Genomic DNA, 115,343 nt, shown 5'->3' with positions numbered 1-115,343 from the left:
TAGACTCAGTGGAATGAATTTATTCCGCTGAGTCCGACTATGTCCGCATCAAAGCCATCCCTGTCCGCTTTATCCGAGCTGCCGCCGGCAATTCCACTGTTTGATGCCGTGCAGTATCTGGAGGAGGGAAACGCCTGCATTAACCAGTACATAGCGAATGTAACCCTGCACAAAGTAGCCGATGCGGCGCTGATCTATGAGCATGCGGTGGACTGGCTGCTGGAGCAGAAATTCAGCGAGAACAACTACAAAACCTATCGCAGCGAGCTCACCACTTTCCTGCACTGGTGCTTTGATGCCGAAGAGGTCTCGGTGGCAGATATCACCCGCCGGGTACTGATGCGCTATATCGATTACTGCACTCAGCCACCAAAAGACCTGGTGGCCTACCGCAATGTAGCGCAGTTTGTCATCGATAAAGAGTTGGATGAGCGGGTACCCAATCCCCAGTGGCGACCCTTCCTGGGCAAAAAGCAGGACGGGGTGGAGCAGCCTTACCGCATTACCGATAAAGCCCTGAAAACCAAGCTGGCGATTCTGTCGGCATTCTTTGCCTATCTGATCAACGAAGAGTACACCGAACGCAATCCGGCGATGATGCTGATGAAAAACGGCCGCTTTAAGTCCGGCAGCCAGAGCATGGTGATGCGTGAAGATGATGAGGAGATCCGCGCCTTCACCGAGCTGCAGTGGTCCTATGTCATCTCTACCGCCCGCTCACTGGCCAACAAAGATCCGGAGCAGCATGAACGCACTCTGTTTCTGATCACCCTGATGTACAGCTGTTACCTGCGTATATCCGAGGCAGCCGCCCGGCCGGGCTTTTCGCCGATGATGGGGCAGTTTCGCCGCGACAGCAAAACCGGTGTCTGGGGCTTTCATATACCGCGCAGTAAAGGCGGTAAGCGGCGTACCGTGGCGGTATCCAACCAGTTGCTGAAGGCGCTGAAGCGCTATCGCCGCCACCTGGGGCTGCCGCCGCTGCCGACGCCGAATGAGGAAGCCCCGCTGTTTATCCGTCACCGCGCGGCGGGCCGGGGACGTGACAGCGGCCTGATCAATGCCAACCTGGGAATTCGTCAGCTACGTGAAGAGTTGAATATGCTGTTCGCTCTGGCCGCTGAGGCGATCGAACGGGATGGTTTTGAGCAGGATGCCCAGGAGATGAGGCAGATGACGCCGCACAGCATCCGCCATACCGGCATCTCCCACGATATCAACCTTAACCAGCGGCCGCTGTCACATGTCCAGGCCGATGCCGGTCATGACAGCATCGATACCACCTCGCAGTACCTGCATACCAGTCGGGTAGAGCGCCATGAATCGGCTGCGGCTAAACCGCTGGATCATCTGGAAGGGGCAGCTCCATAAGCAACAGTAGGATACGGGGTGGTTTCTGCATTCCGTCCTTGTTTAAGCACGTTTTGCTTCAGATAGCTCTACATCTGAAAAAAGAGAACCATTTGTGGTAGCGAAGTAGGTAGTAGCTCCCTCCATGACGAGGCTTTTCCGCTCACCGAAACTGCGACAAAGCCCCTAAGCGTAAGGGGCTTTTGATCACTAACAGCCCCTTACGCTTACTTAGCTAGATCTGCCCATCACGACTGAATGAATCCCAATCAGGAATTATCGGCTACTACACATCTTGCAGTATCGATAACGATTCAATAGGGTACCCCTACTGATCTATCCTTTAATCAGGTAACTACAAGGTGTTTTCGTTATGTGCCATATTTTTGCAGGTCAAGATCCAGCGAACTATACGTTTGTGTCTCGATCTATACGGCTGGGCGGACACTCAACTAGCGTCAAGCTCGAAGAGAAGTTTTGGAAAATTCTTGATTATGTCGCACAAGAGCAATCGATGACGACACCAAAATTTCTGTCTCGCGTTTATGATGAAGCACTCGACATAAACGGCGATGTACCCAACTTTGCATCCCTGCTGCGCTGCGCCTGTGTGCTCTATCTGGAACAGCCTTCTGAAGTGATGGAAACTGTACGCATCCAATTGGCCGCTGATAACTGACATTTTTGATGTAGTACTCCAGTACCACCCCGCTTCGTGACGCTGTTGTAACCTGTATTGAGTCAATACAACGAGGTTACGTCTACAATGGCAAAGGCTATTCACTCAATGATCCGGGTGTTCAACTTGGATCGTTCTCTTCAGTTTTACAAAACCGCATTGGATCTGGATATTGCAGATCGCTTCGATTTTGACGGTTTTTCACTGGTTTACCTGCGCAACGAAGAAAACGACTTCGAGCTTGAACTGACCCACAACCATAGTCAGGAAGAACCTTACACCCACGGTACCGGTTACGGCCACCTGGCGGCATGTGTTGATAACGTAAAAGAAACCCGCGAAAAGCTGATCTCAGAAGGCATGGAGCCCGCTGAAATTAAAGAATTCTTCCGTGAGGGAAGCCTGTTGGCGCGCTTCTTCTTCATGACTGACCCCGACGGTTACAAAATCGAGTTTCTCGAAAAGCTAAACCGTTATCGATAAGCAACCTGCAAACACGTCCAAACAACATATTTGCAAGTTACAACAGTACGGCGTTTACACCCGACAAGAGCCAGTAAATGCCGTCTTTGTCTTAATCCGAATCCGTAAAACAATAAAATCTCGGAGAACGCAATGAACAAGACGAACATGAGTCGACGTGGTTTTTTGAAAGCCAGCGGCCTGACAGCGGCAGGAGCCGTCGCTCTCTCACTTACCGGCATGAGCATCGCACCCAATGCTTGGGCGATGACGCTAGCAAGCATCAGAAATTCAGAAGGACAAACACTGTCCCGTCTTTGTCGTGTGCTCTACCCACATGCGCACCTGGACGATATGTACTATGACGCCTGTGTTGAAGGGTTGGATACCAAGGCGGTGAAGGACAAAAACCTTTTGAATCTCTTGAAAAAAGGCGTGGCACAGCTCGATTCCACCTTTAACGTACCTTTTCTCAAGCTTTCAGCTGAACAGCAATTAGAAGCAGTTAAAAAGCTGGAAGGCAGTCCGTTCTTTAACTCGGTAAGGGGCCATGTGGTTGTCGCCCTTTATAACAACGAAAAAATCTGGATGTCGTTTGGCTATCAGGGCCCATCGTTCCCGCACGGTGGTTACCTGGAACGTGGTTTCAACGACATCAATTGGCTGCCGAAGAACTAAGAGCTGAGGATAATAATAATGAAAAAGTTCGACTTGAATGACAACAGCGTAGTAGTGGTAATCGGCTCTGGTGCTGGCGGGGGTACCCTGAGCAACGAATTGGCTCAGAAGGGCATCTACGTTGTTTGCCTTGAAGCAGGCAAACATCTGGATTATGGAAAAGACTTCGTAAACAAAGAGTGGGAAATGTTCTCCAAAGAAGCGTGGTTGGATACACGAACCACGTCCGGCAGCTGGCGTGTTGCCAAAGACTTCCCGAATCTCCCAGCCTGGATCTGCAAAACAGTGGGCGGATCAACTCTACACTGGGCAGGCGCAAGTTTGCGTTTTCAGGAGCACGAGCTGAAAGCACGCACAAACTACGGACATGTAAAAGGTGCTAACCTGCTCGACTGGCCAATCGATCTCAAAGAGCTTGAGCCTTACTACGCTAAGGCTGAAGACAAAATGGATGTGACCCGCACCAACGGTATTCCTGGGTTGCCAGGTAACAACAACTACCGTGTGATGGAAGCCGGTGCAAAAGAACTGGGCTACAAGGAAGTTCACACCGGCCGCATGGCGATAAACTCTCAGCCTCGTGACGGGCGAGCATCCTGCCGCCAGCTTGGATTCTGTTTCCAGGGCTGCCGTATGGGTGCGAAATGGTCCACGTTATACACCGAGATCCCTAAAGCACAGGGCACCGGTCACTTTGAACTGCGTGCAGAAGCCCACGTACTGAAGATCACCCACGACAAAACCGGCAAGGTTGACGGTGTTCTGTACGTCGATGCACAAGGTCAGCAGCAACATCAAAAAGCACGCATCGTCTGCGTGGCGGGCAACTCCATCGAGAGTCCTCGCATCTTGCTGAACTCCGAAAGCGCCATTTACAAAGAAGGCCTGGCAAACAGCTCAGGTCAGGTTGGTTGCAATTACATGCGCCACGTCACCGGGTCTGTTTACGGCATCTTCGAGAAACCGGTCAATATGCACCGTGGTACTACCATGGCAGGGATAATCCAGGATGAGGCGAAACACAAGCCTGAACGCGGGTTTGTGGGTAGCTACGAGATGGAAACTCTGTCATTGGGTCTGCCATTCCTGGCAGCATTCCTGAACCCAGGCGACTGGGGCAAAGAGTTCACCGGCGAGCTGGATGAATACCAGAACATGGCAGGTATGTGGATTGTGGGTGAAGACATGCCACAAGAAAGCAACAGCATCACCCTAAATAGCGATGTGAAAGACCAGTTTGGTTTGCCGGTTGCAAACGTACATTACGACGATCACCCCAATGATGTTGCGATGCGCGAACACGCGTTCAAGCAGGGTTCCGCGGTTTATGAATCGATTGGTGCGATCAAAACCATCAAGGTTCCACCTTACCCGAGCACCCACAACCTCGGGACCAATCGCATGAGTGCAAAGGCAAACGATGGCGTTGTGAACAAATGGGGACAAACCCACGACATCAATAACCTGTTTATCTCTGACGGTAGTCAGTTCACCACTGGCGCTGCAGAAAACCCAACGCTGACCATCGTCGCGCTGGCGATTCGTCAGGCTGACTACATCGCTCAAGAGATGAAAGCAAACAACATCTAAGGGTGGCGTGAGTACACCCTAAAGACTCACTGGCTTTCGGGAAGATTCACTCCTAAAACAGCGCTTTTGCACTCATACCCACCCCCTCAAAGGCGCTAATTGCGGGAGTATCTCATCCTGACTTTGTCTACTTCCAGAGCCGGGTTTTGCAAACTTTCCCGGCTCCATTGCCATCATGGCAATTTTCGCCCTCTTCACAGGGGGCATTTTTTCCTTTTCATCAAAACATCTCTGCTTTCACATCGCGTACAGACTCTCAACCCGCCACTACACAATAAATAGAGCCAAGAATAATGCTAAAAATCGTCCCCATAGCAGCATTTTCCGACAACTACATCTGGCTTATACACGACGACACGACGGCCGCAGCCGTTGATCCCGGCGATGGTTTAGCCACCCAAGCTTACTTAAACGAACACAACCTGCAGTTAACACATATTCTGGTTACACACGATCATGCCGACCACGTTGGCGGTATTGAATATCTAAAAGACCATTACAACCTCAGAGTGCTGGGTCCGATAGATTCTAAACTCACGCTCCTTGATGACCGGTTAAATGATGGCGATCAGTTCAATCTGTTCGAGACAGTCTTTGAGGTAATGTCAGCCAAAGGCCACACCCAAGAACACATCATGTTCTTCAATACCGACTCGAAAAACCCTGTTCTATTTTCTGGCGATGTTCTGTTTTCCGGCGGATGCGGCAGAATCTTTGAGGGCACATCTGCAGATATGTTCGCATCCCTGTCCAAGATAAAAGCACTCCCGCAGGATACAGCGATCTATCCTGCACACGAGTACTCTCTATCAAATCTAGAGTTTGCGGCTTTTGTGGAGCCCGACAACAAACGTATCGAAGAGACCAAAACGGCGTATCAACGAAAGCTGGCACAATCTACACCAACACTGCCCACAACCTTAGCCCTGGAACTCGATATCAACCCGTTTTTAAGAACCGATATTCCCTCCATCCAACAAATCATCCACATTACACAAGACAAAAACATACATGACGAACAGAACATTTTTGCCGCTCTCAGACGCATGAAAGATGAATTCTAAAACTCAGGAGGTACACATGCTTGCAGGTATCAGCATTTGGCAACTTTTGATTGTCGCAGTGATCATCGCATTGCTATTCGGCACGAAAAAGCTCAGATCACTTGGCTCTGACGTTGGACACTCCATCACCAACTTTAAAGCGGCTTTGCGAAATGAAAGTGGTTCATCAATAATTGATGAATCAGCTAAGGATCTAGAGCCCCCTTCATTGTCTAGCTCTGATAAAAACGCTATCAAAAGCCGTCTTAACGACGGCGTTTGATCTCTGATTAATGCCGATCTACGGTTAATTCAGCTCAGCCTACTCGCTTCATACAACTCCCAAACCTGCAGCTTTTCCAGCCAGAACATAGGGGTACTATTGGTAAGCGCCCGGCGATTACACCTTGCCTGCCGCCGGTTACCAGTTATGCAGCAACAGCTCATCGATGACGCTGGCCTTGTGCGTCGGCAGTCGGGCCAGTACATCTTTCCTAGGCATAAGGCTCATGCCCTCGATATGCAACTCGCTTATGAATAGGTGGACACTATCACCAGCGGGCAGCAGAGTGGTCAAGACGGGTTCGCCGGACAATTACGCTAGATCAGGTTCGATGAGTGATTAGTTGTGCTCCCAAGTTGGGATTTCAGCGTCTGCGTCAGCTTTTTCGTTCTGCAACGACACAGCTTGGTGCCACTCTCCACAATTTGGAGACCCGAGCCTACCGGAAGATAGGCACGGTAGTGGAGAGTGGCACCAGGTATGACTGCCATTCGATTCCCTTAGCCAAAGTCCTTCAGCTGCTGCAGATCCAGCACCTGCACTTCGGAACCTTTTACCGCCACGATCTCGCGGTCTTTCAGCTCGTGCATAATGCGGGAGAAGGTTTCCGGCTGCATCGCCAGGCGGGATGCGATCAGGCGCTTGGCCATCGGCAGGGTGATGGTGACCTGATCGACCGTCAGATCAGATACCAGCGACAGCAGAAAACGCACCAGCCGGTGGCGGGCGTTCTGCAGGGTCAGGGTTTCGATCTCATTGAGCCTGAAGTGCAGTTTCTCGGCCATCTTGCCCATCAGCCGCTTGCTGCAGGTCGGATTACCGGCGATGGAATCCAGATAGGCCTGGTTGCTGACTCCCAGCACCTGTGTAGCGCCGATGGCCTGGGCATTGACCGGATAGCTGCTGCCCTCCATAAACATCACCGCCTCGGCAAAGGTACCGTTGGGGTTCAGAACTTCGATGATCTTCTCATTGCCATCCACTGAAACGCGGTTGAGCTTAATGCGCCCCTCCAGCACCAGGAAAAAGTAGCGTGCATCGTCCCCCTGTAGAAACAGGGTCTCGCCATTGTCCAGCGCTACGACTTTAGACTCGGCCATCAGCTGTTCCCGGATACCCGGGTCCAGCGCTGAAAAGAGCACGTTTTGCTCTGCACGAAACCAGGCTTGCTGAAGTGTCTGCTTGTCGTTACTCACTTTTATCGAACCTCTGTGCTAGCTAAATCAGGTCCGATCACGCTGTGACCGGATAAAATTGTCAAATATCAAGGCAAGGCGGCGCTGTGGGGCCAATAATGCGCCAATCCTTTTCCCCTCAAAGGATAGACCCGCAAGGGTTTTGAAAGAGGAGTGCCCAACGGCTCTCTGGTCGCTCCCTCTTTCTCTTACTCTGCAGCATCTGCAGCCAGCCATCTTTTTCTGCACCTTTTCAGCATAGGGGGTATATCCTGAACAGCTCCAGTCAAGCCGTCCTTCCAACGGACGATCCGGCCATCGCTTCGGCAGCGCAGGGAGCAAAGCTACCCGGTGATCTGGCGATGTGGCTGTTTATCCTCGCCGAGCTTTCGGTGTTTGCGCTGTTTTTCCTGCTATTCAGTGCCCTGCGGCGCTACGATCCTGAGACTTTCAATGCCGGTCAGCAACTGCTTCACCCCGTTGCCGGACTGGTGAATACCCTAGTGTTACTGACCTCCAGCGGCTGTGTCGCCGAGGCGATCGTACGGCTGCGTCAACACCGTCCGGGGGCACTGGGCTGGTGGCTGCTCAGCATACCGGTCGGGGCGCTCTATATCCCTATAAAGTTGTGGGAATATAAGCAGTTAGTTGCTGCCGGTCATGATCTGGATAGCAACGCCTTCTTTACCGGCTATTTCCTGCTCACCGGATTCCATCTGCTGCATGTCGTGCTCGGACTGGTCATCCTGCTGTTTGTTGCGCTGCGGATTAAGCAGGGTGCTTATCGCCAGGGCCAGATCAGCGGTGCAGAAAGCAGTGCCTGTTACTGGCATATGGTCGATCTGGTCTGGGTCATCCTGTTTCCGCTGATCTATGTGATCCACTGATGAATAAACTCAATCGAATACTCAGCCCTGCACTGTGCTGGCTGCTGCTGATGTTGCTCAGCCTGTCGATGTTCCTGCTCGGCGAGCAGAATCCGTCACCTCAGATTATATCGCTGATACTGCTAATCAGCGTCGCCAAGGCCTGTCTGATTATTCTCGGCTATATGGAGCTCGCAGGCGTACGCCACCTGCTAAAGCGGGGCATGTTGCTCTACACGCCGCTGTTGTTATTGATAATCGGCGGGTTATTGATGCTGTGAGCGCATCATAACGTTATTTGAGGCTTAATAATGTATAAATTATATATTTTTAAAGCCGCTTGATAATTATCAAGTTTTTGCCCGCCTCCGATCCTCAGAATAGCTCCTGCATCCACTAAAACACGCCATCCGTGACCTCTGCCGGGTCTGAGGAGCTTCAAATGAATGAAACATTCACCAAGGCGATGGCGAGGAATATCTTCTATGGGGGAAGTCTGTTCTTCATCCTGGTATTCCTTGGCCTGACCTTTCATACCGAACGGACGCTGCCTGAAAGGGACCACCGCGAGAATATCAACGAGCAGGTGATTCTGGGCAAGAAGGTCTGGGAGGAGAATAACTGTGTCGGCTGTCACTCGCTACTGGGCGAGGGCGCATACTTCGCACCTGAGCTGGGTAATGTTTACACCCGTTACGGCAACAGCAAGGAAGCGATCATCGGCTTTATCAAGAGCCGGCCTGAAAATGGCATTCCGGGCCGTCGCAGTATGCCGCAGTTCAACCTGTCCGATCAGGAGCTGGAAGCGGTGGCTGAATTCCTGAAATGGACTTCAGAGATCAACACCAGCAACTGGCCACCGAATGATCAGGGTTAAGGCGGAGAGCTCACGATGAAATACCAATCTCAATCTGTCGCACGTCTGTACTTTATAGCGGCGCTGGGCCTGTTTGCAGGCCAGATACTGTTCGGCCTGATCATGGGACTGCAATATGTGATCGGCGACTTCCTGTTTCCTGCGATCCCGTTCAACGTGGCACGCATGGTACATACCAACCTGCTGATCGTCTGGCTGCTGTTTGGCTTTATGGGCGCAGCTTACTTTCTGGTACCGGAGGAGTGTGAAACAGAACTCTACAGCCCGAAACTGGCGGTCGTACTGTTCTGGGTCTTCCTGATTGCCGGTGCGCTGACCATTGTCGGTTACCTGATGGTGCCTTACGCCGCCCTGGCGAAGATGACCGGTAATGATCTGCTGCCCACTATGGGCAGGGAGTTCTTAGAGCAACCGTTGATTACCAAAATCGGTATCGTGCTGGTGGCACTGGGCTTCCTGTTTAACCTCGGCATGACTGTGCTGCGCGGCCGTAAAACCGTGATCACCAGCGTACTGATGATCGGCCTGATCGGTCTGGCGGTGATGTTCCTGTTCTCCTTCTACAACCCTGAGAACCTGGTACGTGACAAGTTCTACTGGTGGTGGGTGGTACATCTGTGGGTAGAGGGCGTGTGGGAGCTGATCCTCGGCGCTATCCTGGCTTTCGTGCTGATCAAGACTACCGGCGTAGACCGTGAAGTGATCGAGAAGTGGCTCTATATGATCATCGCCATGGCGTTGATCACTGGTATTCTCGGCACAGGTCACCACTACTTCTGGATCGGCGCGCCTGAATATTGGCAGTGGCTGGGTAGTATCTTCTCCGCGATGGAACCGATTCCGTTCTTTATGATGACAATGTTCGCCTTCACCATGGTGCGCAAGCGTCGTCGTGACCATCCGAACAAAGCAGCGGTTATGTGGGCGATGGGAACCGGTGTGATGGCCTTCCTGGGCGCAGGTGTCTGGGGCTTCCTGCATACCCTGGCTCCGGTTAACTACTACACCCACGGCACTCAGATCACCGCATCGCATGGCCATTTAGCCTTCTACGGTGCGTACGCAATGATCGTAATGTGCATCATCTCCTACGCTATGCCGCTGATTCGAGGTCGCGTTGCTAACAGTCAGAAATCACAGCGTACTGAGCTTTGGGGCTTCTGGCTAATGTCTATCTCTATGTTGCTAATCACGTTGTTCCTGACCGGTGCCGGCATCCTGCAGGTTTGGATGCAGCGTTATACCGATACACCACTGCCGTTTATGGTGGTGCAGGATAAGATCGAGATCTTCTACTGGTTACGCCTGATCTCAGGTGTCGGCTTCATGGCAGGCCTCGGTGTTTACTTCTGGAGCTTCTTTATCGGCACTGAAGAGGAAGCCGCCAAAGATAACGCCCAGATGATGGCAATGGCTAAATAAGTAAACCCGCCCTCAAGCGGCACCCTGAATCAGGGTGCCGCTTCCCCTTGATTCACACTGAAACTATCCCGCAGACAAGGAGCAGGTTATGCAGACTGCCAATGCGATTGAACTGAATGCCGCCCCGTTTTACCTGCCGCAGCAAAACGAGGTCGAACTGTTTCGCCACGCCTACGAAAACCAGCTGCCGGTACTGATCAAAGGACCGACCGGCTGCGGCAAGACCCGCTTCATCAGCCATATGGCCGAAACCCTGGGCCTGCCGCTACATACCGTATCCTGCCATGATGACCTGACTGCATCGGATCTGGTCGGCCGTTACCTGATCGGTGATAACAACACCCAGTGGCATGATGGCCCGCTGACCCGCGCCGTGCGTGAAGGCGGCATCTGTTATCTGGATGAGGTAGTGGAAGCGCGTAAGGATACGACTGTGGTCATCCACCCGCTGACTGATGACCGCCGCGTGTTACCGATTGACCGCACCAACGAGCTGCTACAGGCACCTAAAAATTTCATGCTGGTGGTGAGTTATAACCCCGGCTACCAGAACCTGATGAAGGGACTGAAACCCAGTACCCGACAGCGTTTTATCTCCATGACCTTCGACTACCTGAAACCGGCTGAAGAGCAGCGCGTGATTGAGGTGGAAACCGGCCTCGACAACGCCCGCGCCTCGCGCCTGGTGCAGCTGGCAATCGGACTGCGCAGCTTGAAGGATATGGACCTGGAAGAGGGCGCCAGCACCCGCTTGCTGGTGTACACCGCCAAACTGATACAGGCCGGGTTTGACCCGATCGAAGCCTGCCGTGCTGGCATGGTCGAATCCCTCACCGATGATGACGACACTATTCAGGCACTGATGGAAGTGGTTAAAGCCAATTTCTGAGCCGATCTCTAATCTGAATGATCCGCAGCGTAGTACAAGGGGCACCCGATGGAAGAACAGGTTGGTAAATACTGGGACAGCTGGATCAGCCGCATGGCCGATCCCCATAAGCACCACCAGGCGGTGACACTGGAAAGCCTGCGTAAGCCTCTGTCGGTTTTCTTTCGCACCCTGGGCGGTGATGGCGGTCTGAACCTGCGTGCTTCGACGATGAGCTCTGTCAATCTGCGCCGCTCCTGGGTACAGAAGCTGGCAGGCAGCGGTAGCCGGGTTGCGCTGGCCTGGCGTGACCCTGAAACCCTGCACCTGCCTGAGCGGATCAATCTCTTCGCCGATGCCGAGCTTAATCGCGAGCTTTACTACTGGCTGGCAGCCCTGGCGACTGCGCCGGAGTTTAGTCAGCATAACTGGATCAAACGCAGTCAGTTGCAGGTGCTCTATGTACTCGACCACTATCCGGGGCTGAACCGGCGTTACCAAACACTGAGCCGGGCACTGATCAGGCAACGTCCCGATCCGGAGCTGCTGCCGGTTGCAGAGGCGGTACAGGAGCAACGTATTCAGCAGGCCCTGATCGAGCCGGGCAGTATCGATACAATCGGCGAGTGCCGTTATGAACCTGCGCCGGTATTACTGTGGCTGCATCCCTCACCTCCGCAAAGCCTGCCGGGTAAACAGATCAAGGTCGATTCGGTTCAGCAACAGAATAGCGATGGTGAAAGCAAAGCCAGTGAGCAGCAGCGCAAACGCAAGGCGAAGCGCAAAAAGTCCGAAACCAACAAGGGCGGCCTGCTGGCGCTGCGCTATGAAACCAGCCTGTTCAGCATCGCCGAGATGGCAAACCTGGACCGCTCTGAAGATGAAGATGAGGATCTGCAGGACGCCGAAAAGAACGCTGACGAGCTGGAGGAGCTGACCGTCAGCCGCGACAGTAACGCGATTGCCAAGCGAATCCGGTTCGACCTCGACCTGCCATCCGAAGCCGAGGACGATCTGGTCATCGGCACCGATCACCCGCTGCCTGAGTGGGACTACCGCAAGCAGCAACTGATTAAGGATCACTGCAACCTGCTGACCGTGCGGGCCGCCAGCAGCGATTCCGGCGAGCTGCCACCACACCTGCAGGCCACGGCCCGCAGGCTGAAACGGCAGTTTCAGGCCCTGAGGCCGCAATCCCAGTGGGTTAAGCAGCAGGAGGAGGGTAGCGAACTGGATCTGGAAGCCTACCTTCATTTTCGCGGCCAGCGGGCTGCCGGCTATCAGGTCGCCGAGCCCAAGCTCTACAGCTCACTGGAAAAGCGCGAGCGTGATCTGGCCTGCCTGCTGCTGGCCGATCTGTCACTCTCGACCGATGCCTGGGTCGGCGATCATGGCCGGGTGATCGATATTATCCGTGACTCGCTTTACCTGTTTAGCGAATGTCTGCAACAAACCGGGGACCGCTTCTCAATCTGCGGATTCTCCAGCCGTTACCGCAATCATGTGCGCTATCACCTGCTGAAGGGGTTTGATCAGAGCTACAACCGCAAGGTCCGGCAACAGATTGAGGCGATCAAGCCGGGCTATTACACCCGCATGGGCGCAGCAATCCGCCGCTCGACCGAGCTGCTATCGGCACAGCCACAGAAGCAGAAACTGTTACTGATTCTGACAGACGGCAAGCCTAACGATCTCGATCACTACGAGGGGCGTTATGGCATCGAGGATACCCGCATGGCGATCATTGAAGCGCGTAAGGCAGGATTGGTGCCTTTCTGCATCACTATCGACCAGCAGGCGGAAGACTACCTGCCATATCTGTTCGGGCGCGGAAACTACACCCTGATTCGCCGTGCCGCAGAGCTGCCGGCTAAACTGCCGCAGCTATATGCGAAGCTGACCAGCTAGAGGGACGGGATGGATAGCCCCGGAGAGCGCTTCTGCCGCAGTAGTCTGCAGTTAGTAGCGGCTACAAGCGCCCTCTCTCCGGGGCAGATGGGGTAACGCCTATACTTCGTCTCTTTGCTTATTCTGCGCTTCAATTATCAGCTTTAACTCATTGATCTGATTGGAAAGATCTTCGATTGTAAGCTGCCCCTCTGCCAATGCTTTCTCTTTTTCCTCCTGCGCGTGCTCGTTCTCCATTACGTTTACCACAATACCGATCACCATATTGAGGAAGGCAAAAGTGGTGAGGAAGATAAAGGTCAGATAGAACAGCCAGCTGAACGGATAGACCGTCATGGTCTCGTACATCACATCGGTCCAGTCCTCAAACGTCATCACCCGGAACAGGGTCAGCATGGCAATGGAGATATCACCCCACAACTCCGGATTGATCTGCGCAAAGAAAGATGCGCCTACGGCGGCGTAGATATAGAAGATGATAAACATCAGCAGAATCACATAACCCAGCTGCGGCAATGCCTTGATCAGTGAATTCAGCAGCAGTCGCAGCTCCGGTACGATCGATACCATACGCAACACGCGGAAGATCCTGATCAGCCGGCCGACCAGGGCCATCTCACTGTCTTCGATTGGAATCAGGCTCACCACCACAATCAGGGTATCGAATAGGTTCCAGGCATTGCGAAAGAAGCTGCGTTTCTCGGGCTCGCCAACAAACCGGACCGTTAACTCAATCAGGAAGAACAGGGTGATTGCGACATCCAGCCAGCCGATCACGGTCAGGACGTTTGGCGGTATGTTGTAGGTCTTAGCCCCGATCACTAATGCGGAGAACAGGATCACCATCACAACAAACAGCTCAAACATCTTGTTAGAGCGCAGAGTATAGAAGCGGGATTGAAGGGTATTCAGGTCCATAGCGTTTAAAGAGTCTCAATTGGCTAACAGATTGAAAGCGTGCAACTTTACAACGCTTTGATTGTAAAATCTTTCGGATATCTGTTTTTCGAGCCTGTTCCGGCCTGAAAGTGACCTTGATAAACCGCCAGCCAGCACTAATCTGAATCGATCACCTGCCAAAATGAATAAAGGCAAGTCGCCTGAGCCGGCAGGTCAGCCATAAGGCCGCAATAACCAACACAAGGAACAGGGAGAGAAGGTGATGAAAACGTTCAGACCGAACATCTTGCGCTGGCATGAACTGGAAAACAGCGATCTGCCCATTTACGAAGACCCTTTGATTCACGATCAGCTGATTCTGGCTGAAGGGGATTCCTGGTTCACTCTGGGTGGAGCCCCGGTTTCAAACCTGCTGTTTCCGATGCGCTTTACCAGGTTGACGATGATTGTCGACTGCGCATCGCCCGGCGACACTATGCGCAATATGGCAGACATGACACACAATCAGTCATTAAAAAACGCGCTGGATTCGGAAGACTATCGCTGGGACCTTATTCTGCTGAGCGGTGGCGGCAATGATATGATTGATCACGCCCGTCAGCTGCTTCTGCCTGCAGCGCAACGCACGTCATCACCGTTGATACCTTCCGATTATTGCGACCTTGAGAAACTGGATGCCCTGATAGAGGAGATCCTTTCCGGCTACCGGACTATCGCCTCCCGGCGAGACAGCGGGCCGGCCACAGGAACGCCTATTCTTACTCACACCTATGACTATGCGACACCACGCAACTCGCCAGCACGTTTCTTCAATTTACCAATGCCGACACTGGGCCCCTGGCTCTATCCGGCGCTGATCGCTGCGGAAGTACCGCAAGACCAGTGGATCGCAGTGGTCGGATTTCTGTTTGATAATCTTGCGGACGGGATCTTATCGCTGGCGCTGGGACCTGATCCCATCAGCAACTTTCACGTGATCGATACCCGCGAGACTCTGACACCCGCAGAACTGGGCACGGCAGGCGAGAGCGGGGACTGGATGAACGAGATTCACCCCGATGCGGAGGGTTACCAGAAGCTGGCCGCACAGCTGGATGAGAAGGTTATTGATCTGCTGAGTTAGACCCGCGCTGGCAGAACTCCGGCCAACAGAAGGCGGGCGGCTCAGCCAATTAAAGCCGCCCGCCTTCAGCGCCAGCCGATTTACAGATAAAGCCGGTGGGACTGTGCTATTTCAGTCGAAAATGCCGGAAAGACACCCGCTTCGGCAGCATATTTCGGCCACTGAGATACCACCTCAATCACCTCATCGATAATCTGCTCCGCGTCTTTGCGGAACTTCTCCGCAGGCAGCAGCAGATCCTCTCGGGTGAAATCATCACGCTTGCCGTTCAACGATAGCTGGTGGGAGTTGACCCACTTCGACCCTGGCTTGTAGCTGTAGGCGATATCGAATGCCGGAGCCAGTTGCCACTGGCCGCTGCGGTCGAGGATAAAGCCGAAGTTCTTGGTGTGGTCATCATGGTTTCGCGCCACGATGTTAAACACCATGCGGCGGTACAGCTCCAGCGCTGCTGCTTTTTTAAAGCGCAGGGAACGCATCAGGGAAAACAGCTGCTCGTAACTGTAATGCCCCGGTTGCTTATAATCAGCATGATCCATCGCGCAGAGTGACTGGTAGTGCAGTTTCTTATTGCCAATGCGATCGAAGCGCCGGGTCATAAAGTGCGCCCGCTCACCGTCCTGCAATAGCTCGCACGGTGAAATATCGATCCCCGCATCCCGCGCCATCAGGTAATAGGCGTACTCCATCCGGCCAAATCCCTGCGGATCACCAAAGGTCTCTTTGGCAGCCGAGTGCTCGACCACGCCATCAAACTTCAGCAGATAGTGCTCAAATCCGTCCGGCAGATCCACCTGGCCACTGCGGATCTCGGTACGATCGGCATTAATACCGATCACAGCCTTCGGTCGGGCACCGCCGGCAGAGGTACCTACCTGCAGGATCGCAGATAAGGCTTCGCCATTTCCCTCAACCAGAGACTCCGCCAGGCCGGAACGCTGGTCCAGAACGGACTGGGCCATCGCCACCAGTCCATCCAGTTCCAGCGGCATTGCCGCACTAACAGGGCGCTCGATAGAGGGCAGATATTCCAGAGCCCCCATGCCGCGCGACCCGGTATACAGCAGTCGCTCCAGCGAGGAGAAAGTCTCGCGATCCCGCCCGCTTCGTGCCAGCCAGGCGTCAATCACCGCATTACCAAAATCATCCGGCAGGGTGTCTGCAAAGGCACCCGGCAGCCCGCGGTAAGTGTCACGCGGTAACGCAGGAAACTGGTAAACGCGATTAGACAGGGGCAGCTTCACCGGACTGATCTCAATGCCACCCTGAATCCATTCAGGCGCATACTGGAAAGCGCAGAGGCCGCTCCTATCATCATGGGACAGGGCGCCGACCAGCTGCCCCCACATCTCTACCCGGGCAACGTTATGTTGCGTCATATTCGCCATCGTGATTACCAGTCCTCGTCAGCGTCATTATCAGATGAAGTACTGTCACGTCTAGTGCCTGCGCGTCGGCGTTTCTTACCTTCGAGTTTCAGCAGCTCCAGTGGACTAAACGGCTCCGGCGGCAGAAAGCCATCCAGATTATCCAACCGACCCAAAATCCGCATAATACCAATCACCACTTCAAGCCGCGCTTTGCCCTTGATTGCACTGCGGTAGGTACCTTCTGAGATCCCCAGTTCGTCGGCGATCTGCTTCTGGGGGATATTGGCCTCAAGCCTGATCTGCTCAAGCCGTTGCCCCAACTCTCTGGCGATGGCCATATCCGTCATGGCATAGTAGTTTCTACTATTCATAGCCCACCTATCGAAATTCGGTTAATCATCAATTTTTTGATGCTAGAAATAACAAAATACGATTTAGCCTCAATTTATTGATGATAGCATAAGAGCTAATGCCGTCGGCTTTTTGCATCACATAATCATCAATTTATTAACGCTATAGGCCATATAGATAGACTTAACATCAATATTTAAAGGTTATTTCGAGAGGCATCGAACCTCAGACAGAGCGCAGGCTGGGCGGATAAGAACGACTGGTTTAGAATCGTGCTATCCATACGCCTGCACAGGCAGGTACCCCAGACAGGAAACGATCATGATCAAGATATACGGCAGCCCAAAATCCAGCGCCGGACGCTGCTTCTGGTGTCTCGAAGAAGCAGGCGTAGCCTACGAAACCCAGTCAATCGACTTCAGCGCCGGCGAACACAAATCAGAAGCCTTCCGGCAGGTCAACCCGAACGGCAAAGTTCCGGCACTTCAAGACGGTGATTTCGTTATCTGGGAATCTCTGGCAATCAGTAACTACATCGCCGACGCCTACAAGCCGGAACTGCTGGGCAATAGCCCTCAGGAACGGGGGCAGGTCAGCCAGTGGAGCATCTGGTCGGTCGCCGACCTGCAAGTGCCGATGATTCAGGCCTTCATCCAGCTGGTGTTCGTACCGGAACCCCGCCGCGATGCTGACATCATCGCCAAAGCCTTTGAGAAAATTCCGCCGATGCTGGCCACGCTGGAAAACAGCCTTAACGACAAAACATTCCTGGTTGCTGATCGCTTCACCCTGGCCGACCTCAACTGCGCCTTCGTCGTCGGCATCTGCGATGACATCAAGTTTGATCTGAGCGAATACAGCAACATCAACCAGTGGCGCGCGCGTATCGAAGCACGCCAGGGCACCCAGCGTTATCGGGCACTGTGCAAGTAAGACAAGCGAAGCAGGGGATTCAACACCCCTGCCTTATAAAAATACAATATTTCAATGCTTTATAAGCAATACCTAAAGCTTTTTGATGGAATAAACCAGTCCAGCCGGAGCCTCCAGTTGATGCCATCACAGCCACTTCGTATCCTCTACCTTCACGGTCTGGGCTCCAATGGCAGCGGCTCTACGGTGCAGGCATTACGCGCCCTTGGCGCCCAAGTCACTGCACCGGATTACCAGCCCGAGCACTATCTGCACTCGATTGAGCTGCTGGCAGCGCATCTCAATGATTGTTTCGACCCAGCCGCACCCGCTAACCCGGATATTGTTATCGGCACCTCTATGGGTGGCTTTTACGCCATCAAAGCGGCCGAGATCTACGGCATCAAAGCGCTGGCGGTTAACCCCTGTATCGAACCGGGCCGGATGCTGGCCAAATACCTGGACACACCCGCGACCAACTACATCACCGGCGAGCCGATAAATGTTAGCCCGGACATGTTGGAGCAGTTTGAAGCGATCAATATGCACCGTATCAAGGCGCAACAGGCACCGTTACAGATTGTGATCGGCTGCAATGACGACGTTATCGATCCGCAACAGATCCGCGACTATTGCCAGCAGCACCAGATCTCGAGCGAAGAAACCGACTGGGGCCACCGCGTCGGCGATGCCAAAAAACTACTGAGTATCAGCCATCCTGAAGCGTCTTAACGAGTTGTTTGAGACTGATAACCTGACCGATGACGATATGCTCAATTACGCTCAAACCGTGGCGGACAAAGTAGGGGAGAACGAAAGGGTGATGCACCAGATCAGGAATAATTCGTCGGAGCAGGCGTTTCTGGGTGACTTCCCACAAGCGGTAGATGATGCAAATCCTAAGCAACCCGCAAGTGGCACAGGGTTTTTCTAGGGCGGTATTTGATATGCTGACTGCCACAGAAAAGTCTTAATTATTAGCAATTTATGAAAATAATATAATAATTCACCTCACCAAAAAGCTTGCCGGCAAGTTAAAGAAAGCAGGCTTTCTGGTACCGGAAAAATCAGAAAGCCAGTCACCTGCATTAGGTGACTGGCATGCCAATATCACCACAATACAGCGACGCCAGTGCATTGTGTTTACCTATGATGAAACGCGGTTTTCTGTTGCCCTGACGGCGGTCACCCTGAAGGAGATAAAAGCGCTGCAGTGGTGGTTTAGCGATATGCTGGCTAACACTATGTTGAAGCTGGGCTATCCTGAGGGGCTGATTGAAAGGGCGCTTAAAACAGTGGACGAGCTGCACTTTGATACTGATTGCAGCCGCTCCGTATAAGGTACCTTGAGACTAGCGACCTCGGACCTGGAATCCCACACCTGGGATGGCACTGACATTATGGATTTAGGGGCATGCTCTCTATCCAGAAATTTGTGTGAGCGCCCCTGCCAAGTAAAGGGCCAAAAGGGCTACCTCTGGCCGGCAAAAGAGATGAAAGCGCTGCTGGAAAAGTTGCCAGACTAAAGCCAAAACCCGCATATTCTGCCGGGCCTCAGCGACAGAAATCATGCCCTCATCGTACTGATCGAAGTATCTGCTGATACTTTCACTCCCCAGACGCCGCCTCGTCTGTCACCAGCCAACGTCAAAGCAGAGGTGCGCCCTTTAGGCGCTATGCAGTCAAAAGCCTACGTAAGTCACAACGCAGAAGGGTGTTGGTAGTAGAGCTTAACTGTATATATATACAGCACTTCTTGATCAATCTTCGTTTCGATAGCTGCTATCTGTAAACAACCGGCTTAAAGGTCGACAGCTGAATCTTTACGAAACAAATGTAGCCATAAAATATCGCATTAAGCCTGCTTTATCCGGTGGTAGGGAAATCATGGCATTTTAATAATACTGTATATTTATACAGTTTTTTTGGTTCGTGTAAGGACTGTAGTCAGACGCCCCGGTATTAGAAAGCTGACTCGATGCCGATAATGCTATTTATCGGCATTAGCTATAAAGCCGGAATAGCTACCGGAAATCAGCTCCCTATGAATGCCTGTCGACAAGCACAAACTGCCTTCATATTGAGCTGCAGTTTTTTCGCTGTGGGCATGAACGATGCCTCTTACAATGGGATTCTATCTACTGCGATCCCTTCGCAGTCATCGACTTAGCAGCATCCAGCCAGGAGTGTTTAATGAATCAGGAAAGAAAAGATCAGGATCCGACGCTCGTTTGCACCTGCAACGACCTCTATATAGAAGATATCCAGGAGGCTTTAGAGTTCGGTGAAGATGAGTATCGTGAGATATTCGCAGTACACGGTTTACAGCCTCGTTGCGGCGAATGTCGCTGCCATGTTGAGCAACTCACCGCTGATCATCATCGGTAGATATATAAAGCCCGCAAATAACCTCAAACCAAGTGGATTTTCGGCAAGCCTGGCATCACCAAGCGCAAACCAGACAGATACTAAAGGGACTGACCCAACACCAAAATCCCCGGACAAAAACTGCGCCGAGCTTTCACGGAACGGCACTTTACCCACAAAATAAAAATCCTGGCGACTCTCCGTACGAAGTGATCGCGTTTCAACCAACGTAAAATCCACGCCTGATCTCGGCAATGAAACCGGCAGTAGATATCCCTATCTGAGAATCGGGCCGGCAACCTAGCACGATAAAAGCATAACCCAGTAAGAGGGGATAGTACTGAGTTCCCGCATCCCACCAAGCAGAGCCTGCAATATGATATGAAATGCAGCGACTCTGGCCACCGCGTCAAAGATACGTCACCTAAAAACACCTGAAACAGTCCATCGGGACTGCTGCAGCCTGAAACCTGTCCAGCAACGACCAAGAGGCCTTTGTGTCATTATCCTGACGTCAAAATAATTATCGTATTTAACATAATATACATTATATGCATATATATTCAGGCCAAAAAAAACCGCCAATTTAGGCGGCTTAAGCGCTAGTTTGAGCTTACTGACGACTACGAGTGCTGCACCGGCATTGTTGCTGACTCATAGCTACATAACAGCGCCGGATGTACGTCTATCAATGCGCCTGTTACGTCAGATTCGACTATCAACTTAGAGTTTCCAGGTGCTTCCTGCATTTTTGCCAGCACCTGGTACAAACGATCCTTCTTGAGCTGAAGACCTGTCGAGTCATAGATATCTGCTTCAACCATGACATGATCTCCAACTGCGATTTCCCTCCATATGAAATCTGACTCCATCATCAGTTCGGGCGTGCTGTATTCAGCCATTCGATGACCTCGCCACTTGTAGTTATTGTCGATGGACGTTGCTGCCCCTAATTAACTGTAGACAGCGTTCTCAGGCATTTTGTTCAGGCCTGTACTATCCCGTAACGGATAGCCAGATGAACCAGCTCAGAGTTGTTACTGAGCTCCAGTTTGCGCAAGATATTGGTTCGATGGGCGCGAACCGTCTTAGGGCTGAGGAACATCTCTTCGGCAACCTGAGAAACCGAGTAGCCTTCAGCCAACAGCGAAAAGATCTGAGTTTCCCGCTTTGTCAGCTTAGCCAGCGGCGAAGCATCTCCAAACGTGGGACCCAATTTGTCCCTGATCGACTCAGACAGGTACGATCGGCCCGCATACACCTCGTGAACAGCATGCAAAAGCTCCTCAGGCGCACAACGTTTAGTAAGATACCCCCTGGCACCCGCCTGAATCACATGAGCTGGAAAAGGCTCGCTTTCCATTACAGTCAAAACCAGTACCCGCGCATTTGAATCATAGGAAATAATGCGCCGTATTGCCTCAAGCCCGCCGTTGATGTTGGTGGTTGTCTCAGGTGATTCTGCATCTGTTGGCATTGAAAGATCCATCAGCACCAGATCGGGCTGCAGATCCTTGTAGTAAGAAAACGCCTCAAGTCCGTTATCGGCCTCAGCCACAATTTCGATCTCTTCATCAGCCTGCAGCAGTCGATGGAAACCAGCCCGCACCAGCGGATGATCATCGACAAGTAAAATTCTAACGGCTACCGACATCTACGTTCCGTCCTTTAGTATGCGTTAGCGCAAAGACTGAGTTCACTAACGTAAGCAAATGATATTATTGTCTTTTAAGTAAGCTAATTGTACAGATTCAGGGATCGGTGCCTACTTCAACTTCTTGTACCAGGGCATCCGCACCGACGTATGTGCCATAGGTTTCGACATCCCGAATTCCTGCTGTAGACAGGTCCTCGGCCGCAAGGCCTGCAGGCATGGCGACCAGTTCATCACTGTAACCAACCAGCTGAATTCCTTCTTTCTGGCAGTGATAAAGCACCTTTTCCAGCGTGCGAACCACAGCTATCTGGCGATCTGACAGCTGGTCTGAAGGGGGCTTATCCCCCCTTTTCTTGCTGGTTACCTGGCGTATTGCATAACCTTCAGAATCCAGTAGCTGGACGGTTATACCAGTGAGCTTCTCGTTAACCAGCGCCTTCTTGGCCAGTGCAAAAACAGCCTCGCTGCTACAGCACAGGGCATCCTTTGCGCCACAATTCCTCAGAGTGCCTACAATCTCGCCATAACTGGAATCGTTTGCGATAAATATATCCATTTCAATAACTTATCTCACAAACTTGTAGTTGTTCTTAATGATCATCCTGAGTAAAAGCGACTTCCTTTTCTGCTTGCCCAGTCGATGAGCTCTTGAGCTGATCAATCCATATCTCCTGGCGGGCTATGGTCTTTTCCAGCTCATGAATCTGAGCGGTTGACGCCCTCTCCTGCTCCAGCAAATCACGACGTAGCAGCGCATTCTCGCCAGTCAGTCGCTCTACCTGTTTCAGCTGCCTTTTACTTTCCTGTTCAGAAATTCCCAGCGACACTCGGAGATTCATAAATTCTTCATCCATAGCACCCGAATCATTACCGCGCCCTCCGCTCAGCAAGCTGTACTGCTTAAGATCCCTTTCCAGCGTATCTTTTTCAGCCTGCAGGCGAATAATCCTCTCTTCATGGCCAAGAACTTCCTTTTGCACGCTGATCTTTTCGCTACTCAGGCGTTCATTATCCTGCAGTAGGCGAGCATTCTGTTCACGCAACCGGGCCAGTTCCTGCGCCATCACATCAACCTTTGCTGCCGAATCCTTAAGAGACTGCTCTGTCAGTGCTTCCAGCCTCGCTGCTTTCTCGCTTAATGCCTGTTCTGCGTAAGCGAGTGACTGTTGCCACATTCTGCTGGCAGAATCGATAACCTGGTCAGGAAGGTCCGGCCGGCTGGCGTCCTTATTGAGGCGCTCACCGATGCTCTGCCACCACTCATTCAGCGCTTTATTGATAGTAGATATAGAGCCGGTGCCAATTCGGTCGCGGATACTTTGCTGCGTTGGGCGCACACCCTCTATCAGCAACTGATCAGCTGCATCGAAGACTTTTTCGCGGGTGTCAGTTTTTCTTGGCATAAGCTAACCAGATACGTATTTTTTGATACGTATTATGTATAAGTTTTAAGAAAGGTACAGCATTCTATACGAAGCAGATGAGTAGAATCCCTTTATTTTTCGATAGATAGCCCCCTCAAGCCATCCAGCTGCCTCAAATCTAAACTATTCTATTTGTAAACGCCACGACCAGGGAGGCACTTGATTATGACTGTTCGAGTAGCAATTAACGGATACGGGCGCATTGGACGCAATATACTGCGTGCGCTTTATGAAAGCGGCAAGAATCAACAAATTGAAATAGTCGCCATTAACGACCCTGGCGACTTTGCGATAAGCGCACACCTGACCAGGTATGACAGCATTCACGGCATGTTCGGATACGAGGTCAATCTTACAGAAAATCACCTCAGTGTAGCAGGAGACAAGATCCGCCTATTTCAGTACACCGACCCTTCCCAGGTTCCATGGCGCGACCTGGAGATTGACCTTGTACTTGAGTGCAGTGGCCGGTTTACCAGTCGTGAGGCCGTGGAAGCCCACCTGAAAGGCGGAGCAACGAAAGTCCTTGTATCGGCGCCCGCCAAGGGTTCAGAGGCAACCATCGTCTACGGTGTAAACCAGCACCTGTTATCCGCTGAAATGAGCGTTGTATCCAACGCTTCATGCACAACAAACTGCCTGGCCCCGCTAGCCAAGGTACTGAATGACCAAATAGGCATTAGCGAAGGCATAATGACCACCATTCACGCCTATACCAATGACCAGCACCTCAGTGATATTGCAGGCGGAGACCCCTATCGCTCGCGCGCGGCGGCTCTGTCGATGATTCCGACCCGCACAGGAGCGGCCGAAGCGGTCGGGCTCGTCCTTCCTGAACTGAATGGAAGGCTGACCGGATTGGCGGTACGCGTGCCCACTGCCAACGTTTCTCTGGTGGACCTGAGCTTTACACCCGTCAGAAGCACCACCAAAGAAGAGATCAACAATCTGATGAAAGAGGCTGCAGGCAGCTATTTCTCGGGCATTATAGAGTACAACGATCTACCGCTTGTTTCGGTAGACTTTAACCACCACACCGCCTCGTGCATCTTTGACAGCACTCAGACACATGTTGGCGAGCATATGGTTAAGGTGCTTGCGTGGTATGACAACGAATGGGGATTTTCAAACCGGATGCTGGATACCGCACTGGCCTGGCTTAGAAAGTGATTGATTCTGAATCAGAGGAGGGAATCAGAAATGGAGGCTGGAGTCGGAATCGAACCGGCGTACACGGAGTTGCAGTCCGCTGCATGACCACTCTGCCATCCAGCCCTTTCTGATGGCTTAAACCAATAATGATGCTTAGCTGCACCATATCAATATCTTAGGGGGAAGATATTGGAGCGGGAAACGAGACTCGAACTCGCGACCCCAACCTTGGCAAGGTTGTGCTCTACCAACTGAGCTATTCCCGCTGACTTGTGAATGGAGGCTGGAGTCGGAATCGAACCGGCGTACACGGAGTTGCAGTCCGCTGCATGACCACTCTGCCATCTTAGGAGTGCTCTTTCGCTTCTGGCTTACCGAAGTAAAAACCGTTTCGCGTCAAGAAGTTGGAGCGTATTATCCGAATATTTGAGAGTTTATCAAGCCCTAATTTAAAAAAGTTACAGAATTATTTTCAGCCCGGCCGTTTAGCGCCAAAATCGATCAATATACGTGCAAATCGGGCCAATATCTGACCAGTTAATAAGCGGGATTGCCATTACTGGACTTTATTAAAGCGAATGGTTTACCGCCCTTCCTGCTCCATTCCGAATATCCGTAAAGAATGAAACCGAAACCGAGGGGGCCCTTTAAGAGATGCCGGAGAATTTTACGCTGAGAGAATTAGGAAATGACAGAATCTGCAGACGAAAAAAAACAGGCCTTAGCCTGCTTCTTTATCACACCATCAAGGATGATGGTGCCCGGAACCGGACTCGAACCGGTACACTCTTTCGAGCGGGAGATTTTAAGTCTCCTGTGTCTACCAATTTCACCATCCGGGCAATGGAGGCTGGAGTCGGAATCGAACCGGCGTACACGGAGTTGCAGTCCGCTGCATAACCACTCTGCCATCCAGCCATTACACCTATAAACACGACCAATACGGATATTGGAGCGGGAAACGAGACTCGAACTCGCGACCCCAACCTTGGCAAGGTTGTGCTCTACCAACTGAGCTATTCCCGCGCTGCGCTATAAGTGGTGCGTATTATAGAGCGCCGTCATTTCATGTCAACAAGGATCTATGAAATTTTTCTTTTAGATTAGATACTTAGCGTACAAAAACCAACCAGCTACAGATCATCAGACAGATGAGGCCAGGCAGCCATCAGGTATTGCATCATAGACCACAGAGTCAACCCTGCCGCAAGATACAGAGCTACGATACCTGTCCAGGCGTAGTTACTCCCGGGATCTACAATAATCAGCGCAAAGATAGCGACCATCTGCAGTGTTGTTTTCAGCTTGCCAATATAGGAAACAGCAACACTGGCCCGCTCTCCGAGCTCGGCCATCCATTCACGCAGGGCCGAAATAACGATCTCCCGCCCAACAATTATCACTGCAGGAACAGTCAGTAACGGTGAGGCGTAAGTTTCGACCAGCATCACAAGTGCGACCGCAACCATCAGCTTGTCGGCAACCGGATCAAGAAATGCACCAAATGGCGACATCTGATTCATTTTGCGTGCCAGATAACCATCAAACCAATCAGTAACAGCGGCAACGGCAAATATAGCTCCAGCAGCCAGCGGAGCCCAGGACAAGGGAAGATAATAAACAGCGACCAGCACCGGAATTAACACGATGCGTAACAAGGTCAGCATATTTGGAACTTTCATCGACAACAGCAAAGCCACCCTCTTTTCTCAGGCTTCGGAATGTAGTGCTGAGTATATCTCCTCAGCAAGTGTTCGGCTTATGGTAGAGACTTTTGCAATTTCTTCAACACTGGCGCGCTGAACCTCCTGAATTCCACCAAAATGTTTTAATAATTCGCGCCGTCTTTTCGGTCCGACACCGGGAATGCCTTCAAGCGTGGAGGTCCGCCTGACTTTACCGCGCCGCGCCCGATGCCCGGTAATCGCAAAGCGATGGGCCTCATCCCGGATATGCTGCAGTAGATGTAGCGCTGACGAATCCCCGGCCAGCGTCATCTCTTCACCGCTGTCACCCATGATCAGCATCTCAAATCCGGCTTTTCGGGTTGGCCCTTTCGCTACCCCGACAACCATAACCTCGGTAATCTGCAGCTCCTCCAGCACGGACATCGCCTGGGATACCTGGCCCTTACCGCCATCAATTAACAGAATATCCGGCAGTTTACCCTCACCTTTTTTCAGGCGCATATAGCGACGGGTCAACGCCTGGTGCATGGCAGCGTAATCATCACCCTCCGTAATCCCGTCAATATTAAAGTGGCGATAATCGGATTTCAGCGGACCGTTGCGGTCAAAGACTACACAGGATGCAACAGTCGCCTCACCGGAACTATGGCTGATATCAAAACACTCCAAGCGTTGCGGGATACTATCCAGCCCCATAACATCCTGCAATGCCAGAAAGCGGTTGTAGACATTCTGCTTATTAGCGAGATAACTTCCCAACTGCTGTTCGGCATTGGTTTGCGCAAGACGCTGCCAGGCAGCGCGATCACCTCGCACATTATATAGAAGTGCAGTCTTTCGCTGACGCTTGTCCGTTAAAGCCGCTTCGATTGATTCGGCATCCTCCAGCTCTAATGCCGTGATGACTGCCGCCGGTATCTCACGGTCACTGCCCAGATACCACTGCGCGACAAATGCAGACAGCACTTCTGCAGGGCTGTCCTCAACTGAGACTTTCGGGTGAAATACCTTGCTACCGATAATCCTTCCGGCCCTGACAAACAACATATGGATAGAGACGGCACCGGAACCAACAGCACAACCAAAGACATCAGCATCGCCGCTTTGCCCGGAAACATATTGCTGCTCCTGGACTTTTTGCAAGCTGATCAGCTGATCCCTTAAAGCCGCTGCCTGTTCAAAATTAAGTGCCTGAGACGCTTGCTCCATCTGCTCGCCCAGTTCCTGGAGCAATTGCTGATTCTTTCCCTCGAGAAACATAGCGGTATGCCGCAGATCCTGCTCATACTCCTGTTCGCTGATCATTCCGACACAAGGCGCCGTGCAACGCTTGATCTGGTATTGCAGGCAAGGCCTGGAGCGGTTTTTGAAAAAGCTGTCTTCACACTGCCTGATCCGAAAAATCTTCTGCAGCAAGTTCAGGCTTTCCCTCACCGCACCGCTGCTGGGAAAGGGGCCAAAGTAGCGTCCCTGGCGGCGTTTCGAGCCGCGATGGAAGCGCACTGCTGGATAAGCGTCCTTGCTGGAAATGAAAATATAGGGGTACGACTTATCATCACGCAGCAGGATATTATAGGGCGGGCGCTGCTGCTTGATCAGGTTCTGCTCCAATAGCAGTGCTTCAGTCTCGCTGTTGGTGATAGTTACCTGAACATCGGCAATCTTACTCACCAGCGCCCGGGTTTTGGTGCTGAGGCCACTACTACGAAAGTAACTGCTGACGCGGTTTTTCAGGTTTTTTGCCTTACCCACATACAGGATCTCGCCCTCCGAGTTGTACATCTGGTAAACACCGGGGCGATGGGTAAGGCGCGAAAGGAAATCCTTCGCATCAAAGGTTTGGCACTGATTGCTCACAACTGACGGCTATTCCGTTTTCAATCTTCGTTAGGATTCAGGTTTTTAAGCTTGTTTGCTTCCATGTGCAGGTATGTGGCCTGTTTATGGACTTCCTGCAGGAGCTGACGCGTCTCGTCGGTGATACCTGCACCACTCGATAGCGATACTTCCAGATAAACCCCTATCTCAGCGTAGTAATACAGCCTTGCATTGAAAGAGCCGGCCCGGCTCAGCTTTCGCAACGAAATCTGAGCCCCGTTAACCAGTATGTAGTTGATATCGATATCAGATTTAGCTGTATAACGATTCTGCTCACTGAGAGGCTTTGCATCTGACCGGCGCGTGTTCATATTAATCCTTGCCTGTTATCAAAATTAATCTGCTACTGTAATCAAAAATCCAATATGGTGTTATGGGACTTGCGTTCAAGTAGCGGAGTCACCCGGGAGCCTGCGAATGAGTGCGAAACGCCCGCAGGACGATTCCCGGACTTGTTCGCAGATCTGCCAACTCCTCACAGCAAACATTGTGTCATGAACCAGTTCCAAAAAGATATGCAGTGGTGCCTTCAAGCGCCTTCGTTGATGAACCCGCCCGAGAGCCGGGATGGTGCTGACTGGATCAGGAAACTCTATCGCCCGGGAAGCCTGGCTGATACAGGCCAAACTCAGCCTGCCGGTCAATACAGGCTCGGCCTGTATTACGAAACGATCATCAGGTCGATTCTAAAAAATACGCCTCAACTATCTGATTTATATCATAATATACAAGTCATTGATGCTAAGCGTACAGTCGGCGAGTTTGATTTTATAGGCCGTCTCTCGGGCGGCCTTACTTTTCATCTGGAGTGCGCTATTAAGTTCTACCTGCGCGTAGGTGATGGCTCCTGTCTCGATCATTTTGTAGGCCCTGCCAGGCAGGACAGGCTCGGCCTCAAGTGGCAAAGGCTAATCGATAAACAGCTGAATCTGAGTCAGACAGATGCCGGCCAGACCCGGCTTAATGAGCTGGGCTTTGATGGCATAGACAGAACACTGGTTCTTATACAGGGTTACCTATTCCACCCATATGATGAATTCCCTGTAACCGCTGCGGCATCGCTACATCAGGCAATTAATAAGGACCATCTACAGGGATGGTGGTTACGACAGTACCTGGCCGTTGAATTAACCAGGAGTATTTCCAGCTTTCAGTTGCTGCTCAAACCACGTTGGTTAACGCCGGAAACTTGTGGTTCAGCACCGGCATTTCAATCGGAATTGCTGACAGCGGAGAGTTTTCTAGAGCGGATTGGATCTACGACACAGCCTGTGCTCGTGGCACGAATAGATAGCAGCGGCAAAGAGGTCGATCGTGGTTTTGTGGTACCAGACGACTGGTAAGACTTCGAGCCGTGGTTGAAGTATCGGGCCTGGGAGGGGCCGCGACAAAAGATGGCTGGTTCGGGTGGAAGTTGGGCAGCAGGTGCTGCCCGAATAGCCGGGCTCAGGTTTTACTCGAAGCCACGCATTTCAGCCTTAGCTGCATCTTCAGCAATGAACTTACGCAGCATTTTAACGCCGACAACGACGATCGCTACGCAGCCAACAACGATTGCAACAGAAGGGATCAAAGAAATCAGGCTGTATTTATCCATAGAACTGTCCTCTTTATATTCATAGTTATTGGCAGGCAATTATATAGATTCCAGCCCGGCTGTCTATCCGACGGTAGTCCCGGTCGGGATTACTCTTCCCGCTCGAGACGACTCACCAGGCTGGAGGTATCCCAACGACTACCACCCATCTTCTGGACTTCGGCATAAAACTGGTCAACCAGAGCGGTCACAGGAAGCTGCGCACCGTTGTTCCGCGCCTCTTCCAGCGCAATACGCAGATCCTTTCGCATCCAGTCTACGGCGAAGCCAAAATCAAATTCGTTGTCCAGCATAGTCTCATGGCGATTTACCATCTGCCAGGAACCGGCAGCACCATGCTGAATTACGTCGAACAATGCAGCCCCATCAAGCCCGGCCCGCTTGGCGAAATGCACGCCTTCAGCCAACCCCTGTACCAGACCGGCAATACAGATCTGATTAACCATCTTGGCCAGCTGCCCGCTACCAGCAGGCCCGAGCAACTTAACGGATTTTCCGTACGCCTGCAGCACAGGTTCAACCTCCGCAAATACCGACGGTTCACCACCCACCATAATGCTCAGCACGCCGTTCTCTGCACCCGCCTGACCACCGGATACCGGTGCATCCATAAAGCTCAGTTCGCCCTCCTGTGCTTTCAGCTGAAGCTCACGCGCAACGTCGGCAGAGGCGGTAGTATGATCAACCAGAGTGGAGCCGGGTTTCATGCCAGCGAAAGCGCCGTGCTCTCCCAGCACAACCGATCGAAGATCATCATCGTTACCCACACATACAAAGACTAACTCAGCGTCTTTTGCCGCCAGTGCCGGTGTGTCTGCCCAGCTGCCGGAGTACTGTTTGGCCCACTTCTGAGCCTTAGTCTGGGTGCGGTTGTACACCGTTACCTCATGACCGCTGCGTTGCAGATGCCACGCCATGGGGTAGCCCATTACACCCAGTCCGATAAATGCCAGTTTCATACTTTACTCCACCAAAATCCCTGAGGTTGAACGATGTGTTTGTTATTGCTGCAGGCAAAATACCCTATTAAGGCGGCGACATAAACCGCTTTGATCCCAATCCGGATTGTCAAAACAGGCTTATTTGCCTCCGCTAATGCAGTAGAATCCCTTGGTTTGTGGTCTATTCGTGGATGCTTGGAAATGACAACTCCGACAACAGTATTACAATAGCCCGACCTGACCATGCCGTATTAAAGGACCTATTTATGCGACACCTCGTGCGTATGCTTTCACAGTCACTCAAGACACTTTCGCTCGCCGCCGCTATCAGTTTCGCAGCCGCCCCGGTGACGCAGGCAAGCTCAGAGCAGCTCTACCAGCTGAGCTTTCCCGGCATCGATAATCAGCAGGTCTCCCTGGCACAGTACCGCGGCAAAGTGGTATTGCTGAATTTCTGGGCAACCTGGTGCCCGCCCTGCATCAAGGAGATGCCTTCTATGCAGCGTCTGAGGGACCATTTTGCAGCGGATGACTTTGAAATCGTGGCGATCAACGCCGGTGAGAGTGAGACGGCAGTGTCCGCATTTCTGATGGAGATGGAACCACCCCTGACCTTCCCTATCCTGCTTGATGAGAATGGTCATTCCTTCAAAGATCTTGGTATCAGAGGGCTGCCGATGAGCTTCCTGTTTGACCGTAGGGGTAATCTGGTAAAGACCATTATGGGTGGCCGCGAATGGGATGAAGGGCCATCCGTACAGCTGATTAAGGAAACCCTGCAGCAATAATACAACTCACGACCAGAAAAAAGCCGCTGCAAGAGAGTCTCTTCAGCGGCTTGATTATCGCGCCGGGGAAACCAACTCCCCGGGTTGTCAGACTACGGTGCTTTCAGGTAGACCTCGTTTGCAGCCTTCAGCGCAACCCCCTGATTGATCGCGCCCCCCTGTGCAACCAGAGTATTCTCCAGCGCTGTAAGACAAAGCATCACATTGCGGCGACAGGAAGCGGTACCCATCAGGCCAATGCGCCATACCTTACCGGCCAGAGCCCCCAGTCCCGCTCCGATCTCAAGGTCGTAATCTTCCAGCAGGCTGGCCCTTACGGCCGCTTCATCAACACCATCAGGGATTGTCACCGTATTCAGCTGAGGCAGACGATAGGCTTCATCGACGAGGAAGCTCATGCCCATCGCTTCCAGACCGGCACGCAGTGCCTGATGATTAAGCTGATGGCGATCCCAGGATGCTTCCAGTCCCTCTTCGAAGAGCATAACCAGCGACTCATGCAGGGCATACAGGGAGTTAACCGGCGCCGTATGATGATAGGCTCGCTTACCACTTCCGCCCCAATATCCCATCACCAGGTTCTTATCCAGAAACCAGCTGGGTACCGGTGTTTTACGCTGGCGAACAACTTCAAGGGCCTTTTCGCTGAATGACACCGGCGCAATACCCGGCGGGCAGGATAGACACTTCTGAGTACCGGAATAGATAGCATCGATACCCCAGCCATCCACGTCAACGTTAATACCGCCCAGTGAAGTCACTGCGTCGACGATTGCCAGCGCATCGAATTCGCGGGCCAGCGCGCACAACGCCGCCGCATCGGAGCGCACTCCGGTGGAGGTTTCAGCATGGACAAAAGCCAGGGCTTTGACGCCCGGGTTCTGTTCCAGCGCGCTACGAACCTTCGCCACATCAACCGGCTTACCCCAGTCGTCTGTCACCATGATCGCTTCGGCACCGAAGCGCTCGACGTTCTCCTTCATGCGACCGCCGAAGACGCCATTCTGACAGACAATCACTTTATCGCCTGGCTCTACCAGGTTGACAAAGCAGGCTTCCATTCCGGCAGAGCCCGGAGCAGACACCGGCATGGTCAGGGCATTCTCAGTCTTGAACAAGGCCTGCAGCATCTCCTTAATCTCATCCATCATACGGATGAATTCCGGATCAAGGTGGCCAATGGTGGGACGCGCCATCGCCGCAAGCACTCGGGGAGAAACATCTGACGGGCCCGGCCCCATCAAGGTGCGAACGGGAGGATTAAAGGAGCTTTTCATTATTCTTCACCTGAAACCTGTTGGATTAACCTGACCTCCGTGGCATTAACCGGCGAATCAGGTAGTGGCAGTCTCTTTTACCATCGCCATCACCATCTCCGCTGAGTGCTTGGCGGCTTTAATCAGAAACTGATCAAAGGAGATATTGGATTCTTTACCGGCAATATCGGACAACGCACGGATAATAATAAAAGGTGTTCCGAACTGATGGCAGGTCTGAGCGATCGCCGCGGCCTCCATCTCAACAGCCTTCATCGTCGGGAATGTCGCACGTGTTTTGGCAACGCGTTCCGGATCATTCATAAAAGAGTCGCCGGTGGCGATCAGGCCGCGGGTTGTTTTCATTCCGCTCATACCACCGATACAGCGTTCTGCTACATCGGCCAAATGCTGATCCGGAGTAAATGCAGCCGGCAGGCCCGGTACCTGACCCGGCTCATAGTTAAAGATTGTCACATCAACGTCATGATGACGGACTTCGGTGGAAATCACTACATCGCCGACTTCCAGCTCAGGATCAAAGCCACCGGCAGAGCCGGTGTTGATAACACAGTCGGGTTTGAATTCCTGCAGCATCAGCGTGGTGCCGATCGCCGCGTTAACCTTACCGATGCCAGACTTAAGTAAAACGACCTCATGGCCGTGCATAGTCCCTTCAAATAACTGATAACCGGCAATCTCATGATCGCGGCGGCCCTCAATACTATCCTTTAACAGCTCTACTTCTTCATCCATGGCACCGATAATGCCGATACGAACGGCGCCATTATTCTGTTTAATTTTCTCGGCCAGTGAGTGCTGCATTGTCATGTGATCCAAATACCGTGTAGATGTCGCAAATCAGCCGGAATTACAGCACAGGAACCTTTAAAAAAACAGCATATCCCGGCTTTATCTCGGTAAATTCTCCTAACGGATAATAGCCGGACGATAGCACAGCGATACATACACCAAAGATATAAGTGAATACCCCTATGCTTTCAATTAGACTGAGTGCTTTCAACCGCATCCGGACCAGAATGCAATGAGTGTCAGCCGCCATTACCAGCAGTCCCTCCAGTATGATTTGATTCTTCAGCGCGTCAGGGAGCTTTACCCGCAAGGCGCGTCAGCCTACCAATTGGCACCACTCGATCAACTTCACATTGGCGGTATTCTTGCCTCGGAACGACTACTGGAGAACCTGAGCGAGCTTGCTGATAACGCAGCGATACTGGAACTCGGCTCAGGGCTAGGCGGACTGGCCAGGCTGGCAACTTCAGTAGCCAATGCCCGGTTCACCTGCCTTGATATCTCCCATCAACTCAATCGCCTTCATAGCCAGATCTCCCGCCACCAAAACGGCGTTGAGGCAGATATTCTCACCGCTGATGCGACAGCAATTCCGCTAGCCGATCAAAGCTTCGATTGCGTCATACTGCAACACAGCCTGCTGAACATTCCTGATAGTGAAGCCGCCCTCGCTGAGTGCTGGCGAGTACTAAGGCCGGATGGCCAGTTGATTTTGCATGAAGTCCTGCAGGGCCCCGATCCAGAGCAAATGCGATATCCCGTTCCCTGGGCCAGCACTGCCGAGCTATCCCATTTAGTCAGCGTAGAGACACTGAGAGCGATGGTTGCAGGGCAGTTCAGTGCGATATCCATCGATGACTGGACCGCTGACGCCCTTAGCTGGCGCCAGAGACAACTGCAGAAGGAGCGAAAGGCACAAGCTTCATCAAACCCTCAGGCAGGACTTTCACCTGCACTGGTTTTAGGCGCTGAGTTTCCACGGATGGGTGCAAATGTGGCGCAAAACCTGGAATCCGGCGCGATCCGGGTGGTCGAACTGAAAGCGCAGAAAGCGCTGACCGCCTGAACGTCAGACCGCACGCCTTTGCTTTGCAGGCAGACAGCTTGGCAGCTCAGCGAATATCGATAACACGACTTGCTTTGCGATACTGAATCTTCCAGCCATTCCATGCCGGCAACTCCCATCGGGCAGGCGGCTGTTTGCGGGTGCCGGAAACCGCTTCAATGGTAATGCGCTTTTTCCGGGTATCATATTCCACACTGAGTTTCAGGTCACTCAGGGAGAGCTGTTGCGGATAGCGACTATCAAAGTCGTCGCGCTGCCATTGCGGTATGCCATCAAATACCAGATCACCGGCTTCAAACAACTGCAGTTCAGCGACTGTTTCCACCCCCAAAGCTGACAACTGTTGCTGCAGCCAGTCCAGCGCCTCCGGCACTTCAACGCTCTGGCCTTCGATTGCATTCCAAAGCCGCCAGGCAGCAAGGTCCTGGAGAAGCCGGTCTCCTGCACCTCTGAGTAAGCGCCCCCGAAGTATCAGTTCTGCCAGCGCCCGGTGCAGCATTTCACCTTCAGGCACGATTTGCTGCACGTCGATACATCGACCGGCATAGAGGCGCTGGCGGGTTACTTCGACCTCGCCCGCAGCCAGCTGCGGCGACGAATCAGCATCCTCACCGAGCCCTGCCGCAGCAATTTGAGCGAACGTGACCGGCATCAGGCAGTTTGCCTTGTTAATGGTCTGACGGGTACCTCTGCCCGGAAGGCTGTACTGGTCCAGCACTAAAGCTGCATCCGCATCGTCATCGAACCGGCTGTAATCAGCAATCTGAACCTCACTGTAGCCGTTACCCATCGCCTGCGGCCGCTTCTCCCTGCGAACATAGGCCAACGCCGGCTGCGCCTGAATAATCGCATCTGCCAGCGCTCGCTGTCGGAAATCGAGCGTTGCGCTGCAGGCCGGTAGCTGCATCACCTGACGCATCTGTCGTGACAGCTGCCGGGCCTCTGCCAGCAGATCCGCAGGGGGTTCGATATCATCGGGTCCACCCATCCTGATCAGTTTGATCAGTGATACTCCGTCACAAGGCAGGGGCTGCCACTTAACCAGGCTCTGGCGCTTCTGCTCATCCCGCGGCAGACTCAACAAACGACCACCCACCGAAAGAGCAGCGGCAAGATCGATCATCGCCATTCTCAGCTGCACATCAGGCATCGCGGTTATCAGATGTGAAAACAGAGTATCGATCGGTAAAGGAAACAAGCGCCGACCGTGATCGGTCGCAAGGCCGCGCGCATCGATTGCCCGCATATCCTCCAGTTGAGCGATGGCCAGCTGCAGTGATTTCTGCGGCAGCTCAGAGGGAAAGTTCAGCTCAGCCGCAGCCACACCACTGCAGGCTGCGGCCAATACCAGATCCGTCAATTCCTCCCGTACCACCTCCGGCGGCGTCACCCGCTCCAATGGTGCGTGTTCACCCCACAGGCGCAGGCACTGACCAGGGGCGACCCGACCTGCCCGCCCCTTGCGCTGATCCGCACTGGCCAGAGATATCGGATGCAAAGCCAGCACTGTACGTCCGTTACGCTGATGGGTACGTCGCTCAAGACCACTATCGATCACCTGCGTCACGCCGGGTATGGTCAGTGAGGTTTCAGCAATATTGGTCGCCAGAATCACCCGCTGATGATCCGCCTGCTGCAAGGCGGCCAGCTGCTCCCGATTGGAAACCGAGCCATGCAGCTCTGCCACTGTGATACCCTGACGCCGCAATATTGCAGCAGTCTCGCTGATTTCACGACGCCCCGGAAGGAATACCAGCAGATCACCGGCGTAGCGGCGTGAAAGCTGCTGCGAAACCGCTGCAGCAACCTGTTTGGCGATATCTTTTTGTGAAGGCATCTGGCGCGGATCCGTGGCGATGTGGTTAACCTCCACCGGATAACTCTGCGTTTCCACTTCCAGCAATGCTGCACCAGACCATTGTTGCAACGCCTGGCTGTCGATGGTTGCCGAGGTGATCACGATGCGATGTCGGTTACCATGACGAATCAGCGCCAGCAACAGATCCATATCCCAACGGCGTTCATGAAACTCATCCAGTATTACGGTGTGGTACTGATCCAGCTTACCTTCACTAAGCCAGCGTAAAGCAACTCCGGGCGTCACGAAGGTGATCTCCGTCTCTGCACTGACTTTCTGCTGGAAACGAATTGCATATCCGATTCGTGCGCCGGTTTCAGTACCGGTCTGCCCGGCAATAAAATCAGCCAGTGCGGTACAGGCCACCCTACGAGGCTCAACCACCAACGTTTTGCCCAGCGTTGCGGCCCATAACGGCAGGCGGGTCGATTTACCGCTACCGGTGCCGGCCGTTACGATAAGATCACCCTGTTTGAGTGCGCTGATAAACCGCGACTTAATCAGATCTATTGGAAAAATCGGTGCTGAATCCATCATTGCAGGTATACAGGTGTTTCAGTTGATCAGTTTGAGAGTCACTCAGGCATTAAAAAGCCCCTGCTACCACTAAGTGGCACAGAGGCTCTCGAGTCATCTATCCGTTCAGGCCGCTTTAACGACTTCAGATTCCAGATAGTTGATGATATCGCCGGATTCGTACATCCATTCGACCTGACCATCGGCTTTCTCGATACGCAGGCAAGGCACTTTTACCCGACCGCCCTGCTGTTCCAGCGTCTGGCGGTGCTGCTGGTCGTTGCGTGCATCGCGCAACTCGATATCAAGCGCGTTACGCTTCATGCTACGGCGCACTTTGACGCAGAATGGGCAGGCCTCAAACTGGTACAGAGCCAGGCTGCGTGTACGTTCATTGATTCTTGCCTGCTCGGTCTCTTCGCGCTTCACCGCACGCGGCGAAAAGATAAAGTTAAGCAACAGGATAATTCGCCCAATAACCCAACGTAATAATTTCAACCTCAGGGTCTCCTCTGTCTGATTTAGTTCTGAGCGGCGAGTATTTTAAGGCCGCTTCTTCGATTTCATAGTGGCACGCTTACCCTTCGGCTTAGCACCGGGGCCAGCTTTGCCACGGGAACTGTTTGGGCGCTTAGCCGCAGGTCGTTTCTTCTCCGGGAATTTTGCCCCCCGTGCCACCTGGGCTTTTTTGCCGCCTGGCGACGGCTTACGCTTGTCCGCCTTGTTTTCTTCAGGTGGTACCAGTGCATCCTGATGGTGGCCGATCAGATCGCCACGCCCCATCTCACTCAGGGCGCTGCGCAGCAGGGGCCAGTTTTCCTCGGCATGGTAACGCAGAAAGGCTTTCTGCACACGACGCTGATCGAGGTCCTTGGGCGTATAAAGCTTCTCGGCCTTGTAGGTGACCTTCTTCAGCGGATTTTTATCCGAGTAGTACATCGCCGTCGCCAGCGACATCGGTGATGGATAGAAGGTCTGCACCTGGTCAACTTCGAAGCTGTTCTTCTTCAGCCAGCGAGCCAGGTTGAGCATATCCTCATCTTCACAGCCGGGGTGGGCTGCGATGAAATAAGGGATCAGGTACTGCTGCTTGCCCGCTTCCCTGGAGAAGCGATCAAACATCTTCTTAAACGCATCATAGGTTCCCATCCCCGGCTTCATCATCTTGGTGAGGGTGCCGTCTTCGCTGTGCTCCGGCGCTATCTTGAGGTAGCCGCCTACATGATGGGTTACCAGCTCACGCACGTATTCCGGATCTTCCACCGCCAGGTCATAACGAAGTCCTGACGAGATCGATACCGTATGCACGCCTTTGACCGCCCGTGCCTTTCGATACAGTTGCGTAGTCGGGCTGTGGTCGGTCTTGAGGTTGCTACAGATGGTCGGAAAGACACAGGAAAGCTTACGGCACGACGCCTGAATCTCCGGATCCTTACAGTTAAGGTGATACATATTCGACGTCGGGCCACCCAGGTCCGAAATTGCGCCGGTAAAGCCCGGCACTTTGTCACGAATATCCTCAATTTCCCGGATCACCGACTCGTGGGAGCGACTCTGGATGACCCGGCCCTCATGTTCGGTAATGGAACAAAAAGTACAGCCACCAAAGCAGCCGCGCATGATATTGATCGAGAAGCGGATCATATCGTAAGCAGGAATCTTCTCGTTGCCATATTTCGGATGAGGAATCCGCTGGTATGGCAGGTCGAATACTCCGTCCATTTCCGGTGTCTCCAGCGGAATCGGCGGTGGATTAACCCATATTTCGCGATTACCGTGCTTTTGCACCAGTGTCCGTGCATTCTGCGGGTTTGCTTCGATATGCAGTACACGCGATGCGTGGGCATACAACACCGGATCGTTGGATACCTTCTCAAAGGACGGCAGGCGGATATAGGTGTTTACCGGCAGTCGCTGCTTACCTTTCAGCGGTTCGGGAATGATTCTTATCGGTTGCGGCGCGTCGGGATCACTTTCTTCAGCATCCTTGTTCGTGTCGCCGTAATCATAAGGATTTGGCAGCTGATCGATATGACCCGGCCAGTCAACCCGGGTTGAATCTACTTCAGTCCAGCCGCCGGGTAAGGTTTTGCGGATAATCGTCGTGCCACGCAGGTCATCAATCGATTCAATCGGCTCCCCTGCTGCCAGACGGTGTGTCAGGTCGATAATGGCGCGTTCGGCATTGCCGTACAAAAGGATATCAGCGGTTGAGTCCACCAGCACCGATCGGCGTACCTTATCGGTCCAGTAATCATACTGGGCGATGCGTCGCAGACTGGCTTCAATACCGCCGATGACGACCGGCACTTCACGGAAGGCTTCCTTACATTTCTGGCTATAGACCGTGACTGCACGGTTGGGCCTTTTTCCGCCCATACCGCCGGGCGTGTAAGCATCATCATGACGGATACGCAGGTCAGCCGTATAGCGGTTGATCAGCGAGTCCATATTGCCGGCAGTGACACCAAAGTAGAGGTTTGGCTTACCCAATGCGGTAAAGTCATCCAGCGTCTTCCAGTCCGGTTGGGCGATAATCCCGACCCGGTAGCCCTGTGCTTCCAGTAGCCGCCCCATAACCGCCATACCAAAGCTGGGATGGTCGACGTAGGCATCTCCGGTCACGATAATCACATCGCAGCTATCCCAGCCTAAGGCATCCATCTCAGCACGGCTGGTCGGCAGGAATTTGGCAGGGCCATAGCTTTCTGCCCAGTACTTTGGATAGGTAAATATATCTTTGGCTTTATGGATCATGGACCGGAAATATCAGAGTTCGGTGGAGTGCGCTATTGTCGCAGAAACGGATGCCGAGTCACAGTGGTACCGAACAATTGGTCGGCCAGCAGGAACGTACGCCCATCCAAATAAAAACGGGGTGTGCCTGATGGCAACACCCCGTCGGCTCCGGCCATGCCGGAAGATCAGAAATGATCAGATATCGATAACGTTGAACTCAACCTGAGGGTTGGTATCCGCTTCATAATCGATAGACTCGATACCGAAACCAAACAGTTTCAGGAACTCTTCCTTATACAGTTTGTAATCGGTCAGGTCGAACAGGTTTTCAGTGGTAATCTCAGACCACAGCTCGCGGCAGGCTTCCTGTACGTCATCACGCAGTTCCCAGTCATCCATGCGGTAGCGGTTGCCATCATCAAGATTGGCAGACTCACCGTAGAGACCGGTATTAAACAGGCGGTAAACCTGCTCCATGCAACCTTCGTGCAGGCCCTTCTCACGCATGATCTTGAAAACCATGGACAGATAGAGCGGCATAACCGGAATAGCGGAACTTGCCTGGGTCACAACGGACTTCAGGACACCCACGTTGGCCTCGCCACCGGCCGGAGCCAGCATGGCACCGATTTCGCTTGCAGCACGGTCGAGATCCTGCTTAGCACGGCCCAGAGTGCCGTCCCAGTAAATCGGCCAGGTAATCTCGGTACCGATGTAGGAGTAAGCAACCGTCTTACAGCCATCAGCCAGAACGCCTGCATCTTTCAGTGCATTCATCCACAACTGCCAGTCTTCACCGCCCATTACGGTAACGGTGTTGGCGATCTCTTCATCATTGGCAGGCTCGACTTCAGCCTCGATGATGACGTCTTTATTGGTATCGATGGCGGTAGAGCGGTAAACCTCACCGATTGGCTTCAGTGCAGAGCGCACCAGTTCACCACTATCAGGAAGTTTACGCACCGGAGATGCCAGGGAATAAACAACCAGGTCGATCTGACCCAGGTCTTCTTTAATCAGATCGATAGTTTTCTGTTTTGCTTCGTGGGAGAACGCGTCGCCATTAAGGCTCTTGGCGTAAAGTCCCTCTTCCGCTGCCATACGATCGAATGCTGCAGCGTTGTACCAGCCCGCAGTACCTGTTTTACGCTCGGTACCGGGCTTTTCAAAAAACACACCGATAGTAGACGCGCCGCAACCAAAGGCGGCTGCGATACGGGAAGACAGGCCATAACCGCTGGATGAACCTACAACCAGCACACGCTTAGGTCCGTCCGCAATCTGTCCTTGCTGCTTTGTGTACTCGATCTGCTCGCGTACGTTGGCAGCACAGCCATCGGGATGGGTAGTAGTACAGATGAAGCCACGAATTTTAGGTTTGATGATCATGGTAGAACTTGGTCTCAATCCATTTATCACAGGAAATCAGGCTCTTAAGATACAGCAGTTTCAAGGGCAGGGACAGTTTTTCCCGGCTTAGGGGCTAATCTCAACAGCCTTAACGTCCCATTTACTTGGCGCTTTGCAGTTTCTGTTTCTACACTCCCTGTAGCGCAGTGAAACAACATGAAACGGTCAATGGATACGAGCAACAAGGTTGTGATCGATCAGGAGGCGCGGTCGTTATTCCCCTCTGGTTGCGCAATCAAAGCCTCGTCCGGGTAACAGGTAGTTAGCCGGATGACCCGCCTGGCGTCTGGAAGGATCCAACGGAAGGATACCTGTTCAGCGGTAGAAAGGATCATGAACAGGAATAAAACTCTTTTAGGCAGATTCTCAAAATTTTCTTTCACATTACTGCTGACAGGCAGTCTCGTTATCGCGCCTGATGCCCTGGCGGAACCTGAGTTCGTGACAATGGATCAGTATATGGAGATCCATCCCGGACAGAAGCCGATATCGGCTGCCTTTAACCGACAGGTTCAGGATAAAAGCGTTCCGGTTAGTAATCAGAATCATACACCTGTAAAAATCGCGGTCGTCTACCCTGCCCTTCAGGCCTCTGATTACTGGCGCCGCAGTGTTTCATCGTTTGAAGCGCGGCTCAAAGAGCTGAAAGTTAACTACCAGATGGATACCTATTTCTCTCGTCCTTCCGGCGATATTCAGCTTCAGAATCAGCAGCTGCTCAAAGCCGTACAATCCGGCGCCGATTACCTTATATTTACGTTTAATCAGAAGCACCACCAGCGCCTTATAGAAAAGCTTCTGGTACGCGGCAAGCCCAAGCTGATACTTCAGAATATAACGACACCGGTCAGTCGCTGGCTGCGCCACCGACCAATGATGTATGTCGGATTCGACCATGCAACAGGCAGCCAGAAGATGGCCAGAGAACTGGCGACACGCCTGAATCATCAGGGCAAATACCTCATGCTGTACTTCAGCGACGGATATATCAGTGAAATGCGTGGCGATACCTTCGCAAAAGCAATTTCAAAACATAAATCCATTACACAGGTAGGGAGTTTCTACACGGACGGTAATCGTAGCAAGGCAACCAATGCCACGCTGGACACACTGAGGCAGCACCCCGATATCGAACTGATATTTGCCAATTCCACCGATATAGCCCTTGGCGCTATAGACGCGCTGGAAAAACTCAAACTAAAACAACCAATTTTGGTTAACGGCTGGGGCGGTGGCGATGCAGAACTGAATGCCCTGCTAGACAAAAAGCTCTCACTGACCGTGATGCGAATGAATGACGACAACGGCGTTGCAATGGCGGAGGCCATAAAGCTGGATATCGAAAATAAGCCGGAGCAGGTTCCGCACGTATATTCAGGCGAGCTGACCCTGGTGGACCAGAATATTTCGCCTGCCGAACTGGATCAATTGAAAAAGCGGGCTTTCCGCTATAGCGGCGTCACCCAGTAACAACCGTCACAGTCCGGTCTTCTAAGGGGCCAAATCTTCGTGGAGGTACGGTGAAAGCAATCTACGCAATACTAGTGTCGGTGATGCTGTCAGGCCTGGCGACCATCTGGGCCGGACATAGCCTTGAAACCGACACGACCAAAGCGATTGAATTCGGGGCTCGTCTCAACCATCAAAGAAACGAGCAGCTACTCGAACGGCTTTTTGACGAAAGCCTGGCCAACATCCTGAACATTGTGCAGGAGACATCCCGCTCAACTGATCTGTTGTTTGGCATCCTATCCAACAACAAAGCTGCCGTGGAAGGACAGCTTGGTAATGTATTGTCGCGCCACTCCGGTGAACGTATAGATGCGCTGGTTATCGAAACCGCTGCGAACGGACTGCTTCAGGCATCGAGCTTTTCGATACTGGAATCCGGCCTCAGTCTGAAGCCTCTGATTGACAGCTATCAACCTTATAATCGATGGAAAGTGGTTCGCAGATCGAAAACCGGCAAACAATATATTGTATTGCGCAATGTGCAGCCGGTTATTGATCCGGCAACCGGCGAAGTTGTTGCGAAGCTCAATGTCCTGATTATGTTGAATGATAACTTCTGGGTAATGAGCGAAATACTCGGTGTTCTGGGAGCCAGTGAAGTCAGCCTGATTCACCGGGGCGATAAACTGGGGGCACTGCAGACAGATGCATCCCCTGCTCTCAGTCAGGAATCACCGAACGAATCTTCTTATGAGACGGAGGGGCCGATACGCCAGTATCTTATCGCTTTTGGTACAGAGCAGAGATTCAGGCTTTCAGTTCGACAAAAAGTGGATGACTCAGCGTTCGTGATCAGCCTTATCCATCAATGGCGTGGTTACCTGACCATAACGGGCGTGATTATCACGTTTTTGGCACTGACAGCGCTTATTGCCGTGAGGAGACAGCATCGGCGCTATAGGGCGCAAGCTGATATCGATTCATCAAAAAACAAAAAAGCCACATCGACCCCGTAAGAGTTAACTCTTGCGGCATCGGTGTGGCGCTCAATCAGGCAGCCGGAGCGGCTACTTCAGATCAGTTCCAGGCAGCGGCCATCTGTTCGTCGGACATCGACATAACAGACTCAGCGCCTTCCTGAACCATTGCGACATAACCAGACAAGCGCGGCAGAATCTGAGCACAGTAGAAACGTGCAGTAGCGATCTTGGCGCTGGTAAAGGTCGTCTGTTCTTCACCTGCCGCCGCCATTGCGCCTCTCATCAGCTGCCATGCACCGCAAAGCGTACCCATCATCATCAGATAGTTATAGGCAACTACAGCCGGGAAGGCGGCGTCAGTCGCTGCCTGCTCCAGTAACAACGCCTGAACCTCTTTGACCTGATTCAGGGCACCTGCCAGTTTTTCGGCTTCACGATCAAAGCCACCCGCTGCTTTCAGGCCTTCAACTGTTGCCTCAATTTCGCTCAGCACCGCAGCACCGGCTTCACCCTTATCAAAGATGGTCTTGCGGCCCACCAGATCCAGCGCCTGAATGGCGTTGGTACCTTCGTAAATTGGCAGGATACGGGCATCACGGAAATGCTGGGCGGCACCGGTCTCTTCGATGTAGCCCATACCGCCATGTACCTGAACGCCAATTGACGTCACTTCCTGAGCGACTTCCGTACACCAGCCCTTGACGATAGGTGTCAGGAACGCTGCCCTGGCTTCTTCAATCTTGCGGCTGGCTGCGTCTCCGGCCTTATGGGAGAAGTCCAGGCTGGCACAAGCGTCATAGGTTAGCGCACGTCCCGCCTCGGTAAATGCCTTCATGGTCTGAAGCATACGGCGCACGTCCGGATGGCGAATAATAGGGCCGGCCTCTTTATGTCCCACTGCAGGCCCCTGAACACGATCCGCGGCATACTCCAGTGCGTGCTGATAGGCGCGCTCAGATATAGCGACGCCCTGCAGGCCTACAGCCAGTCGCGCATTGTTCATCATGGTGAACATGCAGGCCAGGCCTTTGTTTTCCTCGCCCAGCAGATAGCCGATTGCGCCTTCGTTATCACCGAAGGACATCACGCAGGTCGGGCTGGCATGGATGCCCAGCTTATGTTCCAGCGATACGCATTTGAGGTCGTTGCGCTCACCGAGGGAGCCATCTTCATTCACCAGATACTTCGGTACGACAAACAGCGAGATACCGCGCACACCCTCAGGCGCATCAGGAAGACGCGCCAGCACCAGGTGCACGATATTCTCGGCCATATCGTGCTCACCCCAGGTAATGAAGATCTTCTGGCCTTTAATACGATAGGCATCGCCATCACGTTCGGCTTTACAGCGCAGCGCCGCAAGGTCAGAACCTGCCTGTGGTTCGGTCAGGTTCATGGTTCCGGTCCATTCGCCGCTGATCAGCTGTGGCAGATAGATCGCTTTCAGTGCATCGGTGCCGTTGGCATCGATTGCTTCTACGGCACCCTGACTCAGCAACGGACACAGGCCCCAGGCCAGGTTGGCCGACTGCCACATCTCCATTACCGGAATAGACAGCGCATAAGGCAGTCCCTGACCACCAAAGTCCGGATTAAACTGCAAGGAACCCCAGGCGCCTTCGACAAATTGTTTATAAGCCTCTGCGAATCCTTCCGGTGTCGGTACGGTATCCCCAACGAGTTTTACGCCCGTGTTATCGCCGACCTCATTCAAAGGGGAAAGTACTTCCGACGCGACCTTGCCTGCCTCATCCAGAATGGCACTTACCATGTCATCGGATGCATCCTCATAGCCCGGTAAAGTTGCCAGTTGCTCTATACGAGCATTGTGGCGCAGAGCGAACTGGATATCTTTCAAAGGAGCTTTATATTCGGCCATGGATCATCGTCCTCGTATATATTTTTACTCGCCGCTAACGTATGTTAGGGTTTTCCCTTATTCTAACAGATTATCGCTTTCCGATAAGATGCATGAAATAATTTTTTGCGTTGCAACACTACTAACTGAGGAATATCTCTATGCAGGAACTGCACGGCTACTATCTTGAAGATCTGGAAGTAGGCATGAGCGCAAGCTACGCTAAAACAATCTCCGAAGCAGACGTTTATATGTTTGCCGGTGTTTCCGGAGACAATAACCCTGTCCATATCAACGAAGAATACGCTCAGACCACTCCGTTTAAAAAACGTATTGTGCACGGCATGTTCAGTGCCGCACTGATCTCAACCGTTGCCGGCACCCGCCTGCCCGGCCCTGGCGCTATCTACGTCGACCAGCAGATCAAATTTAAGGCGCCGGTCTATATCGGCGATACCGCAACAGCCTCAGTTACCATTGCAGAAATCGACGAACGTCGCCGCCGCGTAAAAGCCACCACCGAAGTTCATGTCGGTGAGAAACTGGTGGCAACCGGTACTGCAACATTCATGGTTGATAAGCGGGAAGCCTGATTTAAGGCCTGCCAGCCAAAAAAAACCGCATCTGTTAGCAGATGCGGTTTTTTATTTTCCAGGTTAGCTGGTTTGCTGACGCAGCATAAACTTCTGGATTTTACCGGTAGAGGTTTTCGGCAGATCACCAAAGACAACTTTCTTAGGCGCTTTAAAATGCGCCATGTTATCGCGGCAGAATTTAACGATATCCGCTTCGGCCACCGATGAACCCTCTTTCAACTTAATGAAAGCACAAGGCACTTCGCCCCACTTTTCATCCGGCTTGGCAACGACCGCCGCTTCCATTACCTCTGGATGACGGTAGAGCACGTCTTCCACTTCAATACTGGAGATGTTCTCACCGCCGGAAATAATAATATCCTTGGAGCGGTCCTTGATTTCGATGTAGCCATCTTCGTGCCATACCGCCAGGTCACCGGAGTGGAACCAGCCACCTTCGAAAGCTTCATCCGTGGTGCTCGGGTTTTTCAGGTAGCCCTTCATGACCAGGTTGCCACGCATGAAGATCTCTCCCATGGTTTTGCCATCCTGGGGCACCGGCTCAAGCGTTTTAGGATTGGCAACCATCAGACCTTCCAGCATCGGTGCGCGGACACCCTGGCGGGACTTAAGGCGGGCGCGCTCTTCGATTGGCTGCTCATCCCATTTATCGTGCCATGCACAAACAACAGAAGGACCGTATGTTTCGGTCAGGCCGTAGACATGCGTCACATCAAAGCCCATCTCTTCCATGCCCTGGATTACTGCAGCAGGTGGCGCTGCGCCTGCGGTCATCACTTTCACTTTGTGGTTAATGCTGGCTTTCATCTCTTCGCCGGCGTTGTTCAGCATGTTCAGGATGATCGGCGCACCACAGAAGTGATTCACTTTCTCAGTCCGGATCAGGTCGTAGATATCCTGATCACGCACATGACGCAGGGAGACACTGGTACCGGCTGCAGCCGCAATAGCCCAAGGGAAACACCAACCGTTGCAGTGGAACATTGGCAAGGTCCACAGGTAGACCGGATGCTGGCCCATATCCCAGGAGACAATATTGCTCATCGCATTGAGGTAGGCACCACGATGGTGGTAAACCACCCCTTTCGGGTTACCTGTGGTACCAGAGGTATAGTTCAGTGTGATGGCTTCCCATTCATCCGCCGGTGGCTGCCACTTATACTCGGCATCGCCCGCAGCAATGAAGGCTTCATAATCCATCTCACCGATCAGCGAGCCGCCTTCATAAGACGGATCATCGATATCGATCACAACCGGCTTGTGAGCAACCATCTTCACAGCCTTGTCTACGACAGCAGAAAACTCACGATCTACAATAAGCACCTTGGCTTCGCCGTGCTGCAGAATAAAGGCAACTGCTTCTGCATCCAGACGCACATTGATTGCATTCAGGACGCCACCGGCCATTGGAACACCAAAGTGTGCTTCAAACACTTCGGGAAGGTTAGGCGCCATAACGGCAACAGTGTCACCCTTACTGATACCACGCTGAGCCAGCGCAGAGGCGAGCTTACGAGCGCGGGCATAGGTTTCCTTCCAGTTGCGACGTACATCGTTATGAACCACTGCTGTGTGCTCCGGATAGACGGCTGCAGCACGTTCAATAAAGCTCAGTGGAGTCAGGGCGCTATAGTTAGCAGCGTTCTGCTCCAGTCCGTATTCATATGGGTTATGAGTGTTGCTCATTTGTTTTTATACCTTCCTTCGTGGGGTGCTTTCGCACAACCCTGTTAACCGGAATCCGCCCTGATAGGCGCAGTACAATAGTACGTGTTTTCCCTTACTTATCAAGTTAGCCTAAGGTCAAAGACAGCGGTTCACAGCCTTGCTGTACGGGCTTATACTCATACCAATAGGCGATACAAAAAGATAAAAACCCTTAGGGATACCCCCGCGCAACTACGGAAGACGCTGACAATGAGCAACCTAGAGCAACTCAACCAGGCCCTTGCAGACTGCCAGGCAGAGGCTGAGCGTTACCGTCTGCTGGCAGAACAGTCGACCGACCTTATATCGCGCCACACTCCGACTCACGAGTGGACATTTATAGACGTTAATCCGGCGATTGAAAAAGTTATCGGCTACACCCCGGAACAGATTATCGGCACCTCCGGCTACGATCTTTTTCATCCCGAAGATGCAGATAACCTGCTGAAGCGTGCGGAGTCCGTGCGCTACCGCAGTGGCATCTACACCAATGTCTACCGTTACAAACACCGAAAGGGACACTATATCTGGCTGGAGACCACCAGCCGGACGATTCGGGATAAGGACGGATACCCACAGGAAATCATCTGCGTCTCGCGCGATGTTACCGAACGGGTCGAGGCACAGCAGGAAATCAAGCGGCTGGCACGGGTCGTCGAGGCATCTACGGACATGATCATGTTCTGCAATGAAGCTTCACGAAAAATTACCTACCTGAATGAATCCTGCTACCGAACCCTGGGGGCTGAGGAGAATAAGCCGTCTGTGTTTTATCTCGACCAGCTGTTTGAGAGCGATATTTACGGCACGCTGGTAAAAAGCGCGTTGGAACACGCCTCACTGCATGGTGTCTGGTATGGCAGCATCACCATGAAACCACCTGAAAACGGGCGGGTCGCAGAGGTGCGGGAGATCATCGCCCACCGCAACCGGGCCGAAAATATGCGGGTGGAGTATTACTCCATCATTGGCCGTGATATCACCCTGCGCAAGAAAGCAGAGCAGGAAGCCAAGCGTCATCAGCTGGAAATGGCCCATATGTCACGGCTGTTATCAGTGGGCGAGATGGCAACCGGGCTGGCACATGAAGTTAACCAGCCCCTGGCAGCCATCCTCAACTATTGTCACGGCACCGCCCGACGTCTGGAGGATAATCCGGACGATATAGGCACGGTGAAACGCTCGATGGAGCTGATTACCAAACAGGCGAAGCGCGCTGCTGAAATTATTAAACGGATGCGCAGCTTCGTGCGCAAAACCGAATACCAGCGCCTCTCCTTCTCGGTAAACGACGCCTGTATCGAGGTGAGTAAGTTTCTTAATCAGGAAGCCGCCGATCACGATATTGAGTTTCAGTTCGTGCTCGATGATGAGGATACTTACCTGCTGGCGGATAAAATCCAAATAGAACAGGTTCTTCTGAATCTGATGCGCAACGCGATCGAAGCATATAGCGATTGTGAGGCGACCAGCAGACCCGTTATTATCAGCACCCAGAAAAACGGAACCTATATCCATATCTGTGTAGAGGATGAAGCCAAAGGGGTCTCCGCCGACGCATTGGCGCAACTTTTTGAGCCCTTTTATACTTCGAAGTCTTCCGGATTGGGGATGGGGCTTTCGATATCCCGGACTATCATCGAAACCCACGGCGGACAGCTTTGGGTCGAAAGCGATGGCAAGGCCGGCACCCGATTCCATTGTAAATTGCCGTTAAAGGATAAGTGATGTTCGATACAAAACAGGCCACCGTATTTATCGTCGACGACGATGATGACTTTCGCGACTCAATGCAGTGGTTACTGGAATCCGCCAATCATCAGGTTGTCGCTTATTCTTCGGCCCAACAGTTTCTTGACCAATATAACGATGAGCTGGGCTGCATGTTGCTGGACGTGCGTATGCCTGAAATCAATGGCCTGGCCCTGCAGCAGATCCTGATCGACAGGGGAATGAAGATTCCGCTGGTTGTTATCTCCGGCCATGGCGATATCCCAATGGCCGTCACGGCGATTAAGAATGGTGCGCTGGACTTTATCGAAAAGCCATTCGATGACAATGTCCTGCTTCGCCTGGTTGAACAGGCCTTGCAAACGGCATGTTCTCAGCAGCAGGACCTGGAAAGCCACAACGCCATCAAGGAACGTTACGCGAACCTCAGCCGCCGCGAAAAAGAAGTGATGGAGCTGGTCGTTAAAGGCAAAGCGAATCGTGAAATCGCCGAAGAACTGGGTATCAGCCCGAAAACGGTGGAAGTGCACCGTTCCCGTGTTATGAGCAAGATGCAGGCGGACAGCCTGCCAGAACTGGTCAGGCAGGCTGCGGCGATTTAATCAGTCGGGTCACAAAGTCTGCCGTATGGGTCAGACACTGTTCAGCCGCCTCGAAGTGCGGAATATGGCCGCAGTCTTTAAGCATGCAGGGCTCGGCTGCTGCGCCGATCGCCTGACAGATATAGTCAACCTGTCGGGATTCACCGTACTGATCGTCCTCGCCCTGCATGATCAGGGCGGGACAGCTGATCTCCCTTAACCAGCGTCCCAATTGCAGATCCTGCTGGAAGCTATCCCTCATCCAGGTATCACACCATGCATCAAACAGCTGCCCAGTGCGTTCGCCATGATACCTCTCCAGCCTGCTATGCAGGTCAGTCCGGCGATATAACTCTTTGGCGGCCCGAATCCCCTCCAGCGTCATATCATCCACGTAAGCGTGTGCCGCTTCGGTGACAATACCAACGACAGACGGGCTTGTGGCGGCCCCCACCAGTGCAACCGATCCCCCATCGCTGTGACCGATAAGAATCACTTTTTCAAGCTGCTGTTGCTTCAGTAGCTGCGGCAGATAATACTCGCCCTCCACCACCAGGTAGTTGTCTTTACGCGCCTCTTGCAGCGCTGTTGAGCCACCATAGCCGTATCGCTCGTATATCAGCACATCGCATCCGGTCAACCGGGCAAGTTGTTGGGGATACTGCTTCCACATCGCTATACAACCCAGAGCTTCATGCAGGAAAACCAGCACGGTATCACTGCCCGGGCAGGGATGCTTGCCGTAACGGTAGTGCAAACGGACACCGTTCGGCATCATCTGATAATGTTCACTCCATTGCATCCAGACTTCTCCTCTTACTCAGCCTCGGTTATCCGGTATTGAATAGGTCAGGGTTGCGTGGGCGACAATCTCCTCCTCCCCTGCACTGCTAAGATAGACCTCCCCGACCGCCAGCCGCTTGCCGCATTTCAGGAGCCGTGCCGTGGCGATAAGATCCGCCTCCGGGCTGGGCTTGCGCAGAAAATTAATATTCAGGCTGGTGGTAACCGCCAGCGCCACAGGCCCTATTCGCGTCAGCAGGGCCGCATACATAGCCACGTCCGCCAGTCCCATCATCGCGGGCCCCGAAACAGTGCCGCCAGGCCTCAGATGCTGGTCATCAACCGGAAGCCGCATTTCAGCGCTGCCATCCTCGACAGATTCGAGGACTCCGTACTGATCACCCTGAGGGAAATGTTCCTGTAAAAACTTATTGAGCGTTTTCAGATCCAAAAGCCACCTCCAATATGCCCTATCTCCGGATTAAGGGAATAAGGGCAATCGTCTGAGTTCTGCCAGGTGCAGAGGTTTAGATGTATCTTGCCGGACAGTACTGTCCGACGGACCTTCCGGTATATCTCTCCGGCGCACGCGCTCAACGCACCGCGACCGGCCCTCTGACAAAAAAACCGGGAGCACTAGACTCCCGGAAAACACGATCTCAATCACGAATGCAGAGCACCCGATGAACAGGCCCGATTCCGGGCCTTTAGTCATTTATTTCAGCTGGTTACTTCGCTTTCTTCGCGTGCCTGGTTACGCAGAATAAAGCGCTGTATCTTACCGCTGGGTGTTTTTGGCAGATCATCTACAAACTCAATCTCACGTGGGAAGGCATGAGTGGACAGTCGACTGCGAACAAACTGTTTAAGCTGGTCAGACAGTTCTTCTGTCGGCTCAAACGGCGGTTTGATAACCACAAACGCCTTGATGATCGAACCGCGCTTTTCGTCCGGCTTGGCCACTACGCCTGATTCAGCCACCGCCTCATGCTCAAGCAGTGTACTCTCAACATCGGCAGGCCCTACGCGGTAGCCCGCCGTCGTGATGATGTCATCGTCACGACCATTGAAGGAGTAACCACCGTCGCCATGACTGACCACAACGTCACCGGTCAGGTAGTATTTGCCGTGGAACGGATTCTTCTCGCCCCAGGTATATCCCTGGAAGAAGAACAGCGGTGAATTTTCGACATCGACAGCCAGCTGGCCAACTTCGCCTTCACCGATCTCTTCGTAGTCACCGTTCAGTGCCACGACCCGGTGGCCTGGCATAGAGAAGCCCATGGAACCGACTCGTACCACTGACTGTTCCAGATCGTGGTGGTTACAGGCCGTCATTCCGGTTTCAGTCTGTCCGTAATGGTCCATCACCGGACACCCCAGGCGACGATCAACCCAGCCGATGACTTCGGGGTTCAGCGGCTCACCGGCACTGCTGGCAACCCGAAGATCAAAGCAATCCTCCTCAGACAGGAGGTCATCATTTGCCATCAGCAGGCGATACGCCGTCGGAGCTGCTGCCAGATTAGTGATCTTGTATTTGCGCAACATCTCATAGGTGCTTTCAGGGGTGAAACCATGCTCACAGAAGTGAGTGCCGTTACCCATCAGCAACGGGCCGACTACGGCATAGTAGAGACCGTAAGCCCACCCCGGATCGGCAACGTTCCAGTAGGTATCTTCCGGTCGCAGGCCGATGGCAAAGCGCATATAGACATAGAAGGAGAGCAATGCTTTGGCAGGCACAGATACCCCTTTGGCCTTGCCGACGGTGCCTGAAGTGAACATCTGCAGGAACGGGTCTTCAGCACCGATTTTCACCGGTTCAAACTGATCGGACTGGCTGAATACTTCTGCTTCAAAGTCCATATTGTCAGCGTATCGGGCATCGGCCTTATCACGCTGGAACAGCAATACCGGCGGACAACCCTTAACATCGTCCAGCTTGAAGCGGTTTGCCGGATCGGTCACGACCAGTGTAGTACCGGCACGCTGGGTACGGTACTCAATAGCGCCAGCACCAAAAGCGGTGAACAATGGCTGATAAACCGCACCGGCACGCAGGGTGCCCATAATAACAACCAACAGCTCCGGCGTGCGCGGCAACAGTGCAGCTACCCGGTCGCCTTTGCCGATTCCCTGAGACTTGAGAAAGTTTGCGAACTGGGCCGATTTGCGTTTCAGCTCGGCGTAGGTCATATCGCTGGCGGCGCGCTCGGCACCTTCATAGCGCAGTGCCAGGCGATCGCCTTCAGCCCAGCGGTCAACGATCTCTTCGCAGACGTTGAAGCCGTCATTCAGGTTTCCGATCAGAAGATCTTCAATCTGTGACGGTGTAAAGCCGTCATAGAAAGCCTGGTAATTTTCGATACTCATGGTCGCTCTCTCATTAGGTATTTTATCGTTATTGTTGGCCGCTCTCCCGCGACCACTAAGTTGCAAACCGTTGAATTCTGCAGCCGGACTGAATCAGGCCAGCTGTTTCAAGATCTCACGGGCGATGACAATCCGCTGCACCTCGCTGGTGCCTTCATAGATCGACGTGATACGTACATCCCGGCTCATGCGCTCCAGTGGGTATTCGCGCATGTAGCCATAGCCCCCCAGCATCTGCAGTGCGCTGTAGCAGGCCTGGTTGGCCTTTTCACTGGCAAACAATTTGGCCATGGAGGCTTCTTTCGCGAACGGCAGCCCCTTCTCTTTGCGATCTGCCGCACTCATCAGCAACAGGCGGGCAGCTTCCAGTTCTGTCGCACGGTCGGCGATCATCCACTGCAGACCCTGGAAATCACTGATAGGTCGACCGAACTGTTTACGCTCTGTGGCATATTGAGTTGCATAGTCGATTGCAGCCTGACCGATACCCAGCGCCAGCGAGCCGATACCAATGCGCCCGCCCGCCAGTTCGGCAACTGCAATGCGGAAGCCATCGTTAAGGGCGCCCAACATGGCATCCGTGCCAACCTGCACCTGATCAAAGTGCACTTCATTGGTGGCCGATCCGCACTGTCCCATCTTTTTCTCAGCAGGTCCTACCGTAATCCCCGGCGTATTGGCTTCGACCAGGAAGCAGCTGATACCTTTCCCCTTGGCTGCGGCCGGGTCGGTCACAGCCCATACCACATAGACTCCGGCGAATTCAGCGCTGGTGATCCATTGCTTGGTACCGGAGATCACCCAGCCCTGATCGTTGGCAACGGCCTGGGTACGCATAGATGCGGGATCTGACCCCGCTCCGGCTTCGGTCAGACAGAAACTTCCGCTTAGGTATTCGCCGCTGCACAGGCGTGGCAGATAGGTCTGCTTTTGCGTATCTGTTCCCATCGCCTGAATCACCTCGGCCACCATATTGGTCACCGACATGGTTACCGCAGTCGACGCACAGGCTTTGGCTATTTCTGTCACCGCCAGGCTAAAGGCAACCACTCCGGCCTCAGTGCCACCGTAATCGGCATCGATATTCAGCCCCATAAACCCGAGTTCTGCGAGCTTGGCAGCATTGGCCTTGACGATCTCATGATCGGCGCTCTCGTCCAGTTCAGCGGCCCGGGGTGCCAGTTCAGATTCGGCAAAACGCTTTGCCGTATCCTGAATCAAAATCTGCTCTTCAGTTAGCTGGAGATCCATCAAACTTCTCTCTAATCAGGGTTTACCCTAATCTATATCGTAAATTTACGTTTACGTAAACAGCAGATCGATTATTCTTTATGCCAAGACAGAACAGCAGGAAAACAGATTACGGCTGTTCTGGCGCAAAGTTTTTGCCGTAAACAGGCCGTATTGCTTGATCCCTGATGGCGACTCCTTAGAATGGCGGCAACTAAAAACGGGCCACTAACTGTTATGGATAAGATCCTTGTAAGCGCATGCCTGATGGGCGAAAAAGTAAGGTACGATGGCAACCACAACGCCCTGAACCACCCTTTACTGCAACGATGGCAGGATCAGGGCAGGTTGATACGTATCTGCCCGGAATCGGCCGGCGGCCTTCCCACTCCCCGCCCGCCCGCCGAAGCCCAAAGCCAGTTTCCGATCCATATCACCAGCCGTCAGGGTGACGACCTGACACCTGAGTTTCTGCAAGGTGCCGAGCTGACTCTCGAACTGGCCAAGGCCAATCAGGTCTGCTGCGCTCTGATGAAGGCAAAAAGCCCTTCGTGCGGAAACAACGAGATCTATGATGGCAATTTCAGCGGAACCCTGACCAAGGGGTCGGGTGTGGCCGCTGCGGAACTGATCCGGTCCGGCATCCCGGTATTTAATGAAACCCAGATCGATCAGCTGATCGAATTTGTAAACGATATGGATACAAACCTTAAAGATGGAACCTTCACTTCAGATGATTAATCAGGAGCTGGCCGATCTGGGCGTGCTCTATACCACGGTTATCGATTTCTTCGTCAATTACAGCTTCCAGGTAATCGGCGCCATTCTGATCTTTCTGCTGGGACTGATCGTGGCGCGCTGGATTGGCGGCATGACTTTGCGTCTGTGCGAACGAAACGAAGTTGATGTCACCCTGCGCATGTTCATCGCCAGCGCAGTCCGGCTGCTAATCATGGCGATGGTTATCGTCATCTGTCTGGGTAAGTTTGGCATCAGCATCGCGCCGTTTGTCGCCGCACTGGGTGCGATTTCACTGAGTGTCGGTCTCGCCCTACAAGGCGTTTTCTCGAATTACGGCGCCGGCTTCAGCCTTATTCTGACCCGACCATTCGTCGTTGGAAATACGATAAATATCAATGGGATAACTGGCATAGTTAAAGAGATTAGACTGGCGCATACGATGCTTGAAAATGAAGATGGCGAGCTAATCACCATTCCTAACAAGCAGATTGTCGGCGAGGTACTGATCAACTCCTTTGAGTATAAGGTTGTTGAAGCCTCTATCGGCATCAGTTACAGCGCCGATCCGGATCAGGCTATCAGCACTATCCGTGAAGTTTTACAGAACCTACCCGAAGTGTCGCAGGAAACGCCCCCGCAGATCGGTATCGAAGGCTTCGGTGACTCGGCGGTTAATATCGGTTACCGCTACTGGCTGCCTACCAGGCAGTTTTTCGAACTGCAATACCGCATTAACGGCGATATCTACAACCGGTTTCGTCAGCAGCAGATTGGCATTCCGTTTCCGCAACGTGAAGTCACAGTCCGGCATCTGCCCTGACTTCCCGTCTTATACATCAAAGCGCCGCGCAGGCGGCGCTGTTATTCTCCGCATGCGGCCGCTGTAGCGGCGTCGCCTGTGATAACATCAGAGTTACTAATATAGCGGTTCCGGCGTATACTCCGGCGCCGGTTTAGACCGGCAAGCAGTCTGACTACCCGTCAGTTGCTGCTGCCAGGTCTGTTGTAATCCCACAGGCGACTTGTTCAATTCCAGGCAGCGCCCTAGAATGTGGCGATTTTCCAAGTGTTTTCCGATTAAATGGGTAATGGATCTATGCGAGCAAGCCAATTCCTGATTGCCACTGTTAAAGAAACCCCATCCGATGCTGAGGTAATCAGCCACCAGCTTATGCTGCGTGCCGGTATGATTCGTAAGCTGGCCTCAGGCCTCTATACCTGGCTGCCAATGGGACTGCGCACCCTGCGCAAAGTCGAGCGTATTGTGCGCGACGGCATGGACAATGCTGGCGCTCAGGAGGTACTGATGCCTGCGATTCAGCCGGCAGAGTTATGGCAGGAATCCGGCCGCTGGGAACAGTATGGCCCTGAACTGCTGCGCGTTAACGATCGTCACGAACGCGAATTCTGCGTGGGCCCGACCCATGAAGAGGTCATTACTGACCTGATCCGTCGCGAGATCAAAAGCTACAAGCAGCTGCCTGCCAACTTTTATCAGATCCAGACTAAATTCCGCGATGAAATCCGCCCACGTTTCGGCGTAATGCGCTCACGCGAATTCATCATGAAGGATGCCTACTCCTTCCACGTTGGCCATGAGTCCCTGGTAAAAACCTACGACATCATGTTTCAGGCCTACGTCAATATCTTCGATAAGCTGGGCCTGGACTATCGTCCGGTTATTGCCGATAACGGCTCTATCGGCGGTGAAGGTTCCCACGAGTTCCACGTCCTTGCAGACTCCGGTGAAGATGATATCGCGTTCTCCAATGGCAGCGATTACGCGGCTAATATCGAGAAAGCTGAAGCACTGGCACCTGCGGGCGAACGCGCAGAGGCCACTCAGGAGATGGAGCTGGTTGATACACCAAACGCCAAAACCATCGCCGACCTGGTCGAGCAGCACAATGTTCCGATCGAAAAGACCATTAAGACACTGATCGTGCACGCCTCTGAAGAGTGTGAGGCTGATTTTGTTGCCCTGCTGGTCCGCGGCGATCACGAGCTAAATGAGATCAAGGCAGAGAAACTGCCTCAGGTCGCAGCACCACTGGAAATGGCCTCCGAAGATGAGTTCCGCTCTGTTATCGGTGCTGGCGCAGGCTCTCTGGGCCCGGTCAATATGCCAATCCCGGTAATCGCTGACCGCGCCGTCGCCCATGCCTCTGATTTTGGCGCCGGTGCCAATATCGATGGTAAGCACTACTTCGGCATCAACTGGGAGCGTGACGTTGCCCTGCCAGAAGTCGCTGATATCCGTAATGTCGTTGAAGGTGATCCAAGCCCATGCGGTAACGGCACGCTGGAGATCAAACGCGGCATCGAAGTCGGTCACATCTTCCAGCTGGGCAGCAAGTATTCCGAAGCGATGAACGCCACTGTACTGGACGCTAACGGCAAAGCCACCGTGATGGAGATGGGCTGCTACGGCATCGGTGTGACCCGTGTGGTTGCTGCAGCAATTGAGCAGAACTATGACGATCGCGGCATTATCTGGCCAGAAGCGCTGGCACCGTTCAGCATCTCTCTGGTTGCCCTGGCGTACGAGAAATCAGAAGCCGTCCGCGAAATGGCAGACAGCCTGTACGAAGAGCTGAAGGCCGCCGGCCACGATGTGATTCTGGATGACCGCGCCAAGGTCAGCCCGGGCGCTAAGATGGCCGATATGGATCTGGTTGGGATTCCACACCGCGTCGTCATCTCCGATCGCGGCATCAAAGCCGGCACCCTGGAATACAAGGGCCGTCGCGATGCCGAGAAGCAGGACATCGCGATCGATCAGCTGTCTGAGTTCCTGAAGCAGAAGCTGGCCTGATTAACTGACCGGTTGTTACTGTAAAAAAGCGGGCCTTGCCCGCTTTTTTTGTTTCCGGGTAATATGACTGCCAACGCCTCAGTGCACTCCTAAGTTGCAACAGGACTCTCAGACTCCCATGAAATGGATGCCATGCGCCCTTCTGCTGTTCAGCCTTAATCTGTCCGCCCAGACCACCGTATCAGCGCCTGACCCGGCGCTGCGGGCCGCGCTGAAAGCCGAATTTTCGGCGGCCGATAGCTTTGATGACCGTTTTGATGCCGAGGTATGGCTGGTAGATATGTCCGGCCGCATCCGGCCATTTCTTAAGGATGAGCTGGAGCGCGTAGAGATCCTGCGCTCGATACACGCCGAGGCGAAACGCCAGGCACTCCCGGTTGATCTGGTCATGGGACTGATCCGCACCGAAAGCGCTTTTAATCGTTTTGCGGTCTCATCCGTAGGTGCTCAGGGACTGATGCAGGTAATGCCTTTCTGGAAGAATGAAATCGGTCGTGCCGATGATAATCTCACCAATGTGCGTACCAACCTCCGTTACGGCTGCACCATCCTCAAACATTACATTAAGCGCTCAAAAGGCGATCTGACCGAAGCGCTGGCGCGCTACAACGGCTCCTACGGCAAAACCTGGTATCCCGAACGGGTGTTCCGCTACCAGAAAAAATACCGTTAGCCCTTCTCAGCAGCAGACCGGACCTAACGAGGCTGCCTCAGTACCTCGAATATCTCGTATTGCTGCGCATCTTCGACCAGCTCTGATTCAACGTCAGCCACCGCCGCCAGTGGCGGCCCCTGGCTCAGCCAGGTTTCCAGTTGGCGTACCGCCTTCTCTTCACCCTGAATCATTACTTCGACATCCCCATTTGGCAGGTTTTGCACCCAGCCGGTCACACCTGATGATTCGGCCTGCTCCAGTGTGGACTGGCGAAACCAGACCCCCTGGACCCGGCCCTTTACAACGGCATGCAACGTAATCGTATTCATCACCTCTCCTCTACCACATTCCCGGTCTTTCCCGCGGCGTCTTCATATTTTTCGCTGAACAGGGCCTCCAGAGACAGGTTCAGCTCATGCTGCTGTTGCGAGGCGATCTGCTCCAGTCGGTGGTTCAGCTCCCGTTCCCAGGCCAGCAATGACTCTGTCGCCGGTACATCTGGCAGCGGCCAGGGAAGTTTGGTTGTCAGTTCTTTCAGGCTGAAGTGACTCATATCCCGACAGAGGAGAAAACGCCCCTGCTCATTACGGGTCACAATATTGGCATCCAGCAGTAGGGTGGAATAGTTGTCCCACCGGGCCTGATTGAGACCCGATACCTGTCGCATCAGCTGCTGGTCGGACAGCGTCTCGCCATTCTTCTGCGCCTGCCATAGCTGGCGTAACACACCCAGTAAGACATGCAGGTGTGGCATGCCGCTGTAACCGTCCTCTCCCCGCCAGACTGTCAGACTCCGGGTAAGCTCTGCTCCGAGCAGGATGATAATCCAGGAGATATAGATCCACGCCAGAAACAGGGGAACTGCAGCAAACGCACCATAGATCAGCTCATAGGACGGGGACTGGGTAACGAAGAACGCAAAGCCCCGCTTCGCCGCTTCAAACAGCACCGCGACGACACCTGCCCCTATGGCTGCATACCTCAAGGGCACCCGGCAGTTCGGCACAGCAGCATACAGCAGAGTAAAGGCCACGGCAGAAAGAAGCATCGGCAGCAGGGATAACAAGCGCAACTTACCGGCAATTTCGGAGGCGCTGGAGATAAATGGCAGTGACGCTATATAGGAGGTCAGCACCAGGCCAAGCCCGATCAGTATCGGCCCGAGGCTCAGCACCGCCCAGTACAGCAAGAAGCTCGACAGGCCTTTACGCGGTTCGGATACCCGCCAGATGCGGTTTAAGGCAGCTTCAATATTTTTCATCATCATAATGGCGGTAACGGCAAGAATAGCTACGCCGACTGCCGTCAGATTGCGCGCCTGGGATGAGAAAGCCGCCAGATAATCCTGTACCACGGCACCAGTTGTCGGCACGAAATTGCTGAATATCCAACCCTGCAGCTGGTCACCAACACCCTGAAACGAAGGGATAGCTGCCAGCATGGAATAGGTCACGGTCATCAGTGGTACCACCGCAAACAGCGTGGTATAGGTCAGTGCCGAAGCGTTGAGAATACCCTGATTGCGGATAAACTGACGTATCGTATCCCGAATAAGACGGATTAGCGGGTGATTAAGTATCCCGGCCATCACAGCTCCTTTGTCGCAACGCTGCCAGACGTATACAATAGCGCCCGGCCCAAATTATTTAGACATAACAACGGTATAGCATAATGAGTGACGTCACCATCTACCACAACCCCCGCTGTTCCAAATCCCGCCAGACACTGGCCTTGCTGGAGGAAAACGGTGTCCAGCCTGAGATCCGCAAGTACCTGGAAGACGCACCCAGCGCCGAAGAGCTGAAAACAGTGATCGCACAGCTGGGTATCAGCCCACGCGACCTGCTGCGCACCAAAGAAGCTGAGTACAAGGAAGCGGGCCTGGACGACAGCAGCCTGTCTGACGACCAGGTGATTGCCAAAATGGTCGAGTTCCCACGTCTGATCGAGCGCCCTATCGTTATCAAAGGCGACGCCGCCCGTATCGGCCGTCCACCGGAGTCCGTACTGGAGATCCTGTAAGTGAGCCGCCCCTACGTTCTGGTGCTCTATTACAGCAGCCATGGTGCCACCCGCACCATGGCGCAACATATTGCCCGCGGCATCGAGCAGTCTGGTATCGAAGCCCGGCTGCGCACGGTTCCGGCCGTATCAGCCAACAGCGAAGCCAGCGCCCCGGCAGTACCGGAACAAGGCGCACTCTATTGCAGCGAGCAGGACCTTGCCAACTGTGCAGGCCTTGCACTGGGCAGCCCAACCCGCTTTGGCAATATGGCCGCGGCGCTGAAGTATTTTATCGACGGCACCAGCGCGCTCTGGCTCTCGGGTGCTCTGATCGGCAAGCCGGCGTCAGTTTTCAGCTCCAGTTCCAGCCTGCATGGCGGCCAGGAGACGACTCTGATCTCGATGATGCTTCCCCTGTTGCATCATGGCATGGTTATCACCGGCCTGCCTTATAGCGAATCGGAGCTGCTCAGCACCACCACCGGCGGTACCCCCTACGGTGCAACACATGTAGCCGGAAACGATAGCCGCCGCCCGGTGGATGATACCGAGCTGAAACTCTGCCGGGCCCAGGGCAAGCGCCTGGGCGAGCTGGCAATCAAACTGCAAAAAGAAACCTGAACATGCCTGAATATCAAACCAAAGCCCGTATCAGCCACCTGATTACGGTGTTTAGCTATGTCGCCCTGCTGGTACTGCTGAGTGCCTGGCATCTGGTGCTCTACCCGATCGACGGCAATACCTGGGTGATCTGGGCCTGGCACTGCGTACCATTGCTGGCATTTGCGCACGTCGTATTTAAAGGCATCCCACGCGGCCATGCCTGGCTCTGCTTTATGCTGCTGCTTTACTTCGTTCAGGCCGTGCTGAGTGCGATGCATCCGGTAACAGCCCTGATCGGCCTGATCTACGCCTTGCTGATCTCAACCCTGTTTACCAGCGCAATGTTGTTTGCCCGCTGGCAGAGCCGACATCTCAACGAAGCTAACAACGCCTGATATGCAGAGTATCCGTCGACAGTTCCCGCTGCTCAGCCAGCGGGTAAACGGTCAGCCGCTGGTTTATCTCGATAACGCCGCTACCACCCAGAAACCACAGGCGGTTATTAATGCCGTTCGTGATTACTACCGCCAGTACAACGCCAATGTGCACCGCGCATCCCACGCCCTCAGTGCGCAATCCACCCTGCGCTTCGAGCAGGCGCGCCAGGATGTTGCCGGCTTTATCAATGCCGTTAGCAGTCGGGAAGTGATCTGGAGTCGTGGCGCCACCGAAGCGATCAACCTGGTTGCCTGCAGCTGGGGTGACAGCAACCTTAAGGCCGGCGATGAAATACTGCTATCAACACTGGAACACCACGCCAATATCGTGCCCTGGCAGCTGCTGGCGCAACGGACCGGCGCTCTGATACGGGTGATCCCGCTGCTCGAAAACGGTGATCTGGATCTGGATGCCTTGCAGCAGCTGTTAACTGAAAACACCCGTCTGGTGGCAATAAGTCACGCCAGCAACGCGCTGGGTACCATCAATCCGATCAAACAGATTGTCCAGGCCGCCCATGCCGTGGGTGCTCTGGTGCTGGTTGACGGCTCTCAGGCGGTACCGCACTTCGCGGTAGATGTTCAGGCACTGGACTGTGATTTCTACGTATTTTCAGGCCATAAGCTGTTTGCACCGACCGGTATAGGCGTGCTCTGGGGACGCCAGGCACTGCTCGAAGCGATGCCTCCCTGGCAGGCCGGTGGCGAAATGATAGAGCGGGTCAGCTTCAACGGCACTACATTCAATCAGCTGCCTTTCAAATTTGAAGCCGGAACCCCCAATATTGCCGGCGTGATCGGCCTGGGTGCGGCCGTAAGATGGCTGCACGATCAGGACCGTCAAAAACTGGAGCAGCAGGAAGCACGATTGCTGCAACGGGCAATAGAGGGATGCAATACGATCCCGGGGTTTGAGCGTATCGGCACGGCACAACATCAGGTCAGCCTGTTGTCTTTCATGCTGCAGGGCCAGCACCAGCAAGATATCGGCCTGTTGCTCGATCAGCAGGGCATTGCGGTGCGCACCGGGCATCATTGCGCGATGCCCCTGATGGAATCACTGGGGATTCCCGGCACCACCCGCGCATCCTTTGCCTTTTACAACACTGAGGCAGAGGTAGACCGCTTTATCGAGGCGCTGGATCAGATCGCCCGCAGCGAGTCATCGGGCTGCGCAAATCCTCAGCCGAGGCGGGAGGTAAGCCCATTCATCGACTCCCCTTACGGTCGCGACATCCGCGCAGAAGCCCTTGAGCAACAGCTGACGGCGATCCGGGACTGGAACAGTCGCTACCGTGAAATAATGATGCTGGGCAAAAAACTACCGAGCCTGCCAGTGGACTTGCGGCGCGAGGAATACCGGGTTCAGGGCTGCGAAAGCACGGCCTGGTTGGTGATGGAGCGCACTGATGACGGCCTGCTGCACTTTCTTGCCGACGCTGACGCGCGCATTATTCGCGGCCTGATCGCCCTGGTCCTGGCGGCATTTAACCATAAGTCACCCGCTCAGATCCTCAGCTTTGATATCGATCGCTATTTCGCCCGGCTTGATCTTGAAAAACACCTCAGCCCATCCCGCGGCAATGGCCTGAGGGCAATTATTGAACAGATTCGACACTATGCCACCGATGTAACTGACAGAGACACTAAATGAGTAATTTTACAGACGTTTCCCTCCTGAACTCCGTTTTTGGCAATATTAAAGGCGACATGGAGACGCCGGACTGGAACAAGGCCCGCAAACAGCTGCAGCTTATCCAGGAAGAGATGCAGGAGATGGTAGAAGGTATCGAAAAACACGACCTGTCTGAGGTTCGAGATGCCATCGCCGATGTCCTGGTCACGACTTATGGTATGGCCCACATCCTGGGTATAGACGCAGATAAGGATATGGCTGCGGTGCAGGACAGCAATATGTCCAAATTGTGCAAAACCGAAACGGAAATTGAGGCGACATTAGCCTATTACCGCAACGAGATAGGACTGGATGTATACAGTGGCGGTGAGCTGCCACAGGGCTGGGTCAAGTCCGGTAAGGATCAGACCGGTAAAGACGGCAAAACCTACCCCGCTCACAAGTTCCTGAAGAACACTAACTGGCACGAGCCGGTACTGGACTGAGACAGCTCCCTCAGGGCAGGCGATTTCTCATCTGCCCTCTTTCTACCACCAGATTGTTGCACATAACGTAATAATGCGGTTCCATAGGCTGAAAGTATAAAAGGACTTCCGGTCAGCTATGAATCTCAACGACGTTCGCTTGTTTCTCCGTGTTGTCGAAACTAACAGTTTCACAGCCGCCGCCGACACGCTTGGCATCCAGAAATCAACTATCAGCCGGCGCATTGCTCAGCTTGAGGACGATCTGGGCGTCCGTCTTCTGCAGCGTTCAACCCGTAAATTAAGTCTGACCGACGAGGGGCAGGAGCTATTTGACCGCTGTCGTCCGCTGGTGGAAGAGCTTGAACAGGTACCGGACCTGGTGGCAGCCAACCAGCATGACCCGCGCGGTAAACTGCGCATTACCGTTCCGACCGAGATGGGCATTTACATGCTGGACGAGGTAGTGGCAGGCTTTCTGATCCGCTACCCGAAGCTGGATGTCGATATTGAGTTAAGTACCCGTGTGGTCGACCTGATCGAAGAGGGTTATGACCTTGCGCTGCGGGTTGGCGACCTGGCTGACTCAAGCCTGATCGCCCGGCCTATCTCAAGTATCACGCTTGGCCTGTTCGCCAGCCCCGCCTATCTCGAACAGTATGGCGTACCCGCCACCCCGGCGGACCTGCCCGATCACCTCTGCATTACCATCCAGCGCCCCAATCCGTCCTGGTCTTTCGATAACTGGGAAAATGGAGCTCAGATTCCGGTATCCGGCCGGGTACGCGCGAACAGCCTCAGCTTTGCTGCCTCTATGGCGGAGAAAGGACTGGGCATCGCCCGATTGCCACGTCCTTTTTCAGCCGGCATGGTCGAACAGGGCAGCCTTGTACCGGTATTGGAAGAGTACAAAGCGAACCAGGTGACCATAAATGCAGTTTATCCCAGCCGCCGCCACCTGAATCCTAAAGTCAGGCTGTTTATCGACTACGTTAAAGAGATGATACAGGACCATCCATGGATGGCCGATTAAGCCAGCGGTCGGAGTCAGCGGGCTAAACTGGCCCGGCAAAGGTGGTAATACCTGAGGTCAAACAGGGAGAGACAGATGCAAAAACCACTGCTTACGCTGATGATTGCGCTGATCGTTCAGGGCTGCAGCAGCTCACAACCCCGGATTAAAATCGAAGACCAAAGCTATAACCGCCCTGCCCCCATACAGAAATCATCTGCTGCGGTTCAACAGAAGCTGATGGACCACTTCAGCCAGTGGCGCGGTACACCATATCAGCTGGGCGGCCAGAGCCGTCGCGGTATCGATTGCTCCGGCTTTACCCAGCTAAGCTATCGCCAAAGCCTGGGTATTGAACTCCCCCGCACAACCAGCCTGCAATCAACCACGGGGCCGGCTATATCCGATGCACAACGTCGCAGTGGTGATCTGGTGTTCTTTAAAACCGGTTGGGGTAAACAACATGTCGGGATCTACCTGAGCGGTGACCGCTTTATGCACGCCTCTACCAGTGCCGGCGTAACGATCTCGGAGCTTAACAACCCCTACTGGCGTCAGCGCTACTGGAAAAGCATACGACCTGATGGCATCAACTGATGCCATCCAGACTCAGTTCCGCCTGAAACACACCGTCTCAGCAGCTGGCGCTCCGCACGGCGGCAGGTTCCCTGCGATACACTTAATTTTCACACTAGCACCACATACTGCGGATGTCGGTAGCTGCAGCGAGCCTGGATGGCTGTAAGAAATATTTTTGTGCAGCGCACAAAAAAAGCTATTGACTTGGTTATTTATTAGCCTAGAATAAACCCCATATTGTGCACTGCAACATTCGCTAACGGAGAGTGAAAATGAACGCAAACGTCGATCTGCAGAAACCTTTCGAAGCTGTTAAAACCCTGATGACTATCCAGGCTGAAGCTATCTCTAAGTCTGTTGAACAGCAGAAGAAATCCGGTGAGCAACTGACCGCTTTCTTCAAAACTGAAGCAGAAAAAGCTCAGACTCTGAAGACTCCTGAAGATGTTATCAACTACAACATCAATGCTAACAAGAACCTGTTCGAACTGCTGAAAGGCCAGGGCGAAGCATTCACTGCTATCGCTACTGAAGCACGCGAAGCAGCTATGGCAGAGATCGAGAAAATGGCTAAGTAATCAGCCATCTGAATAGCAAAAGCCCCGGTTTTTACGCCGGGGCTTTTTTGTGTCTGCCTGACGGAGCCGCCTCAGAGCATATCTTCTATCCGCTCGGCACGTGTCGAAGATGGCGGATGACTGCTTAACAGGCTATGGGAGCCGCCCTGATCCAGGGCCTGCATCTTGCCCATCGCACTCAGGGCTGCGTTCAGATTGTAGTCGTGACGGCGCATAAACTTCACTGCATACTTGTCGGCCCGCAGCTCCTGTGCCTGCGAAAACTGTGCATTCACCACCGCCTGAGTAAAGGCACCGATCTCGGAAGCTGCCAGTGCCGCAATCGTAGACCCTGTTGCTACCGCACCTTTACGCGCTGCGGATGCCGCATAGGCTACCTGCATCGCCTTGCGGGAATGCCCCTGCTTCACGTGCCCTATCTCATGGCCAATAACGAAGCGAACCTCATCGTCTGTCATCAGGTCCAGCAAGCCACTGTAGACCCGCACCGTACCGTCAGCCATAGCGAAAGCATTGACGCTGTCATCTTCATAGACTTTGAAATTCAGCTGCAGGCCGTCTTCATTGTGCAGTCCGGAAACGATACGCGCCAGGCGCTTATGATAGTCAGAACTCTCTGCTGCAACCTTGTTCTTACTATCCGACTCCTGTGAAGCCTGCAACGCAAGCGCTTTTGCCTGTTCGTCATTCAGCGTAACTGCACGCACCAGATCAGTCGCCGCACCCAGCGTTGCATCAATATTCTTAACCGAACCGCTTTCTACACAGCCGCCCAGCGCAAACACTGCGACACAGGCTAATGCCAGTTTTCTCATCATACTATTCAACCCTTATAGACTTTTCGGTTCAGGCAGCAGCCTATGCAAAACAGTATGACTGCTAACTGAACAACTCATGCACTGCAGATATTACCGGCCCGGCGGCACAAATTGCTGCAGATCATCCGCGAAACGAATATCGCCATTATACCGCGCCTGGATAGCCGTTTGGGTATCAGCCTCCTGCCCCAGTGTCCGTTTCATGCGATGCGACAGTAGCAGCAGTTTAACCTGTGCATGGCCAGCGATACTCCCTATCTCATCCGGCGTCATATGCAGGCCACGAGCTACGCCCCTGGCTCCGGCGGGTACCGCATTGTGAGCCACCAGTATATCGCTACCAGCGGCCAGCCCCGCCAGAGTCTGGTAGCGGTTGCTCATATCGCCGCTGAAGGTGAGCTTGCATCCCGCCGCCCTTACCTGCCAGGCCAGCGCAGGAATCGGCCCATGATGGACCGGAACCGCGGCAACACTGATCTGATCATTGATACGGTATTCGCTGACCTGGCGTGGCTTAGCCGGGATATTCTGCGGAATCAATTTAAAGCTGGATCTCTGCTCTGCCACCAGATATTCACTCAGATAACGATAAGCGCCCTGCGGGCTGAATAACTGTGTCAGCCAGTCTGAAGTGGACGGCATCAAGTAATTACCGGAAGGCCCCAATACCGGCAGATCCTGCTGCCTGGGCGTAAAGAATGCAGCTTTTACCAGGGCTGGCAGATCTGCACTGTGGTCAACATGCAGATGGCTCAGCAATAAGGCCTGCAGATCTTCGATTCTGGCGCCACTGCGCTCGAAGTTCAGCATACTTCCACTACCGATATCCACCAGCAGCCGCGCCTTACCATCCATCCAGATCAGATAGCCGCTGGAAGCCCGCCGGTCATCCAGCTCCGGGCCACCAGAACCGAGCACCTGCAACTTCACCCGCTTAGCATCACATTGATTTGCTGCAGCAATATCGGCTGCAACAATGTCGGCTGCCGTAATCTTGCCTTTGTCCGCTGCGCCCTGTGCGGACAAAGGCAAGGTCAGGGCAAGAAGCCAAGTGCCTGCGGCATTTTTCAGGCGCCATTGCCTGTTGTTTGAGAACATAGAGGGGCGTCCCTGCAGTAAGAGTCATCGAATCCGGCGTATTAGCGTGTACAACGAGGCCGGAAGTTGCAGGGACAGATCATATCAGCAGATACGCGGTAATTGTTCGCCGACCAGCATATCCATGATCCTTTCGCCGCCAAACCCGGTCTGTACGGTAACCCGCCCTGCCCGGCCTGTGATCACCTCACCGATAATTGCTGCGTCCCTGCCCTCGGCTGTGCTGCGCATCGCGGCCAGTACAGCGTCCGCTTTGTCTGCAGGCACCGTCGCGACAAGCTTGCCTTCATTGGCAAAATAGAGCGCATCCAGGCCAAGAATTTCACAAACACCCCGCACTTCGGTACGTACCGGAATCTGCTGTTCATAGAGGCGGATAGCCACTTCAGCCGTTTCGGCAAACTCATTCAGTACCGTGGCAACGCCGCCCCGCGAGGCATCACGTACGGCATGCAGGTCGGGACAGACTTCAAGCATCGCCTGCACCAGGCGATGCAGTGGCTGACAATCGGTCTGAAGCTCAACCTCCAGCGCCAGATCACCCCGGGCATTCAGAATAGCGGCACCATGATCACCGACGAAGCCGTTGACGATCACCTTATCTCCCGGTTGCGAGCGCGTCGCAGCAATATTAACGCCACGAGGAATGACTCCAATCCCGCTGGTATTGATGAAGATCTTATCGCCCTTTCCTTTGGGCACGACTTTAGTGTCGCCCGTGACGATGGTCACTCCGGCCTCGTCGGCTGCCTGCCGCATCGAGGCCACAACCTGGCGCAGCAGTTCGACATCCAGGCCTTCTTCCAAAATCATGCTGCAGGAGAGATACCTGGGAATGGCGCCCGATACCGCCAGGTCGTTTACCGTACCGTTGATCGCCAGGGTGCCGATATTGCCGCCGGGGAAAATCACCGGATCGACCACATAAGAGTCGGTGGTAAAGGCCAGCTGAGCGCCCTCGGCCTGCAGCTCTGCCAGATCGAAGCGTGCCTGATCCTCCAGTGCATTCAGGTCTTCGTTATCAAACACAGATACGAATACATCCTCGATCAGATCCCGCATCGCCTTGCCGCCAGAACCGTGAGCCATGGTGATGGTTTTTGCCGTCAGGGTGCGTTTTGCTTTCTGGGTCATGATTACTTCTCTTTGCGTATCCGTCAGATATTTGCAGCGTCAATTTTGCCGTAGCTATAGTAGGCGGAACAGGCGCCTTCAGTGGACACCATCAGGGCACCCAGTGGCACCTCCGGCGTACACTGCTTGCCAAAAACCTTACATTCCCAGGGCTTCAGCACCCCTTTCAATACCTCACCGCACTGACAGGATTTCGGATCGGCAATCTTGAGGTTCGGGACCACGAACTGTTTCTCGGCATCATAGCGGGCGTAGGCCTGACGCAACTGCACTCCCGAGTGATCGATCGATCCCAGGCCTCGCCACTCAAAGAACTCCCGCAACTCGAATACCTGCGCCAGCGCCTGCAGGGCCTGAGAGTTGCCCCCCTCTGGCACTATGCGCTTGTACTGGTTTTCGATCCGCGCTTCGCCATCCCGGATCTGAAGCAGCAACATATACAACGACTGCAGCACATCCAGTGGCTCGAAGCCGGCCACCACCAGCGGCCGGTTGTACTGGCTGGAGATAAATTCGTAAGGTGCCTGACCGATCACCATGCTGACATGGCCCGGGCCGAGGAAGCCATCAATATACATGTCCGGTGAATCCAGAATCGCCTTGATGGTCGGAATAATGGTGATGTGGTTGCAAAACAGGTAGAAGTTATCAATCCCCTCTTTTTCTGCCTGCAGCAGGGTCAGTGCCGTGCTGGGCATGGTGGTCTCAAAGCCCAAGCCAAAGAACACCACCCGCTTATCCGGATGTTGACGCGCCAGTTGCAGCGCGTCCATCGGCGAGTACACCATGCGCACATCACAGCCCTCTGCCTTGGCCTGCTGCAGGCTCTTCCTGGATCCGGGAACCCGCATGGCATCGCCGAAGGTGGTGAATATCACATCCGTCTGTTCAGCGATCGCGACACAGTCATCGACCCGTCCCATCGGCAATACGCAGACCGGACAGCCCGGACCATGCACCAGCTCAATCTGTTTTGGCAGCAGCGCTTCCAGCCCATAGCGAAAAATCGAATGGGTATGACCACCGCAGACCTCCATAATCTGCAACGGTTTATCCTGGCATTTTGGGATTTCGGCGACGATGGCGTGGATCTTATCCAGCAGTGCCCGGGCCATCTCAGGATCACGAAACTCATCTACAAACTTCATTACTCTGCTACCTCTATCTTGTCCGACCGTGCTCACCGAGCATGCCACGCTCATCCGCCAGGAGGGTGTGAACCAGATCCCAGAGAATGTGATAGGCCGTCAGATGGCACTCCTGTATCCGGTGTACACTGTCTGACTCCACGATCAGGCAATGATCAACTGCCGCACAGCGTGCCAGCTCACCGCCGTCCATACCGGAAAAAGCCACAACGGTCAGGCCCAGCGCCTTGGCCTTCAAACAGGCGGCGGTAATATTGTCTGAGTTGCCACTGGTAGAGAACACCACCAGCAGGTCCTTCGGCATCGCCAGCGCCAGCAGCTGGCGCACCAGCACATGCTGAAATCCCACATCATTGGCAACGGCGCTAATCATAGCGCTGTCCTGCGACAGGCTGTACGCCGGCAAGGCCGGGCGACCTGCCGTCACCGGGTGCATAAACTCCAGCGCCAGATGGGCAGCATCGCAGGCTGAACCGCCATTACCGGCACAAAGCAGCCGCCCGCCGTTTCGGTATGAATCAGCAATGGCTTTAGATATATCTGCTAAGACACTGTTATATTTACTGAAAAAATCCTGCTTAGCAGTAACGCTCTGCTCAGCCTTCAGGCGAATCGACTCCAGAAGCTGATCGGTTTTATCGCGCTGCGGTGGCTTTTCCCCCTGCTCAGATCCCATAAAGGGATACATTGAGGTGAGGATGTCTTTGTTACTCATGGCTTTACCTCCGGCCGGGCCTGCCGTATCAGTACCGTCCTGACCGGTCGTTGTTAATCTGTTTGCGACGCCTGCATCGCGGCCAGCTCTTCCTGCAGCTCACCCAGTTCGGCCAGGATCTGCAGCGTTTTCTGCGCTTCATCTTCGTCGATCAGGCTCATAGCGAACCCCACATGAACCAGGGTCCAGCGACCGATCAGGGTGCTTGCCGCTGCATCCGGCATTACGCAGCCAAGATTTACCTGGCGCTTCACCCCTGATATGTCGACCATCGCCAGTGCGTTTTCTTCATCCAGGATCTCAATAATCCGACCCGGTATACCCAGACACATAGTTACTTCTCCGCTAATTCAATCGACTCAGGCGTTGCTGTGGTTTTCTCCAGTCCATATCGCTCCAGCTTTGAACGCAGACCAACCCGGGATAGCCCAAGCTCTCTGGAGGCCCGGCTCTTGTTCCAGCGATGACGGATCAGGGTTTCACGCAGTATCCGCTTCTCCAGCCCTTCAATCCGCTCCTTCAGCGGGCCTTCGATACCGGCGAGGATCTCGGTCTCTTCCACCTCTTCCACCGGTGCCGCCCTTAATACCCGCGGGTTTAGCAGATCGGCACCCAGAACGTCGCTTTCGGCCAGCACCAGCATCCGGCGGACTTCATTCTGTAATTCGCGGACATTACCGGGCCAGCAATAGGCCTGCATGCAACGCAGGGCCTCTTCCGAAAAGCCTCTGACCGGTTTATCAAAGTCACGCATGGCATTATCGAGGAAGGCCCGCGCCAGCACCGGAATATCCACCGGCCGTTTTTCCAGCGCCGGCAGGTCCAGCGTCACTTCAGCGAGACGGTAGTAGAGATCCTGCCGGAAGCGCCCAGCTCTGACCTCCTCTTCCAGGTCACGGTTGGTGGAGGCGATAAGACGCACGTTGATTTTACGCCGCTGATGCTCGCCGATACGCCGCACTTCACGTTCCTGCAGCACGCGCAGCAGCTTGACCTGAAACGCCGGGGTGATCTCTCCGATTTCATCCAGGAAAATGGTGCCGCCATCAGCCTGCTCGAACAGCCCGATATGGTCCGCAACCGCGCCGGTAAAGGCGCCTTTCTTATGCCCGAACAACTCTGACGCCAGCAACTCATCCGGCATCGCCCCGCAGTTTTCAACCACGAATGGCTTGTCACTGCGCAAGCTGTTGTAATGCAGTGCCCGGGCGAACAGCTCTTTACCGGCGCCGGATGGCCCGCTGATCAGCACTGATACATCATAGGGCGCGATTTTTTTCACCTGTTCACAGGCATCGTTGAGCGGACTGTGCTCGCTACGGCGGATCTCATCCAGCTGAAAGCTCTGCTTCAGGCGGACTTTTTTCTGCTGGATATTCTGTTCTGCCTGGTCTGCAGTCAGCCGCATCTCTGTAGCAAGAAACTCGTTCTCGTTCTGAAGCTCATACAGACGGCAGGCACTTTTCAGAATCAACACCAGGTTTTCCGGATGCCACGGTTTAGTGATGTACTGAAAAATACCCGCATCATTGAGGCCACTGATAATGTCCTCTGAGTCGGTGTAACCGGAGAGGATCAGCCTGACCGTCTGCGGCCAGCGCTGCCGCACCTCTGTCAGCAGTTCGACGCCGGTGCGCCCCGGCATCCTCTGGTCACAGACTATTGCCTGCACCTGATGATCTGCCAGCTGCTGCAGTGCCTCTTCGGCACTACTGGCAGTCAGGACATCGAAATCCTCATCCAGTGTGCGATCCAGCGTTTCCAGCGAACGGACTTCATCGTCAACACAGAGGATAGTCGGGCGGGTTTTCTTTAACATAATTACAACAACGCCTGTAACTGTTGAATTTGCTGGTTCAATTGATCAATCCGGCACTGCAGCAAGCGGCCACGCTTCGCCTCCAGCCAGTCGATCCACTGCTCCATCCCCTCGCCACTGCGGGCCGAGAGCTGCAGCACCTGTATCTGAGGATTGACCTGCCGGGCATAGGCGATACATTGTTCAGTATCGAAATCGAGGTACGGCAGCAGATCGACCTTATTCAGTATCATCAGGTCGGCGGCAAAGAACATATCCGGGTATTTCAGCGGTTTATCCTCACCTTCTGTCACGGAAAGAATAGCCACCTTGTGCGCCTCTCCCAGATCGAATGCTGCCGGACACACCAGGTTACCCACGTTTTCGATAAACAGCAGGCCGCCTTCCAGTTCGTCCAGATGCTCTGCGGCATGGCCCACCATATGCGCGTCCAGGTGACAGCCCTTACCGGTATTCACCTGGATCGCCCTGACACCGGTTTCGCGGATGCGGTCGGCATCATTGGCTGTCTGCTGGTCGCCTTCAATCACCGCGCAGCGACGCTTCTGACTGATACGATGCAGCGTTTCGGTCAGCAAGGTGGTTTTACCGGAACCGGGACTGGACACCAGGTTAAGCGTGAAGATACTGCCGGCTTCAAAACGGGCACGGTTAATCGCCGCGTAACGATCGTTCTTACCCAGAATATCCTGTTCAATCTGAACCATCCGGCTCTGTGACAGCCCCGGCACATGAGCCCGGGCCGGACCCTGTCCGAAATGGATATCGCCTTCAGCATTCACTGCCGGGGCCTGGACTTCCGCCTCCGCATGGTTGTGCTGCTGATGGGCATGATTGTGAACTGCGGCATCATCGTGATGATGATGGTCGCCTTCAATACGGACTTCACCTTCTGCGCAACCACATACAGTACACATACCTACTCCACCTCAAGCTCTTTAATTCTCATCTCTTCACCCTGAGTGACCTGCAGCTGGTAGCTGCCACAGTAACTACAGGCATCATAGCGCTTATTGATAGTCACCGTTCGCATGCACTGCATACAGAAGGCTTCGCCCGGCAGCTCTATAATCTGCAGCTGCGCACCTTCGGCGATGCTGTTGCGGGTGACGGCCTCAAAGCAGAAGCGCAGTGACTCCTGTTCGATCATTGCCAGCGGACCGATCTCCAGCCAGACCGCCTTTACCCGACTGAATGACTGGACAACGGCCTGATCCTCCAATACCTGAATGATCCCTTCCGCGATCGACATCTCATGCATGGGGCGCAACCTCAATATTTATTTCGAATCCAACACAGGGGTCCACAGCAAGTACCGTCTGATGCACCAGTGCCTTAACCTGTGCCAGCGGGACTTCCACCCCTTTAAGCATCGCCGACACCGAGCCAGACGGATGAAAGTTCCACTCGGTCGGCGCAACGATCTGGTAGTTGCCGACGCAGCCCTGATCCAGTTTGACGTAATGCATTAAACGACCGCGTGCTGCCTCAACGATGCCGATACCTTCGCCCGGATGCAACATGCTGCTCGGCTTGCCAGGCGCAGGCCCAGCACCGCAGAGCGCCCTTAAACGCTGGGGAATGCAGGACAACTCCAGCACCATCGCCATAAAGCGCAGGCTCAGCGGGTGGCGGCCGGATTTTGCAGCTGCAACGATCGGCGGCGCATCGATCCAGCGGGTCCAGACACTGGTCTCGCGACAATGCCCCTGCCAGTCCGGTCGTTGCACAAAGGTGGTCCCGCCGCTATGCCTGAAGGCTTTAAGCCATAATGCCGGATCGCTTTCAGGCAGCGGAGCACATCCGGGGTTAAGCTCGATGCCGGCAAACTCCTGTTCCAGATCCAGAATAACGGCCCCGATCGCAGAGCTATCCTGCGCCTGACAAAACTGCTGTGGCAATGTCGCTATAGTGCCAAAGCTGCTTTCAAACCACTGCTCCAGCTGAGTGGCCGCCTCCTCCAGATCAGGGATCTCGTCAGGCTCTGCGGCTGCCAATGTCAGAACCGGCAACACGCTTTTAAACAGCTTGTCATACCAGCGCTGCAACAGGGCGATAGTGCCGCAGTTATGCGATTCCAGCCAGTCCTTCGTCAGCCGCCAGGCCAGCTCGCGGGCGGTTTCGGCCACAACCAGTGCCTGACGCAGGCGCTGTACCTGCGCGCAGGCGGGCTTGCCCAGCGCCTGCTCGGCAGCCTGCAGTGATGCAACCTGCTGCGCCCCGGCACAGAGGTTAAACAGCAACGGCACAACAGCGGCGGCCTGTTCGATCGTTTTACCCTGCAGGACGCGCGTCGCATAGTAGGGACGGCTGGAGCCAATCGCAATGTCGCTGATCCTTGCCCCGTCATATTGCAGATCGAAGGTCAGCCTGCCCGCCAGATCAGCCGCCATTACCGACCTCCCTTCTGGCGGCCAGCCCTGCCGTAATAAACCCGCGACGGCTGAGTTTTTCGGGCCCGCTCTCCGGCCGGGTGCCCGGATCTGCCGCGTCAGAGACCGCATCATTTGCAACGGCATCGCGGCCTTCCGAGCCGGGGCAGTCCGCTGCCAGCGCATCAGCCAGCGCCTGTCGCTCCGAGTGACTGAAGTGCGCCTCATCAAACAAAGAAACCATCACAGCCTCGGCAGTTGCCAGCGCTGTTTGCTGATCGCTGAACTCATGCATGGGAGAAAATAAGGAGCAGGCGCCATAGACTCCCAGCTGCGGATCATCGCCAAAGATAAACTCATAGACTCCGGAAGGCAGTCGGACCATCACCGCATCACCTTGTGAACGGTTATTCCAGTCGTGGCCCTCTCCGGGCAGCAGGATCAGGTTCATGAACCAGGGTGTGATCAGCACGCCAATAGAGCCCTGCTGCCACGGCCGGAATCCCACGACTGCAACCTGCAGGACCGGATTACACACCGGCATGTCACGCATTGAGGTGGCGGCAATCTGATCGAATCGATGCTGCAGCAGCGCTACGCAATCCATCACTCAGGGCTCGACGACCATAAACTGGTCACGCTCACCGTCGCACTCCGGACAACGCCAGTACTCAGGAAGCTGACTAAACGCAGTCCCCGCAGCGATCTGCCAGACGGCATCGCCTTCGGCCGGACGATACTGGTACCAGCAGATTTTGCACTCTAACACCGCGTCATCGGCAATCCGGGTAGTATCGCCTAGGAAACTGCCCTCAAAGCCTGACTGGCTCATATCAGCACCTCACGTATCTCATGCAGACGCATGGCCGAATCCTCCAGATCCTCCTGTGCAGCACAGGCCACCTCCGGCACGTCGGTGACCTCAAGGGTATCGAGAATCAGCTGATCCGTTGAATTGAAATACTGCACCCGCCACAGGGTATTGACGGCACAGCAACTGATGCGACAGTTACCATATCCACGGGAAAGGATTGTGACCGGACCTCGCCCGATATGGGCCTCAAGGCACTGGTGATCGGCCGGAGAGAACGGCAACAGGGACAGATTGATCACATGGGGCGTGGACACCTGCTCGGGTCGGAATGCTCCGGTAGCATCGGCCAGCTCGACCAGCACTGAAGGAACGTTAAGTAACTCCGCCGACAGCTTATCAGCATCAAGTTTAAGCGGCACCGCATCACGGAAAGCACGCTGTTTCACCGGCTGCGGCAGGTCAGCTACTTCAAGCAGATCAGACACCATCTCACCACCGGTATTAAATTCACGTAGGCGCCATACACCGGCCAGCACGGTCTCCTGTGCCTGGACCTTTGCGTCGCCCTCGATGATTAAACTGACTTCACCCTCGCCCAGCACCTGGTTAATCAGTTCCAGGTCGGCCTCGGGCAGCTCGTTCAGGTTCAGCTGGATGCCCGGTTCGCCACAGCGATAACGCTCCAGCAGCGCCTGCAAGCGTTCCAGTAACTTAACCGCGTGAGGACAGGCCTGTAGCTCTTCGGCCTCGGGCAAGACAGGGGGAAAGTAAGTGTCCATCTCCCTAGGCATTGGCATATAGTCCAGCACCAGATCTTCTTCCGGCTGACTGCCCGGCCCAACCGGTACGTTAAATAATGGGATATCGCGTTTTTGCATGATAGTTCCTCACTGACCACAGGGACTGGTAACCGGATTAACCACCACCGGAATCCCGATGCAGGGATCGCGCCGCGGTTGTAACGCCAGAATAGTGTCGACCTCTCGCAGGTACTGATCCCAGTCCTGCACTTTGCTGATCTGCCCCAGAAAGCGTCCCTCATTCAGGAACACCAGTGTTGGCCAGACGGTAAAGTTGTAACGCCCCTGTAACTGCTTTTCAGCTGCCGGATCGATCACTGCCGCCGACAGCTGGGGAAAGGCCTTCAGCAGTTCAGGTAAGATCACCGCAACATCGTTGCTCTCCGGAAAACGGGCCGGGTTTTCGGTAAAAAACAGCACACAAAAGGACTGCTGTTTAATAAATTCATCAAAGCCAGACATATCCAGGCGCGGATAACCCAGCTCATCTACCAGTCGATCTATCAGTGGAGATGCCATTTCATACTTTCCTGTTACGATTTCAGATGAGCAGGCAGTTGCGGCTCGCGATCCGCGAGGTCTGCAAACAACTCATCAAAGTCGGCGTCTTTGCCCTGCATAACGGCTTCGACCGCGGCAAGCGCCCTTGTTATCTGTTCAGCGCGCAACGGCTCCAGCACCTCCCGGGCACTTCCCAGGAATGTCAGTACCCAGGTCCCTTCCGGCTGATAACCCACCAGTGCCATATCAACCTCGCTCTGACCGGCAGCAGACTGACACAGGGCGCGATGCTCATCTGCGCGTATAACCTGCATCGGAACACCCAAGCACATCAGCCCTTATCTCCGTTAGCCGAACCGATAAAGCGCAGGTCGCCTTTCCGGCAGGCGGACTGTTCATCAGGCCGCCCTCCCTCATAATCGGACATTGCCAATTCAGCGGGAGAGAGATCAGGTGCAGGCTCCTGAGCACGTTCGCTAGGTACGACACCAAACCGGGCCAGATAGTCCAGCGCTATTTCGACGGAGGGCTGCACCTGCAGACGAACCTCTTCTCGCAGGCTGCCGCCAAAGTCCTCCAGCTCTACCGGCTGGCAACCGACAAGCAGCAGATGCCGGGGGTAACTGCCGGTAAACTCAGCCATCGCCAGGACTTCCTGGAATCCTGTCTGGTGCAGGCTCATCTTTTTTGCGCCCATGAACTTAGGTACTTCATCGTCATAGATTGTCTTCAGGGTGCCCGGCGCGAGGCCATAATCGATGGCATCGAAAACCACCAGTACATCAGCCTCCTGGACATGCTGAACCAGATAGATCCCCTGGGTTCCGCCATCCATCAGTTTTACCTGGGATCCAAACATGTAACGCTGGTTGAGCGCTTCAACACAACGTACTCCAAAGCCTTCATCCGCCCAGAGCAGATTACCAATACCTAAGATCAGAACGTTTTTTTGCGACATTGCACTTATAACCCGAAACCATCGTCATTGATGAACAGAGTGTTACAAGTACCGTGCCAATTCTGAATAGTCACTCATCGCCAGCAACAGCGCCTGTCACGGCATCCGTTACAGAAAACCCGCTTTCCATATATGGATACTTATCTACCACTTAAGACATGAGATGTATGCCCGACTGACCAGTCGAGCGACAGGAGACGAAAACAAAAAACGCAGCCAGATGGCTGCGTTATAGTGAGTCGGATATGCGGAAGCTGCTACTTACGGCTTTTGGCGGGCTCATTAGCGTTACGGTTTACCTGCTCGACACCATCAGCAGGCTGGCCGGTCGTCAGCAACGGTGCGGCATCAATGGTCTCCGCATCCATCAGCTCGGCCACACGCTGCAGTGAAGAAAGCAACAATGTTTGCTCCCAGTCCCGCAGCTGCGTCAAGCGGTCAACAAAAGTATCCTGTAACAACGGTGGTGCTGAAGCGACAATCTCTACCGCTTTCTGGGTCGAAAACACGAAAACCTTACGCCGATCACTGTCGGATCGCTGACGTGACACCAGCCCCCGCTGCTCAAGCCGCTTAAGTATATCGGTGATGGTCGCCTGACTGAGGCTGACCTTGCGCGCAAGCTCGCCGGCCGTCAACCCTTCGGCGCCCAGGATCGCTTTTAACACCAGCGCCTGAGGCCCGGTCAGGCCATACTGGTTAACCAGACGGCGGGAATGCAGGTCAACAGCCCGGATTATCCGTCGCAGCGACACCAGAACTTCATCACAGATATCAGATTCGCCTTTCATAGGCCCATACAACTCAATATTTACGATTAAAAGGAAAAACAACCGACCAACAGCCTATTGGCCTTGCTTCAGTACCGAAACTTAAAGAAAGCAGGCTAACACACTTATTTTGGGCTGTAACCAATTTCACATATAAACGGCGCTAAGCGTTTTTCGCAGATATAAAAAAACGGGCTCAGATGAGCCCGTTTTTTACAGCGCGGCAGGATCAGGCAGCAGCCACGTCCATACGACGCTCAATCAGCGCCTGATGTAGCGCGATCACAGCCTGCTCATAGTCATCTTCGTTGACGACACACTGCATCTCGACCTGACGAATAGACTGATGCAATGCCATCACATTGATGCCCGCTTCAGCCAGCGCAACCGCCGTCCGCGCCAGAATACCCTGAACTTTCATATGCGAGCCGATCGCCGATACGATAGCCAGGTTATGTAGCTGCACCAGGCCTTCCGGATACATCTCTTCGATCAGCTTGGCGGCGCGGTTAACCATCTTGCGCGAGCCACCCACGTAATAGGTGATACTGTTGGCATCGGCATCCTTATTGACGACATACAGCTTCAGTTGGGCCAGCAACTGCGAGATACGGATATCGTATTCGGCGTCGCCCAGCATTTCCTGGTCAAATATCTCGATGCCGAAAACATCTTTACGTCCGGCAATGATTTCCACCCGCGGCGACTCACTGTGGTAATCCTGGCTGATCAGGGTACCTTCGTGATCCGGCTCAAAGGCGTTTTTAACACGCAACTGAACACCGGCACGGCGCAGGCCTTTCGCCGCCTTGGGATGGATCGCTTCCATTCCAAGGTTGGACAGCTGATCGGCGACGTCATAGTTAGTACGGCCAATAGTTACAACGTTCTCGGTTCCGACCAGCATCGGGTCAGCGGAGCTCAGATGATACTCTTTATGAATAATGGCTTCGCGGGCGCCGGTTACAGTGGCAATCTTGCTGAAGGTCATCTCACTGTAGCCGCGGTCGAAAGTCTTCATCAGGCCTTCGGCACAGTGCGCGTAACCAGTGGCGATCACCAACTGGGATGCGAAATCGATACCTTTAAAGGTTTCAGCTACCATCTCGTCAAACGACAGAGGCTTGTCGAGGTTCCAGCCGGTCAGGTCGGCAAAGTGGGCGTTGACGCCAACCTTACGCAGCGCCAGCACGGCGTTATAGCCACTGTGGGCTTCGCCCAGCGAGGCCAGCATTTCACGTACCTTCATCAGGTGCTCTTCAAGCTGGAAATGACCGTAGGAACACAGGTGATGCAGGCTCTTCATGCAGTCGCGAACGTCCTGAATCCGGTCATCGACAAACTTATCTGCCGCATTCAGTTCGAATTCGTTGCTCTCGCCTATGAACAGCTCGGCATTGATCTCGAGCATACGTGCCTGAACCTGGTTCAGCGCGCTTTCCCAGGCTTCTTCGCTTTCGGCGTTGGCAAAACGTGCATACACACCGGCTTCGCCGGTTTTCTTGTGCTCGAGAAGCATGTTGGTAATACCGCCGTAAGCAGACACCACGAAAATCCGGTTGTACAAATCTGCTTCTTCGCGGTTTCCAACCAGGATAGTATCCATCAACTCCTGAAAGCGGCTCATCGACGTGCCGCCAATTTTCTCGACTGTATGCATTTTAACTCTCGTTCTGTCTCTAGGTTCGGCCTTCCTGCACCAACAGAAACGCGGCGGATGCTCGCTTTTGACAGCACCGGCCACCATTCACACTCACGGCCAGTCAGGTAGGACCGGCGGTAAGAGAGCGTGCGTAAAACCTTCAATCGGAATGTCATCATAGAAAAACAACACCCCTGTAACAAAGTAGGGGCGAAATTATACATGATACGGGGGGCTGTTGGGGATAGTCCGCGGCAGTTACAGACTCAGGTTTTTCCGTGCCCCGGGCCAACGACGCAGTTACGGCCTTCATTCTTGGCCCAATAGAGGCGTTCATCGGAACGCTGTAGCAGTTCGGCATAGCCCTCACCCACCCGAATCTGCGAAACACCGAAGCTGGCGGTGACCGGGCGCTCAATGCCGTAGTTTTCGCTTTCAACAATCATACGCAGGCGATTGGCAATGTCAGTGGCGGCTGCGCCATGGGTCTCGGTGCAGATCAGCATAAATTCCTCACCGCCTATACGGGCCAGAAAATCCATACTGCGCACACAGCCGCTGACCTTAGCCGTGAAGCGACGCAATACGGCATCGCCGACAGGATGACCGAAGGTGTCGTTTATCTCTTTAAAGTGATCGATATCGAAGATAACCAGCGAGAGCGGACGATTGTAGCGCTGGGCGCGTCGCACCTCTTTGATCAGCACTTCCATGCCGCGACGTCTGTTTAATACTCCGGTCAGGGAATCGGTTCCCACTTCGGCCACCAGAGATTCGATCTCCCGCTTTCGCCGAAGCGCAAAGAACACCAGATAAGCCGGGATAAACACGGCCAGGCTGAAAAACCAGTCATCGAGGCCAACACCCTTGAACGAGTGCAGGAAGTAGAAAACACGCTCTGCTACCTGATACTTCGCATTGACGAAAACCAGCAGCGCAAACAGGGGAATGGTTAGCACCAACTCCTTGATCAAGCGGCTTTTCGACAGAAACTTATGTGTACTCAATGTGGCGAGCCTGACTCATACTTTCAGCTAAATCACTGAAGTGTCTATATTTTTGAACGATTGATTGTACAAAATCATCCAATGAAAAAATAGGTAAAATTTCTAAGTCGTACACTTTTTATTCTATTCAGATCCCTTCATATATCAAATGCAGTCTCATATTTTACTTCCCGAAGGGCGAAGTTTGACTGCACCTGGGCGACACCTTCCAGCGTAAAAAGGTTATCGTTGAGAAAGCGATCGTAGGCCGCCATATCGGGCACCTGGACCCGCAACATAAAATCGGCATTTCCGGTCAGGGCGTAGCACTGCAATACCTCCGACAGGCCTTTAACCCGTGTTTCAAACGCATCCCGATAGGCACGGTTATGCTGTGAAAGCTGAACCATCAACACCACCGTCAGCCCCTGCTCAAGCTGCCGGGGATCGAGCAGTGCAGCATAGCGCTGTATCACGCCAGACTCCTCCATCGCTTTAACCCGGCGCCAGCAAGCCGCGGCAGACAGATCGACCTGCTGCGCCAGTTGCTGATTGGTGATGCGGCCGTCCTGCTGCAGGATCCTGAGAATCCTACGGTCATACTGATCGATCATTTACCACTCACTGCGAAAGAACATTCAACTATCCCACGAATAGTATCAATATCCTTTCATATTTTCATGGATATACGGATGAAATAGAAAACACTTTTCAGGCAATAATCCCTACAATTTCCCTGCTCTCGATTTACCGGTGAGAGCACCATAATTCAGATTTATCACGCGGCATCTTGCCCGATCTGCCTACTCGGCTCACAGGGTGGTAACGGCAAGTTGCTGCGAGATAGATTTGATGCCTGCGACATTGCACCGCAGGCCAATGTGCTGACGATTCCTTTCAGCCAACCCGTTTCTCCGCGGTACTCAGGTACGTCTGTGACAAGGCTCTTGCGCCTGAGTGCCGTATTTTTATTACCAAAAAGAAACCCCGTCACTGCGAACAGTGGCGGGGTTTCTTTTTAAGATGCGTACCCGGGCCTGCAATCCAGGCCCGCTAGCTTAAGCTCTGCCGCTTCGAATTCCGGATCCGGTCAGTCGATAACGTAATCGAGCAACTCCTCGTCACTGATCTCGTTATCTTTCACTTCCCAGATACTCAGCACCGAGGCATCAGTCTCGATCACACTGTTACGCTCGCCGGTCAGCAGGGGATGCCATTCCGGCAGCTCCTTGCCCTCAGCGATCAGGCGATAACTGCAGCTGGGCGGTAACCAGTGGAACTCCGCTACATCATCCGGCTTCAGTTTGACGCAGTTTGGCACCAGGGTGCAGCGATCTTCGTAACGGGTGCAGCTGCAATTGTTAAAGTCGAGCAGATGGCATACAGCGGTGGTGTAAAACACCTCATGGGTATCTTCATCTTCGACCTTCTGCAAGCAGCAAAGGGCGCAGCCATCACAGAGGGATTCCCACTCGGACGGTGTCATCTCATGCAGCGTCTTGCGACGCCAGAATACCTCTTGCGCGACCACTTAACGCACTCCGAATTCGGGACGGTCCGGGTCCTTATAGAGATCCAGCATATAGTCATCTTTAGCTGGCGGCAGCTGCAGATAGAAACCTTTAGTGGCGATTTCCTGCAGCACTTTTGCGCCATCAACACGCGCCAGTTTGCGATCGGCCTTCAGCGGCATATCCATCACATGGAGCGCCGTACCGAACATCTCTTTCAGCTTGTCGGGTACCCGGTCGAGTTGCTCTTTCTTATCCACGTAAAGGAACATTTCATCTTTACGGGAGCTTTTAAACACACTACAAATTCTCATTGCTTCGCAATCCCAATTTTGTTCAGTTCTGCAAGCAGCTTCTCGCCGATCACTTCGCGTCGCCAGGGCACCATTTCATCGGGCAGCCTGTAGTTGCCGGTATCACAACCGGTACGTATTAGGGCATCCAGCTCTTTTTTGCGCAATAACACTTCAGGCGCAATATCCAGCTCTTCAGCACGTTCACGCACCATCGCCTTGAGCTTCTTAAGGTGCTGGTTCCAGCCGAAGTGCAGTGGTTTCTCAATCCGCTGCGGCGGGTTGTCAGCAGCACTCTGCGCCGCGCCCTGCAGTATCTCAAGTATTACCGGGCCATCGACCCGAATCGCGCGCCGTTTAAGCTCAGGTACCCGGCTCAGCTCAGACAGAGAGCGTGGCCAGCGGTCGACGATATCCAGCAACGCCTGATTTCTCAGAATACGGTTGCGGGGGACGTCCCGCTCGCGGCAGGTACGCTCACGCCAGGCGGTCAGGTCCCTTAACGCGGCCAGTTTTTCTTCCGGTAACCGCCACATCTGGGTGAAACGGCGGTAATAACCAAGCCCCTCGGGATCAGTATCGATAGACTGATGTAACAGCCCCTCTCCTTCCTGGATTACCCAGTCGGCGATCCCTTTTTGTTGCAGTATCTGCTGCTGCATCTGACAGATTGCGGGCAGATACGCCACATCCAGTGCCGCGTATCGCTCCTGACCAGCGGTCAGCGGTCGCTGCAACCAGTCAGACGTGGTCTCTTCCTTCTCCATTTCGACATCGAGAGCATGCTGCAACATACGTTGCAATCCCATGGAAAAGCCCCAGCCGACAAACGCAGCGGCCATCTGAGTATCATATACCGGACGTGGCAACTGACCCAGGCTCTTATGAAAGAGCTCAATGTCCTCAGTAGCAGCGTGCAGTACTTTTAGCACCCTTTCATTGGCAAACAACTCTGCCAGCGGCTCAAAGTTATCGATGCTGAGCGGATCAATCAGGTAGCACTGCCGATCGTCTGCCAGCTGAATCAAACCAGGAATCGGGTAGAATGTTTCCACTCGCTGGAATTCTGTATCCAGCGCCACCATCGACAGCGTCTGCCAATAGATACACAGCCTGGCCAGTTCTTCATCATCTCGCACCCAGACCGGATGCTCTGCTGTAGCTTCCAGCTTGCGCCAGTCGTATTGGCTCACCGATTCCATGACTTTCCTCAGCTTAGAGCGCGACGCCCGGCCAATGCGTGGGCCAGGGTACCGCCATCAACGTATTCAAGCTCACCACCTACCGGCACTCCATGTGCGATACGGGTAACCTTAATATCCATTCCCTTCACCTGTTCGGCAATAAAGTATGCCGTGGCCTCCCCTTCAACGGTCGGGTTGGTCGCCAGGATCAGCTCTTTAACGCTTCCCTGCTGCAGGCGTTCCAGCAACAGGTCGATGCCCAGATCCTCCGGGCCGATGCCGTCTATCGGAGACAGGTGGCCGGTCAGCACAAAATAGGCTCCGTTAAATCCGCCGGTCTGCTCGATCGCCAGTACGTCCATCGGAGACTCCAGCACACATAACATTGAGCCTTCGCGACGCGGGTCCGCACAGATCTTACATACCGGATCTTCAGACAGGGTTCGGCAACTGTTACAGCGCCCGACCTTCTCAATAGAGGTATTAAGCGCTTCTGCCAAGGACAGGGCACCCTGAGGATCTCGCTCCAGCAGATGGAAAGCCATCCGCTGGGCCGATTTAGGTCCCACTCCCGGCAGACAGCGCAGGGAGTTGATCAGTTGCTGAATCAGAGGACTGAATGACATATTGGATCAGAACGGCATGTTGAAACCGGGAGGCATCTGCATACCGCCGGTAATTTTGGACATCTTATCCTGAGTGTTCTGCTCAACCTTACGCACCGCATCATTAACGGCTGCGGCAATTAGGTCTTCGAGAATCTCTTTTTCCTCTTCCATCAGACTGTCATCGATGGAGATCGCTTTAACATCATGACGACCATTCATGGTAACTTTCACCAGACCTGCACCGGACTCACCGCTGACTTCAGCATTAGCGATCTCTTCCTGCGCTTTCTGCATCTGCTGTTGCATCTGCTGCGCCTGCTTCATCAGGTTACCCATACCTTTCATCATGGTATTTTCCTCGTCAAAGAATTAATCAATCGGTTCTACTGACGCCAGAACAACTTCGGCGCCAAAATGTTGTTGCAGAGCAATGACCGTGTCATCGGCCTGAATTGCCTGAACAGCCTGCTGTAGGCGTTCAGCCTTTTTACGTGCCTGATACTGGCTTGGCGTTTCGCGACTCTGCACGCCCTTAACAAATTCTACCTCAAGCGAACTGTCGAAATAACGCTGCACGGAATCACGGATACGATCGCGCTGAATATCATTCAGTACCGCCACCTGCCGCTGGGTGTAGTGCAACACAGCGCGCTGGCTATCAAAATGTTCCAGTGACAGGTTATTGGCCAGGTTAGCGGTCATGCCGGTCAGGCCCAGTTGCTGGGATAACAGCACCCAGTCTTCAGGTTTGACCCCGTTAAGCTGATATCGCTCAATCGCTTGCGGATCACTCCGAATCACGCCTTCAGGCGCCAGCCCTTCAGCAGGCGGCAGAGCTGACTGATCACTGTGAGGTGCCGCCGGGACTGGCACGACAGGGTCAGGCGGGAGCTTTTTTCCTGCATCCTCTACCGGATAGTCCTCCCATGGAGGCACATCATCATAACCGGGCGGCACATCATCGTAGGCTGGCGGCGCTTCATAGGCTGGCGGTTCAGCGGACTGCGGTGCTACCGGCTCAGATACAGCCGGTGCTGGCTGCGGCGGCTGGTCGTTACGGACTGGCGGGGCCGTTATCCCTGCCCCCGCCATCTGATGTTCTGCGGGCGGAGGGGTCGGCTTCTCTGCCACTGGAGGCTGAACGGGTGCTGGTGCTGGTGCTGGTGCTGGTGCTGGTGCCGGAGTCTGTGCCGCTGCAGCAACTGACTCAACCGACGCTGGCGTCTCGGCCGAGCCAGCTGCTGGACGGCTCTCCGCTGCGGCCTGACTGACAGCACTTTCAGATACACCACTATCCTGTGCCCCGGGCCGCGATTCGGCAGGCGCGGGTGTCTCTGAGACCTGAGGTGCCGGGCGACCTTTAGTCGGCGCCGCAGACGCCGGACGAAATGCCAGCATTCGCAGCAGCGTCATCTCCAGCCCTTCACGGGCATCAGGCACAAATGGCAGGTCTTTGCGCCCCATCAGAGCGACCTGATAGTAGAGTTGCACATCTTCAGCGGTCAGGCGCTGAGCCAGAGCTTCCACCTGGGCCTTGTCACCCATGCTGTTATCCACTGCAGCCGGTACTACCTGACCGATAGCAATACGGTGCAGCAAGCTGACCAGATCACCCAGGACAGTGTTGTAATCCGGTGAGAAGCGCGCCAGTTCTTCAACCGCTGCCAATAACCCCGACGCGTCCTGATCAGCCAGACAATCAAGCATCCGGTAAACCAGTCGCTGGTCGATCGTGCCGAGCATCGCCCGTACATCGGCTTCCAGCACCTCGCCGGCACCAAACGCGATCGCCTGATCCGTCAGGCTCATGGCATCACGCATCGAGCCGTCGGCCGAACGCGCCAGCAGCCAGAGCGCCGGTTCCTCGAAGTGGATCGATTCCTCACCCAGCACATGCTGTAAGTGATCGACGATCCGCTCCGGGATCATATTCTTCAGGTTAAACTGCAGACAGCGTGACAGAATGGTCACCGGAAGTTTCTGCGGATCGGTGGTTGCCAGCAGGAACTTCACGTGAGGCGGCGGCTCCTCCAGCGTTTTCAGCAACGCATTGAAGGAGTGAGTCGACAGCATATGTACCTCATCGATGAGGTACACCTTGTAACGGCCATGAGTAGGCGCGTACTGGACGTTCTCCAGCAGTTCGCGGGTATCTTCCACTTTGGTACGGGATGCCGCATCGACCTCTATAAGGTCGACAAAGCGCCCTTCGGCGATTTCGCGACAGGCAGAACAAGTACCACAGGGCGAAGAGGATACGCCCTGTTCGCAGTTCAGTGACTTGGCGAACAGACGTGCGATGGAGGTTTTACCCACGCCACGGGTGCCGGTAAACAGGTAAGCATGATGCAATCTGTCATCATCCAGCGCATTAACCAACGCCTTCAGGACATGCTCCTGACCAACCATCTCCTGAAAGCGTTTAGGCCGCCATTTGCGGGCCAGTACCTGATAACTCATCTCGTAAAATCACGACTCAAAAAATAATAGAATCAGGCGCTTATGCTACCGGTTGAGACCGTAGTAAGCCAGCGGAAAGCAGCGACAGAACGTAATCGGAAGCAGTAGACAGGAAATTCTGTACGAAGATTATTCAAAAGCTGCGGACAGGTTCCGGCAGGCGTCTAAAAATCGACCTGCCGGAGGCACAAGACGACAGTGATATATCGCCGCCGGGCTTAACCCCAGCTACGCACGCGCCCCACATCCAGATGGATAAAGTTACTTTTACGGTAGTAGCCAACGCCACCGCCGCGTAACTGCAGCGCCGCTTTATGTAAACGGTCCAGTGAAATATCTGACATCCGGATATCAACCGCTTTCCCTTGCATGTGCAGGCTGCGTTTAGCTACACCATTGCTTTTCTTCCGCAGCATCGCGTTGGTTTCCGGCGACCGGTAAGCAGAGATAATCTGAATCTCCTCAGACGTTCCGGTCTTGGAGTGCAGGCGATGTAACAGATCGATCAGTTCCACATCAATTTTGGCAACCTGATTATTGCGGTGGTCACGCAATACCTTATTAATATCACTCAGCCCGTCTGGCAGGTAACGTCCAGCCACCCAGAAGGTGGTGTCCACCCGCTCCCCAGTGTGCAGGTTGAGCATACTCAGCTGCTTCTCCTGCGAGGCCGTGCGGCCGGTATGCACTGCTGGCGCAGCGATAATCTGAGGTGAAACGGCAGTAGCGGCGACGCTACCGGCTAAGCATAGAAACTTTCGGCGGTTAAGTTCGGTTTTCAGTGTCATGTACTACCCAATCAGAAACACTATCTAGAGGTAAAATCAGCCGCCTAGTATGCCGAAACGGAGCACTACTGTACAGATTTCACCACCCTGTCGCCCGCAACAGTCAGTTTCAGTACAAGTGTGATACAGAAAATTTTTCCGATAGACGCCGTTAACAGGCCGCCGGCTCTATTGGATAAGGCTTGGCCGACCCGGGCGCTGGTCCGGAGATACAGAAACAGCCTCTCCCTTGCGGGCCTGGGCCGCTACTTCAGCACGGTCATAGCGATAAAGATCTGCACGGAACTGCACCACCCCCGACGAATCCAGCCAGGCAGTCCAGTAGGTGATCACCAGAGGTACCGGGTGACTTAGTTTAAGATAGCGTGTCTTAGACTGGGCACGATAGGCCTCAAGTTTAAGCGCCTCTTCTTCCGACTCGATAATCATCTCAGCCAGCTCGAACGGCTTTTCCAGCCGGATACAGCCGGAACTGAATGCCCGACTGTGTTTCTCGAATAGTCGGCGCCCAGGCGTATCATGCATATAGACGCTATAGTGATTAGGGAAATCAAACTTAATCTGCCCCAGTGCATTCCCCCGCCCCGGCGGCTGATAAAACCGCTGTTGATTACTGCCACGATAGAGCAGATCGGTATCAAGCCACTCCACCGGCAACACACTGGGCGGGTTACTCCATCCGGCGACAAGACGCAGATTCTCCTCCTGCAGGTAATTCCCATCTTCCATCAGCTTCGGGAGGATATCCTTATAGGCTATTCCTTTCGGGACATTCCAGGCCGGGTTAACCACCAGCGTTTTGACTTCGCTTTTTATCAGCGGCGTCGGCCGCTTGCGGCGCCCAACAATGGTTTTCATCTCCAGCAGAGTCTGTCCATCCGCCACGTAGCGCAGGTAAAAGTCAGGTACATTGATATGGATAAAGCGCCCGACCAGCTCGCTGCGGGCGGTTTCAAAACGGGCACGATTGATACGTAGCTGGGCCAATCGGAATTGTGGCGTTATATTGAGATGACGACGGGTTTCAGGGCCGATAATGCCATCGACTTTAGCGCCATGACGGTGCTGAAAGCGCTGCAGTGCATGCTCCAGCGCAGCATCGAATAACTTAACATCGCCTTCTGGATAGCGTTTATCGAGATCCCCTAGCCAGTAAAGACGCTGCCGCACCAGGTCAATCTGATCGTGACGATCACCAGCCTCCAGCAACCTGGTTGCCTTCAGCGGCGGCCACTTCGTATAGCGCGCCAATAATTCATAGTAGCTTTCAAGCTGTTGCCAGTCAGTAAAGTGTTTGCCCGGCTGTAGATCTGTCATTACCGGCGCGGGATCGGCCTCGGGCAATCCACTCTGTAAAGAATCGAGCAGCGAGAAAGCAGTCGTCTGGGCCTGGATATTTGCGGTCAACAGTCCGGCCACCAGTAACACCCCGCCCATAAACCTAAGCACACCCATAGCTGTACCTAACAAATATATTCGCAAATCCGCCCTGCCCTTAACGGATGACCAAAACCTGAAAGACCAGGCATGACGCAAACGCGCATGTCGGCTGCTTCCCTGCAATGCCATCAACCACAAGAACTACTCCGACTACTGAGCAAACGTCAGGCATATAAACTATAAGACAGCCGATCAGGATTCAGGCTCCCTTTTAATACCAAGTCGTTATAGATTGTATGAAAGAAGCTATAGCTTACGAAATGATATGAAGTGGTATTCAACGTACTGTATGCAAAAACTCAAAGGTCTTACGCACCTCAGGACTATGCCCCGGTTACATACTTGTTAATTTTTGCCATCAGCGTCTCTCTGACAAAGGGCTTCACAACAAAGTCGACAGCGCCGGCCTGCAGACTTCCAACCACAACAGCTCGCTCGCTGTGACCTGTAACCAGTACGATCGGTATATCCCTACAGGTATCGGCGCTTTTCAGACGCCGTGTCAGTTCAATACCGTTAATATCAGGCATATTGAAATCCATAAGGATAATATCCGGCTTATTATTCCTGAGTGCGGCCAGGGCTTTTGAGCCGGAATCAAAGCAAATAATTTTGAGGCCACTATCCTTAAGCACCTGCTTCAGTAGCTTGTGCTGAAATTCGTCATCATCGACAAACATGACAACAGGACTAATTTGCCTGGTCAGGCTCTTAAGATTGTTAAGGACATTGATCAGGGGATCGAATTCCTTATCAATACTCGAAAGCCAGTTGCGGAGAGGGCCTATTGACTGTTTTGCTCCCTGAAACCTGTCGATAAGTTCATGTTCTTTCAGTTTAAGAATATCTTCTGCCATCTCATGCTGGCTATTGGTTTCACCATCCCTGGACTGTGCTTTCTTCAGAAGGTGATCCAGCGCGACTGCAAGACTTTGCTCAACCTGATAGATACTGTTGCTTGCATCATCCAGATATTGATCGCCCTGCTGCCGGTAGTTACCTATGAGGTTTTCGACTGAACCAATTTTCTTACAGGGCTTAGCAAAGTCGGAGCGATCAGGGCCACCAACACCATGCCCCTCTTCTCTTAGGGCCTTGTGTACCACCATCTCAAGCCGGGGTGCATCATAGGTAATTGGCCAGAACAGCACATAATCGTCGAAGAAGTCTGCCTTGCAGAGTTCATATGCGCTCCAGATATTCTCCTTGCTGCACAGGACGATTGCCTGATGCTGAAATGAATGGGCTTTAGGGTCATCACGAAAAATCTGGAGGTAACACTCTTCAGCTCTTTTTATATTGGGGAAAGCCAGTATCAAAACTCTTGGCTTTCTCTCACTAAAAACCTCTTTAGTGCCTTCAATTCCAACCGATATCAGAATACTTCCGAACTTATCGCTCAGAAGATCACTTATCATTTTTGCATCGCTACGCCCTTCAGCAGCTATTAATATAAAATCTTCTTCATCCATATTATAAACAATCCCTATCAAGCAGATTCGACATCCGCTGCTTCCACTTTTCAACCCAGAACATTACATCGTTCACAGGAATAGGCGGTGATATAAAATAACCCTGGGCTATATTACAACCGGAGCCTGCGGCGAAATTCCAGTCTGCTTCAGTTTCAATCCCCTCTGCGACAACGCTCATACCCAGTTCATGAGCCAAAGCAACATTAGATTTTACGATCGCAGCCAGAGAGGGATCTTCACAAGCCCCCAGCACAAAGCCCTTGTCTATTTTCATTTCACTGAAAGGTATATCCCGAAGCTTTTCCAGGGTTGAATACCCCGTACCAAAGTCATCTATTGAAAGACCAAAGCCTTTGATCTTAAGGCGGGCAAATATATCCATCTGCTTGGGATCGTTATGCATGAGGCAGCTTTCAGTTACCTCGAGAACAAGCGATGATAGAGGAATGTTTTTTTCAAATGCTTTTGCGGCGATGATATCAGGATAGTCTATTGATACCAGGCTATTCATTGAAATATTCACTGACACATTCATCTCAAGACCATGCTCTATCCACCACTCCATATGAGTGAGAACCTGATCAATCAAGCTACTGGTCAGGCTTCCTATAAGCTCTGAGTCTTCCGCTAATCGAATAAACTGATCGGGATATACCAATCCATCTTCCGGATGAGCCCAGCGAGCCAGCGCTTCGATACCTGTCACCTTACCGGTTTTCAGTGATACCTGGGGCTGATAATATACCTCGATCTCCCCATGCTCTATAGCATGCTTAAGCTCAGATGATTTATATACTCTTTTTCGATGTTCTAAGGCGTCGCCTTTAACCTTTCCATTTGAGATAACATTTTTAAGCTGTTCTGGCGTAACGGGTTTAATCAGGGCACCGATAATATTCAGATCATGTGCTAACGCCAGTTTATTCGCCAGCATTAGCAAGCGCCGGTCTTCACCACTCACTAATATTAATTTGCCTTTATACTTTATCTTAACCAGCACACGAATAAATTCGATGCCGTCAACCCCGGGCATTTTAAGGTCACAGATAATCAGATCAATTCCTGCAGGGGAAAGCTCGAGGATTTTAAGCGCTACGTTAGGATCGTTTATACAGTGTATCGAGTCGAACCCGATAATCATAAGCTGCCTTCGCATGAGATGAAGCATAAGAGCGTCATCATCAACAACCAATATTTTTACCATATTATTTCTCTTCTAAAAAATAATTTTCTTCAATGAATGACGTCAAACCTTTCCGGACGAGGACGATCTCATCATTCATTTTCACGATTGAGGATTGCACAGCATCCCATTCACATCGCTCGGAGACGGACTCCAGTTCCTCACATATATCACCCAACCGATGTGCGCCTACAGATCGGGAATTTGATTTAAATCGATGACTGGCTTCAACTATGGCTCCGGCATCACGTCCGCTGCAGGCTTCACCGATTAGGCGTTTTATCGGTTCAATAACGCCAAGGAAATCTTCAATTACTTCCCGAATCGCATCGGGATCATCCCCGATAACCGATGTGATCGCAGCCAGATCAATTCTGCTGCGTTGGGTCGGGGACTGCTTCCCAACAGATTCCGGGGGCAGCCCTCTATCCAGCCCCTCTTCGATGGCATCCTTTAACTGCTGTAACTGCACAGGCTTGGTGAGATAACCATTCATGCCCGCTGCTTCGGCCCTGCTCGCTTCACCGCGAATAGCATTAGCCGTCAGTGCGATAATGGGGATATTGGACGCCCCTTCTTCACTTCGAATTGCCTGCGCTAATGCATAACCGTCGAGAAGCGGCATATGCAGATCGCTGAGTAATAGGCTGAATCGTCCGCTACGCCATTTTTGTAGCGCTTCTTTACCATCCTTTGCGACCTCTGCAGAATATCCGAGCAGATCTAGCTGACGCAGAATCACCTTCTGATTGATCGGGTCGTCCTCAGCCACTAATATCACCCGACTATGTCTCTGAGCATCCTCGGCGCACTGGCCAGCCGTTTCCGAAGTAACCGGCTGCTTTTGGTGAGAGGACTGATAGGCATCAGGAATCTCACGGCCGGCAATTTGCGCGATAGCCCTGATAAAAACGTTTTTCTGCAGCGACTCACCATCCAGCACTGTTACATTAGGCAACTCCAGTTGGATGCTATCGCTATGGCTCCGGGTAAGAACCAGTAGCTGACAGGCTGGCGCAATATCCCTGACCCTCTCCACCTCTTCGATCAATTCCTTCAGACTCCTGCTACCGGAGTCACAGATAATAATGGCCGGATCGACGGATCCTGCTGCCATGGAGGCAGCATTCTTCAAACTTGAAAAAACACTGACGCCGGCATTGGCGTGTTCAAGATAGGCTTTCAGATAATCCGTTCGAATACAGCCTCCTTCGGTAAGCATGCAGCAGACTCCATTGAGCGAAGGCATTTCAGTTTCTTCAGCGCCATCAACCAACTCAACTGGCAACCGGACGGTAAAACTGGAGCCTACGCCGAGCTCACTTTTAACCCATATCTCCCCCCCCCATCAGGGTTACCAAACGCTTAGCAATGGCCAGCCCCAGGCCGGTACCCCCAAAGCGCCTGGTGGTTGAGGTCTCAGCCTGAGTGAAGGTCGTAAACAGAGTTTGGATTGTCTCTTCCGCTATCCCTATACCATTGTCTATCACAGAGAACTCTATGAACTCTGCCGCCGGCGTATCAGGGGAACCACTGGACATGGTGCACTGTACATCCACCCGACCTACACAAGCCGATTGCCCGCCACTGAACTTGACTGCATTTCCAATAAGGTTGTAGAGGATCTGCCTTAAGCGTGTCCGGTCGGACCAGATTTGTACGGGAACATCAGGAGATACAAACACCGACAGGGAGACCCCCTGACTGACTGCAACAGACTTTAAGGAGGTGCATATTCCCTCAACAATTTCTTCGACAGTCACCGGCACACGCTCTAACTCCAAACGCCCTGCCTCAATTTTAGAAAAGTCGAGAACATCGTCGATAAGATCAAGCAGCGAGAAAGATGACTCGCGAATGGTGTGGACAGCATCCAGTTGCTGAGAAGAGAGTTCACTATGAGCCAGTATTTCAACCATACCGACAACACCATTCATCGGTGTACGTATTTCATGGCTCATCGCAGCCAGAAAAGCGGACTTTGCCCGGCTCGCCTGCTCGGCATCAAGCTTTGACTGCTCCAGCGCCTTGTTTACATCGCTAAGTTGTTCAGCCTGTTCGGTTAGCTTAGTTGCATGGTTTCGTGTAGTAACCAGCATCCAGCTGATAATGAAGGTCATGGTGCTGAAAATAAGTCCCGCCACCAACAGACTCATGGGCAGCGTAAAATCCAGCCTCGATTCGAATAGCGGTGTAGAGCGAAACTCTATGGTCCAGGGCCGCCCCGCAATAGAAATTGTTGAGACCGTTTTGTAAAGCGGCTCCTGACTGGCCTGCGTCAGGTGCAGTTCCTGATCACCATCGTAAAGCAGACTGGCCTCTGAAGGCGTATCTCCGTCATAGAGTCTGAAACTTACAATAGAGGATTCTTCCTGCAGAATACCTCGCATCAGGTTAGTGGCTCTAAACGGGCTATATACATAGCCAAGTAATTTCTCCCGTCTCAGCTCTACAGTCGCAGGCTTTGTTGCTGTGCTATAGAGCGGCAGGTAGAGCAAAAACCCGGCCTGCTTATCCTCAGTTATCTCCTGAACGAGTTCGACCCTGCCTGATAAAGCCGCCCGCCCGGTATCTCGTGCGCTTTCCATTGCAGCCCTGCGGGTTTCCTGAGAAAACATGTCATACCCAAACGCCTGCCGATTTCGCTCATCAAAGGGTTCCAGAAATAGAATTGCTGTATAGGCATCTCGCTCGCCTTCAGGCTTAACCCGGTATTCGGGGAAACCCTCCTTACGTACCTGGCTCACATGTTGGTCCAGCTCTTCTGGTTTTATATACTGAGAAAAACCGACACCCTGGATGCCCGGAAAGTTCTGATCCAGCTTCAGCGCATCGACATACTGCTTCCAGGCGTCCCGGGTCAACTCAGGGAAAGCCGTAAACAATCCCTGCCCACCACGCAGTATCTGTTCATACGCAGCCATTCTGTTCTTGATCTGTGATTCAACCAGTAATCTATTCGTTTCAAAGCGCCCGGACGCAGCCTGGTGGACACTGTTTTGCGTATAATACCAACCACCCAGAGTAACCAGCATACACAGTAATAACACGATTAAGGGGCCACCCTTTGCGTTAGTCCAGCCGCCCGAGAATGAATCAAAATACTCCCGGATTGTTCTCATAGTTACCACTCCTTTGCATCCATCCCCGACCGAATGGAGAGGATAATCCTGTCTTTAATATGAACCAGCTTAAATAGTTAGAATAAAGCCAATTCAAACTGTGTTTAACCAGTCATTAGCAGATGAAACAACCTCTGAATAACTCGATTCAAACTGTTTAACTCCTGCCTTAATATCGTCTTTACTAGCGCTTCTAATCGCCGTTTCGAGCTCGGCACAGACATCGCCGAATGCTAATGCGCCCACGGCCCTTGAAGAAGATTTAAGTTTATGAGCCACTTCTAATACCTTCTTAAGATTATCTTGATGGTATGCCATAAGGATTTCGCCGGATTGCCTGTAAGCAACCTCCAAATACTCAACCATAAATGACTTAGCCACCTGATCATCATCGCCCACAAGGCTTTTCAGGATATCGACATCTATAACTCTGGTATCTGATTTTTTATCGGTATCAGTGAACGTGTCTAATTCAGAAAATGAGTTTTCATAGCCGCTTTTTGGTAGCCACTTCATTAACTCATCTGCCAATACATCCAGTTGTATGGGTTTAGTAAGGTACGCATCCATACCGGTAATATGCGCTCGCTTCTCTTCTCCTCTGAGTGCATTAGCAGTTAAGGCAATAACAGGAATCCGGCGCGAGCTTTTTTCCTCCTTTCGGATCATTTCAGTTAACTGATAACCATCCATTTCCGGCATATGCAGATCAGTTAATACCAGCGCATAGTGTTGATCTCTCCACATTTCAAGGGCCTTACTGCCGTCGGGTGCAACCTCAGCTGCATAACCCAGTATGGCTAATTGTCGTAAGATAACCTTTTGATTAATCTCATCATCTTCTGCAACAAGAATAAGACGCCCCTGACTACGTGCTTCAGTAATTGAAACCTTCGTATCTTCCTGCGTAATAGTAATATCATCTGCTGTCTTTTGAATGATATCGGTACTCGCATCTCCTGCTGCAACAGCGACAGCATTAAGAAGGTGGAATCGCCTTAAGATATCCGTACTAAGCAAGACGATGTTAGAGTCTGAAATATTATTTACCGATTCGAAGCTACGTTTTAAAACAACCAGTTTTACACTATGGGACTTGACAAGATAGGAGATATATCCTGAATCCAGTTGTTGAAGTGTTGTTGCATCAATCAGGACGATTTGCAGACTATCTGTACTTGTGATCTGTTCCAATGTATCACCAAGACTCAGCACCCTGACGCGTGTTATTGCAGACTTAAGGTAGTCAGACAGATCCGCAGAGATGAATGAATCACCTTCAACAACCACACATTCAACGTCCGATACAACTGGCAGAGGGCGCGCGGGCAGTTCCTGAGAGCTATTCACCGGCAAGGTAACTTTGAACGATGTACCCACACCAGGCGTACTCTCAACCTCTATGATTCCGCTCATAAGCTCAACCAGGCGTTTGCATATTCCCAGCCCCAGCCCGGTACCGCCATAGCGACGGGTTGTCGATATCTCTCCTTGAGTGAACACATCGAACAGCTTTTCAAGGAAACCGGCTTCCATACCTATCCCATTATCGGATACCGAGAATTGAAGGCTATCCGGATACTGAGGACTGTTTTCAATACGGACACTCACGCGGCCTTTCCGGTCTGTCATTGAACCGCTGAATTTGATTGCATTACCAATCAGGTTAAACAGGATTTGACGAATACGGGTATCGTCGCACCAGACCTGTTCCGGCACGTCCGGCGCAATGTAAAGGTGCTGGGTTACGTCGTTTTTAATTGCAACAGATACTAGTGAAGCGCAAAGATCTTCAATCAGATCTGAAAGGTAGATCGGCAGGACATCCAGCTCCAGCTCATTGGCTTCAATTTTTGAAAAGTCGAGAATATCATCAATCAGGTCCAGCAATGTCAGACTGGAGTTTCTCATGGTATGCACAGCGTCCGCCTGCTGTTCAGACAACTCACTCCGGGCCAGAATCTCTAACATTCCCAAAACACCGTTCATCGGTGTGCGTATTTCATGGCTCATTGTGGCTAGAAAAGCCGACTTGGCGCGGTTTGCCTGTTCAGCGTCAACTTTTGCAGACTTCAGCTCGGATATCAGCCGGTTTTTATCTCGCAGGTCCCTGAGAGTACCGACGAAATACTGCTGCTCGTGGAGTGTATAAGCGCTGACGGCAAGATCTAATGCAACCCGATAGCCCTCTTTATGCACCCCCTCTACTTCGCGTCCAACACCAATAATATGGGCCTCACCGGTACGCTGATAATGTTCCAGATATCCATCGTGCTGCCTGGCAACCGACTCGGGCATCAGCATTGAAACATTCTTTCCCAGAACTTCATCCGGGCTGTAACCCAGCACTGTGGTCAACGCCTGATTAGCGCTGCAGATCCTGCCCTCGACATTAATGGTAATGACACAGTCCGTCAGATTTTCGACGATCGCCCGAATCTCTTCCTCTCGCTCATTCATAACAAACAGCAAAGCCCTGTGCTCCGCTATCCGTCTATCTCGCTCTTCGGTAAGCTTTCGGGTTTTCTCCAGGCTTCGATGAAACCTTGCGGTGTCATACAGGGTGCAGTGAATAAGGTTATCCCTGCGCAGTACCGGGTTAAATTCCATCCACAACCAGTTCCCGTCCCGGGTACGAAAGCGCATTTCAAGCCGGTCAGCACCGGATGCTACACCGAGATTGGAAAGCGAATCGAGCAGTTGATGGCGGGATTCAGGGTCGCACAGATCTTTAATCGAGCTATCGGCTAAATCCGATTGAGACCACCCTAAAAAAGCTGTAAAGGCGGGATTAAGATGAAGGAAGTTTCCGGTTTCACTGATAATACATAAAGGAATTTTTGACTGAATAAAAGTATCGTCCAGATCTACATTACTGTAGATATCGCCCAGACCTTTTATCTGCACAAAAGTGCACTCGATAGCAGCACTATCTGACTGCTTATCAAAAAAACCTAATTTTCGAATAAATACATTGTGGAGACGACCCGACCCTACAGGATTCCTCAATAAGAGATCCCTGCTCGATGCGCGATTTTCAGTGGCCGCTAAACCTGAAAGCCATTCAATAGCTTCATCAGTATCTACTAAAAACAGTTCAGGCAACGTTCTATATAAGAGCCCTGTATCCAGGGTTCCGAATATAGCTACAGCGGCACTGTTAAAATTGGCGACCCGATACTGATGATCAAGTACCAGTGCTGCATCCGGTAAGATTTCGATCCATTCACTGGCAAGCTTTGATACTTTTTCGCTGCCACTCGCCATCTCGTCAATAAAGTCCATTTAACTCTCTCTACGAATGCTAACCAATAGATGGGTAAGAATATTCAGGTATCCTGATGCACTAAGATCAGTTCAGCGGGCTTCGAATGAAGCCTGAACACATACGATAGGTAAGCAAACGAAGAAACGGCGTTATAGCCATTCTGACAGAGGAGATAAAAGCGGTCTTTTTAAAGTTCATCACAGCCTTCCCTTTCCTTGTGAGTCTACCTTCTAACCCTGATATACGAAGACAAATACCCGACCACGATGCCGGATGGTATCCGCTTAACTTGCACTTTTTATTTCCGTAATAGTCATGTAAAGCATTGAGTGCATTAGGAATATCAGCGCATGCTAATTGAGTGTAGATTCACATTCGTGATATTTCAAACAGGGAACTGCATTCTATTTACGCCCTGAAGGCAATGCAGACTGCTCTCCTCAAAGGAGCTTATGAGCGAGCACGGGCTGGGTACTGCGGCACCATCGCTGTAAGGCCTGCCCGCAGCAACCAAACGAACAGCCCAAACGGACAGATAGAGGCATTCAGACCTTATCCCGTGTAGCAGGCAGGCAATGCGGGATGATGCTGCGTAACCTGGTGACGATATCCAAGACAACAGGTGAATAGCCCGGCTTTTGCCTGCAGATCCTGGAGGGAAACTGCGAAGAGATGGACGTCTCTGTTCAGGCTGAGCTTGCCACCCCCTCTTCGAATCGGAAGAGTCAGTACGACCACGCCCGCATATCTGATCTACAGCAGGACCACCCAGAGGTCTATCAAGACGGGTTTTCAGTTAATAGATCATGGGTCATTTTGTTTTAAATGATCCCTGTATGGTCTGTACGGTTCAATGAACCGTACAGACCATACAGGGATCAAAGCTTCTCACCACGTGCTGGACGGCCACCGGTTCCTGCTCATCTTTGCGGATGGGGGTGCCTTCCAGGGCTTGTTCCAGGGCTCCGGGGATCGCTTGTTCGTCACGCGGTGAGAAGTTCCAGGTGGTGGGGGCGATGATCTGGTAGTTTTCGATCTTGCCCTTTTTGATACTGATCCAGTGCCCGAGGCTGCCGCGGGCGGCTTCAACCAGGCCGCTGCCGGTTGCGGTGTCAGGGATAATGCCGTGGCTGCAGTAGGGTTCTTTCGGGTCGAGCTGTTTTACCCACTGCTCCATCTGCGGCACGACGATAGCCAATTCGAGCAGGCGGGCGACGATACGGTTCTGTACGTTGCCACCGCTTTGCCGTGCCAGATCGGTGATCAGCGGATGGCCATTGACCAGCTGCCGCGCCAGTGCGCCAGTTTCCACTACCTGGCGATTGAGGCGTGGCGCCTTGCACCAGCTATAACCGTGGCGGTTGTCCATCGAAGGGTTGGTGGTGCCTTCGGTCGGGTGTTGCGGAGGCTGATCGCTACCCTCCATCCAGGCATGGGAGAGGTCTTCACGGACATGAGCCGGATTAAACGCCGACACAACACCCTCACGCCACTGGCCGGAACGGAACAGTTTATCGCCGCCCTGTAGGTAGTTGCCGTAACTGAGGAAATGATCGGTTGCGCGCCCGAGCTGATCCAGTTTTAACTGGCCGCTCAGGTGGAGAAAGGTACGCAGATCAGAACTTTTCCAGTGATCTTGATCGCGCCACTGTTCCAGCGCCGCTATTGAATTCAGTTCGGCAATCTGCTCAAGCGGAGCGCCAAACAGAGTGTTTTCCAAAAAGCGGCGGAAACCGCTGATAATCATCAGCAGCTTTACCCGTTCCTGGGCATCGACCGGCTTGGAAGTTCCGCCCGGCTGCAAACTCAGGGTATGGGGCCATTTACCCGCCATTATTCCCATCAGATGGAGGAATTCTGCGCGCGATGGCAGCATCTCCCGGGCTGCATCGCCTTTTACCGCCTGAAAACGCTGTCGTACCGGCGCAAACCAGTTCTCACCGGCATATACCTCGCGGGCAAAGTCCGGCATAAAAAACAGATAGAAATGGGTCAGCAGGTCGGTGAGGTTTTCGTTGGCCAGCACCAGGCTGGTTGCCAGCTGGCCATTGGGCGGCACTTCCAGTTCCATCGCATCGGCCAGTGCCGTGGCGCAGGCAACAGACTGACTGACTGAGCAGATACCACAGATCCGGGGCGTGTACACCAAAGCATCAATCGCAGGCTTACCCTGCAGGATCTGTTCGAAGCCGCGATACAACGGAGAGTTCACCCGCGCGCTCGTCACCCGGCTTTCATCAGTTTCCAGTGCTACCTCCAGATCCCCTTCCACCCGGTTAAAGGGGCCGACCAGCATACGGCTCATATCAGCGTTTTCTCTTATGAATTGTTGGCGGATAGATCAGCCTTTCTGAAGTGGCGTTTTCACGCAATCGTTCCGGTGTCGCTGCTTTCGACAGCGATGCCAGCGCAACGAACCAGGCTTTCGGCATATCGGTTGGCAGGCCAACCGGGATACCGGCAATCTTAGGGGTCTCGGTAAAAGTGTGACGCGGTTCTTCAAACTCCGGTGCCGTGCAGTTGATACAGGCATAACCGCCTTTAGTACAGGAGCCGGTGCCATTCCAAGGCCGGACATTGCAATCCGCATGCGCCTGGGTGCCGAGGCAACCCATATTCTCCATCATACAGCCACGATCGCCGGGCTGCTCCGCACTGGCCTTATACTCGTAGTACTCATTCCGGTTGCAGCCGTGATGCACCAGCTGATCAGCATACATTCGCGGTCGCCCCAGTGCGTCGACGCTGTCTTCACTGAACTCGCCCAGCGCCAGCTGCACCAGAGTATCAGTCACCCAGTTTGGATGTACCGGGCAGCCGGAGATATTCACTACCTTTTCCTTGGCGCCGGAGCGATACTCACTGCCCAGCAAGCCGCCATAGATCTCACCTTCATACTGCAAGCCCGTCGCATCGGTATGGTTACTGCCCGCAGCTGAGATACCGCCATAGGCCGCACAGGAACCGATCGCCACGGTGTAGGCGGCTTTTTCGGAGAGCTCCCGTACCCAGTGAATCATCGGCTTCTGCGTCCCACCCATTACATGAAACATACCGCTGCCATTGGGGCCGCGCAGCATAGAGCCTTCCACACAGAGCACATCGAGGCGGATCTCGCCGGTGAGAATACGATCGAGGATCTGACGCATCTCGGTGCCGGTTTCCTCACTCAGTGACGGATGCCACAGCAGGTTGATGCCGGCACTGTCGAAGATGGTGATCAGGTCAGGGCCTTCGGCGTTCAGCAGCGACATGGTGCAGCCACCGCATCCGGCTGATTGCAGCCAGAGAAGATTAAACATGCCGCACCTCACTCTTTGGGCAATCGCAGACGCGCAACGGCCCCTCCGTCGGGATGGTTATTGATACTCAGCTCACCGCCATGCTCGCTGACGATACCGTAGCTGATCGACAGTCCCAAACCGGTGCCCTGTCCGACCGGCTTGGTGGTGAAGAACGGATCGAACAGGCGCGAAAGAAATGCCTCCGGGATACCGCTACCGCTATCTCGGACCTCCAGCCAGCAGTAATCACAGGTTTCTCCGGCGCTGATACCCAGCCGCGGATGTTCGCTTTCTGCCATCGCATCGGATGCGTTCTGGATCAGGTTGACCACCACCTGATGGATCTGGCCGGTGTGGCCAAGCGCCATCTGATGCGGCGGCATACGATCAATCACCTCGATCTTGCGTTTGCTTTCCTTGGTGATCCAGTGCAGTGCCGAACGCGCCACATGGGTGAGATCGAATTCAGTTTTCTCCGCCTCCTGAGTCGATGAGAACTGACGCAGGTCATGCACAATTTCCCGGACACGGTCTGCCCCCTCCATAGTGCCGTCCACCAGCGAGTTGAGGTCGCGCACCACTTTATCGATTCGCAGCTCGGCGCGTAACGCCTGCAGTTCCTCACGGCTACGCCCTTCCAGCACCGCATCAAAATAGGACACCAGGCGCGCGGTATAGCGCTGCAGCGCATGCATATTGCCGTAGACAAAGGAGATCGGGTTATTCAGTTCATGCGCGACACCGGCGACAAGACGGCCCAGTGAGGCCATTTTTTCCGCCTGCACCAGCTGCTCCTGTGCCAGCTTCAGCTCGGCATGGGCGGCATTAAGTTCGTTGTAGGCTTTGTGCAGCTCCCCCAGCGGTCGCCCCACCAGCACCATACCGACGATACGGCCGCGATGGTTCTTGCGCGGCGTGCAGTTCATCGCCATCGGATGGCTGCTGCCATCAACGGCCAGCAATTCCACCTCACAGTCACGTACCGGTTTAATGCGCAATTGCTGGTCGAAGATCTGCAGCCTGGCGCGGTAGCGCTCCGACACCAGTTCGGTCAGTGAACGGCCATGCAGCTGCTCTGCCTTCTGGCCCGTCACCCGCTCCAGTGCCTCATTAACCTCAAGAATAACGCCCTGATTATCGCAGACGATCAACACATCGCTCATCGAGCCCTGTACGCTGTCGAGGAACGTCTTGGCCTCTTCCAGCTCGGCATTCTTAGCCTCTACCTCAACCTGCGAATGCACCAGATCAGCATAGGCTTCATCCATTTTCTGAATGACGCTGACCCAGGCTTCATCGGTATTGAGATCAGGATCTTTCGGGCTGAAATCTTGTTGCGACATGGCATCGCTATCCTCTGCTAACTCGCCACCTGACGATGGCCATACTGCCTAACGTTTACTGCGTTTGCGGCCCAGCTTTTCACGTACACCTTCAATCGCCAGAAACAACTCAATCAGGTGCCCGCCCGGGCCGACATCATAGATAATGCCATATTCCCGCACATCAAGGGTGATATGTCCTTCAAACCCGGCGCGGTAACCGCCCCAGGGATCAGCCCCTTCGCCAATCAGGCTCACCGGTATATCGATATCCCGGCTCACCCCATGCAGGGTAAATCTCCCGGACAGCACGCCGTTTTGGGCATTACCGCGGTATTGCTGACTGACAAAACGCGCCTCAGGGTAGCGTCTGGTATCGAGGAACTTATCACTGCGCAGGTGTTTATCACGCTCAGCATGGTTGGAATCAAGACTGCGGGTATCGATCACGACACTGATACGGCTGGTTTCGGGCCGGGCACTGTCCCAGCTGAAGTCACCCTGCAAGCGGTTAAAGCGGCCATACAGCCAGCTGAAGCCAAGATGCTTGGTACGAAACTCTATAAAGGCGTGGCTCGGGTCGATTGAGTATTCAGCCGCCCAAAGCGGCTGCGGCGCAAGGAGGCCCAGACAGAGGCAGAAACATAACGAGGGGCGCATAGTAAACTCCCGTCAAAGATTAACGAGGAGATTGATCCTTCCCCATCCCCGCTTCGCAGATCGCACAGTAACGGGTATCAGGTACAGACTGCAGCCGCATCAACGGAATGGCAGCGCTGCAGGAGAGACAATAGCCCGGATTGTTCTGGCAGATATCCAGCATCACCTGCTCGACGTTTTCCAGCCGACGATTACAGTCGCTAACAGCCGCAGGCTGATCTTCACCGGAGTTCACGTCCTGTGCAGGCTCAGGCGGTGCAAGCGACAACTGGCTGATCTCATCGCGCAACTCCTGTTTAAGTCGCTGCAACGCATCCAGTAGCTCTTTTACTTCCTGATCACAGGGATTGGGCTCTGATCTGCTTTCCATAGACACTCTTCCGCTCGACGACACACCCGGCAACCCGGGGCCTGATGCGATCCTATTGTTCCATTCAAACACAGGCCAGACAACGCCTTAGTCTGAAAAATTGCTTTATGGAGTAATTTTAGGCTAAAAATCCGTGATTTAGCCAACTCAACAGGGGCATTATGCAAAGCGCCTGAAACAAAAATACCCGCATCACAGGATGCGGGCATTACCGGTTTAAACGCTAATTGCGGCTGTCGCTATCAGGCGGACAGTTCCAGCAGCAGCTTGTTCAGGCGGGCAACGTAGGCAGCCGGATCATCCAGCTGTCCACCAGCAGCCAGATCGGCCTGCTCGTACAGAACCTGGGCCAGATCAGCGAAGCGGTCTTCATCCGCCTCTTTGTCCAGCTTCTGGATCAGCGGATGCTCAGGGTTCACCTCAAACACACGCTTGCTATCCGGAACCGGCTGACCTGCCGCTTCCATGATACGGCGCATCTGCATGCCCATATCGTAATCGCCCAGCACCAGGCAAGCCGGAGAATCTGTCAGGCGATGAGTGATGCGTACATCGGCAACCTCTTCACCCAGCTTCTCTTTCAGACGCTCAATCAGGCCTTCCAGCTCTTTTGCTGCTTCTTCCTGCTCTTTCTTCTCTTCTTCAGACTCAGTATCGCCCAGGTTCAGCTCACCCTTGGCAACATCCTGGAAGGACTTACCGTCGAAGTCGAACAGGTGGCTCATCAGCCATTCGTCGATACGATCTGTCAGCAACAGTACTTCGATACCTTTTTTACGGAAGATTTCGAGGTGCGGGCTGTTTTTAGCCGTGTTGTAGGAGTCAGCGACAACGTAGTAGATCTTCTCCTGACCTTCCTGCATACGCTCGATGTAAGACTCCAGACCCACAGTCTGCTCATCGTTATCATTATGCGTAGAGGCAAAGCGCAGCAGCTTGGCGATCTTCTCTTTGTTGGTGTTGTCTTCAGCCGGGCCTTCTTTCAGTACCTGACCGAACTCTTTCCAGAACTTAGCGTATTTCTCGCTGTCGTTCTTCGCCATCTTGAGCAGGGTATCCAGGCAGCGCTTGGTCAGGGCTGCGCGCAGCTTGTCGACCTGAGGGTCCTGCTGCAGGATCTCACGGGACACGTTCAGGGACAGCGCATTGGTGTCGATAACACCTTTGATAAAGCGCAGGTATAGCGGCAGGAACTGCTCGGCTTCATCCATGATGAAGACACGTTTAACGTACAGTTTCAGGCCGCGAGGCACGTCACGGTTCCACAGGTCGAACGGTGCGCGCTCTGGCACATACAGCAGGCTGGTGTATTCCAGGTTACCTTCGACGCGGTTATGCGCCCAGGTCAGGGAGTCGCTGAAGTCGTGGGAGATATGCTTGTAGAACTCCTGATACTCTTCGTCAGACACATCACCTTTATTGCGTGTCCAGAGTGCAGTCGCGCTGTTAACCGTTTCATCTTCCGGGATAACGGTCTCATCCTGGTTCTCTTCGCCCTCTTCCCCGGATGGCATCGCGTCTTTTTCCATGATGACCGGAATGGCGATGTGATCGGAGTACTTACGCACCATAGCGCGCAGGCGGAAACCATCAGCGAACTCGTCTTCACCCTCTTTCAGGGTCAGGACGATACGGGTACCACGCTGGCTCAGCTCCGTATCGGCGATGGTGTAATCACCTTCACCCTTAGAGCTCCAGTGCACGCCTTCAGCAACGCTGGTGCCGGCCTTACGGGTGTAAACGTCAACCTGGCTGGCAACGATAAAGGAGGAGTAAAAACCAACACCAAACTGGCCGATCAGGGCGCTGTCTTTCGCTTCATCACCGGTCAGCTGGGAGAAGAACTGAGACGTGCCGGACTTGGCGATTGTACCCAGATGCTCAACTACATCATCGCGGGACATACCGATGCCGTTGTCGGCAATGGTGACAGTCCTGGCATCTTTGTCGAACTCGACACGGATGCTCAGGTCGCCATCGTTCTCGTACAGAGATCCATCAGACAAAGCCTGAAAACGTAATTTTTCACAGGCATCGGATGCATTGGAGATCAGCTCTCGCAGGAAAATTTCCTTGTTGGAGTACAAGGAGTGAATCATAAGCTGCAGCAGCTGTTTTACTTCGGTCTGAAAACCATGAGTTTCTGAACGCGTTTCTGTGCTCATAGGACTATGCCGGTCTCTCTGTTAAAAGATGTTTGGAATCAGCGATTTGCGCTGAACTATCTTAGTGTTTTCAGAGATGGGGCCGGTTCAGATGATTTCAAGGAACAAAATGCGATTGAATTGAAAAAAATCAACAGGACCTACGCCGAGGCCCTGTTGCTGTGTCTGTGGTGATGCGGACAGGAACAATCAGATCTGCTCGCCGCTATGATTTTCGCCCGTGCTCATCATCAGGGTTTTCAGCGTCGAAGAGGTAAATTCACGACCATAGAGCACGTAAACGGTAATTGACGAGACGATCATAAATACCCAGGGGCTGATAAACCAACCCAGTACCGCCAGGCTGAAATAGTAGGTACGCAAGCCAATATTGAAATTATTCGCAGCCATCGATGCCATCTTGGCGATGCGATTGGCGTGGCTGCGGCGCTGGGAATCAGAGATATCCTCATTCGGATGCGGGGCGCCTCCGATCATCACCGAGGCAAAGCCATACTGGCGCAGGCTCCAGGTGAACTTAAAGAAGGCATAGACAAACAGGATGATCAGCACCAGCAGTTTAAGCTCCCACTCCTGCTGCGTAGCCGGATAAGCAAACGGAATGTGCTGAATCACGCCGATCGCCTTCTCCGTCGACCCCAGTACCGTCAGCAGACCGGCCAGCACCAGTATGGTTGTGGAGGCGAAAAACGCCACGCTACGCTCAAGGTTGGCAATCGCCGTGGTATCCGCAATACGCACATCACGTTCCAGCATATGCATCATCCACTCAGTTCGATACAGATGCAGCACACTGGCCAGGCAGGGGGTTGTGTAACTCTTCAGGCGTGCATAGCGCATGTAACCGGTGAAGCAGACCAGAAACCAGCCCAGTGCCAGCAGGTTGAGCCAGTTTTCAGTGCAGAACTGAATCATCGCTTCCATAGATTTTACCAATATTCCCGTTTTTTCAGTGGGTTAAGGCCTAACAGGATACTGCATTCAGTATCGCTTCGATAGCGCACCCGGCATCGCCCTGGCCGACTTAAACGACCAGCTCGCCTGCCGCCAGGCGCGCGCTGATCTAGTCTGAATACAGGGATCAGCCGCAGGAAAATGCTGCCTGAGAGGACTGTATGAATTTTTTTCTGACTCCTGAGTCAATTTAATTATTGACTTAAAAGTCAGGTTTTACTTAAATCGCTGTATACAAACACTCAACATAATAAATACAAAACAGGAGAATCCCCCTTGATTAAGTTCTTGCTCAATCAGGAATTAAGGGAGGAGCACAGCCTTGACCCTAATATGACGGTGCTGAACTACCTGCGCGAGCAGGTCGCCAAGACCGGTACTAAAGAGGGTTGTGCTTCGGGCGATTGCGGTGCTTGCACGGTGGTGCTGGGTGAGTTGGATGGCGACAGCATCCGCTATAAGAGTATCAATGCCTGCCTTACTTTCGTTTCCGCACTGGATGGAAAACAGCTGATCACCGTGGAAGACCTGAAACATCAGGGCAAGCTGCATAAGTCCCAGCAGGCGATGGTCGACAAGCACGGTTCGCAGTGTGGTTTCTGTACCCCGGGCATCGTGATGTCCCTGTTCGCCTTAGGCAAAAACAATGCTTCCCCGGATAAGGACGAAGTGTTGGAAGCCCTGGCGGGCAACCTCTGCCGCTGCACCGGCTACCGTCCAATTCTGGATGCCGCTTTTGCCATGTACGAGGACACTGCTGACGACCAGTTCACACTGCGTGAAGCGGCTACCGTCGAGCGTCTGAAAAAGCTGCAATCTGAACAGATCAGTGAACTGCAGCACGGTAACCACCAGTGCCACAATCCAAGAACTTCAGATGAGCTTGCCGCCCTGCTGCTGCAACACCCGGACGCCCGTCTGCTGGCTGGCGGTACCGACCTGGCGCTGGAGGTCACTCAGTTCCATCGTGAACTGGATAGACTGATCTACGTCGGCGATATCAAAGAGATGGCACAGGCGGAAGTGTTTGAAGACCGTATCGAGCTGGGCGCAGCAGCACCGCTGAGCAAATGCTACAGCGCACTGTCTAAAGACTATCCGGATTTCGGCAACCTGCTGCACCGCTTTGCCTCCCTGCAGATCCGTAACCAGGGCACCCTGGGCGGCAATATCGGTAACGCCTCCCCGATCGGCGACGCGCCACCGGCCCTGATCGCCCTGAACGCACAGATTGTGTTGCGCAAGGGTGATCAACGCCGCGCGATGCCACTGGAACAGTTCTTCGTCGACTATAAAGTGACGCTGCTGGAAGAATCGGAATTTATCGAGAAGGTCGTGGTGCCACGGGCTCCGGCGGCGGATCAGTTCCGTGCTTACAAGATCTCCAAGCGCCTGGACGATGATATCTCTGCCGTGCTGGGTGCGCTGAACATCAGTGTAGAAAACGATGTGGTGACCGATGCCTGTATTGCCTTCGGTGGCATGGCGGCGATTCCGAAGCGCGCCAGTCATTGTGAAAAAGTACTGATCGGCAGCGCCTGGAATCAGGCCACCATCAATAAGGCGATGGAGGCACTGGAACAGGATTTCGCACCAATCTCAGATTTCCGCGCATCCAGGGAGTACCGCATGCTGACAGCCCGCAACCTGCTGCAGCGTTACTTTATTGAGAGTCAGATCGTCGAGGTTGAAACACGGGTAACCGCTTATGTCTAATCATCACGCAAATACCAAAACAGTCGAAGAGATGCTTGCGCTGGTGAAGCAAGATCTGAAAACCGGTGTCGGCCGCAGTGTTAAACATGAGAGTGCCGACAAGCAGGTGTGCGGCGAAGCCACCTATGTCGACGACCGGCTGGAATTCCCTAACCAGCTGCATGCTTACGCTCGTATGAGCGAAAAAGCCCATGCCCGCATCAAAAAGATCGACCTCAGCCCCTGCTACGAGATTCCCGGGGTGGCAATCGCCATTACCGCAGAAGACGTGCCGGGCCAGCTGGATATAGGTGCTGTACTGCCGGGTGATCCGCTACTGGCCGATGGCATTGTGCAGTATATCGGCCAGCCGGTGATCGCTGTCGGTGCCAGCAGCCTGGAAACAGCCCGCAAGGCGGCGATGGCTGCCGTGATCGAGTATGAAGATCTCGATCCTATCCTCTCCGTGGAAGAAGCCCTGGAGAAAGAGAGCTACATCAGCGAGCCCCACACCCATCAGCGGGGCGATTCAGCAGCGGCTCTGGAAAAAGCCACCCACCGCCTGCAGGGAGCTGTGCATATAGGTGGCCAGGAACACTTTTACCTGGAAACCCAGATCTCCTCGGTGATCCCTACCGAAGATGGCGGCATGATCGTGTTCTGTTCCAGCCAGAACCCAACCGAGGCCCAGAAACTGGTGGCTGAGGTATTGGGTGTACCGTTCAACAAAGTGGTGGTGGATATGCGCCGTATGGGCGGTGGCTTTGGCGGTAAAGAGAGTCAGTTTGCTATGCCCGCCTGTATCGCGGCGGTTATCGCCCACCATACCGGCCGGCCCACCAAGATGCGCCTGCCGCGGATGGAAGATATGGTGATGACCGGTAAGCGTCACCCCTTCTACAACCAGTACGATATCGGCTACGACGAACGCGGCGTGATTCAGGGCACTGAGATGAAGCTGGCCGGTAACTGCGGCTACTCGCCCGACCTCTCCAACTCCATTGTCGACCGCGCGATGTTCCACTCCGACAACAGCTACTACCTGGGTGATGCCACCGTCACCGGGTACCGCTGTAAGACCCACACCGCCTCCAATACCGCCTACCGTGGTTTCGGTGGCCCGCAGGGTCTGATTATGCCGGAGATCTTCCTCGATGAGATCGCCCGTAACCTGGGTGAAGATCCGCTGGAGATCCGTAAGCGTAATTTCTACGGCAAGGAAGACCGCAACTACACCCACTACTACCAGAAGGTCGAAGACAATATCATCCACGAGATGATCGCTGACCTTGAAGAAAGCAGTGAGTACCAGAAACGCCGCGTCGAGATCGCCGAGTACAACCGCAAAAGCCCGATTCTGAAAAAAGGCCTGGCACTGACACCGGTGAAGTTCGGTATATCCTTTACCGCCACCTTCCTGAATCAGGCCGGTGCGCTGATCCATATCTATACCGATGGCAGTATCCACCTCAACCACGGTGGTACCGAGATGGGTCAGGGCCTCAACACTAAGGTGGCGCAAATCGTCGCCGAAGAGTTCCAGGTCGATATCGACAACATACAGATCACTGCCACCAACACAGACAAGGTGCCGAACACCTCTCCGACGGCAGCATCCTCCGGCACCGACCTTAACGGTAAGGCAGCGCAGAATGCAGCAATCACTATTCGCCAGCGCCTGATCGACTTTGCCGTGAGCCACTTCCAGGTAACCCCGGAAGATGTCTCCTTCAAGAACAATCACGTGCTGATCCGCGACAAGGTCATGCCGTTCGCCGAGTTTATCGAACTGGCCTACTTCCACCAGATCTCGCTGTCGAGCACCGGCTTCTACCGGACGCCGAAGATCTACTACGACCGCGACAACGCCCGCGGCAGGCCCTTCTATTACTATGCTTATGGTGCAGCCTGCTCAGAAGTGATCATCGATACCCTGACCGGTGAGTACAAGATACTCCGTGCCGATATCCTGCACGATGTCGGTGCCTCGCTGAACCCGGCGATCGATATTGGTCAGATTGAGGGCGCTTTCGTTCAGGGTGCTGGCTGGCTTACCACCGAAGAGCTGGTATGGAACGATCAGGGCCGCCTGATGACCTCCGGTCCTGCGGGATACAAGATCCCTGCCGTGGCGGATATGCCGATCGACTTCCGGGTGCGCCTGGTGGAAAACCGCAAAAACCCGGAAGACACCGTATTCAACTCCAAAGCGGTCGGTGAACCACCGTTTATGCTGGGTATCTCGGTGTTCTGTGCCATCAAGGATGCGATCGCCAGCGTGGCTGACTACAAGGTCAGTCCTAAGGTAGACGCGCCGGCAACACCGGAACGGGTACTCTGGGCGGTCGAGGCGATGAAGGCCCATAAAGCCGCAGCCGACGCCACCACATCCACCGAGCAGACCGTCTGACAGCGGTGGCCCGGCCAGCACCAGGCTGCCGGGCCACCCCGAACGAGGCCAATAAGCATGAGCAATCAAAACAATAACAACTGGAACAGCGAAAGCTGGCTCACCGCACTCAGCAGCCTGCAACAAGCAGGAAAACCCTGCGTGATGGTGACCGTAGTCGAAGAAAAAGGCTCCACCCCGCGAAATACCGGCGCCAAAATGGTGGTTACCGCGGGCCGTACCTTCGACACCATCGGCGGCGGCCATCTGGAACACAAAGCCACTAAGCTGGCACGACAGATGCTGGAAGAACAATGCAGCGATGCCCGCGTGCAGAGCTTCTCACTGGGGGCTTCCCTGGGCCAGTGCTGCGGTGGCGCCACTTCGTTGCTGTTCGAGCCTGTGGGGATTGCTCCGCTGCATATCGCCCTGTTCGGCGCCGGCCATGTAGCCAAGGCACTGGTACCGATTCTGGCCTCCCTGCCCTGTCATGTGAGCTGGATCGATGGCCGCGATCACGAATTTCCCGAGCATGTCCCGGCCGGAGTGGAGAAGATCGTCAGCGAGTACCCGGTGGATGAGATCGAAGACCTGCCACCAGGCACCTTCTATATCGTCATGACCCACAACCACCAGCTCGACCAGGAACTGACCGAGAAGATCCTCAAACGCGACGACTTCGGCTACTACGGCCTGATCGGCTCGCGCACCAAGCGCAAGAAGTTTGAGCATCGCCTGCGCGCCAAGGGTTTCAGCGATCAGGTGATCGACAAGATGGTCTGCCCCATGGGCCTGCCGGAAGTGACCGGCAAGCTGCCCGCCGAGATCGCCGTCTCTGTCGCCGGTGAAGTAATCGCCCGTTATCAGGCGGCAGCATCCGCCGAACAACACAATGACAGTGACCGGGCTGTAACAGACAAAGATCAGAGTAAAGGCGCAACCGGGAAGATACACCGGGTTGCCTGAACAGAATAAAAACGAGTAAATGACAGTTATGAATCCTTCTATCAAGGCATACCGTTCCGCCATCATCCACAGCACCGCCGACCCGGCGCTGGTGGGGCTGGAAAATTCCTACCAGTACTTCGCCGATGGCCTGCTGGTAGTCGAGGATGGTCATGTCAAGGCGGTGGGTGAAGCCGCTGAGCTGCTGCCAACCCTGGGCGATGATGTCACCGTGACCGAATACCACCGCTCGCTGATCACACCCGGCTTTATCGATACCCATATCCACTTTCCCCAGACCGGTATGATCGCCTCCTACGGCGAGCAGCTGCTGGACTGGCTGAATAACTACACCTTCCCGGCGGAAAACGAGTTCAGCGACGAGCACCACGCCCACGACGTGGCAGACCGCTTCCTCACCGAATTGATGCGCAACGGCACCACCACTGCCCTGGTGTTTGGCACCGTGCACAAAGAATCGGTCGACGCCTTCTTTGAAACCGCCGAGAAATACAACCTGCGGATGATCGCCGGTAAGGTGCTGATGGACCGCAACGCGCCGGACTACCTGCTGGATACGCCGGAATCCGGCTACAAAGACAGCAAAGAGCTGATCGAACGCTGGCACGGCAAAGGCCGACTGCACTACGCCGTCACACCGCGCTTTGCCCCCACCAGTAGCGACGAACAGCTGGCGATTGCCGGTCAGCTACTGCACGAATACCCCGACCTTTATATGCACACCCATCTGTCAGAAAACCAGAAAGAGGTCGAATGGGTACTGGAACTGTTCCCGGAGCGGGAAAGCTACCTGGACGTCTATAAGCACTTCAACCTGCTGTCAGAACGCTCTGTCTTCGCCCACGGTATTCACCTGTGTGACAAAGAGTGCCAGCAACTCTCCGACAGCGGCTCGGCCATCGCCTTCTGCCCGACCTCCAACCTGTTTCTCGGCAGCGGCCTGTTCGACCTTAAGAAAATGGAGCAGATGGAAGTCAATGTCGGCCTGGGAACCGATGTCGGCGCCGGTACCAGCTTCTCGATCCTGCAGACCCTTAATGAAGCCTACAAGGTGATGCAGCTGCAGGGAGAAAAGCTACACCCCTACAAGTCACTCTACCTGGCAACGCTCGGCGGTGCCGAAGCCCTGCGCCTGAACGACAAAATCGGTAACTTTGAAGTGGGTAAAGAAGCAGACTTCGTGGTACTCGATGAACAGGCCACCCCGCTGATGGACTACCGCATGCAGCAGGTACAGAGCCTCGACGAACGCCTGTTCGTAATGATGACCCTGGGTGACGACCGCAGCATCTTCGAGACCTACGCCGCCGGACGTTGCGTCTACCAGCGTGGCTGAATCCTTAAATCAAGATACCAAAGCCCGCCCCTCAACCGGCGGGCTTTTTTGTGCAACCGCCGTCACCAGCGATAGTCGCCATATCGACCCTAACCGGCAGGACTGATCGGCAACACCTCATCCACAATCTTAAAGTTCAGACCGATGCTTGACCCGCAGGCAAATATGATTACCATGATAATCATATTTAAGAGGATTTTCCCATGCATGAGCACCTATTTATTATCGCCAGAATCAGCCCTAAACCTGAATTTATGAACGATGCCAGAGAAGCCTTACTGAGTATCGTGCCCCCCACTTTGAATGAAGAGGGCTGCCGGCAATTTTCCGTACACCAGGATGAAACGTCTTTGTACCTGTACGAAGAGTGGGAGAATCAGGACGCACTGGATAGACATTACGCCATGCCCTATATCGCACCCGTTTTCGAGTCCTATAAAGAGTGGTTAGCAAAGCCCGTTGAAATCAGTAAGCTGACAAAACTGGCATAGCGATAGAAATAAGCCCGGACGCATTATGTTTTTCCTAAAAGAGCTACCCACAAGACAGATGATTCGGGGGTATGCCGAGCAATACCCTTCAGCGGACGTAGATTCGGTCGAACAGGCATTGAAAATGATGCGCCAGGCCAGCCTACTGGTACGGCGGCTCGAAACGTACTTTAGCCATCATGGTATTTCCCAGCAGCGGTTTCTGATCCTTATTGTGCTAGACCGGGAGCCGGAAAGAACCAGCTTGCTCGCCAGTGAGATAGCAGAACGGGTCGACGTGTCCCGCCCGGTAATGACCCGTACACTGCGAAGTCTGGTAGATGAACACCTGATCACCCTCTCGGCAGACACGTCTGACAAACGAGCAAAGCAAGTATCTCTAACGGAAAAGGGCAAAACCTTTCTGGCAGAGATCCTACCCGGTTACTTTAGTGAAATAGATAAGTTCATGAAAGAATCAGCCCCATGAACAGAATGGCCGCTACATGGCCGCCATCACCAATATAGTTCTTAACACCATGTGCATGAAGCGCCGGTTAAGCAGTCTCAGTCGGTTGCTGCTGATACTCACGTATGCGCTGTTGTATCGAGGTAAAATCAGAGCGCTCCGGGCAATCGGCGAGAGCGCTGGAGGGTGTTCATAGTTCTGTGTCAGCGTAAATCACAGAACTATGAACACCCTCTCCATTGACGCGGGGCGGCTCATATGTGTTATGTGGATTCATCTAGGTAGCTTCATCAGAAAGTCATCTACTTTTTCGGTAGTGTTCAAAATTCTGTGTCACCTCTATAGTTTGACCCCTACAGGGAGTGACACACCATGTCTGACAAATACGAAATCGATATCCAGGCCTTCGCCAAGGCCCTTCAGTCTGGCCAAGATCTCAATGGGAAAGACGGCCTGCTAACCCCACTGATTAAACAGATCACCGAGGCTGCTTTAGGGGCAGAGTTGGATGAACATCTGGTTCAGGATAAG

The 115,343-nt window shown here is 53.4% G+C and carries 112 protein-coding genes and 5 tRNA genes; 44 read left to right on the top strand and 73 right to left on the bottom strand.

What is annotated here, in order from left to right:
• The first annotated feature begins 39 nt into the window (after positions 1-39).
• From Q354_RS0103900 to tatA, 7 genes are all read left to right on the top strand, one after another.
• The gene (locus tag Q354_RS0103900) at positions 40-1,371 is read left to right on the top strand and encodes a tyrosine-type recombinase/integrase (RefSeq protein ID WP_051559863.1); all 1,332 of its coding nucleotides are present in this window, start codon (positions 40-42) and stop codon (positions 1,369-1,371) included.
• 352 nt (positions 1,372-1,723) lie between these two features.
• Positions 1,724-2,029: a ribbon-helix-helix domain-containing protein gene (locus Q354_RS27800; protein ID WP_027856478.1), complete on the top strand. Its 306-nt coding sequence runs from the start codon at positions 1,724-1,726 to the stop codon at positions 2,027-2,029.
• 87 nt (positions 2,030-2,116) lie between these two features.
• The gene (locus tag Q354_RS0103890; protein WP_027856477.1) at positions 2,117-2,512 is read left to right on the top strand and encodes a VOC family protein; all 396 of its coding nucleotides are present in this window, start codon (positions 2,117-2,119) and stop codon (positions 2,510-2,512) included.
• Between the two features lie 132 nt (positions 2,513-2,644).
• Positions 2,645-3,169 (top strand): twin-arginine translocation signal domain-containing protein, encoded by a 525-nt coding sequence (locus Q354_RS0103885; RefSeq protein WP_051559862.1) that lies wholly within the window; start codon positions 2,645-2,647, stop codon positions 3,167-3,169.
• 18 nt (positions 3,170-3,187) lie between these two features.
• Positions 3,188-4,759, top strand: coding sequence for a GMC family oxidoreductase (locus tag Q354_RS0103880; protein WP_027856475.1), 1,572 nt, complete (start codon positions 3,188-3,190; stop codon positions 4,757-4,759).
• Positions 4,760-5,052: 293 nt separating this feature from the next.
• Complete coding sequence (gloB, locus tag Q354_RS0103875) at positions 5,053-5,823, top strand: hydroxyacylglutathione hydrolase (protein ID WP_027856474.1); 771 nt, start codon at positions 5,053-5,055, stop codon at positions 5,821-5,823.
• A gap of 16 nt (positions 5,824-5,839) precedes the next feature.
• Entirely contained in the window at positions 5,840-6,085 is a 246-nt protein-coding gene (gene tatA / locus Q354_RS28935; RefSeq protein WP_027856473.1) for a twin-arginine translocase TatA/TatE family subunit, read from the top strand.
• Between the two features lie 500 nt (positions 6,086-6,585).
• On the opposite strand, the gene Q354_RS24465 is transcribed toward tatA, so the two are convergent.
• On the bottom strand, positions 6,586-7,281 hold the full coding sequence (locus tag Q354_RS24465; protein ID WP_051559861.1) for a Crp/Fnr family transcriptional regulator: 696 nt from the start codon (positions 7,279-7,281) through the stop codon (positions 6,586-6,588).
• Positions 7,282-7,622: 341 nt separating this feature from the next.
• Between Q354_RS24465 and Q354_RS0103855 the strand changes: the two genes are divergently transcribed.
• From Q354_RS0103855 to Q354_RS0103830, 6 genes are all read left to right on the top strand, one after another.
• Positions 7,623-8,147 (top strand): cytochrome c oxidase subunit 3 family protein, encoded by a 525-nt coding sequence (locus Q354_RS0103855; RefSeq protein ID WP_051559860.1) that lies wholly within the window; start codon positions 7,623-7,625, stop codon positions 8,145-8,147.
• A complete protein-coding gene (locus tag Q354_RS0103850; RefSeq protein ID WP_027856471.1) occupies positions 8,147-8,407 on the top strand; it encodes a cytochrome C oxidase subunit IV family protein in 261 nt (86 codons plus the stop codon). The genes Q354_RS0103855 and Q354_RS0103850 overlap by 1 nt, the downstream gene beginning before the upstream one ends.
• A 161-nt stretch (positions 8,408-8,568) precedes the next feature.
• Positions 8,569-9,003, top strand: coding sequence for a c-type cytochrome (locus Q354_RS0103845; protein ID WP_027856470.1), 435 nt, complete (start codon positions 8,569-8,571; stop codon positions 9,001-9,003).
• Positions 9,004-9,018: 15 nt separating this feature from the next.
• Positions 9,019-10,425 carry a cbb3-type cytochrome c oxidase subunit I gene (locus Q354_RS0103840; protein WP_027856469.1) on the top strand — a complete coding sequence of 469 codons (1,407 nt, stop codon included), beginning with the start codon at positions 9,019-9,021 and terminating at the stop codon, positions 10,423-10,425.
• A gap of 88 nt (positions 10,426-10,513) precedes the next feature.
• Positions 10,514-11,314: a CbbQ/NirQ/NorQ/GpvN family protein gene (locus Q354_RS0103835; RefSeq protein WP_036228449.1), complete on the top strand. Its 801-nt coding sequence runs from the start codon at positions 10,514-10,516 to the stop codon at positions 11,312-11,314.
• Positions 11,315-11,362: 48 nt separating this feature from the next.
• A complete protein-coding gene (locus Q354_RS0103830; RefSeq protein ID WP_027856467.1) occupies positions 11,363-13,201 on the top strand; it encodes a nitric oxide reductase activation protein NorD in 1,839 nt (612 codons plus the stop codon).
• Positions 13,202-13,300: 99 nt separating this feature from the next.
• Here Q354_RS0103830 and Q354_RS0103825 read toward each other — a convergent pair whose 3' ends face one another.
• Positions 13,301-14,119: an ion transporter gene (locus tag Q354_RS0103825; protein WP_027856466.1), complete on the bottom strand. Its 819-nt coding sequence runs from the start codon at positions 14,117-14,119 to the stop codon at positions 13,301-13,303.
• A 244-nt stretch (positions 14,120-14,363) separates the two neighbouring features.
• Here Q354_RS0103825 and Q354_RS0103820 point away from each other — a divergent pair, with 244 nt between their 5' ends.
• The gene (locus tag Q354_RS0103820; RefSeq protein WP_027856465.1) at positions 14,364-15,224 is read left to right on the top strand and encodes an SGNH/GDSL hydrolase family protein; all 861 of its coding nucleotides are present in this window, start codon (positions 14,364-14,366) and stop codon (positions 15,222-15,224) included.
• A gap of 80 nt (positions 15,225-15,304) precedes the next feature.
• Here the strand turns inward: Q354_RS0103820 and Q354_RS0103815 are convergent, their stop codons facing one another.
• A complete protein-coding gene (locus Q354_RS0103815) occupies positions 15,305-16,612 on the bottom strand; it encodes a type II toxin-antitoxin system HipA family toxin (RefSeq protein ID WP_027856464.1) in 1,308 nt (435 codons plus the stop codon).
• Positions 16,613-16,617: 5 nt separating this feature from the next.
• On the bottom strand, positions 16,618-16,965 hold the full coding sequence (locus Q354_RS0103810; RefSeq protein ID WP_027856463.1) for a helix-turn-helix domain-containing protein: 348 nt from the start codon (positions 16,963-16,965) through the stop codon (positions 16,618-16,620).
• A gap of 301 nt (positions 16,966-17,266) precedes the next feature.
• Between Q354_RS0103810 and Q354_RS27170 the strand changes: the two genes are divergently transcribed.
• The 3 genes from Q354_RS27170 to Q354_RS28980 all read left to right on the top strand — a co-directional run bounded on the left by Q354_RS27170 (position 17,267) and on the right by Q354_RS28980 (position 19,197).
• Entirely contained in the window at positions 17,267-17,878 is a 612-nt protein-coding gene (locus tag Q354_RS27170; RefSeq protein ID WP_051559859.1) for a glutathione S-transferase family protein, read from the top strand.
• A gap of 120 nt (positions 17,879-17,998) precedes the next feature.
• On the top strand, positions 17,999-18,589 hold the full coding sequence (locus Q354_RS0103800; RefSeq protein WP_027856462.1) for a YqiA/YcfP family alpha/beta fold hydrolase: 591 nt from the start codon (positions 17,999-18,001) through the stop codon (positions 18,587-18,589).
• Between the two features lie 251 nt (positions 18,590-18,840).
• Positions 18,841-19,197 (top strand): DUF6933 domain-containing protein, encoded by a 357-nt coding sequence (locus tag Q354_RS28980; RefSeq protein WP_407637262.1) that lies wholly within the window; start codon positions 18,841-18,843, stop codon positions 19,195-19,197.
• A gap of 982 nt (positions 19,198-20,179) precedes the next feature.
• Here Q354_RS28980 and Q354_RS28440 read toward each other — a convergent pair.
• The 5 genes from Q354_RS28440 to Q354_RS0103760 all read right to left on the bottom strand — a co-directional run bounded on the left by Q354_RS28440 (position 20,180) and on the right by Q354_RS0103760 (position 23,284).
• Positions 20,180-20,464, bottom strand: a complete 285-nt coding sequence (locus Q354_RS28440) for a hypothetical protein (RefSeq protein WP_027856459.1) — start codon at positions 20,462-20,464, stop codon at positions 20,180-20,182.
• A 383-nt stretch (positions 20,465-20,847) separates the two neighbouring features.
• A complete protein-coding gene (locus tag Q354_RS0103775; protein WP_156948184.1) occupies positions 20,848-21,126 on the bottom strand; it encodes a hypothetical protein in 279 nt (92 codons plus the stop codon).
• A gap of 83 nt (positions 21,127-21,209) precedes the next feature.
• Complete coding sequence (locus tag Q354_RS0103770; protein ID WP_027856457.1) at positions 21,210-21,878, bottom strand: response regulator; 669 nt, start codon at positions 21,876-21,878, stop codon at positions 21,210-21,212.
• Between the two features lie 97 nt (positions 21,879-21,975).
• A complete protein-coding gene (locus tag Q354_RS0103765) occupies positions 21,976-22,437 on the bottom strand; it encodes a hypothetical protein (protein ID WP_027856456.1) in 462 nt (153 codons plus the stop codon).
• A 34-nt stretch (positions 22,438-22,471) separates the two neighbouring features.
• Entirely contained in the window at positions 22,472-23,284 is an 813-nt protein-coding gene (locus tag Q354_RS0103760; RefSeq protein WP_027856455.1) for a DNA-binding protein, read from the bottom strand.
• Between the two features lie 186 nt (positions 23,285-23,470).
• On the opposite strand from Q354_RS0103760, the gene gap reads away from it, so the two are divergent.
• Positions 23,471-24,475 carry a type I glyceraldehyde-3-phosphate dehydrogenase gene (gene gap, locus Q354_RS0103755; RefSeq protein ID WP_027856454.1) on the top strand — a complete coding sequence of 335 codons (1,005 nt, stop codon included), beginning with the start codon at positions 23,471-23,473 and terminating at the stop codon, positions 24,473-24,475.
• Positions 24,476-24,506: 31 nt separating this feature from the next.
• On the opposite strand, the gene Q354_RS0103750 is transcribed toward gap, so the two are convergent.
• The 8 genes from Q354_RS0103750 to Q354_RS0103715 all read right to left on the bottom strand — a co-directional run bounded on the left by Q354_RS0103750 (position 24,507) and on the right by Q354_RS0103715 (position 28,334).
• Positions 24,507-24,580 (bottom strand) — tRNA-Cys (locus Q354_RS0103750).
• 67 nt (positions 24,581-24,647) lie between these two features.
• Positions 24,648-24,723 (bottom strand) — tRNA-Gly (locus tag Q354_RS0103745).
• A gap of 489 nt (positions 24,724-25,212) precedes the next feature.
• Positions 25,213-25,299, bottom strand: a tRNA-Leu gene (locus Q354_RS0103740).
• A 2-nt stretch (positions 25,300-25,301) separates the two neighbouring features.
• A tRNA-Cys gene (locus tag Q354_RS0103735) sits at positions 25,302-25,375 on the bottom strand.
• Between the two features lie 32 nt (positions 25,376-25,407).
• A tRNA-Gly gene (locus tag Q354_RS0103730) sits at positions 25,408-25,483 on the bottom strand.
• A gap of 107 nt (positions 25,484-25,590) precedes the next feature.
• Complete coding sequence (pgsA, locus tag Q354_RS0103725) at positions 25,591-26,139, bottom strand: CDP-diacylglycerol--glycerol-3-phosphate 3-phosphatidyltransferase (protein ID WP_027856453.1); 549 nt, start codon at positions 26,137-26,139, stop codon at positions 25,591-25,593.
• 27 nt (positions 26,140-26,166) lie between these two features.
• Complete coding sequence (gene uvrC, locus Q354_RS0103720; RefSeq protein ID WP_036228448.1) at positions 26,167-28,002, bottom strand: excinuclease ABC subunit UvrC; 1,836 nt, start codon at positions 28,000-28,002, stop codon at positions 26,167-26,169.
• A 20-nt stretch (positions 28,003-28,022) separates the two neighbouring features.
• The gene (locus tag Q354_RS0103715; RefSeq protein WP_027856451.1) at positions 28,023-28,334 is read right to left on the bottom strand and encodes a hypothetical protein; all 312 of its coding nucleotides are present in this window, start codon (positions 28,332-28,334) and stop codon (positions 28,023-28,025) included.
• A gap of 183 nt (positions 28,335-28,517) precedes the next feature.
• Between Q354_RS0103715 and Q354_RS0103710 the strand changes: the two genes are divergently transcribed.
• Entirely contained in the window at positions 28,518-29,366 is an 849-nt protein-coding gene (locus Q354_RS0103710) for a DUF1853 family protein (protein WP_027856450.1), read from the top strand.
• A 110-nt stretch (positions 29,367-29,476) separates the two neighbouring features.
• Here Q354_RS0103710 and Q354_RS28435 read toward each other — a convergent pair whose 3' ends face one another.
• A complete protein-coding gene (locus Q354_RS28435; protein ID WP_169828854.1) occupies positions 29,477-29,620 on the bottom strand; it encodes a hypothetical protein in 144 nt (47 codons plus the stop codon).
• Positions 29,621-29,709: 89 nt separating this feature from the next.
• On the bottom strand, positions 29,710-30,579 hold the full coding sequence (locus Q354_RS0103700; protein ID WP_027856449.1) for an NAD(P)-dependent oxidoreductase: 870 nt from the start codon (positions 30,577-30,579) through the stop codon (positions 29,710-29,712).
• A 248-nt stretch (positions 30,580-30,827) separates the two neighbouring features.
• On the opposite strand from Q354_RS0103700, the gene Q354_RS24455 reads away from it, so the two are divergent.
• Complete coding sequence (locus tag Q354_RS24455) at positions 30,828-31,349, top strand: TlpA disulfide reductase family protein (protein ID WP_169828853.1); 522 nt, start codon at positions 30,828-30,830, stop codon at positions 31,347-31,349.
• A 92-nt stretch (positions 31,350-31,441) separates the two neighbouring features.
• On the opposite strand, the gene Q354_RS0103690 is transcribed toward Q354_RS24455, so the two are convergent.
• A complete protein-coding gene (locus Q354_RS0103690; protein ID WP_027856448.1) occupies positions 31,442-32,626 on the bottom strand; it encodes a pyridoxal-phosphate-dependent aminotransferase family protein in 1,185 nt (394 codons plus the stop codon).
• A gap of 57 nt (positions 32,627-32,683) precedes the next feature.
• Complete coding sequence (gene mtnN, locus Q354_RS0103685; RefSeq protein ID WP_407637261.1) at positions 32,684-33,430, bottom strand: 5'-methylthioadenosine/S-adenosylhomocysteine nucleosidase; 747 nt, start codon at positions 33,428-33,430, stop codon at positions 32,684-32,686.
• A 220-nt stretch (positions 33,431-33,650) separates the two neighbouring features.
• Here mtnN and Q354_RS0103680 point away from each other — a divergent pair, with 220 nt between their 5' ends.
• Entirely contained in the window at positions 33,651-34,484 is an 834-nt protein-coding gene (locus Q354_RS0103680) for a class I SAM-dependent methyltransferase (RefSeq protein WP_027856446.1), read from the top strand.
• Positions 34,485-34,530: 46 nt separating this feature from the next.
• Here the strand turns inward: Q354_RS0103680 and Q354_RS0103675 are convergent, their stop codons facing one another.
• The 4 genes from Q354_RS0103675 to fabV all read right to left on the bottom strand — a co-directional run bounded on the left by Q354_RS0103675 (position 34,531) and on the right by fabV (position 40,986).
• Positions 34,531-36,879, bottom strand: coding sequence for a helicase-related protein (locus Q354_RS0103675; RefSeq protein ID WP_027856445.1), 2,349 nt, complete (start codon positions 36,877-36,879; stop codon positions 34,531-34,533).
• A gap of 105 nt (positions 36,880-36,984) precedes the next feature.
• Positions 36,985-37,356 carry a glutaredoxin family protein gene (locus Q354_RS0103670; protein WP_027856444.1) on the bottom strand — a complete coding sequence of 124 codons (372 nt, stop codon included), beginning with the start codon at positions 37,354-37,356 and terminating at the stop codon, positions 36,985-36,987.
• Between the two features lie 45 nt (positions 37,357-37,401).
• The gene (locus Q354_RS0103665) at positions 37,402-39,615 is read right to left on the bottom strand and encodes a YgiQ family radical SAM protein (protein WP_027856443.1); all 2,214 of its coding nucleotides are present in this window, start codon (positions 39,613-39,615) and stop codon (positions 37,402-37,404) included.
• A gap of 177 nt (positions 39,616-39,792) precedes the next feature.
• Positions 39,793-40,986 (bottom strand): enoyl-ACP reductase FabV, encoded by a 1,194-nt coding sequence (gene fabV, locus Q354_RS0103660; RefSeq protein WP_027856442.1) that lies wholly within the window; start codon positions 40,984-40,986, stop codon positions 39,793-39,795.
• 291 nt (positions 40,987-41,277) lie between these two features.
• Here fabV and Q354_RS24450 point away from each other — a divergent pair, with 291 nt between their 5' ends.
• Both Q354_RS24450 and Q354_RS0103645 read left to right on the top strand, forming a co-directional pair.
• On the top strand, positions 41,278-42,477 hold the full coding sequence (locus tag Q354_RS24450; protein WP_084332460.1) for a substrate-binding domain-containing protein: 1,200 nt from the start codon (positions 41,278-41,280) through the stop codon (positions 42,475-42,477).
• A gap of 50 nt (positions 42,478-42,527) precedes the next feature.
• Positions 42,528-43,475, top strand: coding sequence for a LuxQ periplasmic sensor domain-containing protein (locus Q354_RS0103645; protein ID WP_156948178.1), 948 nt, complete (start codon positions 42,528-42,530; stop codon positions 43,473-43,475).
• Positions 43,476-43,536: 61 nt separating this feature from the next.
• Here the strand turns inward: Q354_RS0103645 and Q354_RS0103640 are convergent, their stop codons facing one another.
• Positions 43,537-45,318, bottom strand: a complete 1,782-nt coding sequence (locus Q354_RS0103640) for an acyl-CoA dehydrogenase family protein (protein ID WP_027856440.1) — start codon at positions 45,316-45,318, stop codon at positions 43,537-43,539.
• 140 nt (positions 45,319-45,458) lie between these two features.
• On the opposite strand from Q354_RS0103640, the gene Q354_RS0103635 reads away from it, so the two are divergent.
• A complete protein-coding gene (locus Q354_RS0103635) occupies positions 45,459-45,890 on the top strand; it encodes a MaoC family dehydratase (protein WP_027856439.1) in 432 nt (143 codons plus the stop codon).
• A gap of 63 nt (positions 45,891-45,953) precedes the next feature.
• Here Q354_RS0103635 and Q354_RS0103630 read toward each other — a convergent pair whose 3' ends face one another.
• Positions 45,954-47,579: an acyl-CoA synthetase gene (locus tag Q354_RS0103630; RefSeq protein ID WP_027856438.1), complete on the bottom strand. Its 1,626-nt coding sequence runs from the start codon at positions 47,577-47,579 to the stop codon at positions 45,954-45,956.
• Between the two features lie 231 nt (positions 47,580-47,810).
• Between Q354_RS0103630 and Q354_RS0103625 the strand changes: the two genes are divergently transcribed.
• Both Q354_RS0103625 and Q354_RS0103620 read left to right on the top strand, forming a co-directional pair.
• Positions 47,811-49,328 carry a PAS domain-containing sensor histidine kinase gene (locus tag Q354_RS0103625; protein ID WP_036228447.1) on the top strand — a complete coding sequence of 506 codons (1,518 nt, stop codon included), beginning with the start codon at positions 47,811-47,813 and terminating at the stop codon, positions 49,326-49,328.
• Positions 49,328-49,933 carry a response regulator transcription factor gene (locus Q354_RS0103620; RefSeq protein WP_027856436.1) on the top strand — a complete coding sequence of 202 codons (606 nt, stop codon included), beginning with the start codon at positions 49,328-49,330 and terminating at the stop codon, positions 49,931-49,933. Before Q354_RS0103625 ends, Q354_RS0103620 begins: the two co-directional genes overlap by 1 nt.
• Here Q354_RS0103620 and Q354_RS0103615 read toward each other — a convergent pair.
• From Q354_RS0103615 to Q354_RS0103600, 4 genes are all read right to left on the bottom strand, one after another.
• Complete coding sequence (locus tag Q354_RS0103615) at positions 49,911-50,714, bottom strand: alpha/beta fold hydrolase (protein WP_027856435.1); 804 nt, start codon at positions 50,712-50,714, stop codon at positions 49,911-49,913. The genes Q354_RS0103620 and Q354_RS0103615 overlap by 23 nt on opposite strands.
• A gap of 18 nt (positions 50,715-50,732) precedes the next feature.
• Positions 50,733-51,146, bottom strand: a complete 414-nt coding sequence (locus tag Q354_RS0103610; RefSeq protein WP_027856434.1) for a PaaI family thioesterase — start codon at positions 51,144-51,146, stop codon at positions 50,733-50,735.
• Between the two features lie 269 nt (positions 51,147-51,415).
• On the bottom strand, positions 51,416-53,071 hold the full coding sequence (locus Q354_RS0103605; RefSeq protein WP_027856433.1) for an AMP-binding protein: 1,656 nt from the start codon (positions 53,069-53,071) through the stop codon (positions 51,416-51,418).
• A 93-nt stretch (positions 53,072-53,164) separates the two neighbouring features.
• Entirely contained in the window at positions 53,165-54,322 is a 1,158-nt protein-coding gene (locus Q354_RS0103600; protein WP_027856432.1) for an acyl-CoA dehydrogenase family protein, read from the bottom strand.
• 216 nt (positions 54,323-54,538) lie between these two features.
• Between Q354_RS0103600 and Q354_RS0103595 the strand changes: the two genes are divergently transcribed.
• The 4 genes from Q354_RS0103595 (at position 54,539) to Q354_RS0103580 (ending at position 58,530) form a co-directional block, all read left to right on the top strand.
• A complete protein-coding gene (locus Q354_RS0103595) occupies positions 54,539-55,042 on the top strand; it encodes a DUF523 domain-containing protein (RefSeq protein ID WP_027856431.1) in 504 nt (167 codons plus the stop codon).
• On the top strand, positions 55,017-55,862 hold the full coding sequence (locus Q354_RS0103590; protein ID WP_036228437.1) for a mechanosensitive ion channel family protein: 846 nt from the start codon (positions 55,017-55,019) through the stop codon (positions 55,860-55,862). The genes Q354_RS0103595 and Q354_RS0103590 overlap by 26 nt, the downstream gene beginning before the upstream one ends.
• A 276-nt stretch (positions 55,863-56,138) precedes the next feature.
• Entirely contained in the window at positions 56,139-57,857 is a 1,719-nt protein-coding gene (locus Q354_RS0103585; RefSeq protein ID WP_027856429.1) for a proline--tRNA ligase, read from the top strand.
• Positions 57,858-57,975: 118 nt separating this feature from the next.
• Positions 57,976-58,530, top strand: a complete 555-nt coding sequence (locus tag Q354_RS0103580) for a lytic transglycosylase domain-containing protein (protein ID WP_027856428.1) — start codon at positions 57,976-57,978, stop codon at positions 58,528-58,530.
• A 23-nt stretch (positions 58,531-58,553) separates the two neighbouring features.
• Here Q354_RS0103580 and Q354_RS0103575 read toward each other — a convergent pair whose 3' ends face one another.
• A complete protein-coding gene (locus tag Q354_RS0103575) occupies positions 58,554-58,841 on the bottom strand; it encodes an acylphosphatase (protein WP_027856427.1) in 288 nt (95 codons plus the stop codon).
• On the bottom strand, positions 58,841-60,100 hold the full coding sequence (locus Q354_RS0103570; RefSeq protein WP_051559856.1) for a YihY family inner membrane protein: 1,260 nt from the start codon (positions 60,098-60,100) through the stop codon (positions 58,841-58,843). Before Q354_RS0103570 ends, Q354_RS0103575 begins: the two co-directional genes overlap by 1 nt.
• Positions 60,101-60,183: 83 nt before the next feature.
• Between Q354_RS0103570 and arsC the strand changes: the two genes are divergently transcribed.
• The 8 genes from arsC (at position 60,184) to Q354_RS0103530 (ending at position 65,825) form a co-directional block, all read left to right on the top strand.
• On the top strand, positions 60,184-60,534 hold the full coding sequence (gene arsC / locus Q354_RS0103565) for an arsenate reductase (glutaredoxin) (protein ID WP_027856425.1): 351 nt from the start codon (positions 60,184-60,186) through the stop codon (positions 60,532-60,534).
• Positions 60,535-61,137 carry an NAD(P)H:quinone oxidoreductase gene (gene wrbA / locus Q354_RS0103560; RefSeq protein ID WP_027856424.1) on the top strand — a complete coding sequence of 201 codons (603 nt, stop codon included), beginning with the start codon at positions 60,535-60,537 and terminating at the stop codon, positions 61,135-61,137.
• Between the two features lie 2 nt (positions 61,138-61,139).
• Positions 61,140-61,514: a DUF2069 domain-containing protein gene (locus Q354_RS0103555; RefSeq protein WP_036228436.1), complete on the top strand. Its 375-nt coding sequence runs from the start codon at positions 61,140-61,142 to the stop codon at positions 61,512-61,514.
• 1 nt (position 61,515) lies between these two features.
• Positions 61,516-63,210, top strand: a complete 1,695-nt coding sequence (locus Q354_RS0103550; protein ID WP_036228435.1) for a SufS family cysteine desulfurase — start codon at positions 61,516-61,518, stop codon at positions 63,208-63,210.
• Positions 63,207-63,677, top strand: a complete 471-nt coding sequence (locus tag Q354_RS0103545; protein ID WP_027856421.1) for a nucleoside triphosphate pyrophosphohydrolase family protein — start codon at positions 63,207-63,209, stop codon at positions 63,675-63,677. The genes Q354_RS0103550 and Q354_RS0103545 overlap by 4 nt, the downstream gene beginning before the upstream one ends.
• A gap of 118 nt (positions 63,678-63,795) precedes the next feature.
• Positions 63,796-64,689 carry a LysR family transcriptional regulator gene (locus Q354_RS0103540; RefSeq protein WP_027856420.1) on the top strand — a complete coding sequence of 298 codons (894 nt, stop codon included), beginning with the start codon at positions 63,796-63,798 and terminating at the stop codon, positions 64,687-64,689.
• Between the two features lie 75 nt (positions 64,690-64,764).
• Positions 64,765-65,265 (top strand): NlpC/P60 family protein, encoded by a 501-nt coding sequence (locus tag Q354_RS0103535; protein ID WP_027856419.1) that lies wholly within the window; start codon positions 64,765-64,767, stop codon positions 65,263-65,265.
• 254 nt (positions 65,266-65,519) lie between these two features.
• Positions 65,520-65,825 (top strand): hypothetical protein, encoded by a 306-nt coding sequence (locus tag Q354_RS0103530; protein ID WP_027856418.1) that lies wholly within the window; start codon positions 65,520-65,522, stop codon positions 65,823-65,825.
• 71 nt (positions 65,826-65,896) lie between these two features.
• Here the strand turns inward: Q354_RS0103530 and Q354_RS0103525 are convergent, their stop codons facing one another.
• The 40 genes from Q354_RS0103525 to Q354_RS0103325 all read right to left on the bottom strand — a co-directional run bounded on the left by Q354_RS0103525 (position 65,897) and on the right by Q354_RS0103325 (position 107,457).
• Positions 65,897-66,643, bottom strand: a complete 747-nt coding sequence (locus Q354_RS0103525; protein WP_211252199.1) for a M48 family metalloprotease — start codon at positions 66,641-66,643, stop codon at positions 65,897-65,899.
• A gap of 90 nt (positions 66,644-66,733) precedes the next feature.
• Positions 66,734-67,741 carry an MBL fold metallo-hydrolase gene (locus tag Q354_RS0103520; RefSeq protein WP_084332459.1) on the bottom strand — a complete coding sequence of 336 codons (1,008 nt, stop codon included), beginning with the start codon at positions 67,739-67,741 and terminating at the stop codon, positions 66,734-66,736.
• 84 nt (positions 67,742-67,825) lie between these two features.
• A complete protein-coding gene (hypE, locus tag Q354_RS0103515; RefSeq protein WP_051559855.1) occupies positions 67,826-68,875 on the bottom strand; it encodes a hydrogenase expression/formation protein HypE in 1,050 nt (349 codons plus the stop codon).
• Between the two features lie 23 nt (positions 68,876-68,898).
• Complete coding sequence (gene hypD, locus Q354_RS0103510) at positions 68,899-70,023, bottom strand: hydrogenase formation protein HypD (protein WP_027856414.1); 1,125 nt, start codon at positions 70,021-70,023, stop codon at positions 68,899-68,901.
• A gap of 13 nt (positions 70,024-70,036) precedes the next feature.
• Positions 70,037-70,738, bottom strand: a complete 702-nt coding sequence (locus Q354_RS0103505; protein ID WP_027856413.1) for a D-sedoheptulose-7-phosphate isomerase — start codon at positions 70,736-70,738, stop codon at positions 70,037-70,039.
• Positions 70,739-70,791: 53 nt separating this feature from the next.
• Entirely contained in the window at positions 70,792-71,070 is a 279-nt protein-coding gene (locus Q354_RS0103500) for a HypC/HybG/HupF family hydrogenase formation chaperone (protein ID WP_027856412.1), read from the bottom strand.
• Positions 71,071-71,072: 2 nt separating this feature from the next.
• Positions 71,073-72,557 carry a sigma-54-dependent transcriptional regulator gene (locus Q354_RS24445; protein WP_036228434.1) on the bottom strand — a complete coding sequence of 495 codons (1,485 nt, stop codon included), beginning with the start codon at positions 72,555-72,557 and terminating at the stop codon, positions 71,073-71,075.
• Between the two features lie 2 nt (positions 72,558-72,559).
• Positions 72,560-73,474 carry a hydrogenase nickel incorporation protein HypB gene (gene hypB, locus Q354_RS0103490; protein WP_027856411.1) on the bottom strand — a complete coding sequence of 305 codons (915 nt, stop codon included), beginning with the start codon at positions 73,472-73,474 and terminating at the stop codon, positions 72,560-72,562.
• 2 nt (positions 73,475-73,476) lie between these two features.
• Entirely contained in the window at positions 73,477-73,818 is a 342-nt protein-coding gene (hypA, locus tag Q354_RS0103485) for a hydrogenase maturation nickel metallochaperone HypA (protein WP_027856410.1), read from the bottom strand.
• Positions 73,811-74,950 carry a nickel-dependent hydrogenase large subunit gene (locus tag Q354_RS0103480; RefSeq protein ID WP_027856409.1) on the bottom strand — a complete coding sequence of 380 codons (1,140 nt, stop codon included), beginning with the start codon at positions 74,948-74,950 and terminating at the stop codon, positions 73,811-73,813. The genes hypA and Q354_RS0103480 overlap by 8 nt, the downstream gene beginning before the upstream one ends.
• On the bottom strand, positions 74,940-75,536 hold the full coding sequence (hybE, locus tag Q354_RS0103475) for a [NiFe]-hydrogenase assembly chaperone HybE (RefSeq protein ID WP_027856408.1): 597 nt from the start codon (positions 75,534-75,536) through the stop codon (positions 74,940-74,942). Before hybE ends, Q354_RS0103480 begins: the two co-directional genes overlap by 11 nt.
• A gap of 3 nt (positions 75,537-75,539) precedes the next feature.
• Entirely contained in the window at positions 75,540-75,761 is a 222-nt protein-coding gene (locus tag Q354_RS0103470; protein ID WP_027856407.1) for a rubredoxin, read from the bottom strand.
• A complete protein-coding gene (locus Q354_RS0103465; RefSeq protein ID WP_027856406.1) occupies positions 75,758-76,621 on the bottom strand; it encodes a hydrogenase expression/formation protein in 864 nt (287 codons plus the stop codon). The genes Q354_RS0103470 and Q354_RS0103465 overlap by 4 nt, the downstream gene beginning before the upstream one ends.
• 9 nt (positions 76,622-76,630) lie before the next feature.
• Positions 76,631-77,062, bottom strand: coding sequence for a thioredoxin domain-containing protein (locus Q354_RS0103460; protein WP_027856405.1), 432 nt, complete (start codon positions 77,060-77,062; stop codon positions 76,631-76,633).
• Between the two features lie 14 nt (positions 77,063-77,076).
• A complete protein-coding gene (locus Q354_RS0103455) occupies positions 77,077-77,376 on the bottom strand; it encodes a HypC/HybG/HupF family hydrogenase formation chaperone (protein ID WP_027856404.1) in 300 nt (99 codons plus the stop codon).
• Positions 77,376-78,002: a HyaD/HybD family hydrogenase maturation endopeptidase gene (locus Q354_RS0103450; RefSeq protein ID WP_027856403.1), complete on the bottom strand. Its 627-nt coding sequence runs from the start codon at positions 78,000-78,002 to the stop codon at positions 77,376-77,378. Before Q354_RS0103450 ends, Q354_RS0103455 begins: the two co-directional genes overlap by 1 nt.
• A 257-nt stretch (positions 78,003-78,259) precedes the next feature.
• Positions 78,260-78,793, bottom strand: a complete 534-nt coding sequence (locus tag Q354_RS24440) for a MarR family winged helix-turn-helix transcriptional regulator (protein WP_036228431.1) — start codon at positions 78,791-78,793, stop codon at positions 78,260-78,262.
• Between the two features lie 208 nt (positions 78,794-79,001).
• The gene (locus Q354_RS0103440) at positions 79,002-80,432 is read right to left on the bottom strand and encodes an aspartate kinase (protein ID WP_027856402.1); all 1,431 of its coding nucleotides are present in this window, start codon (positions 80,430-80,432) and stop codon (positions 79,002-79,004) included.
• Positions 80,433-80,680: 248 nt separating this feature from the next.
• Positions 80,681-81,421 carry a GGDEF domain-containing protein gene (locus Q354_RS24435; protein ID WP_051559854.1) on the bottom strand — a complete coding sequence of 247 codons (741 nt, stop codon included), beginning with the start codon at positions 81,419-81,421 and terminating at the stop codon, positions 80,681-80,683.
• A 137-nt stretch (positions 81,422-81,558) separates the two neighbouring features.
• Positions 81,559-82,014: an Lrp/AsnC family transcriptional regulator gene (locus Q354_RS0103430; RefSeq protein WP_027856401.1), complete on the bottom strand. Its 456-nt coding sequence runs from the start codon at positions 82,012-82,014 to the stop codon at positions 81,559-81,561.
• Between the two features lie 476 nt (positions 82,015-82,490).
• Positions 82,491-82,931, bottom strand: coding sequence for a YcgN family cysteine cluster protein (locus tag Q354_RS0103425; RefSeq protein WP_027856400.1), 441 nt, complete (start codon positions 82,929-82,931; stop codon positions 82,491-82,493).
• On the bottom strand, positions 82,932-83,225 hold the full coding sequence (locus tag Q354_RS0103420; RefSeq protein WP_027856399.1) for a YcgL domain-containing protein: 294 nt from the start codon (positions 83,223-83,225) through the stop codon (positions 82,932-82,934).
• The gene (gene rnd / locus Q354_RS0103415; RefSeq protein ID WP_051559853.1) at positions 83,222-84,406 is read right to left on the bottom strand and encodes a ribonuclease D; all 1,185 of its coding nucleotides are present in this window, start codon (positions 84,404-84,406) and stop codon (positions 83,222-83,224) included. The genes Q354_RS0103420 and rnd overlap by 4 nt, the downstream gene beginning before the upstream one ends.
• Before the next feature lie 8 nt (positions 84,407-84,414).
• Positions 84,415-85,014, bottom strand: coding sequence for a recombination mediator RecR (recR, locus tag Q354_RS0103410; protein WP_027856397.1), 600 nt, complete (start codon positions 85,012-85,014; stop codon positions 84,415-84,417).
• Between the two features lie 6 nt (positions 85,015-85,020).
• A complete protein-coding gene (locus tag Q354_RS0103405; RefSeq protein WP_027856396.1) occupies positions 85,021-85,344 on the bottom strand; it encodes a YbaB/EbfC family nucleoid-associated protein in 324 nt (107 codons plus the stop codon).
• A 21-nt stretch (positions 85,345-85,365) separates the two neighbouring features.
• A complete protein-coding gene (dnaX, locus tag Q354_RS0103400) occupies positions 85,366-87,456 on the bottom strand; it encodes a DNA polymerase III subunit gamma/tau (RefSeq protein ID WP_027856395.1) in 2,091 nt (696 codons plus the stop codon).
• A gap of 218 nt (positions 87,457-87,674) precedes the next feature.
• The gene (locus Q354_RS0103395; protein ID WP_027856394.1) at positions 87,675-88,244 is read right to left on the bottom strand and encodes a DUF882 domain-containing protein; all 570 of its coding nucleotides are present in this window, start codon (positions 88,242-88,244) and stop codon (positions 87,675-87,677) included.
• Between the two features lie 168 nt (positions 88,245-88,412).
• Entirely contained in the window at positions 88,413-89,699 is a 1,287-nt protein-coding gene (locus Q354_RS24430; protein ID WP_169828852.1) for a L,D-transpeptidase family protein, read from the bottom strand.
• Positions 89,700-90,007: 308 nt separating this feature from the next.
• Entirely contained in the window at positions 90,008-91,156 is a 1,149-nt protein-coding gene (locus tag Q354_RS27165) for a response regulator (RefSeq protein ID WP_051559851.1), read from the bottom strand.
• Position 91,157: 1 nt separating this feature from the next.
• On the bottom strand, positions 91,158-92,363 hold the full coding sequence (locus tag Q354_RS0103380) for an EAL domain-containing response regulator (protein WP_027856393.1): 1,206 nt from the start codon (positions 92,361-92,363) through the stop codon (positions 91,158-91,160).
• Position 92,364: 1 nt separating this feature from the next.
• Entirely contained in the window at positions 92,365-93,564 is a 1,200-nt protein-coding gene (locus tag Q354_RS27160; protein ID WP_027856392.1) for a response regulator, read from the bottom strand.
• Between the two features lie 103 nt (positions 93,565-93,667).
• On the bottom strand, positions 93,668-95,464 hold the full coding sequence (locus Q354_RS27155; protein ID WP_051559850.1) for a sensor histidine kinase: 1,797 nt from the start codon (positions 95,462-95,464) through the stop codon (positions 93,668-93,670).
• A gap of 93 nt (positions 95,465-95,557) precedes the next feature.
• On the bottom strand, positions 95,558-98,749 hold the full coding sequence (locus tag Q354_RS24410) for a PAS domain S-box protein (protein ID WP_051559849.1): 3,192 nt from the start codon (positions 98,747-98,749) through the stop codon (positions 95,558-95,560).
• An 833-nt stretch (positions 98,750-99,582) separates the two neighbouring features.
• On the bottom strand, positions 99,583-101,037 hold the full coding sequence (locus Q354_RS0103360) for a nickel-dependent hydrogenase large subunit (RefSeq protein ID WP_027856391.1): 1,455 nt from the start codon (positions 101,035-101,037) through the stop codon (positions 99,583-99,585).
• Position 101,038: 1 nt separating this feature from the next.
• Positions 101,039-102,034: an NADH-quinone oxidoreductase subunit B family protein gene (locus tag Q354_RS0103355; RefSeq protein ID WP_036228428.1), complete on the bottom strand. Its 996-nt coding sequence runs from the start codon at positions 102,032-102,034 to the stop codon at positions 101,039-101,041.
• 8 nt (positions 102,035-102,042) lie between these two features.
• A complete protein-coding gene (locus tag Q354_RS0103350) occupies positions 102,043-103,359 on the bottom strand; it encodes an ATP-binding protein (protein ID WP_027856389.1) in 1,317 nt (438 codons plus the stop codon).
• A 48-nt stretch (positions 103,360-103,407) separates the two neighbouring features.
• Positions 103,408-103,998: a YceI family protein gene (locus Q354_RS0103345; RefSeq protein ID WP_036228426.1), complete on the bottom strand. Its 591-nt coding sequence runs from the start codon at positions 103,996-103,998 to the stop codon at positions 103,408-103,410.
• A 19-nt stretch (positions 103,999-104,017) separates the two neighbouring features.
• Entirely contained in the window at positions 104,018-104,368 is a 351-nt protein-coding gene (locus Q354_RS0103340) for a hypothetical protein (RefSeq protein ID WP_027856387.1), read from the bottom strand.
• Positions 104,369-104,610: 242 nt separating this feature from the next.
• Positions 104,611-106,533, bottom strand: coding sequence for a molecular chaperone HtpG (gene htpG, locus Q354_RS0103335; RefSeq protein ID WP_027856386.1), 1,923 nt, complete (start codon positions 106,531-106,533; stop codon positions 104,611-104,613).
• 189 nt (positions 106,534-106,722) lie between these two features.
• On the bottom strand, positions 106,723-107,457 hold the full coding sequence (locus tag Q354_RS0103325; protein WP_027856385.1) for a DUF599 domain-containing protein: 735 nt from the start codon (positions 107,455-107,457) through the stop codon (positions 106,723-106,725).
• Positions 107,458-107,763: 306 nt separating this feature from the next.
• Between Q354_RS0103325 and xdhA the strand changes: the two genes are divergently transcribed.
• From xdhA to Q354_RS0103290, 6 genes are all read left to right on the top strand, one after another.
• Positions 107,764-109,203: a xanthine dehydrogenase small subunit gene (gene xdhA / locus Q354_RS0103320; RefSeq protein WP_027856384.1), complete on the top strand. Its 1,440-nt coding sequence runs from the start codon at positions 107,764-107,766 to the stop codon at positions 109,201-109,203.
• Positions 109,196-111,592: a xanthine dehydrogenase molybdopterin binding subunit gene (xdhB, locus tag Q354_RS0103315; RefSeq protein WP_027856383.1), complete on the top strand. Its 2,397-nt coding sequence runs from the start codon at positions 109,196-109,198 to the stop codon at positions 111,590-111,592. The genes xdhA and xdhB overlap by 8 nt, the downstream gene beginning before the upstream one ends.
• 57 nt (positions 111,593-111,649) lie before the next feature.
• A complete protein-coding gene (gene xdhC, locus Q354_RS24405) occupies positions 111,650-112,537 on the top strand; it encodes a xanthine dehydrogenase accessory protein XdhC (RefSeq protein WP_051559848.1) in 888 nt (295 codons plus the stop codon).
• Positions 112,538-112,565: 28 nt separating this feature from the next.
• Entirely contained in the window at positions 112,566-113,873 is a 1,308-nt protein-coding gene (guaD, locus tag Q354_RS0103305; protein WP_027856382.1) for a guanine deaminase, read from the top strand.
• A 203-nt stretch (positions 113,874-114,076) separates the two neighbouring features.
• Complete coding sequence (locus Q354_RS0103295) at positions 114,077-114,364, top strand: putative quinol monooxygenase (protein ID WP_027856381.1); 288 nt, start codon at positions 114,077-114,079, stop codon at positions 114,362-114,364.
• Positions 114,365-114,389: 25 nt separating this feature from the next.
• On the top strand, positions 114,390-114,833 hold the full coding sequence (locus Q354_RS0103290; protein ID WP_027856380.1) for a MarR family winged helix-turn-helix transcriptional regulator: 444 nt from the start codon (positions 114,390-114,392) through the stop codon (positions 114,831-114,833).
• The last annotated feature ends 510 nt before the right edge of the window (positions 114,834-115,343 follow it).

Source organism: Marinobacterium jannaschii DSM 6295 (assembly GCF_000620085.1).
GTDB classification, from domain to species: Bacteria; Pseudomonadota; Gammaproteobacteria; order Pseudomonadales; family Balneatricaceae; genus Pontibacterium; species Pontibacterium jannaschii.
This window is presented reverse-complemented; position numbering and strand designations above follow the sequence as displayed.

Excerpts from the sequence above, each read along its gene's own strand:
- Q354_RS0103900 (WP_051559863.1), top strand. The coding sequence starts at position 40 with ATGTCCGCATCAAAGCCATCCCTGTCCGCTTTATCCGAGCTGCCGCCG.
- Q354_RS27800 (WP_027856478.1), top strand. The coding sequence starts at position 1,724 with ATGTGCCATATTTTTGCAGGTCAAGATCCAGCGAACTATACGTTTGTG.
- Q354_RS0103890 (WP_027856477.1), top strand. The coding sequence starts at position 2,117 with ATGGCAAAGGCTATTCACTCAATGATCCGGGTGTTCAACTTGGATCGT.
- Q354_RS0103885 (WP_051559862.1), top strand. The coding sequence starts at position 2,645 with ATGAACAAGACGAACATGAGTCGACGTGGTTTTTTGAAAGCCAGCGGC.
- Q354_RS0103880 (WP_027856475.1), top strand. The coding sequence starts at position 3,188 with ATGAAAAAGTTCGACTTGAATGACAACAGCGTAGTAGTGGTAATCGGC.
- gloB (WP_027856474.1), top strand. The coding sequence starts at position 5,053 with ATGCTAAAAATCGTCCCCATAGCAGCATTTTCCGACAACTACATCTGG.
- tatA (WP_027856473.1), top strand. The coding sequence starts at position 5,840 with ATGCTTGCAGGTATCAGCATTTGGCAACTTTTGATTGTCGCAGTGATC.
- Q354_RS0103855 (WP_051559860.1), top strand. The coding sequence starts at position 7,623 with ATGTGGCTGTTTATCCTCGCCGAGCTTTCGGTGTTTGCGCTGTTTTTC.
- Q354_RS0103850 (WP_027856471.1), top strand. The coding sequence starts at position 8,147 with ATGAATAAACTCAATCGAATACTCAGCCCTGCACTGTGCTGGCTGCTG.
- Q354_RS0103845 (WP_027856470.1), top strand. The coding sequence starts at position 8,569 with ATGAATGAAACATTCACCAAGGCGATGGCGAGGAATATCTTCTATGGG.
- Q354_RS0103840 (WP_027856469.1), top strand. The coding sequence starts at position 9,019 with ATGAAATACCAATCTCAATCTGTCGCACGTCTGTACTTTATAGCGGCG.
- Q354_RS0103835 (WP_036228449.1), top strand. The coding sequence starts at position 10,514 with ATGCAGACTGCCAATGCGATTGAACTGAATGCCGCCCCGTTTTACCTG.
- Q354_RS0103830 (WP_027856467.1), top strand. The coding sequence starts at position 11,363 with ATGGAAGAACAGGTTGGTAAATACTGGGACAGCTGGATCAGCCGCATG.
- Q354_RS0103825 (WP_027856466.1), bottom strand. The coding sequence starts at position 14,119 with ATGGACCTGAATACCCTTCAATCCCGCTTCTATACTCTGCGCTCTAAC.
- Q354_RS0103820 (WP_027856465.1), top strand. The coding sequence starts at position 14,364 with ATGAAAACGTTCAGACCGAACATCTTGCGCTGGCATGAACTGGAAAAC.
- Q354_RS0103815 (WP_027856464.1), bottom strand. The coding sequence starts at position 16,612 with ATGGCGAATATGACGCAACATAACGTTGCCCGGGTAGAGATGTGGGGG.
- Q354_RS0103810 (WP_027856463.1), bottom strand. The coding sequence starts at position 16,965 with ATGAATAGTAGAAACTACTATGCCATGACGGATATGGCCATCGCCAGA.
- Q354_RS27170 (WP_051559859.1), top strand. The coding sequence starts at position 17,267 with ATGATCAAGATATACGGCAGCCCAAAATCCAGCGCCGGACGCTGCTTC.
- Q354_RS0103800 (WP_027856462.1), top strand. The coding sequence starts at position 17,999 with ATGCCATCACAGCCACTTCGTATCCTCTACCTTCACGGTCTGGGCTCC.
- Q354_RS0103775 (WP_156948184.1), bottom strand. The coding sequence starts at position 21,126 with ATGGCTGAATACAGCACGCCCGAACTGATGATGGAGTCAGATTTCATA.
- Q354_RS0103770 (WP_027856457.1), bottom strand. The coding sequence starts at position 21,878 with ATGTCGGTAGCCGTTAGAATTTTACTTGTCGATGATCATCCGCTGGTG.
- Q354_RS0103765 (WP_027856456.1), bottom strand. The coding sequence starts at position 22,437 with ATGGATATATTTATCGCAAACGATTCCAGTTATGGCGAGATTGTAGGC.
- Q354_RS0103760 (WP_027856455.1), bottom strand. The coding sequence starts at position 23,284 with ATGCCAAGAAAAACTGACACCCGCGAAAAAGTCTTCGATGCAGCTGAT.
- gap (WP_027856454.1), top strand. The coding sequence starts at position 23,471 with ATGACTGTTCGAGTAGCAATTAACGGATACGGGCGCATTGGACGCAAT.
- pgsA (WP_027856453.1), bottom strand. The coding sequence starts at position 26,139 with ATGAAAGTTCCAAATATGCTGACCTTGTTACGCATCGTGTTAATTCCG.
- Q354_RS0103715 (WP_027856451.1), bottom strand. The coding sequence starts at position 28,334 with ATGAACACGCGCCGGTCAGATGCAAAGCCTCTCAGTGAGCAGAATCGT.
- Q354_RS0103710 (WP_027856450.1), top strand. The coding sequence starts at position 28,518 with ATGAACCAGTTCCAAAAAGATATGCAGTGGTGCCTTCAAGCGCCTTCG.
- Q354_RS28435 (WP_169828854.1), bottom strand. The coding sequence starts at position 29,620 with ATGGATAAATACAGCCTGATTTCTTTGATCCCTTCTGTTGCAATCGTT.
- Q354_RS0103700 (WP_027856449.1), bottom strand. The coding sequence starts at position 30,579 with ATGAAACTGGCATTTATCGGACTGGGTGTAATGGGCTACCCCATGGCG.
- Q354_RS24455 (WP_169828853.1), top strand. The coding sequence starts at position 30,828 with ATGCGACACCTCGTGCGTATGCTTTCACAGTCACTCAAGACACTTTCG.
- Q354_RS0103690 (WP_027856448.1), bottom strand. The coding sequence starts at position 32,626 with ATGAAAAGCTCCTTTAATCCTCCCGTTCGCACCTTGATGGGGCCGGGC.
- mtnN (WP_407637261.1), bottom strand. The coding sequence starts at position 33,430 with ATGCAGCACTCACTGGCCGAGAAAATTAAACAGAATAATGGCGCCGTT.
- Q354_RS0103680 (WP_027856446.1), top strand. The coding sequence starts at position 33,651 with ATGAGTGTCAGCCGCCATTACCAGCAGTCCCTCCAGTATGATTTGATT.
- Q354_RS0103675 (WP_027856445.1), bottom strand. The coding sequence starts at position 36,879 with ATGATGGATTCAGCACCGATTTTTCCAATAGATCTGATTAAGTCGCGG.
- Q354_RS0103665 (WP_027856443.1), bottom strand. The coding sequence starts at position 39,615 with ATGATCCATAAAGCCAAAGATATATTTACCTATCCAAAGTACTGGGCA.
- fabV (WP_027856442.1), bottom strand. The coding sequence starts at position 40,986 with ATGATCATCAAACCTAAAATTCGTGGCTTCATCTGTACTACTACCCAT.
- Q354_RS24450 (WP_084332460.1), top strand. The coding sequence starts at position 41,278 with ATGACCCGCCTGGCGTCTGGAAGGATCCAACGGAAGGATACCTGTTCA.
- Q354_RS0103640 (WP_027856440.1), bottom strand. The coding sequence starts at position 45,318 with ATGGCCGAATATAAAGCTCCTTTGAAAGATATCCAGTTCGCTCTGCGC.
- Q354_RS0103635 (WP_027856439.1), top strand. The coding sequence starts at position 45,459 with ATGCAGGAACTGCACGGCTACTATCTTGAAGATCTGGAAGTAGGCATG.
- Q354_RS0103630 (WP_027856438.1), bottom strand. The coding sequence starts at position 47,579 with ATGAGCAACACTCATAACCCATATGAATACGGACTGGAGCAGAACGCT.
- Q354_RS0103625 (WP_036228447.1), top strand. The coding sequence starts at position 47,811 with ATGAGCAACCTAGAGCAACTCAACCAGGCCCTTGCAGACTGCCAGGCA.
- Q354_RS0103620 (WP_027856436.1), top strand. The coding sequence starts at position 49,328 with ATGTTCGATACAAAACAGGCCACCGTATTTATCGTCGACGACGATGAT.
- Q354_RS0103615 (WP_027856435.1), bottom strand. The coding sequence starts at position 50,714 with ATGCAATGGAGTGAACATTATCAGATGATGCCGAACGGTGTCCGTTTG.
- Q354_RS0103605 (WP_027856433.1), bottom strand. The coding sequence starts at position 53,071 with ATGAGTATCGAAAATTACCAGGCTTTCTATGACGGCTTTACACCGTCA.
- Q354_RS0103600 (WP_027856432.1), bottom strand. The coding sequence starts at position 54,322 with ATGGATCTCCAGCTAACTGAAGAGCAGATTTTGATTCAGGATACGGCA.
- Q354_RS0103595 (WP_027856431.1), top strand. The coding sequence starts at position 54,539 with ATGGATAAGATCCTTGTAAGCGCATGCCTGATGGGCGAAAAAGTAAGG.
- Q354_RS0103590 (WP_036228437.1), top strand. The coding sequence starts at position 55,017 with ATGGAACCTTCACTTCAGATGATTAATCAGGAGCTGGCCGATCTGGGC.
- Q354_RS0103585 (WP_027856429.1), top strand. The coding sequence starts at position 56,139 with ATGCGAGCAAGCCAATTCCTGATTGCCACTGTTAAAGAAACCCCATCC.
- Q354_RS0103580 (WP_027856428.1), top strand. The coding sequence starts at position 57,976 with ATGAAATGGATGCCATGCGCCCTTCTGCTGTTCAGCCTTAATCTGTCC.
- Q354_RS0103575 (WP_027856427.1), bottom strand. The coding sequence starts at position 58,841 with ATGAATACGATTACGTTGCATGCCGTTGTAAAGGGCCGGGTCCAGGGG.
- Q354_RS0103570 (WP_051559856.1), bottom strand. The coding sequence starts at position 60,100 with ATGGCCGGGATACTTAATCACCCGCTAATCCGTCTTATTCGGGATACG.
- arsC (WP_027856425.1), top strand. The coding sequence starts at position 60,184 with ATGAGTGACGTCACCATCTACCACAACCCCCGCTGTTCCAAATCCCGC.
- Q354_RS0103555 (WP_036228436.1), top strand. The coding sequence starts at position 61,140 with ATGCCTGAATATCAAACCAAAGCCCGTATCAGCCACCTGATTACGGTG.
- Q354_RS0103550 (WP_036228435.1), top strand. The coding sequence starts at position 61,516 with ATGCAGAGTATCCGTCGACAGTTCCCGCTGCTCAGCCAGCGGGTAAAC.
- Q354_RS0103545 (WP_027856421.1), top strand. The coding sequence starts at position 63,207 with ATGAGTAATTTTACAGACGTTTCCCTCCTGAACTCCGTTTTTGGCAAT.
- Q354_RS0103540 (WP_027856420.1), top strand. The coding sequence starts at position 63,796 with ATGAATCTCAACGACGTTCGCTTGTTTCTCCGTGTTGTCGAAACTAAC.
- Q354_RS0103535 (WP_027856419.1), top strand. The coding sequence starts at position 64,765 with ATGCAAAAACCACTGCTTACGCTGATGATTGCGCTGATCGTTCAGGGC.
- Q354_RS0103530 (WP_027856418.1), top strand. The coding sequence starts at position 65,520 with ATGAACGCAAACGTCGATCTGCAGAAACCTTTCGAAGCTGTTAAAACC.
- Q354_RS0103525 (WP_211252199.1), bottom strand. The coding sequence starts at position 66,643 with ATGATGAGAAAACTGGCATTAGCCTGTGTCGCAGTGTTTGCGCTGGGC.
- Q354_RS0103520 (WP_084332459.1), bottom strand. The coding sequence starts at position 67,741 with ATGTTCTCAAACAACAGGCAATGGCGCCTGAAAAATGCCGCAGGCACT.
- hypE (WP_051559855.1), bottom strand. The coding sequence starts at position 68,875 with ATGACCCAGAAAGCAAAACGCACCCTGACGGCAAAAACCATCACCATG.
- hypD (WP_027856414.1), bottom strand. The coding sequence starts at position 70,023 with ATGAAGTTTGTAGATGAGTTTCGTGATCCTGAGATGGCCCGGGCACTG.
- Q354_RS0103505 (WP_027856413.1), bottom strand. The coding sequence starts at position 70,738 with ATGAGTAACAAAGACATCCTCACCTCAATGTATCCCTTTATGGGATCT.
- Q354_RS0103500 (WP_027856412.1), bottom strand. The coding sequence starts at position 71,070 with ATGTGTCTGGGTATACCGGGTCGGATTATTGAGATCCTGGATGAAGAA.
- Q354_RS24445 (WP_036228434.1), bottom strand. The coding sequence starts at position 72,557 with ATGTTAAAGAAAACCCGCCCGACTATCCTCTGTGTTGACGATGAAGTC.
- hypB (WP_027856411.1), bottom strand. The coding sequence starts at position 73,474 with ATGTGTACTGTATGTGGTTGCGCAGAAGGTGAAGTCCGTATTGAAGGC.
- hypA (WP_027856410.1), bottom strand. The coding sequence starts at position 73,818 with ATGCATGAGATGTCGATCGCGGAAGGGATCATTCAGGTATTGGAGGAT.
- Q354_RS0103480 (WP_027856409.1), bottom strand. The coding sequence starts at position 74,950 with ATGGCGGCTGATCTGGCGGGCAGGCTGACCTTCGATCTGCAATATGAC.
- hybE (WP_027856408.1), bottom strand. The coding sequence starts at position 75,536 with ATGGATTGCGTAGCGCTGCTGCAGCATCGATTCGATCAGATTGCCGCC.
- Q354_RS0103470 (WP_027856407.1), bottom strand. The coding sequence starts at position 75,761 with ATGAGCCAGTCAGGCTTTGAGGGCAGTTTCCTAGGCGATACTACCCGG.
- Q354_RS0103465 (WP_027856406.1), bottom strand. The coding sequence starts at position 76,621 with ATGCAAAAACGCGATATCCCATTATTTAACGTACCGGTTGGGCCGGGC.
- Q354_RS0103460 (WP_027856405.1), bottom strand. The coding sequence starts at position 77,062 with ATGGCATCTCCACTGATAGATCGACTGGTAGATGAGCTGGGTTATCCG.
- Q354_RS0103455 (WP_027856404.1), bottom strand. The coding sequence starts at position 77,376 with ATGTGCTTGGGTGTTCCGATGCAGGTTATACGCGCAGATGAGCATCGC.
- Q354_RS0103450 (WP_027856403.1), bottom strand. The coding sequence starts at position 78,002 with ATGTCGCAAAAAAACGTTCTGATCTTAGGTATTGGTAATCTGCTCTGG.
- Q354_RS24440 (WP_036228431.1), bottom strand. The coding sequence starts at position 78,793 with ATGAAAGGCGAATCTGATATCTGTGATGAAGTTCTGGTGTCGCTGCGA.
- Q354_RS0103440 (WP_027856402.1), bottom strand. The coding sequence starts at position 80,432 with ATGCATACAGTCGAGAAAATTGGCGGCACGTCGATGAGCCGCTTTCAG.
- Q354_RS0103430 (WP_027856401.1), bottom strand. The coding sequence starts at position 82,014 with ATGATCGATCAGTATGACCGTAGGATTCTCAGGATCCTGCAGCAGGAC.
- Q354_RS0103420 (WP_027856399.1), bottom strand. The coding sequence starts at position 83,225 with ATGAGAATTTGTAGTGTGTTTAAAAGCTCCCGTAAAGATGAAATGTTC.
- rnd (WP_051559853.1), bottom strand. The coding sequence starts at position 84,406 with ATGGAATCGGTGAGCCAATACGACTGGCGCAAGCTGGAAGCTACAGCA.
- recR (WP_027856397.1), bottom strand. The coding sequence starts at position 85,014 with ATGTCATTCAGTCCTCTGATTCAGCAACTGATCAACTCCCTGCGCTGT.
- Q354_RS0103405 (WP_027856396.1), bottom strand. The coding sequence starts at position 85,344 with ATGATGAAAGGTATGGGTAACCTGATGAAGCAGGCGCAGCAGATGCAA.
- dnaX (WP_027856395.1), bottom strand. The coding sequence starts at position 87,456 with ATGAGTTATCAGGTACTGGCCCGCAAATGGCGGCCTAAACGCTTTCAG.
- Q354_RS0103395 (WP_027856394.1), bottom strand. The coding sequence starts at position 88,244 with ATGACACTGAAAACCGAACTTAACCGCCGAAAGTTTCTATGCTTAGCC.
- Q354_RS24430 (WP_169828852.1), bottom strand. The coding sequence starts at position 89,699 with ATGGGTGTGCTTAGGTTTATGGGCGGGGTGTTACTGGTGGCCGGACTG.
- Q354_RS27165 (WP_051559851.1), bottom strand. The coding sequence starts at position 91,156 with ATGGATGAAGAAGATTTTATATTAATAGCTGCTGAAGGGCGTAGCGAT.
- Q354_RS0103380 (WP_027856393.1), bottom strand. The coding sequence starts at position 92,363 with ATGGTAAAAATATTGGTTGTTGATGATGACGCTCTTATGCTTCATCTC.
- Q354_RS27160 (WP_027856392.1), bottom strand. The coding sequence starts at position 93,564 with ATGCTTACCGAAGGAGGCTGTATTCGAACGGATTATCTGAAAGCCTAT.
- Q354_RS27155 (WP_051559850.1), bottom strand. The coding sequence starts at position 95,464 with ATGAGAACAATCCGGGAGTATTTTGATTCATTCTCGGGCGGCTGGACT.
- Q354_RS24410 (WP_051559849.1), bottom strand. The coding sequence starts at position 98,749 with ATGGACTTTATTGACGAGATGGCGAGTGGCAGCGAAAAAGTATCAAAG.
- Q354_RS0103360 (WP_027856391.1), bottom strand. The coding sequence starts at position 101,037 with ATGAGCCGTATGCTGGTCGGCCCCTTTAACCGGGTGGAAGGGGATCTG.
- Q354_RS0103355 (WP_036228428.1), bottom strand. The coding sequence starts at position 102,034 with ATGTTTAATCTTCTCTGGCTGCAATCAGCCGGATGCGGTGGCTGCACC.
- Q354_RS0103350 (WP_027856389.1), bottom strand. The coding sequence starts at position 103,359 with ATGTCGCAACAAGATTTCAGCCCGAAAGATCCTGATCTCAATACCGAT.
- Q354_RS0103345 (WP_036228426.1), bottom strand. The coding sequence starts at position 103,998 with ATGCGCCCCTCGTTATGTTTCTGCCTCTGTCTGGGCCTCCTTGCGCCG.
- Q354_RS0103340 (WP_027856387.1), bottom strand. The coding sequence starts at position 104,368 with ATGGAAAGCAGATCAGAGCCCAATCCCTGTGATCAGGAAGTAAAAGAG.
- htpG (WP_027856386.1), bottom strand. The coding sequence starts at position 106,533 with ATGAGCACAGAAACGCGTTCAGAAACTCATGGTTTTCAGACCGAAGTA.
- Q354_RS0103325 (WP_027856385.1), bottom strand. The coding sequence starts at position 107,457 with ATGGAAGCGATGATTCAGTTCTGCACTGAAAACTGGCTCAACCTGCTG.
- xdhB (WP_027856383.1), top strand. The coding sequence starts at position 109,196 with ATGTCTAATCATCACGCAAATACCAAAACAGTCGAAGAGATGCTTGCG.
- xdhC (WP_051559848.1), top strand. The coding sequence starts at position 111,650 with ATGAGCAATCAAAACAATAACAACTGGAACAGCGAAAGCTGGCTCACC.
- guaD (WP_027856382.1), top strand. The coding sequence starts at position 112,566 with ATGAATCCTTCTATCAAGGCATACCGTTCCGCCATCATCCACAGCACC.
- Q354_RS0103295 (WP_027856381.1), top strand. The coding sequence starts at position 114,077 with ATGCATGAGCACCTATTTATTATCGCCAGAATCAGCCCTAAACCTGAA.
- Q354_RS0103290 (WP_027856380.1), top strand. The coding sequence starts at position 114,390 with ATGTTTTTCCTAAAAGAGCTACCCACAAGACAGATGATTCGGGGGTAT.